We start from the raw sequence: 105,925 nt of genomic DNA on the forward strand, positions 1-105,925 counted from the left end.
CGCCGAAGCCTGATCCACAATCGGCATTGCCTACCGACGCATATCCAAAAGGGCGCAAGGTTACCTTGCGCCCTTTTCGTATTGATCATCCGCCTCGTCGCCCCTTGCCTTGCCGCGCCTCCTGTGGCATCAGGCGCCCTCTCAAAAAGGGCGGGCGCCACGCAGCGTCGGCTTTCGCGTCTGGGGCGTCCCCGGTTCAACGATTTCGATATAGAATAAAGGAGCACGGCCATGGCACGGGCGCTCGGGCTTGACTTCGGCACGACCAATACCGTTATGGCGCTGGCTGACAGCGGCAGCACGACACATTCGATGCGCTTTTCCAGCAGCGCCGGCGAGACGGATTCGATGCGCACAGCGCTCTCCTTCATGAAGGATGCGCAGCTCGGCGCGCAAGCGCTGAAGGTGGAAGCCGGCCAGGCCGCGATCCGCCAGTTCATCGACAATCCGGGAGACGCCCGCTTCCTGCAGTCGATCAAGACCTTCGCCGCAAGCCCGCTGTTCCAGGGCACGCTCGTGTTTGCCCGCCGCCATACGTTCGAAGACCTGATGGAGGTCTTTCTCAAGCGCCTGAAGACCTATGCGGAAGGCCATTGGCCGGACGAAGTCTCGCGGCTCGTCGCAGGCCGTCCCGTCCACTTTGCCGGCGCAAGCCCGGACGAGAAGCTGGCGACCGAGCGCTATAACGAGGCACTGACCCGTCTCGGCTTTCCCGAGATTTATTATGTCTACGAACCGGTCGCGGCCGCCTATTACTTCGCCCAGACGCTGAAGAGCGATGCCAATGTTCTGGTCGCCGACTTCGGCGGCGGCACCACCGACTATTCGCTGATCCGTTTCGAGCGTGTCGCCGGCAAGCTCACCGCCCGGCCGATCGGCCATTCGGGCGTCGGCATTGCAGGCGACCATTTCGACGCCAAGATGATCGAGCATCTCGTCGCCCCCGAAATCGGCAAGGGCTCGTCCTTCCGCAGCTTTGACAAGGTGCTGGAAGTCCCGTCCAGCTACTATGCCAATTTCTCGCGCTGGAACCAGCTGTCGATCTTCAAGACAACCCGCGAGTTCAACGACCTGAAGTCGCTGGTGCGCTCGGCAACCGAGCCGGACAAGCTGGAAATGTTCATCGAACTCGTCGAACACGACGAGGGCTACCCGCTCTACCAGTCGATCTCGGCGACGAAGATGGCGCTGTCCGCCGCCGAAGAGGCGGAGTTCAACTTTTCACCGCTTGGCAAGGCCGGACGGAAAGTGGTCAAGCGCGCCGATTTCGAAACCTGGATCGCCGATGATCTGGCCAAGATCGAAGGCGCACTCGACGATGTGCTGACCAAGACGAACACCGCACCGGCAGACGTCGACAAGGTGTTCCTCACCGGTGGCACGTCCTTCGTGCCGGCCGTGCGACAGATCTTCACCCGCCGTTTCGATGCCGACAAGATCGAAAGCGGCGGCGAGCTCCTGTCGATCGCCCACGGTCTGGCGCTGATCGGCGAAAGCGACGATGTGAGCGAGTGGGCGGCATAAGGCGCAAATTGCCGGGAGGGGCAGTGCAAGCGGCACTATCCCCGTTCCCACCCGGCGCCGTCATGCTATAGGGTGTGCCCATGAACCCCAGCGCTTCCAACCTAGATCCGGCCGAACTTGCCGCGCTTCTGCATTTCTATGCGGATGCTGGGGTCGAATGGATGCTGGAAGACGAGCCGCTCGACCGGCTTGCCGAGTTCGAGCAGCAAAAGGCAGCAAGAGCACAGGCGCGTGCTCCAGCCCCCGCCGGCGATCAGCGTGGCGGGCAGGCCGCCTCGCCCGGCAATGCCAACGGCCACAGCCGTCCGGCCGCCCCCGCGCCGACGTTTTCGCCCTCGGTCGCCGTCCCGGACGGCGGTGCCGTATCCGCCGCCCAGTTTGCCGCCGGCAGCGCGCAGTCGCTCGACGACCTGAAAGCCGCGATCGAGGCCTTTGCCGGCTGCAACCTGAAGAACAGCGCCCGCTCCACCGTGTTTGCAGCGGGCGACGCGGCATCCGGCATCATGATCATCGGCCCCATGCCGAATGCCGAGGACGATCGCGACGGCTCGCCCTTTTCCGGTCGCGCCGGAGACCTTCTCGACCGCATGCTGGCCGCCATCGGGCTTTCACGCGCCGGCGTACTGCTGACCAACGTCATCCCCTGGCGTCCACCGGGCAATCGCATGCCCTCACAGGCGGAACTCGATATCTGCACGCCGTTCATCGCGCGTCAGATCGAACTTGCTCGGCCGCAAAGGCTGCTCCTGCTCGGCAATTTTCCGGCACGCTTCTTCATCGGCGGCAGCGGCACGATCCACACCATGCGCGGCGAATGGAAGACAGCAACGGTGGGGCAGATGGAAATCCCGGCCCTCGCCACCTTCCATCCGCAGGAATTGCTGGCAGCACCGGCAAACAAAGCCCTGGCCTGGCAAGATCTGCTGACGTTCAAAAGCAATATTTCCAAGCATTGACTGCACATTTATCGTGCAGGAAACCTGAAAATCGGCGATTTATTACTGCATTATGAATGCAGTCATGCAGTAAATGCATGGCAGCGTGGCGTTGTGCCGCATTGCGGAATCACCGTTTTATAAGCATTATCGAACATGTCTTGGGAGGGACCATTTAAGGACCAAGGCAATGACCATCCGTTTTCGCCCGATCTATTCGGGTCTCGAAATGCCCAATGCAGCCGGTGTCGGCCCGCGTTCGACGCAGGGCTACCATCGTTTCGGCTCTGCCGGCAACGTACCGACGACATCGCGCGCAATGTCACGTCCGACGGGGATCACCCGCCCGGCTGCGATTTTCGCCGACTTCCGCGCACGCTGAGACATCAGCCAACCTGATAAGGAGCCAGAAAGACATGACCAGGATCCTTCTTCCGCTCCGTGCGTTTCGCGAAAATCTCCGTCTGATCGGCGCTGCCGTGAACGCATCGCGCGAGTATTCCGCTGCGACCACCGGCAAACCGGACGCCCGCATGCCCTCGTCGGGCATCCCGCTCTGATATCAAGCCTGATCGAAACGCCGCCCGCGTCAGGCGCCGGGCGGTGATGCCTTGCGCGCCGCCTTGCGCTCCAGCCCGAGCTGGTGTTCGCGGTAGATGATGAAAATGCCGGCCGAGACGGTGATCGCGGTGCCGATCAGCGTGTTGGCGGTCGGAATGTCGCCGAACAGCGCATAGGCGATGGCAATCCCCAGAATGATCGAGCTGTATTCGAAGGGCGCTACGGTGGAAACATCCGCGTGGCGGTAGCTTTCCGTCAGCAGGATCTGCCCCAGACCGCCGAAGAAACCCGAGCCGATCAGGCACATGCGCTCGTACCCGGTCAGGCTTTCCCAGCCGAAGGGAATACTGACAAGCGAAAAGATCGCCGCCGTCAGCGAGAAATAGAGCACGATCGTCGAGGTCTTTTCAGTGCGCACCAGCTGGCGCACCTGGATCATCGCAAAGCCGCCCATCACCGCCGCCATCAGCACGGCCATGGCGCCGAGCGCCTGTTCCGATCCCGCGCCCGCCGCATTGAAAAGGGTCAGCTTCGGCCAGGAAATGATCACCACACCGACCATGCCGACCGCCACCGCGCTCCAGCGATAAAGCCGCACCGTCTCCTTCAGTATCAGTGCGGCAAAGACGACGGCGATCAGCGGCATGGAATAGCCGATGGCGATCGCATCGGGCATGGGCAGGTGAATGAGGCCGTAAAAGCCGAAGGCCATGGCCATGATGCCGAGCGTGCCGCGTTTCAGATGCCCAAGGGGGCTTGTCGTATGAAAGGCGTGGCGCAGTTCCTTGCGGAAAGCGAGGTAGGCAAAGATCGGCACCAGCGCGAAAGCCGAACGATAGAAGGTGATCTGCCCTGCCGGAATGTCCGGGCCGACTGCCTTGATGCATGTCTGCATCATCACGAATACGACGACGGAGGAGACTTTCAACATGATCCCGCGAAGGGGATTGTGGGCATCAGCATTCATCAGGGACTCTTTGCGGATTGCAGTCCGCTTCGATCGGAAACATGCGCGCGGCGACGGGATAGTTCAGATTCGCCGGCAACAGTAACGTAAAAGTGCCGCGGCGTATGGTAAAACGCATCCTTGCCACAAAAGGATAAGATCCGATTACGAGGACGGATTGAAGCGGCCGCGTCCCGGAACTCATGAATGCCCCACAGAGAACGGTCCTTCCGGCCCCCATAATCGCACCGCGGATTGGCAGGCAAGGGCATAATAATTGTCGCGATTGCGCACGACGTTGCTCCAAATTGACGCCTTATACTGACGCTGCGACAATTTAATTTAAGCCGAGTTCAACAATCGTTTAGCATTGGGTGCAATGATGCCCGCGGCGTTGGGGAACGTGCCGGTCTAATCGGGGGCAGGCATCCCGCAGCCGCGTCCATTCGATAAGCCGGTCCAGGAAAAATCATGCGAACAGATATGGGTCAGATCGTGCATCTGGCAGATTACCGCCCCACTGACTTTGTCCTGGAACGCGTGGATTTGACGTTTGAGCTAGACCCGACCAATACCAGGGTCGACGCCCGGCTGATCTTCCACCGGCGCGAAGGCGTCGATGCCGGCCTGCCTCTGGTGCTCGACGGCGACGAGCTGACGTTGTCCGGCCTGCTGTTCGACCAGAAGGAAATGCCGGCCGGCCAGTATGACGCGACGCCCGACAGCCTGACAATCCGCGACCTGCCGGCGGATGCGCCGTTCGAACTGACGATCACCACCTTCATCAATCCGGAAGCCAATACCCAGCTGATGGGTCTCTACCGCACCAATGGCATCTATTGCACCCAGTGCGAGGCAGAAGGTTTCCGCCGCATCACCTATTTCCCCGACCGCCCGGATGTTCTGGCGCCCTATACGATCACCATCATCGGTGACAAGGCAGCCAACCCGGTCATGCTGTCGAACGGCAATTTCCTCGGCGGCGCCGGTTATGACGAAGGCCGCGCCTTTGCCGCCTGGTTCGACCCGCATCCGAAGCCCGCCTATCTCTTCGCGCTCGTCGCCGGCGATCTCGGCGTCATCGAAGACACGTTCGAGACGATATCCGGCAATGAAGTCGCGCTGAAGATCTATGTCGAGCACGGCAAGGAAGCGCGCGCGGCCTATGCCATGGATGCGCTGAAGCGCTCGATGAAGTGGGACGAGGAGCATTTTGGCCGCGAATACGATCTCAACATCTTCCAGATCGTCGCCGTCTCCGACTTCAACATGGGGGCCATGGAAAACAAGGGCCTCAACGTCTTCAACGACAAGTACGTGCTGGCCGACCCGGAAACGGCAACCGATCAGGATTACGCCAATATCGAGCGCATCATCGCGCACGAATATTTCCACAACTGGACGGGCAACCGCATCACCTGCCGCGACTGGTTCCAGCTCTGCCTGAAGGAAGGCCTGACGGTCTATCGCGACCAGGAGTTTTCCGCCGACATGCGCTCGCGCGCCGTCAAGCGCATCGCCGATGTCCGTCACCTGAAGTCGGAACAGTTCCCGGAAGATGCAGGCCCGCTGGCACACCCGCCGCGCCCCGACATCTACCGTGAGATCAACAATTTCTACACGACGACGATCTACGAGAAGGGCGCCGAGCTGACCGGCATGATCGCGACCATTCTCGGCCGCGATGATTTCCGCCGCGGCATGGACCTCTATTTCGAGCGCCACGATGGCGGCGCCGTCACGGTCGAAGATTACATCGCCTGCTTCGAAGAAGCGTCCAGCCGCGACCTGAAGCAGTTCTTCCGCTGGTATGTCCAGGCCGGCACGCCGCTCGTCAGCGTTTCGACCGCCTATGATGCGGCGAGCGCCACCTTCACCCTGTCGCTCGAACAGACGGTCGCACCGACACCCGGCCAGCCGGTGAAGGAACCGCTGCATATTCCGCTGTCGACCGCGCTCATCCTCGACAATGGCGCGATCGCCGAGCCGACCGCCGTTTCCGGCGGCGAGTTCAAGGATGGCATCCTGCACCTGACGGAGCGCGCCCAGACCTTCACTTTCGAAGGTATCGCGTCGCGCCCGGTCCTATCGCTCAACCGCTCCTTCTCGGCACCGATCAACCTCTCCTTCGATCAGCCGACGGCCGATCTCGTCCACATTGCCCGGCATGATACGGATCTCTTCTCGCGCTGGCAGGCGCTGTCCGATCTCGCCATGCCGAACCTTGTCCAGGCGGCCCGCGATGCACGCGAGGGCCGCGACGTCAGCTGCGATACCGCCTTCGTCTCCGCACTTCTGGAATGCGCCGGCGATGCGACCCTCGAACCGGCCTTCCGCGCCCAGGTGCTCAACCTGCCGAGCGAAGCCGATATCGGCCGTGCGCTGGGCAGCGATATCGATCCCGACGCGATCCATGCCGGCCGCAAGACTGTTCACGAGGCGATCGCCAAGGCCGGCGAAGCGATCTTCGTCAGCCTCTACGACGAGATGAAGACCGAAGGCGCCTATTCGCCGGATGCAACGGACGCCGGCAAGCGTTCGCTGCGCAATATCGCGCTGTCCTACCTGATCTACGCCGAGCAGAGCCCGCAGCGTGCGGCAGAGGCTTTCGGTGCCGCCGACAACATGACGGATCTGGCCCAGTCGCTGACGCTGCTTGCGCACCGCTTCCCGGATGCCGCGGAAACGACGGCAGCGCTTGCCAGCTTCCTGACCCGTTTCGACGGCAATCCGCTGGTCATCGACAAGTGGTTCTCGGTCCAGGCGACGATACCGGGCGCCGATGCGCTCACCCGCGTCAAGGGACTGATGGACAACCCGCGCTACAACGCCGGCAATCCGAACCGCGTCCGCTCGCTGGTCGGCACATTCGCCTTCGCCAACCCAACCGGCTTCAACCGGGCAGACGGCAAGGCCTATGACTTCCTCGCCGAGCAGATCCTCGCGATCGATCCGAAGAACCCGCTTCTCGCCGCCCGCATCCTCACCTCGATGCGCTCGTTCGGCTCGCTCGAAAAGGGCCGTGCGGACAAGGCACGTGCAGCACTTTCGACGATCCGGCAGGCTGCCGGCCTGTCTACCGATGTCAGCGACATCGTCGGGCGCATGCTCGAAGGCTGATCTTTGCAGGTCTCGCTGCGCCGCTTTTCAAAGCCGGCGCAGCGACCGCATCTCGCCGGATCTGTCCGGCCGATACATTTCTTGATGCGCCCGTCACATTTTGGCGCAGTTCGCTTGACGCGCGCCGAAATCTCACATCCAAAATCCGCCCTGAGCCGCAGGTGATTTGCACCCACAAAGGGTCGGAAAACCATCGAATTTCATATGGTTAACAAATTATTACCAAGCCTCTGGACACAGAGAATCACTCTATGATTCATTAGGGCAGATTCGGGCGGGCGGCGCATCGAATCGTCACGAGGGACCATATGAACACGATATCGAGCGTGCAGCGGGCAACCGCGGCCGGAGATCGGCTGCGCCTTAAATTTCCGTGGGCGAACGGCGCGAAAAGCCGCTTCCCGGATGAGGCGCAATTCGCGGTCAAGCCGATCACACGACCGATGCCGCGTGTCGAACTGGCGCTGAAGCGCTGCATCCCGCTGCTCATCCTCGCCTTCCTCGTCGTCGTCGCGGCGTCGCGCGTACTCGGCATCCTTGGCGAGAATGCGCGCATGGAAGATGCCGCGCGCCAGTCCACCGCCCTCATGGCCGCCACCGCCAGGGCCGTCTTCACCGGTCATGAAAACCTCCTCGACGCGGCCAACCGCAGCGCTGCCGAAGCGCGCCTCGCCGGCTTCGTCTCCACCGATGCGCAGGCCCACGGCGCCTTCACCCTGCTTGTCGACCGCAACGGCTTCGTCTTCGGCGGCTCCAAGGACGCGGCCGCCTATATCGGCCGCCGCCTCGCCTCGCTTCTGCCGGAGACGGCGGCCCTTCGTCGCTTCAATGGCCCGAGCAGCATCATCGAGACCTATTTCGGCGAAACCCCGCATTACGCCTCGATCCAGCCGATCGGCACCGAGGGCGCGCTCGTCGTCGCGGCCCATTCGCTCGGCGCGACCCAGTCGTTCCTGCGCAGCGAAATCTCGCTCAACGTCACGCTTTACACCGGCATTTCCGCCATCCTTCTCGTCATCCTCTATGCCTATTACGTGCAGGTGAAACGGGCGCGCGATGCCGACGACACGTTCGTCGAGGCGAACCTGCGGATCGAGACGGCGCTCTCGCGCGGTCGCTGCGGCCTGTGGGATTTCGACATCGCCAACCGCCGCCTTTTCTGGTCCGGCTCGATGTATGAAATGCTCGGCCTGCCGGCCAAGGGCAGCGTCATCTCGTTCTCGGACGCAGCGCGGATGATGCACCCGGCCGACGGCAATATCTTTTCGCTTGCCCGCTCCATCGGCCGCGGCGATGCGCGCCAGATCGACCAGGTGTTCCGCATGCGCCACGCGGCCGGTCACTATGTCTGGATGCGCGCCCGCGCCCAGGTAATCCGCAATGCGTCCGGCCGCGTCCACGTCATCGGCATCGCCATGGACGTGACGGAGCAGCATCGTCTGGCGCAGCGCTATGCCGAGGCCGACCAGCGCCTCGCCGACGCGATCGAATGCACCTCGGAAGCCTTCGTGCTGTGGGACAAGAACGACCGTCTCGTGATGTGCAACACCCACTTCCAGGATGCCTACGGCCTGCCGGACAATGTGCTGGTCCCCGGTACCGAGCGCACCCTCGTCAACACGGCAGCGGCCCGCCCGGTGATCGAGCGCCGCGTCGCCGACGCGGACGGCAGCGGGTTTTCGCGCACGACCGAAGTGCAGCTCGCCGACGAGCGCTGGCTGCAGATCAACGAGCGCCGCACCCGTGACGGCGGCACGGTTTCGGTCGGCACCGACATCACGCTTTTGAAACGCCAGCAGGATCGTCTGCGCGACGGCGAGCGCCGGCTGATGGCGACGATCGGCGACCTCTCCGCCTCGCAGAAGAAGCTAGAGCGCCAGAAGGAAGAACTGTCGCAGACCAACGCCGCCTACCAGGCGGAAAAGGAACGGGCGCAGGCCGCCAACAAGGCCAAGTCGGAATTCCTCGCCAACATGTCGCACGAGCTGCGCACGCCGCTCAACGCCATCCTCGGCTTCTCCGAAATCCTGATGAACGGCATGTTCGGCCCGCTCGGCTCATCGAAATACGGTGAATATTCCCGCGATATCCACGACAGCGGCCGCCATCTCCTCAACGTCATCAACGACATTCTCGACATGTCGAAGATCGAGGCCGGCCACATGCGCATCCAGTCGGAACGGGTCGACCTTTCACCGCTGATCGAAGAGAGCCTGCGCCTCACATCCATCGCCGCGCAGGAAAAGAACATCGCCATCCATCGCCAGCTGCCGAAGGCACTCGACATGATAGGCGACCGCCGCGCGCTCAAGCAGGTCATGCTCAATCTTCTTTCCAACGCGGTGAAGTTCACCGACGAAGGCGGCAAGATCGAGCTGCGCGCCCGGCGGATGGACAGGGGCGTAATGCTGACGATCGCCGACAGCGGCATCGGCATCCCGCGCGACGCCCTCTCCAAGATCGGCCAGCCGTTCGAGCAGGTGCAGAGCCAGTACGCCAAGAGCAAGGGCGGCTCCGGCCTCGGGCTTGCCATCTCCCGCTCGCTGGTGGCGCTGCACGGCGGCAAGATGCGCATCCGCTCCAAGATGGGCAAGGGCACCGCCGTCTCGCTGTTCATCCCGGCCCACGCGATTGCCGAGCCGGTGCGCAAGGTGGCGTGAAAGTTACAGGTTCAGCGCGGAGCGGCCGCCCCCTCACCCGTGCCTCCGCTTTGCTTGGCGCACCCTCTTCCCGCAAGCGGGGCGAGGGAAGACAGCGGCCTCGAGACTTGCTTCCTTCTCCCAGCTTGCGGGGAGAAGGTGCCGGCAGGCGGATGAGGGCGGCTCCAGACGCCAACGCCCACCTCAATCCTTGACCACCCTCGCAAACACCTCCCTCACCTCGCCCGAAAGCCGCTTCACCTCTCCCTCCAGCGTGCCCATATCCGGGCAGTCGCCGGCGCGGCAGATGCGCTCCACCAGTCCCGCCGGCGCATCGGTTGAATCGAACGCACCATCGACGCAGAGCCTGATGATCTGCGACAGCTCGGTGAACAGCGACAAGGCCTCAAGGCAGGTGTCGAGATCGGCGGGGCCAAGCACATGCCGGCCGAGCGCCTTCAACGCTTCCTCCGTCGAAAGCCCATAGGTCTCAAGCATTTCACCCTTTTCCGGCGCGACCAGCCGCAGATACTGGGCAATGAATTCGATATCGATCAATCCACCCGGAACGAGTTTCAGATCCCAGATATCGCGGGGCGGCTTCTCCTCCTCGATCAGGCCGCGCATCTCCGCGACATCGGCGGCAATTTTCCTGCCCTCGCGCTCAACCGACAGCACGTCCGCAATCACCGCCCTTGCCTCGCCCATCAGGCTCTCGTCGCCGCAAACCAGCCGCGCGCGCGTCAGCGCCATATGCTCCCAGGTCCAGGCTTCTTCCCGCTGGTACTTTTCAAAGGCAGTGATCCGCGTCGCCACCGGCCCCTTGTTGCCGGAGGGGCGCAGGCGCAGATCGACCTCGAAGACGACGCCCTCCGCCATCGGCGCGGAAAGGGCCGCAATCAGCCGCTGCGTCAGGCGGGTGAAATAGCGCTGCGCATCGAGCGGCTTTGCACCGTCGCTCTCGTAGGCCTCGGTGTCGTAGTCGTAGAGGAGGATCAGGTCGACATCCGACCCGGCGGTCAGCTCGAAGGAACCAAGCTTGCCCATGCCCATGATCGCCACCCGTCCGCCCGGATAGGCCCCGTGCGTCGCCTCGATCTCTACCTTGACGGCCAAAAGCGCCGCTTCGATCAACAGGTCGGCAAGATGGGTGAAGGCACGCCCGGCATCGTCGCCCGAGATTGCCCCGGTCAGAAGCCGCACGCCGATCAGAAACCGCTGTTCGGCGGCGAAGATGCGCAGCCGATCGAGCCGGTCCTCGTAGTGACGCGAGGAGACGAGAAAATGCTCCAGCCGCCTCGCCAGATAATCGCGCGTCGGCAGTTCGGCCATCAGGCCGGGATCGAGCATACCGTCGAAGACATGCGGTTTTGACGCGACGATATCCGCCAGCCTTGGAGCCGATGCCATGATCGTGACGATCAGCGACAGGAGCGGCGGATTGCTGCCGATCAGTGAAAACAACTGGATACCGGCCGGCAGCGCCTTCAGAAACCCGTCGAAGCGCAGCAGCGCCTCGTCCGCCCGCCTGCTTTCGCCGAAGGTCTTGAGCAGCGCCGGCATCATTTCCGTCAGCCGCTCGCGTGCCTCGACGGAATGTGTGGCGCGGTAGCGGCCGGAATGCCAGGTGCGGATCATCCGCGACATGTCCGCCGGCCGCTCGAAGCCGAGTTCGGCCAGCGTCTTCAGTGTGTCGGGATCATCCTTCTGGCCGGTAAAAACAAGATTGCCCTCGACACCGGAAAGATGCTCCTCCTGTTCGAACAGCCGCGCATAACGCCGTTCAACAGTCTTCAAGGTATTTTCCAGCCGTTTCGAGAAGCCTGCAAGATCGGTGAAGCCCATCATATAAGCGATGCGCTTCAGCTCCGTGTCATCATCGGGCAGCTTGTGTGTCTGCTCGTCATGCACCATCTGGATCCGGTGCTCGACATCGCGCAGGAACCAGTAGGCTTCGGTCAGCGCCGTCGCGATCTCCGGCTTGATCCATTTCGCCTCGGCAAGGGCTGCCAGTGCCACCTGCGTCTCGCGCGTCCTGAGCGGCGGCATGCGGCCGCCGGCGATCAGTTGCTGGGTCTGGGCGAAGAACTCGATCTCGCGGATGCCGCCGCGACCGAGCTTGACGTCATGCCCCTTCACGGCGATCGCACCATGTCCTTTATGCACATGGATCTGCCGCTTGATCGAGTGGATATCGGCAATCGCCGCATAGTCGAGATATTTGCGGAAGACGAAGGGCGTCAGAAGTTTCAGGAAATTCTCGCCCGCCGCGATATCGCCTGCCACCGGCCGCGCCTTGATATAGGCCGCCCGCTCCCAGTTCTGCCCCCTGCCCTCGTAATAGATGAGAGCCGCATCCATCGAGACGGCAAGCGGTGTCGATCCGGGGTCGGGGCGCAGCCGCAGATCGGTGCGAAAGACATACCCATCCGCCGTGCGATCCTGCAGGATGCGGATCAGCCGGCGCATCATCCGCCCATAGGTCTCCGATGCATCGAGCGGATCATCCAGAATGCCCGCCTCCGGGTCATAGAAAACGACGATATCGATATCGGAGGAATAGTTCAGTTCCCGCCCGCCGAGCTTGCCCATGCCGAGCACGATCAGGCCCGAGCCGCGGCTCGGCTCATCCGGTTTGACAAGCTTCAGCTTGCCTCCCGCATGCGCAGACAGAAGCAGATGGTCGATCGCCGCCGCCACGCAAGCCTCGGCGAACTCGCTCAGCCAGCGCGTCGTCTCCTTTGCCGAAAAGATGCGGGCAAGGTCGGCCAGCGCGAGGATGAAGCCAAAGGCGCGTTTTGCGCGCCGCAGCGCCGTCATCACGTCGCCCTCGCTCGGCGCTGCGCCATCTCCCGCGCCCCGCCACGCGTTGCGCGCCGTCTCGACCAGCGCCGCAAGCGTCGCATCCAGCGGCCCGGCAATCGCCTCTGCCAACAGCCTCGGCGTCACGCTCGCCGCATCGCGCAGATAGGGAGAGAGCGAAAGGGAAGCGACGAGGAAATCCTTCAACGGCCCGTCCGCCTTGACGATCGCGGCCACCGAAGGCTCGGCCTTCGCCACATCCTTCAACACGGCGAGCGCCGCCTTCGCCTCAGCCTGGTTCAGCCGCCGGATGACACCGTCGGCCACGCTCTCGAGCCGTTTTTCGGCTTCCATGGTTTCCTCCCTGCTGCCTGACTTCGGTTCCGCGAAGCCCCCCATCCGCCTGCGGGCACCTTCTCCCCGCTAGCGGGGCGAAGGCCGATGTTGCACCACCTTTGCCTTCATCTCAAACACTGAGCGAGGCACGTCCCCTCTCTCCGCCCGCAGGGAGAGGGTTAGGGTGAGGGGCCGTTGCCTTTTTAAGAAACCGGCAGACGCAAATCGCCACCTCCCCGGTCGCAAGCTCAGCCCTTCACCACCGGAAACACCATCGTCACCGTCAGCCCCGGCGCCTCGGTATTCTTCTCGTCGGTCGCAGAAAGCTCCAGCGTGCCGCCATGCAGTTCCATCACCGCCTCGACCAGCGACAGGCCCAGCCCCGTGCCCGGCTTTGAGCGGCTGGCATCCAGGCGGACGAACCGCTTCGTCACCTCGCCACGCTTCGCCTCCGGCACGCCGGGACCGTTGTCCGACACCGACAGCCGCACCGCTCCATCGCCCGACGCGAGCGTCACGCCGATCACCGGCGCGCCATTGCCCTCGACCGCATATTTGATCGCATTGTCGAGCAGATTGAACATCGCCTGGCCGATCAGCTCGCGATTGCCGTTCACCGAAATCCCCGGCGCGATCTCCGTCACCACCGAGATCCCCGCCTCCTCCGCCACCGGCTCGTACAGTTCGGCGCTATCGGCGGAGACCGCCGACAGATCGACAGCAGACATTTCCGCCGCGATCGATCCAGCCTCGACGCGGGAAATCATCAGAAGAGCGTTGAAGGTGCGGATCAGCTGGTCGGATTCGGCGATGATGCCTTCAAGTGCTGTCCTGCGGGCATCCTCGTCCTCCTCGCCCAGCGCATCCGCAGCCTTGTTGCGCAGACGCGTCAAAGGCGTCTTCAGGTCATGGGCGATATTGTCGGAGACCTGCCGCAAGCCCTCGTTGAGCTTCTCGATGCGCCCAAGCATGGCGTTGAGCGAGCCGGACATCCGGTCGAACTCGTCGCCCGAGCGCCCCACGGGCAGGCGCTGCGAAAGGTCGCCGGCCATGATCTTGCGGCTTGCCGCCGACATCCGGTCGATGCGCTTCAAGGCGTTGCGGCCGATGCCGAACCAGATGATCAAGGCACCCAGTCCCATGATCGCAAGCGCCACCATCAGCGCCTGACGAACAATGTATCGGAAGCGGCTCGGATCGCCGAGATCGCGGCCGATCATCACCCGCAGCCCGTTGTCGAACTGCAGCACGTTGGCAATGGCAAGATGACGGCGCGGGCCGCCGATCTCGGCATAGGGTTCGTATGAGAACGGCAGGTTCGTCCAGCCCTGGTTGTCCAGCACGCCCGGCTGAACCGAGGAGACGTTGCCGGCCAGCATTTCGCCGTTGGGACCGGCGATCACATAGAGGTTCGCACCCGGCTGGCGGGCACGCCGCTCCATGATGCGCAGCAGCAGGTTGACGCCGCCGCGATTATACGCGCGCTGGATATCAGCCACTTCCTCCTCGATCGTCTGGCGGGTCTGCTGCACCAGCGTCTTTTCCGAAAGCGCCGTGACATAAAAGACGAGAAAGGCGGCGCAGAGCGCAAACAGAAGGATATAAAGCGCCGACAGCCTCACGGCCGTGGAGCGGAACATGAGGCGGGCACGCTTGGAGATGCGGGAGAACAAGCGGAGCTACCCCTCGTCCTTGATCATGTAGCCGGCGCCGCGAATGGTCTTCAAAAGCGGCCGGTCAAAATCCTTTTCGATCTTGGAGCGCAGCCGCGACACATGCACGTCGATGACATTGGTCTGCGGGTCGAAGTGATAGTCCCAGACGTTTTCCAGCAGCATGGTGCGGGTCACGACCTGACCGGCGTTCTTCATCAGATATTCGAGCAGGCGGAATTCGCGCGGCTGCAGCAGCACATCCTTGCCGGCGCGCTTCACCTCATGGGACAGCCGGTCGAGCTCGAGGTCGCCGACGCGGTAAACCATGTCCTGTTCGGGCGCGCCCTTGCGCCGTCCCAGCACCTCGACGCGGGCAAGGAGTTCCGAAAACGCGTAAGGCTTCGGCAGATAGTCGTCGCCGCCGGCGCGCAAGCCCGTCACCCGGTCGTCCACCTGGCCGAGGGCGGACAGGATCAGAACCGGCGCGTTGACGCCGCGCTTGCGCAGCTCGCTGATCACCGAAAGGCCGTCACGGCGCGGCAGCATGCGGTCGATCACCAGCACGTCATAGCTGTTTTCGGCCCCCATGAAGAGGCCGCTTTCCCCGTCGCTCGCATGGTCCACTACAATGCCGGCCTCGCGGAAGGCTTTTGTCATGTAGGCAGCAGCTTCCAGGTCGTCTTCGATAACAAGAATCTTCATGTGCGGGACAATAGCCTCGGCAGACGAATTTGCACCATCGGAATCGTCGGCCCTGGAGGAAACGCCGGACATCATCTTCTCTGAAGCCATCATCTTCACTGGGGTCTGCATGTTGAACTCCTGAAACAAGGCGGGGCGCCGACGTTGCCGGCGGCGCCCCTTTCTGAATGCTTGTGCGAACATCGTCCCGCGGTCAGGCCTGGAGGTGCCACCGCCGCGGGCTCAACGTCACGATCAACCCTGGTCGATCGGCAGAGCGACGAAGCGGCTCGTGCCGTCGGCCTCGACCTGGAACAGCGCGCGGGTGCGGCCGTCCTTGCGGGCAGCGTCAAGCACCTGGCCGATCTCGCTGGCGCTCTCGACCTTCCTGTTGTTGACGGAGAGGATCTTCTCGCCGTTCTTCAGGCCACGGGCAGCCGCTTCGCTATCCGGATCGACATCGGTCACCGAGAGGCCGGAACCATCTTCGGCCGGAGCGACCGTGATGCCGAGGTCGGCGAGCGCCTGTTCGCTGGCCGGAGCCGGCGCGTCAGGCTGTTCCGGGGTTGCATTGGTTGCCTCGTCGGTCGCCATGTTGCCGAGCGTCACCGGAAGCGTCTGCTCCTTGCCGTCGCGCCACAGGTCGACATCGACCTTGGTGTTCGGGCCGAAAGCGGCAACCTTGCGGGCCAGATCGCGCGCATCCCTGATCGGGTCGCCATTGACGGCGCGGATGATGTCACCCTGACGGATGCCGGCCTTCTGGCCCGGCGAGCCTTCCTGCGGGGCAACGACCAGCGCACCGGTCGCGTCCTTCAGACCGAGCGAGTCGGCGATGTCCTGCGTCACCGGCTGGATCTGAACACCCAGCCAGCCGCGCTCGACCTTGCCGTCCTTCATCAGGTCGGCGATCACGTCGCGCGCCGTCGAAGCCGGGATGGCGAAGGCGATACCGACATTGCCGCCGGACGGCGAGAAGATCGCGGTGTTGATGCCGACGACCTGGCCTTCGAGGTTGAAGGTCGGGCCACCCGAGTTGCCGCGGTTTACCGCCGCGTCGACCTGGATATAGTCGTCATAGGGGCCGGAGCCGATGTCGCGGCCGCGGGCCGAAACGATACCGGCTGTCACCGTGCCGCCGAGACCGAAGGGGTTGCCGACGGCAACGACCCAGTCACCGACGCGAACCTTGCTGTCATCGGCAAAGTCGACATAGGTGAACTTGCGGCTCGACGCATCGACCTTGAGGACGGCGAGGTCGGTGCGGCTGTCGCGGCCGACGAGCTTGGCCTCAAGTTCGGTCCCGTCGTTCATCACGACCGTATAGGCCTGGCCGTCGGACACCACGTGGTTGTTGGTCACCACATAGCCATCCTCGGAAATGAAGAAGCCGGAGCCTTGCGCGGTCGGGCGCAGGTGGTGCGGACGCGGGCCACCGCGTTCGGCGCGGTCACGATCGCGCGGTCCGCCCTGCGGGCCACCGAACTCGCGGAAGAAGCGCTTCAGCGGGTGGTCGTCCGGCAGCTGGTCGAAGCCGCGGCCGTTGAAGGAGAAATTGCTGCCCTCGTCGGCAACCGGCTGGGTGTCCGACTGGACGCGAACCGATACGACCGCGGGAGAAACGGCCGATACGACATCGGCAAAGCTCGGAGCCTGCGGCGCGGTGACGGAAACCGGCGCGGCGAAGGACGAGGTGATCTGTGCGGGAATACCGGTCGCCAGCATGACGGCGGCAAGGCCGGCAACGGTCGAGGTCTGCAGCACTGTCTTGAGGGAGGGACGCTTGAATGCGTTCATGGTGAAAGCTACCTTCTTCTCTTCGTCACTCAATCTGGCCGGTCTTGATTGTCCCGGCGTCGTTGGATGACTGAGATATAGGCGCCGTCACCTTAACTGCAGGTGGCTGCCGCATGAAATGTTCGTAATGTTCGCCCTGCCGCACGCCATGTGCCGGCGGCTGGAATCAAAAAAGGCGAGCCATAGGCCCGCCCTTTCGAAGATCTTTTAGCCGCCAATCAGGCAGCCGCAGCCTCGTCGTCGAAGTGACCGCACCAGTCGTTGGAAGCAACGATCGGCCACAGGCCGCGAGCGTTGGCGTCCGGCTGCGAAACCGGCGGGTTGAAACGACAGAGACCGGCGTTCTCGACAGCAGCACCGCCGTTCGCAGCGTGATCTTCGTAGAACGAGCAGGCCTTGCAGGATGCAGTATTCGACATGAGAAAATCTCCTTCGGGTTATCTCGGGCCTTTAAACTTGAGACCCGAATTCATGAAATTAGAATTATTCTAAACTGATATCCCGTTGTTTGACAAGCAGAAAAAGACCACGACCAGCCATAAAGCCGATCGCGGTCGAAAATGTCGCAATGATACCGGAACAGCGTTATCGGGCCTGCCGGCATCGGTCCGGCGGACCAGCCGTCACAGCCGCATCAGCAAGCCGCACGCCATCAGGCAACGGACGGGAAACCGTCCGCAAGGCCTGCGGTCGCAATCGGAAAAAGCAGCTCAGCCCCTGGAAAGCTCGTCGATCCGGGCTTTTTCTTCATCCGTCAGAGGTGCCACCAGCTTCTGCGAAGGGCGGCTGCGGATGAACAGCAGAATGGCGAAGATGCCGATCACGAGCAGCCCGATCGGCGCTGCCCACAGAATGATCGTCTTCGTGCTCAGGCGCGGGTTGAGCAGCACGAATTCGCCGTAACGCGAGACGACATAATCGATCACCTGATCGTCGCTGTCGCCATTGGTCAGCCGCTCGCGCACCAGGACGCGCAGGTCCTTAGCAAGCTCCGCGTTCGAATCGTCGATCGACTGATTCTGGCAGACCATGCAGCGCAGATGCGCCGAAATCTGCCGCGCCCGAGTTTCCAGCGCGGGGTCGCTCAGCACTTCGTCCGGGTTGACGGCGAGCGCCGGCAGCGAGGTAAAGCATGCAGCCATCAAGACGACTGCAAGCGTGACGCGACGAAAGAGCCCCATCATTCCGCCGGCTCCATCACAGGCTTACCCGCCTTGACGGGTTTCGCCTTCCTCGTCGGCGCACCGACCCGCAGACGCCGATCCGACAGCGACACGAACCCGCCCAGCATCATGATCAGCGAACCGCCCCAGATGCACAGGATCAGCGGCTTCCACCAGATGCGCACGACGATGCCGCCGCCATCCATCGGATCGCCGAGGGAGACATAGAGCTGGCTGAGGCCAAAGGTGAGGATGCCTGCCTCGGTCGTCGGCATGCGGCGGGCGGTATAGATGCGCTTCGACGACCAGACGTCGGAAATCGCGGCCCCGCCACGGCTGACGGTAAAGTGGCCGCGCTCCTCGGTATAGTTCGGGCCGACAGCCTCGCGGAACCCGTCGAAGACCAGTGTGTAACCGCCGGCATCCGCCGTCTGGCCCTGCTTCATCTCGACCACCGTCTCGGTGCTGAAGGCGGTCGCGGCAACAACGCCGATCACCGTCACGCCAAGCCCGAAATGAGCGATCGCCGTGCCCCAGGCCGAGCGCGGCAGGCCCTTGACGCGGCGGATCGAGGTCATCACCGGCAGCCTGCCGAAATTGCCGCGATACCAGATGTCGGCAATCGCGCCGAACATCCCCCAGCAGCCAAGCGCAAGGCCGAAGATCACCAGGATCGGCCCGCCGTTCTGCATGTACCAGATCACCAGTCCGGCCAGCAGCGCCAGACCCGCGAACACCCACAGACGCTGCAATGCGCCGAGAATGTCGCCGCGCTTCCAGGCCAGCATCGGCCCGAGCGGCGCGACCAGCAGAAGCGGGATCATCAACAGGCCGAAGGTCATGTTGAAGAAGGGCGCGCCGACGGAAATCTTTTCGCCCGTCAGCGTTTCCAGAACCAGCGGATAGAGCGTTCCGGTCAGAACGGTCGCGGTGCAGACCGTCAGGATCAGGTTGTTGAGAACCAGCGATCCCTCGCGCGAAATCGGCGCGAACAGGCCGCCTGCCTTCAGGGTCGGCGCACGCCAGGCAAACAGCGTGAACGCACCGCCGATGAAGATGCCTAAAATGCAGAGAATGAAAATGCCGCGCGACGGGTCGGTGGCAAATGCATGAACCGATGTCAGCACGCCCGAACGCACCAGGAAGGTGCCGAGCAGCGACAGCGAGAAGGTCATGATCGCCAGAAGCACGGTCCAGATCTTCAGCGCCTCGCGCTTCTCCATCACCAGTGCCGAATGCAGCAATGCCGTGCCGGCAAGCCAGGGCATGAACGAGGCGTTTTCGACCGGGTCCCAGAACCACCAGCCGCCCCAGCCGAGTTCGTAATAGGCCCAGTAGGAGCCCATGGCGATGCCGGCGGTCAGAAACGTCCAGGCGGCCAGCGTCCAGGGCCTCACCCAGCGCGCCCATGCCGCGTCGATGCGGCCTTCGATCAGGGCCGCAACCGCAAACGAGAAACAGACGGAGAAGCCGACATAGCCGAGATAGAGAAGCGGCGGATGAATGGCGAGGCCGATATCCTGCAGAACCGGGTTGAGGTCCTGCCCCTCGGCGGGCGCGGGCGAAAGCCTTGCGAACGGATTGGAGGACAGCAGAATGAACAGCAGGAAGGCCGTAGAGATCCAGGCCTGCACGGCGAGAACCGTGGCCTTCAAGGTCTCCGGCAGGTTCCTGCCGTAAAGCGCCACCAGCGCGCTGAAGAACACCAGCGTCAGCAGCCAGAGCAGCATCGAGCCTTCGTGGTTGCCCCACACGCCGGTGTATTTGTAGATCAGCGGCATCAGCGAGTGGGAATTCTCCCAGACGTTCCTCACCGAGAAGTCGGAGACGACGTAAGCCCAGGTCAGCGCCGCGAAGGACAGTGCAACGAGGCCGAACATCACCAGCGAACCGGTCGAGGCGAGCGCCATCATGCCCGTATCACGACGCTTTACGCCGAGAACCGGCAGGGTCGAGACGATGATGGACGTCGCCAGTGCCAGAACCAGCGCGTAATGACCGATTTCGACGATCATGGCGTCGTACTCCCCACAACCTGCCCATTTTTCGCGGCAGGCGTCTCCTGCTGCGCGTCCGGCGTCTTGGCCGGTGCCATGCCCGAACCCGTTCCGTCTTCCCACACCCCGTCGGCCTTCAGCCGGTCGGCAACTTCCTTCGGCATATAGTTCTCGTCATGCTTGGCCAGCACGCTGTCTGCAACGAAGGAGTGCGTCGCCGCATCGAACGAACCTTCGGTGACGACGCCCTGCCCCTCGCGGAACAGGTCGGGCAGAATGCCCGTATAGCTCACCGGCACCGTCGCCTTGCCGTCGGTCACGGTGAAGCGCACCGTCGATCCCTGCCCGCGCTCGACCGACCCGGCCTCGACGAGACCACCCAGGCGAATACGCGTTCCCGGCTGCAGGTTGGCGGTCTGCAGATCGACCGGCATGAAGAAATAGGCAACCGACTGGGAGAAGGCGAACATCACCAGCAGAACCGCGACGATGATGAAGCTCATGCCGCCCGCGATGACCGAAAGCCGTTTCTGTTTGCGCGTCATTGATTCACTCCCTGCGGGGCGGAGGTTTGGCCCTGCGGGGCGGAGATCTGGCCCTGCGGGGCGGGCGTTGCGCCCTGCGGCGCCGATTGCATCGAGGGTGTCGAAGCCGCAGGCGCTGCGGTACCGGTCGCCTCAGCGGACAATCCGGCCTGCGCGGCCAGCGCTGCAAGCTGCCTGCCCTCCGGCCCGTCCTGCGGAAAATGCGACAGTCCGTTCGTCATCGCCGCCTGCGCCTTGTCCTTGTCGCCCAGCACCATGTAGGACCTTACCAGCCGCAGCCAGCCTTCGATATTGCCCGGCTCATCTTCAAGCCTCGCCGCAAGGCTGTCGACCATGCCGCGGATCATCTCCTGCCGGTCACCCTGCGACATATTCTCCGCCGCCGCCACGTCGTCGGCCGTCGGGCCGCTCAGTGCCGGTGCCTGCACAGGAGGCTGCACCGCCTGGGCCGCACCGCCATTCTTGGCGATATGCTCGCGCACCAGCGTCAGCCATGGTGCATCGGGCGGAGAGGTCCGGGCAATCTCCTCGAACGCCGCCAGTGCTTCCGGTGCACGACCGGCCTGTTCGAAGCCGAGGCCGACATAAAATTTCGCGCGCACATCGCCCGGCTCAAGCTTCACAGCTTCTTCGAAAGCCGAACGGGCGTCCTCGGTGACGATCCCGTCGCTTGCCGCGACCAGTGTTTCGCCGAGGCCGGAAAGCCGCGCCGCGCTCGGGCCATTAAAGCGAATGGCGTTACGATAGGCCATCTCGGCATCGCCGAGCCTTGCGGTGCGGAAATAGATCGGTGCGAGGATATCCCAGCCGGCCCCGTCATTGGGGTTCTGCGCCAGGTGCCGCTCTGCCTTGGCGACCAGCAGCGACATGTCGTTGCCGGGGTTCTCCAGCCGCGCTTCCAGCGGCTGATCGGGCAAACCTGGGCTGCCCAGCATGATGTAAAGACAGAGACCGATGGCCGGCGGCACGACCGTCACGGAGACGATCGCAAAACGGCGGAAACCACCCTTGGCGACATCCTCCGCCTCAGCCTTTCCGGCGGCGGCCAGAAGGCGCCTGCCGATCTCGGCGCGGGCGTATTCGGCATCCTCGGCGCTGATCAGGCCGTCGGCACGATCGCGATCCAGCTCCTTCATCTGGTCGCGGTACACCGCGACCTCACCCGCATGTTCGGATGCAGGCTCTGCCCCACGGCGGTGGAGCGGGTAAAGCAGCGCCGCCGCGACCAACGCGGTCAGGAGCGCGAGAAGGATCCATAAAATCATGTTCGCCAATTACTGCAACGGCCAAGGGCTTTCCAACAAGCCGACCGCCGTTGACGTGAATGTGAAACGCTCCACTGAAACCGGCGACCGCTTTGTCGGTCTGGCTTTTAGAACTTTTCAAGACTTAAGCAAATGCCGACAGGCGGGAATGACCTAAATCAAATTCACGATTGCGAGGGCGGCCTCAGCTCAGCGGCGTCCAGGTGCCGTCGGAATTGCGGCATGCAGCACCGCGTGCGACCAGCTCGCGCCCATCGACCGTCACCGTATGCCGATACTGGCGGCAGTTCTGCGCGCCCACCTGATAGGGCGCGTTGGCGGTCACCTCGCCGCTGGCATCATTGCCCTTCCAGGCCATCGGCTGGCCACCGACCGCCTCTTCCAGCGCCCGGTACTCGGCTTCCAGCGCCCGCGACCTGTCGCTGGACGAAAGCTCCGCGCCGCTGCGCGAAACGATACCGCCCTGCAGCGCGGTGATATAGCCGGCAGAGGCCGACGGCTTCGGAGACAGCAGCCCGCGTCCGACAGAGGCCGATCCGCCGCTCGTCGAGCAACCGGAAACGATCGCCAGGCAGGAAAAAGTCGTCAACACGGTCGAAATTCTAACGGATCGCATCGGTTCTGAAACAGTCTCCGGCTGGAATAGTTCGGCATATTGTCACGGCCTTCGATGACACCGGGCCGTTCGAAACAACGCTTTTCGACCGTTTTCCCGACGCCGCCGCAAATCCGCTCAGTCGCCTTTGGCGTCAATGATATAGCAGGCCTGCCAATCGTCCAGCAGAAGCCGCAGCAAGTCTTTACGAGTTGCTGATATGCCACAGTCTTGCCCGCGCGATTACTTCACCACACCGGGCAGGAGAAGGCGTGCGCGAAGACCGCCGCGCGCGCCGCGATCGAGCTTCACCACGCCCTGATATTCGGCCGTCACTTCGGTCACGATCGAAAGGCCGAGGCCCGCTCCCGGCTTGCTCTCGTCCAGCCGCCGTCCGCGCTTCAGCGCCTCGGTGATCTGCTCCGGCTCCAGCCCCGGTCCGTCATCCTCGACGACCAGCTCCACCCACGGCCGGCGGGCGTTCTCGCCCTCGGCACCGTCCGGCGGGCTCGCCGCCGCAGCGGTCACCCAAACGCCGACCTTGGCAAAGCGCGAGGCGTTCTCCAGTAGATTGCCGACGGTTTCCTCCAGATCCTGCTGCTCGAGCGCGATCGCCAGCGTATTGGGCGAAACCGACAGGTGAAATTCCGTATCGGGGTTCAGGCGGCGCATCACTCGCACCAGCCGTTCCAGCACCGGCTCGACCTCGCTGCGGGCCAGCAGCGATTCGCGCTGCGCGGCAATCCGGGCGCGGCTGAGATAGGACTGCACCTGGCCCTGCATGGCTTCCGCCTGCGAACGCACAAGATCCGACTGCACACGCTCGCCGATGCGCGCCTCGTTGAGCAGCACCGCGATCGGCGTTTTCAGCGAATGCGCCAGATTGCCCACCTGCATGCGGGCGCGCTCGACGATGCGGCGATTGCTTTCGATCAGCGCATTGATATCGTTGGCCAGGGGCATGATTTCACGGGGAAATTGCCCTTCCAGCCGCTCCACATCACCGCGCCTGACCCGTTCCAGCGCACGGCGCGCGCCTTTCAGGGGCAGCAGGCCATACAGAATGGCGATGCCGTTGACGATCAGGCTGCCGACACCGAAGACGGCAAGCGTGATCCACAGATTGCGCGAAAATCCCTGAACATCGTCCTCGACCACCGCAAGGTTGCCGGACACGCGAAACCGCGCTGCGCGCCCCTCGCCGTCGAGCACGACCTCAGTCTCGGCCACCAGGACATTGTTCCCGAATGCGTCGTCGGTGCGGTAGAAGCGCTCGTAGCGATTGTTGAACGGCACGCTCAAAATGGTCGGCACGCGAATATTCGATGTCCCGAGCGAGGAGGACGACAGGGGCGAAGCCGCAAACGTGCCGAGTGGCTCGATGATCCAGTACCAGCCGGTCTCCGGCTGCGAAAAGCGCAGGTCGCCCAGCTGCGGACTGCCAGACAACTGGTTGCCCTCGCCGATCGACATGGAATTGATGACGTTATAAAGCTGCGCGCGCAGAAGGTCGGTGAAGGCGCGCTCGGAAGATTGCCGGTAGAGCTGCGCAATGACGATCGCAATCACCACCAGCGCCACGGCAGACCAGGCGGTGGCGAGCAGCAGGACGCGTCCCGTCAGTGATCGCAATCCGCCCATCGCCACTCCCTGAGGCAGGATTTCCGGTTTATTGGGCATCGGCCGGGGCTTGCATGCGATAGCCCAGCCCGCGCACGGTCTCGATCAGGTCGCCGCCGATCTTCTTGCGCAGACGCCCGACAAACACCTCGATCGTATTGGAATCGCGGTCGAAATCCTGATCGTACATGTGCTCGACCAGTTCCGTGCGGGACACGACCTCGCCCATGTGATGCATGAGATAGGACAAAAGGCGGAATTCATGCGAGGTGAGTTTCAGCGTGATCCCGTCGACCGTCGCCTTGGAGGCCTTGGTGTCGAGACGCACCGGGCCGCAGACGATTTCCGAGGAGGAATGACCGGCCGCGCGACGGATCAGCGCCCGCACGCGGGCCAGCACTTCCTCGACATGGAAAGGCTTTGCAACATAATCGTCGGCGCCGGCATCGATGCCGGCAACCTTGTCGCTCCAGCGATCGCGGGCGGTCAGCATCAGCACCGGCATGCCCTTGCCCTTGGCCCGCCATTTCTCGACAACCGTGATGCCATCCATTTCCGGCATGCCGATATCGAGGATGACCGCGTCGTAAGGCTCGGTATCGCCGAGAAAATGGCCTTCCTCGCCGTCGAAGGCGGTATCGACGACGTAGCCGGATTCCTTCAGCGCGTCGGAAAGCTGGCGATTGAGATTGACGTCGTCTTCGACCACGAGAATGCGCATAAACCGTCCCTTGAATTATCTGCCGGCAAGCATCTTACAGCACTTGCCTTACATAGGCACCCGGACGGTGACCTTGCGTGGCCGCTCCGTGCCGTTCCCCTGAACGAGGACGGTGACGATGCAGGTTGCGCCGTCGGAGGACGGCTGCGCAGAGAGAAGCTGTCCGCCCGTGTCGCGCACGACACGCGACGCAGCAGTCCCGCAGTCACCGGCGACCAGGATAAGATAGTCGCGTGCCACTGCAGGCTGTACGGGCGCACCGGCTGCGAATGCTGTGCCGGCGGCCAAAATCGCGATGATCGGCAGTCGCGCCATATTCCCGTTTCCACTCAAGCGACAAAAGATCATGTCCAAAGCATGTTATGGACTATGTATCGAATGACGGCTGAATGGCAAATGAATGCTCTGTAATGCTTCCCTTCACACTGGCGTTCAGAGCGGCCCGGACGGCCCTTTTCCCCCGATCGACCCCGTCGCGACGAGCCGCCCGTAAAGCGCAAGCAGCCCACCCACGGCCCCCGTCAGCGTCACCGCGAGGTCGGCCAACTCCCCCTGTTCCGCAGGGCCTATGTTGAAACCCGCCAGTTGCAGCGCGGAGGCGAAGACCGCAATAAGGGCACCCCAGATCGTCTTGGACCGGTACCAGTTCTTGACATCATCCATCGTCTTCATCTTCCTGTTATCAAAGATTGATTGTCGTTTGCGCCGGCAGTCCCAAAGGCACCGCGCGGCCCATCTGCATCACCCTGAAGGTGATCATCTCCTGCCTGCCGCCGAAATCGGAAAGCTCGTCCTGCGCCGCATAGACCGCTTGAGGCTGCGACGCCTCGAAGGCCCGCCGCAGCTCGCTTCCGGCCAGAACCTCGACCCGGTAGCGCTCCTCAGGTTCATCGAGTGGTATCTCCACCGCATCCCAGCCATCGGCATCGATCCTGCCGCAGCGAACCCAGGTCAGGGCAATGTCGCCATCCGCCTGCCGAACGGCCGAAAGGTGCACCGGCGCCAGCGGTGTCTGCGCCCGCATGCCTCCGGCAAAAACCTGCGGACCAACTCGTCCGCCACTGCCGCCCAGGCTTTCCGCCATCCAGTTCAGCGCACGCCCACGTTCCTCCGCGGCAATCCCGAGCGGCACGACGGAAGCATCCAGCACGACGCAAGCCGCCCCCAAAACGCTCCCCACCGCCATCGCATCCCGCGTGCCCGCCAGCCCGCGCAAGAGCCCCGAAAGCCGCCAGCGCCGGGTGGCAATCTCCTCGGCCTGCAAGAAGCCGACGACCTCCAAGGTCCCGGCCGCCGATTGCACCGCGATCCGGTTTTCCCCCGACAGCATCGCCGCCTCATCAACCGACGCCAGACCGCCGAAGAAGAGATCGAGCTCCATCTCCTGACCATGGTCGAAACGGCCGATGACACCCGGTAGCAGAGGCGCCGTCAGCGCCCCGACCCGTGCCGGACGATCGATCACCGCGCGATTGCGATATCCCTCATTGCCGACCGAGCACGACATGGCGATCCGCCGCCACGGCCGGCAATAGGCCGCAACGGTCGCAAAACTCTCCGGTGCGGCATCCGTCAGCCGCGGCAGATCCATCAGGTGCAGCACCGGTTGAAAATCGTCCGAGACCCCGCCTCCTCCGTCCGTATCGCGGCGTCCCGTCGTCACGGAAGCGTGCATCGGCGGCAGCGGCGCATGCGCCCGCGCCTCGATCCGCCGCACCGCCCCGTCCTCGATCCGCTCGATGACGAAAGTTCCGTCCGGCCCGTCCGTCAGCCGCACGGCGTCACCGGCTTCCAGCCCCACGTCGGCCGGCGAAACGGCAAAGCTCAGCGTCCGCCGCGCTATCCGCTGCGCCCGCAAGGCCGTCTCGACCGCAGCAAGCGCCGTCTCCTGAGAAAGCGTCGCCGGAAGGTCATGTCCCAGCACCCGCCGCCCTTGCGCCTCAACCGGCCTCGAGCGCACGCTCGCCTGCTCGTAGCTCAGCACCGGATTGTAGAAGGTCAGCAAGGCTTGCGCGGCAAAGTCGCTGTCATGCCCACGGCTTTCGCTCCACAGAGCCTCGCCGTCGATATCCGCCAGAACCGAAATGTCACGCACCCCAAGGCTCGACGCGAAAACGGAGCGGAAGCGCAAGACCCCGTCATCCTCCACCGCATCGATCTGAAACGCCTGCATCAGCGGCTCGATCAGCGCCCGCGCCGAGGTCAGCTCCGCCTGCACATAGCCGGTCAGGTCGCCCGATACGGCCGACACGTCAAATGCCTCTATCCCGTGATCGTTCAAAATTGCGCCGAGCGCATCGGCCAGCGTCGTCGCGCCCAGCCGCCCATTCAGCCAATGCCCGCTGCGCCAATTGCTGCCGTCGCTCCAAACGGATGTGTCATCCGGAAAGACGGGCGAAGGCCGCGCATCCCAGGTCCAGACGAACATGCGGCTGGGATCGACCATGCCCGCGACAGGACCACCGCCCTGCCAGACATCATGATGCGCCTCGAGAAACCGCCGCTGCTGGCTGTCCGCCCGCCCACCGGCGGAAAAATACGGCAGTCCGCTCTCGGCCGACTTCGGATCGACGAACACATTCGGCTGGTTCGCTCCCTTGTCGACCGCCGGGCAGCCCAGTTCGGTAAACCAGACCGGCTTCATCCGCGGCGCCCATGCCGTCGGCACCGCAAGTTCCGCACCGTTCACCCGGTCGTAATGCCGGTTCTCCCACCAGCCGCGGATATCCTTGTTGCGAAACACCCATGGCTTGCCCGCCATCCCATCCGTAATCGGCGAACGGATGCGCGAAAGCCGCGCCGCATCGCTCGCATAATACCAGTCGAACCCCTCGCCGGCGGCGATCTGCCCCGCCATCGCATCCGCATCATCCCGCCCGACAAACCCGTCCGGGTTGCCGTTCTCGGCATCCCCGTCACGCCAGTCGGACAACGGCAGGTAATTGTCGATGCCCACCGCATCGATATCCGGCGAGGCCCAGAGCGGATCGAGATGGAAGAACACGTCGCCCGATCCGTCCTGCGGATGATAGCCGAAATATTCGCTCCAATCGGCCCCGTAGGTCATCCGTGCGTCACTGCCCAACCGCGCCCGAACATCCGCTGCCAACCCGACCAGCGCCTCGACGAAGGGAAACCGGTCCGCCCCGTCGCGCACCTGCGTCAACCCGCGCAGTTCCGAGCCTATGACGAAGCCGTCCACCCCGCCGGCATCGTGGGCCAGATCGGCATAATGCAGAACCATACGGCGATACCCTTCGGGGCCGTCGCTGAACGCCTCTACCTGCGCCCGCGCCGCAGCCGTCCGATCGACGGTCCCCGGCTCTGACGGTGCCGGATGGCAGGTGATCCGCCCCCGCCAGGGATAGGCCGGCTGTTCGGCTCCACCATAGGGATCGGCAAGACCGTTACCTGTGGGAATATCCATCATCACGAACGGGTAGAGATAAACATCCAGCCCTCTTGTCTTGAGATCGGCAATCGCGGCCCGCACACTCGCGTCGCTCGGCGTGCCGCCATAGGCCGGTCCGCCGTCACGCCGGCTGACCAGATATGCTTCGCCGCGCCCGATCCCGGCAACGGCCCATGGATCGCTCTCCCTGCGCCGCGCCTCTACCTCGACACCCGGCACGATCCGGCAATGGCCCGCCCTCAAATCGGTGCCGAACCAGGAGACGACCAGCGCCACCCGTTCCAGGTTCGGGCACAGCGCCTGCAATTCATCGATCGAGGCCTGCCAGTCGGTCGGCGCCACCGTCGTGTGCCGGTTGACGATCCGGCCCTCGCCCTCGCCGGTCGCCTCCGTCACCTGCCGCGTCTGATAGCCATGCTCGGTAGCCCCCGGAATGATCGTCACCGCCCTGATCTGCCGCTCCAACCGGCCGACCGGCCGCAGCACCTCGAACTGAAGAAGCGGAATGCGGTTGCCGAACGGATCGAGCGGCAATCGCTCGAAGACGACACAGGCAAGCCCGCGATAGGCTGGAGCCATCCCCTCGCCCTGCTTGGCCTCGATCAGCGGATCGGGCAACTGTCCTTCGCCGCCCGTATAGACGCGCATCTCGATCGTCGTGAGGTCCAGCTCGCGTCCGTCCGCCCACACCCGCCGCACCGAAGCGATCGGCCCCTCGCACAACCCCACGGCGAAGTTGGCAAAGTAGCGGAACGTCTCGACCCGCGGCCCGCCCCCCTTGCCGCCGGTCCGTTCGCTCGTCACCTCCTCCTCGAAACGCGTCGCCCAGATCAGCGTGCCGCCGATCCGTGCCGTCCCGTAAACCCGGTTGATCGGGCTGCCTTCGTCGGCACCGGGGATACGCGCCGTCCCCAGCCGTGCACCGGAAATCGTCTGGCTGCCGCCCAAAAGCGCCCGGTCGACCACGCTTCCCGCAAGCGCGCCCGCAGCCCGTCCGACAATCGCGCCGACCGGCCCGAACACACCGCCGAGTGCCGCACCCGCCGCCTGAAATAGAAGAGTGGCCATAGGCTCTCCCCACGCCCCCGTCCGTGCGACTGGATGCGCGCCAAAATTGTGATAGCGTGTCAATGTTTGAAGGCGAAAGCAGAATGCGCCGAGCCAGCCCGGCGCATCGGTGGAGACAGGCTACACCGACTTTGGCAGAAGCCCTGCTTTCGAACCTGGAGGTGATGTTATGAGGCTAAAGCCGATTGGCATTGCGCTTATCTTGAGAGTGACCCGGACGGGCTGGTCTATGACCGTCCGGGTTAATTTCAAAAGATAAGTCCACGGTGGGCGGGGCTGCAACCCCGCTCACCACTTCAGCAATATACGCCGATCTTCCGGCATTTTCAATCAATCCGAGCGGCTCAAGTAGCTCCACCATGCGCCGACATCAGCGCAGGCGCGATAAATCTCCACATCATAGAAAGTAAGGCTGCCAATCGCGCCAAATCCGCCGGCGTGTACGAAGATGGACACACGCCAAAATTGCGACACCGTATCAGCGTTCAAAGGCAAAAGCAGAATGCGCCGAGCCAGCCCGGCGCATCGGTGGAGACGGGCTACACCGACTTTGGCAGAAGCCCTGCTTTCGAACCTGGAGGTGATGTTATGAGGCTAAAGCCGATTGGCATTGCGCTTATCTTGAGAGTGACCCGGACGGGCTGGTCAGTTACCGTCCGGGTCAATTTCGCAAAATAAGTCCAAGGTGAGCGGGGTTACCGCCCCGCTCACCACTTCAGCAATATACGCCGATCTCCCGGCAATTTCAATCAATCCGCGCGACCGGAAACCGATGCACGGCGGCAATCCGCCGTCGCCAGGAAGGCACCAGCGCCGAACGCGCCACTGCCGCCTGTTCATAGGCATGAATGAAATGGCTTGGCGAGACGAGGATGCCCGCATGCTTGGCCGCGCAGTCCGACCGCCAGCGGAACAGCAGCAGATCTCCCGGCCCGGCTTCGGTTAAGGTCACCGGCGGCCCGAACAGCCGCCGCCCCGCCGCGATCAACCGGTCCTCGCCGCTGCGTTCCGCCCAGTCGGCCGCATAGGCCGGCAGCTTTTCCGGTTCGGCGCCATAAAGCTCCCGCCAGATGCCGCGGATCAGGCCGATACAGTCGCACCCGACACCCTTCGAGGCGCCTTGGTGCCGATAGGGCGTGCCGATCCAGCCTTCCGCCAGCGCCACGATTGCCGCGCCCATGTCGCCGGCATCACCCCTGTCACTCGTGCCAAGCGTCTCACCCATGGCTCGCCCCGCTCACTCAAAGATCGGCCCGCCGTCATGGAGCCGCTCACCGTCGACATAGGAATAGGCGAAGTCCGCCCCTGGAACATGCGGAAAGCCGCGAAAATTCAGGCCGTTGGCAAAGCGCGCCCGGCAGGTCGCAAAGGTCTTGTCGCAGCCCGCCGTCGCCACGAAGCCGCGGCCAGCCTCGACCTCCTCCTCCAGCGGCAGCCACGACGACAGGACCACGCTGCCGTCCGCCCGCCGCTCATGCCCATCGAGGTCGACCGCCATGCCGCCCGAAAATTCGATCCGACCGTGCCGAAAGAACCCGTCGGTAAAACCGCCGAGCCCCGAAACGACAATCCGGCTGCGGTCGAGCATGTCGATCACCTCTCCCTCGCCGCGCCATGCCGCAAGGTTCACCCGACACCGCGTGTCGCCGAGGCTCGCATCGCAGCGGCGGTCGTAGAGCCGGCCCTGCGGCTGACCCAGCCTGTGCGCCATGCTGCGCAGTTCGGCACGAAACGCACCACCCGCCCGCACCACCTCGCCGATCTCGCGCACATGCAGCCGCATATGCTGGTCAGGCTGCGCCCAATTGACGAGATGGAGTTCAACCCTCGCCCCATCGTAGCGCCCGGCCGCCAGATCCGCCTCGCCGATCGCCTCGCTCGAAAGCCCGCCCGCCACCTCGTCGGCCTGCGCGCCGAGCCCTGCGGCGGTTTCACGCTCGCTTGCCGCAAAACCGCTCGCCGCCAGAAACGTCGTGCCGCCGAAAGCCAGATCGCGGTCATGGTCGGTAAAGCCGATCACCTCGCCATCGCGGCGCGTCAGACGCCAGCAATGGCAGGTCGTCGTCGCCTCGCCCTCCAGATGCGCCTGCAACGCTGCCGGGATCGTTCTCATGCCAATATCTCCGTCAGCGGTATCGTGAGAATGCGCCCGGCATCGAAATGCGCGAGATTGATGTCGAGCCGGTCGATATCGAAACGCACCGGCACATCGAATTCGAAGCCTGCCTCGACCAGTCCCCCATCGGCCGGCACATGCCCTTCGGCAAATGTCACGATCCCGGTCACCGTATCGACCGCATAATCGCTCTTGGGCACCGGCACGCCATCGACCGCCACAAGCACCGTCCCCGCCACCGGCTTGACGATCCGCCGCGTCCAGCTCCCACCGGCATCCCGATAGGTCTTGGTCAGCGCAAAATCCGCCGTCGCGCCATCGCCGATGCCGATCGCCTGATCCGTCGGCGAGACCGTTCCACCCGGCGCACAGGAGGCCCGGTCCAGCGGATCGCGAAACCGGAAGCCGTAAAGCTGGCCCCGCCGCGCCTCGAAAAACTCCAGGACCGCATACAGGTCGGCAAGCGAGCGCACGCCCGATCCCGCGTCGTAACTGCGACGGCTGTCGCGCCAGCGCTGGTTGCGTTGCTCCCGCCCGTTCGAAAGGTTGACTATTTCGGTGCGCCGCACGGGCCCGCCGCTCGCGCCCAGCGCCACCCGCAGCGGAAAGCGCACTTCATGAAACCCGCTCATGCCGCCCCTCCTCGAAAAGCCACGTTTAAAGTCCCCGGCGCCCGCGCATGACGCTGCGCGCCAGCATGGCGGACACCTGCCCTTCGCTCCTGGTGAAAGACGCCGCATCGGTTGCCGTGACGTTGAAAACGATCTGCGGCATCGCCGCGCCAGCGCCACCGGCCGCGGCTACCCCCAGCACACCGTCGGCGCCGCGCTTCAGCGGCAGGATCGCCTCCGGCCCCGCCTCGCCCATCAGCCCGGCCCCGCCGGCCAGCGGGAAATAGCGCGGCGTATTGACCACGCCGCCATCGGCAAAGGGCGTCACCGACCCGAACATCGAACCCACGGCATTGCCGATCAGCCCTTCAAGCGGCTTCAGGCCGGTGGAAAGCGCGATATCGCTCAAGCGAAGCCCCAGCCCGCGCAGCACATCCTCCAGCCCGCGCCCGCCGGCCGTCGCAGACCGAAGTGCACCGGTCAATGCCGCCCCGAACCGCCCCGACCGCGCCTCCAGATCCGCCATCACCTCCGCCAGCGCCTCAGCGGTTTCGAGCGTGCCGGCCATCTCCGTCTCATCCTCTTCCATCATCCAAGCTCCACTCAGAAAAGCCCCTCAAGCCGCCTGCCGCCACCTTCCCCTCGAAACGACGGAGAGACGGAGACGCGCCGCGTGCCCTCAAGCCCCATCCGGAAACACCCGCATCAACCCCTCGAGCGCGTCCCGCCCGATCGCCTCATCGCGTTGCCTCGCCCCACCGGCCATGATGAAAAACTCCAGCGGCGTCAGCGCCCAGAAATCCCGCGGAGACAGCCGCAGCAGATGAAGCCCGACATGCAGAACGGCATCCCAGGGAAAGGCCTTTGGCCAGTCCTTCGGTCCACCCGTCAGGCCCGTACCCGAGCCAGCGCCCGCGCGTTCCGCATCCCCGACATCCTCGTCCACTGCGGCCCTCAAGGGTTTGCCGCACCGCCCGCCCGCGCACCCGGCAGCGCTCCCGTCGCCCCACCCGTCTGCCCGCCGGCAAAGGTCGCCACCAGCAGATCGCCGACGATCGCCGCATAGGTGGCGATGCCGCCCTCCACACTCATCGCCGCCACCTCGTCGTCGGACAGAAGATTGCCGCCGCCACGCAGGCCGGCACCGATGATGCGGATCATGTCCGCCGCCCTCAGCCGACCGGAGGAAAACCGCCCGGCAAGCCCCGCCAGATCGTCGACCGCAAACGCCGTCTCCAGTTCCGCCAGCGCACCCAGCGTCAGGCAGAGAATACGGCACTCGCCATCCATCACCGCCTCCACCTCGCCGCGCCGCCGGTTGGCGCGCCCAAGCCTTGCCTCATGCCTTGCGTCAGGCGGCGCCCCGGATCTTGCCCCGAAGCCCGCCATCATACGGCCCCGAAAGTCAGCGCACCGGCCGATTCCAGCGCCAGCTCGAAGCGCAGCTCGCCGTTGTGTTCGCCGGAATATTCGAGCGCCGTCACCTGAAACGGCCCGGTCACCGTACCGAAGTCGGGGATCGCCACCTGCCAGGTCAGGATCGCCGCGGCAAAGAAGGCCGAGCGCACGGCCGCATCGCTCGCCTGGTCCTTGAAGATGCCGGCCCCCGTCAACGATGCCCGCTGCACGCCTGCTCCGCCCAGAAGCTCGCGCCAGCGGCCCACGCTTTCCGCATCGGTCACATCCACCGTCTCGGCATTGAAGGCGAGCCTGCGCGATCGCAAGCCCGCCACCGTGACGAAGCCGTCGCCGTCGCCAATCTTCAAAAGCAGATCCCTGCCCTTCTGCGCCACCATGTCGCCATCCCTTCCTGATCCGACCTTACATTTTCGGCATGCCGCCACTTCTCCGGCGCGACGGCGCCTGCTACAGCCGTGCCACCATCGCCGAAGACCATTCCCCGCTTGTACATCCGCCAGAAAATCATCGAGAAACGCCCATGCGCATTTCCGCCCGCTCCGCCCAGACAGTGGCCGTTCTCGCCGTTAACCAGCTGATCGGCTGGGGCACGACGTTCGAGTCGCTCGGTGTTCTGGGGCGCAAGCTGGCGCCGGATCTCGGGCTTGCCAACGAAATCGTCTTTGCCGGCCTGTCGGTGATGATGCTGGTCAGCGCGCTCTCCAGCCCGCTCGTCGGCCGCATGCTGGAACGGCTGGGCGCGGCGCGGGTGCTGGCCATCGGCTCGGCCCTCTTCGCCGCCGGGCTGATCCTGCTTTCCGTGTCTTCCGGCATCGTCACCTATGCGGTGGCGTGGCTGATCCTCGGCATCGGCGGCGCCTTCGGCCTTTCGGCACCGGCCTTTGCCGCCGTTGTCGAGCGCGAAGGCATCGAGGGCAAGCGCACGCTCGCCATCCTCATGCTGTTCACCGGCCTGTCGGCCACCATCTTCTGGCCGCTGATGAGCCTTGCCGACAGCCATTTCGGCTGGCGCACGACGCTTCTCATCGCTGCCGGCCTGCACGTCTTCGTCTCGATCCCGCTGTCTCTCTTCTGCCTGCCCAGGCCGATCGACTACAGTGCCGAAGGGTCGGGTGCCGATATCGCCCCCGTCCCCTTCACGCCATCGGCCAGAAAGCTTGCCTTCCTGCTCCTGGCGCTCACCACCTCGATCGCCTCCTTCGTCACCTTCGGCCTGTCGCCGTCGCTCTTGGAAGTGCTGCACCAGTCCGGTGCCACGCCGGAATTCGCCCTGCAGCTGGCAGCCGCCCGTGGTGTGCTCGGCATTTCCGCGCGTGGCATAGACATGATGCTCGGCAAGCGCGGCAACCCGTTCCTGACCTCGACGGTCGGATCGAGCCTGATGGTCCTGGGCTTTGCCTGCCTGCTGCTGCTGCCGGCCTCCACCTTCACCATCTGGGCCTTCATCGCATTTTACGGTTTCGGCTCCGGCATCCTCGTCGTCGCCCGCGCGCTCCTGCCGCTCTCGCTCTTTTCACCCCGCGAATACGGCCGTCAGGCGACAAGGCTCGCGATGCCGCAGAATATCGCCAATGCGGCGGCCCCGATCATCTTCACCGCACTCCTCGACCGCACGGGGCTCGCCACCGCGCTCGTCGCGGCCATAGCGCTCGCCGCCGTGGCGCTTAGCGCCATCCTCATGCTGATCGCACTGGTCAGAAGAGCGCATGGCGTCAACGCGACCCAGATCAGTCCCTTGTGACAACCCTGGCTTTTCTCTCCCGGTCGAGGCTGATAATCCGGTTGCGCACCTCGTCGTAAAAATCCCTGGGCAGCATCCCATAATCCCAGCGCTCGGGACTGTCCGGCCGAGGTCTTAAGTCGTATCCCGGCCAGATGAAGCGATTGAGTTCATCGAGCCGAACCCAATGCCGCGCATCGTCGAGACCAAGGTGACGACAGATAGGGGCAGGTATTTCAAGCGACGCGTCGGTTACTCCGCCCTGAGGGGGCGCATGCGTGATCGGCGCTACGATCGTCCTGATCGCTCCATCCCGATCATAGGCCGCCACGATGATAGCCGACGGGCGGTCCTTGCGGGCCTCGGCAATTCCTCGATCGGCTTCGCTGCTCCAAAGAAAAGCGTAGCGGATAACAAGACCCGGTTTGGGATCGGGCAGGCCCATTCAAGGCGCTCCGCCGACAACCCCAAAGCGCGCATCCTCGATCGCGCGCGATGTCTCATCATCAAGTTCGCCGACGATCAGGACCTCACGCTCCCGCCGTTTCAAGGCTTCGTAATATTCAAGCTCGCTGGCCGAAAGATATCCGCCGACGACGCGCCCGTGGCTCGTCACGCTGATCACCTTGGCGCTGATCGCCTCGTCTTGATATTTGGCAAAGTTACGGGAAAACTCCGTAGCCGTCACTATGACGGATGCAGTCATGGCGATCTCCCTTGACCTGACACGATCCGGAGATGCTAGCAAATTTACGTAATTTACGCAAATTGTGTAATTTACGTAAATTACACATATCACTCCGTCACCGCCCGAAACCGCATCTCCACCATGTAAGCCTTCGTCCTCGGCTCCCGCCTCGAGCGGCTGCCGATGGCGAACAGGCTTACCAGCACCATCCCCTCATCCAGCACGAGCGCCGCATCGTCGAGCAACACCTTCACCTTCGCGGCGATCTCCAGCGCCCGTTTCCGCCCCTCGCCTTCGGCCCAGGCCTGCAGCACCAGAAAATGCTCCTCGCCCGCCGCAGCGGATGTCGAAAGGTCGCGCGTCTCCATCTCGCCAAGCACCACCACCGGCAGCGTCTGGCGCGGCAGAAGCCGGTCGTGCACACCCTGCGGCCCGATCAACGCCCTCAGCCCCGCATCGCCCGAAAGCCGCGCATGGATCGCCCGCAACAGCGCATTGGCAGCCGTCATCGCCCCTCCTCCTCGCACAGGCAGGTCAGAAAGCGGCCCGTTTCGTCCGGGTCCTCGACCAGCCTTACGGCAAACAGCCGCGTGCCCTTTCGAAACCGCTGCCCGGCCGATACGCCCGCGCGAAACCTGAGCCAGATCCGATGCGTCACCGTGCCGATCTCTGCCCCCGCCCGTTCGCCGCGCGTCGAAGACACCGGCTCAAGCCTCGCCCACAGCGCGGCCACCTCGGTCCAGGTCGCCAGCGATCCGCCCTGCCCGTCAGGCTCATGCACCGCCGCCTCCAGCAACAGCCGCGCCGTCATCTGGCCGGGGTCGAAAAACACCACCATCACAGCCTCCGCAGGCGAAAGGGCGCAATCAGCCGCTCGTAACCATCGGGAATACCGGCCGGCTGCTGCGCCGGCGACAGCACACCGCGAAAGGCGAACATATGGCCGATATGGATCAGCATCGCCCGTTTCAGCGTGTCGGGCACATCCGCGCCCGCCTCGCCGTAACCGGCCAAAAAATCGATCTCGATGCCGTTCGCCGCCCGCCCCGGCGGCAGCGGATCGCGCAGCCAGAGCCGCGCCGGCCGCCCCTCGCCATCAAGAAGATGATCGTCGAGCGAAGCCTCCCCGGCCTCGCCGCCGGCGTCATAAACCGTAACACTCTGAATCGCTTGCACCGGAGACCTGAAAATCCGGATCACCCCGCCCGCGGGCCAGCGGTCGAGATAAAGCCGCCAGACCTGCACTATCAGGCAAAGCCCCGTCTCCCGCTCGATGAAATCGCGCGCCGCGGCGATCAGCGAAGCGAGCAATGCATCCTCCTCACCGCCATCCAGCCGCAAATGCGCCTTCACCTCGGCAAGCGTCAACGGCTCCGCGGCAGGCGGAGAGATCAAGGCATAGGTCATTGGAAATTTTCCCTGTGTTTCAGTCACAAGCGTTCGGACGTCGCAGTCTAAATCAACCCTTGATTGATTTTTTGCGCGTGTTCGCGTAAATTTACTTTGCGATTTGGTTTCAAGGGAGGACTGAATGAAAATCGCATCCGCATTCACTTTGGCATTTGCACTTTCGCTGGCAGCGGCACAGGCTTACGCTACCGTCATGTGCAGCTGCCCGGCCAGTTGCCACTGCCGGTTCGATGGAACCTGCCAGTGCAGTTGATCTGATGATCGCCAGAGGTATCTCATCTGGCGATCACTCTTTCGGTCATGGTCATCAGCTCGCCGCAAACCGCACCAGCTTGATCGCCTCGAAATTCTGCACCCCGCCGCCGACACGCTTGGTCGTGTAGAACAGCACATAGGGCTTGGCCGAATACGGGTCGCGCAGCACCCGCACGCCGGCCCGGTCGACCACCAGATAGCCGGCGCGAAAATCACCAAACGCGATCGACAGCGAATTCGCCGCCACGTCCGGCATTTCCTCCGCCTCCGCCACCGGGAAGCCCATCAGGGTCGCGGCCTGACCGGCAGAGGCCGGAGGGCGCCACAGGTAGTTGCCGTCGGCATCCTTGAACTTGCGGATATCGGCCTGCACCCTGCGGTTCAGCATGAAGGTGCCGTTCCGCCGGTGCCCGGCCTTCAGCGCATAGATCACGTCGACCAGCGTGTCCGACGGCCCCGTCGTCCTCCAGGCACCGGCGGCACCTGTCGCCACGTAGCCGAGATTGCCCCAGGTCCAGCTGCTCTCGGCCACCGCCGTATAGTTGAGAAAGCCCCTCGGCCGGTTGATCCCGTCGCCGCGGATGAAGGCGTCGCCCTCCTGTTCGGCAAAGACGATATCCACCTCGCCGGCGATCCAGGCCTCGATATCGACCGCCGCATCGTCGAGCAGCGCCTGGCTGGCCGCCGGCATGGCATAGAGTTCCATCGTCGGAAACGACAGCTCGGCCAGCTGCGGCGTCGCCGTCTGCGGCCGGGCCGCCGTCTCGGCCACCCAGCCGGTCGCAAGCCCCGCCGTCGCGAACGGCTTTTTCAAGACGGCGGTGGAAACCGTGCGAACGGTGGAAAGCGCCCTCATCGGCGATACGACCGAGACCCGGCGCCCGATCTCGCTGTCGGTCTCCGATGGCACCAGATAGCCACCATCGGCCCCACTGCCTGCCGACATCGCCTTGGCTTCCAGCTCACGCAGGCCCGCCTCGTCGCCGCGGCGGATATAGGCGTCGAAGGCCGCCTTGTGCTCCGCCGCTTCCGGCGAAAGCTCGCCCGCATGGCTTCCCGAATGCTCCGCCCCGCGGAACGTCCCCAGCTGCGGCCGTGCCTTCTTCAGCACCAGCTGGTCCAGCACCTTCTTCTGGTCATCCATCGCCCGGTTGATACGGTCCACCTTGTCGCGGGGTCACGACGTCCGCCGACAGTTTCTGCTCGATCTCGCCGAGCCTTCTGTCGTTGACATCCTTGAACGCCTCGAAGGCTTCCATGAAGTCGTCGAAGGCCGCCGTCACCGTCTCCGGCACCGCCTTCACTTCCGGCGCCACTTTCCCCGGCCCGACTTCACTCATCGGCCCGACTTCACCCATCGGCATGGCTTCATTCCCCGGCATCACGTTCTCCCGCATCGCCTGCATCCCCTGTTGCGTCATATCGATCGTCCCTTGAAGCTTGAGGTCCACATCATCTTCGCCGCCCGCCGCATCTGGCGGACAAGCTCCGTCTCCCGGTCGCGGAAGAACCGCGCATGCTTGACGTCGGAGACCCGTGCCGATGGCAGCATTGGAAAGGTCACGACGGAAATCTCCCAAAGATCCGCTTCGAGAATGCGGCGCACCCCGGTCTTGGCATCGGTGCGCGCCTTGACCGTGCGAAAGCCGATCGACAGCCCGTCCAGTGCCCCGGATTTCAACAGCGAAAACACCTCGCGCGACCGCCCGACACCGGGCGACAGCACGCCCTCGACGTAAAGCCCGCGGGCATCCTCGCGGATCGTCTTCCAGGCGCCGATCGGTTCGTTCGGGTCGTGCTGATAAAGCATCCGCACGCCCGGTGCGCCGCGGGCGACGAGCGAGTTCAAAAACGCCCCCCTCTCGATCCGGTCGCGGCCCAGATCGACCTCGCCGAAGACGCTCGCATAGCCCGAAAACGTGCCGTCGCCGGCAATACCGGCCAGTTCCAGATTGGCGAACTTGCGCGCATTCGGGCTCGTCACCGGCCGCTCGCCAGTCGCCTGGACCGAGCGTTCATCTCGGCGCTCACCGGAACGCATGGAGGCGCGAGGCCCGCGAAAAGCGTGCATGAAACTCTCCTGAATTGACTGGAAAACCGGTTCTCGGGACGAGCCAAGCTCCGGGCGGAAGACACCGGCAAGCACGGCCTCGATACATGCGCGCGGATTGCAGGCCGAAACCACGCTCTTGAGCCCCAGGGCCTTGAGCGCTATCTTCTTGCCAGCCGCGCCTTAAACGGAGGACGACATGCAGACTCTACTGCTTATCGCGCTCGGTCTCGCCTCCGGCATGGTGCTTATCGCCGGCGCCGTCCGGCTCGCTCTGCGTCCACCCGCATTGTTGAAGAGGCCGCTGATGGCGGATGCGCTCGACAGGCCCGACCAGTCGGATGGCAATGTGACGGTGTTTGCCGGCAGCGGCGATACTGCCGGGGGCAGCGACGGCTGAACCGGAAAAGGCAGGCATTCGACCATGGTCAGCGCCGCCCATATTTCTCCGCCATCCGCGCCAAGGCCCCGAGCACCCACCAGGCGCTGAGGCTTGCGAGGGCCGACCCCGCCAGCATCACCTCCGGGCCCGAAAGCGCGCCGGCAATGCCCAGTCGCTCGACCAGCCATACTCCCGCCGGCCCACCGAAGATCAGCCCGCAGCTCACCCCCGTGACAAACCGGCTCGCCGCCTCGCGCCCGCCTTTCGGCAGAAGATAGACGAGCGAGATACCCGCCCCCGCAAACGCACCGGCAGCCTTCGCCGCCCACAGTCCGGACGACAGCGAAGCCCCCGCCGTCCCCGGATCCGGTCCAAGCTCAGCCATTGTTAATCTCTTGTCGGTTAGAGGAAGCGCGGATCGCGCGCAAGACGCCGACCCCATAGCGTCGGCCGCGTCTGCCGACACCGGCAGCGGCATCAAGATACCGCGTGCTGCGACCCGATATTCGTCAATCCGCAGAAAAGCTTGGCGAAAAAGCCTCGCAAATTGAGTCCGGCGGCTCACAGATTGAGTGAGGATGCGACCTCGATGAAGGCCCAAGACCACCGCCCCGCTCTCATTCGTCGAACGTGTCTCCATCGTCCTTGTCGAGGCTTGCCGGTCCCTGCCTGGCATGCATGACCGAAATGATCATAATCCGATCGTCCTGTTCGACGTAATCCAGATGATAGGGAGCGGAAACAAAGCGCCGCACTCCCTCTGCCGGCGCAACGCCCCCCCCACATGGGGATAGTCGCCGATCAGCCAGGCCGCCTTCTTGATCTGCTCGGAGAACGCAACAGACGTCCGCCTGCTGAACTGCGCCAGATAAGCGCGTTCGCGCTGGACATAACGGATCGCTTCATCTGCGAAGCGAACCTTCATCAGGCGGCATCCTCGCGATTGAGGCGATCGAGTTCATCGAAGAAGTCTTCCGCATCCACCGTCCGGCCGGCTTCGATATCCTCCAGTCCCCGGCGAATACTGAGCATTTCCGCCCCCTCCGCCATGAGATAGTATTTCAGCGCCCGCACGATCACCCAGCTCCTGGTCCGCTCGGCCGTCTGTGCGATCTTCTCGATATCGTCCAGAATGTCCTGCGGCACGCGCAGCGTGATCGGATCGGAGAGAGCCGGCTTCTCGGCCACCTTGACGGCAGCCTTGTCCGTGGCCCCGCCGGCGGTCTTGCCGCCAGCCTTGGCCTTGCCGGCACCCTCGCCACCAGCCTTCTCAACTCGTGTCTCGTCAGCCATGTCGGCCTCCATTTTGTAATACCGCGTATTACAAAATACACCCGAAGCCGAAATCCCTCAATATCCCACCGCCTCACGCTTTTCCTCTTCGCTGAGGAAGCCGGCCGCCCCTACCCGCGCCCACAGCGCCTCCCGCTCGGCCGCCAGCCCGGCGATCCGGTCGAGATCCGGCTCGAGCCTCAGGCCGGAAAATCCGTCCGCCAGCCAGCCTGAAAAGCTTGCCGCAATGCGCGCAATCAGCGGCAGCACGGTCAGGCGATAGAAGGCGCGGTTCGCCTCCTGGTAATTGGCATAGGTATTGTCGCCCGGAATGCCGACCAGCATCGGCGGCACGCCGAGCGCCAGGGCGATATCGCGGGCCGCGCCATTGCGCGCCTCGATGAAATCCATGTCCTTGGGCGAAAGCCCCATCGCCTTCCAGTCCAGCCCGCCCTCCAGAAGCAGCGGCCGTCCGGCGTTCTTCGCCCCCGAATAGCCGGCCTCAAGCTCCTCCTTCAGCCGCTGGTACTGGTCGGCGGAAAGATTGCCGCCATCCTTCGGCTGATAGACGAGCGCGCCGGAAGGCCGCGCCGAGTTGTCGATCAAGGCCTTGTTCCAGCCGGATGCGGCATTGGAGAGATCGAGCGCCGCGCCGGCGGCCGAAAGCGGCGAAAAGCCGGAATGGTCGTCGAGCGGATGAAAAAGCTTGAGATGCAGAAGCGCCGGCCGCCCGTCCATATGCTCCGCCGGCAGGCGCCGCACCGTTGCCCCGGCCCGGTAGTCATAGCCCGCCACCCAGCCGTCACGCCCCTCGACGACGCTCACCCGGTCGGGCCGCAGCAGATGCAGTTCACGCACCCGCCCGCCGATCGAAAGCGGCTCGACATAGGCATTGCCCGACAAGAGAAGATGCCCATAGAGCGTCTCGAAGAAATCCGGCCCGGCCTGCCGCCCGTTCGGGCGGGCAAGCAGGGCAAGCGCCGGATGATCGCCGACCTCCCGCGCGCCCTCATAGGCCGCCCAGGGCACCGCGGCGGATGCCTCGGCGATCATCCGTATCGCCCGATGCGCCACCGGGTTGCGCATGAAGCCGCTGCGGGAAAGCGCCGCATAGGAACGGCCGGACCAATGCGCTGATCCTTCGGCGGAAAGCAGCGCAAACGCAGACGCCGCGCCACCCGCCATCTTCACCTCGCCGCCCGCTGCAGCCGCCATCTGCGGCTGGCGATCGGACGCGGCTCTGCGTTCCCCCGCGGCAAGCCACGGGAGGCGAAAGGGAGATCTCATCTCGAATGTCCTGTTGCTGAAAACGCGGCACAGCAGATCCCGCTCGAAAGCCGTCACGGGTCTCGAGTAAACGCCATGCGCAAAAAAAGCTGCCCTAGCGCAGCGGCGTCTTCACCGCCGCAGCACTGTCGTAATCGGCGGCGATCCGCACCTCGCGGATCGGCTTCACCGTCTCCGTCGACTTCTGATAGATCGGATGCGCCTTGTAGGCCGCCAGCGCCGCCTCGTCCTCGAATTCGCCATAGACGACGAAATCGACCTCACGGTCCCACTGGTCGGTCTTCACATTGGTGCCGATTTCCAGAAGCGATGCATGCGGATTTGCCGTGAGCATGGAAAGCCCCGCCCGAACATCCTCGAAATTCTCGGCAGTCGCCGTGAAAAACACGATATGGCGTATCATCAGAACTCCGCAGGCAGCATCATTACATCAAAAGGCCTGCTAACACGCGAAACCATCCGCTTCAACGTGTCGTCGCACTTCCGCCTCCGCAAATACGCGGCAAATGTCAGGCAGCTTCGGTTATCGCCATTTCCGCGATAATCCTGTCCCAGGGAACGTGTATCGCCCCGCCCTCCGCCTTCTCGATCAGCCCGATCTCGATCAAGGCCGTTACGTCGAAATGCACGCCGCGATAATCCCGCCCAAGCGTCCTCGCCAGCTGCCGTATGGAACCAGGCCCCGAAACCTTCAGCGCCCGCAGCAGCCGCCAGCGGTTCGCCGTCAGCGCCTTCAGCAAAAGATCCATGCTTTCGAATGCGATTTCCGAAGCCGGGCTCTCCGCCTCGCGTGCATTATCATCGGCATCAATCCGCCGCGCAGCCTGCGCCGCCCGCTCGAAGAAACCGTCCACGGTCAAAACGTGCAGCCTTACCTCAGCCATTCCTCGATCTCCCTGCCATTTCCCGGCGAATATCCTCTTCGAAATCGCGGATCATCACTTCGAGGCTTTCGAAGCGGTAGGCTTCTTCATGCCGCCGGTAGTGGCGGTGATCGCCTTTGCCGGCCTCATTGTCGTAGCCGATGATCCGCTCGCCCTCACGCCCGAAGAAGAGCGAATATTTCAAGCCGTGCGGCCGCTCCACGCTCGAATGCGGAATGCGGAATGCGGAATGCGGAATGCGCCAGACCTTCATCTGGATGATCAGCCCACCCTCCAGATGCAGCTTTCGATCCATGATCAGGGTCGCGCGCGCCATTGATGCTAATCATAGCATATGGTGGAGAAAGCATCAATCATGCCAGCGCCGCGCGAAAGATCAGCGCATGGCCGGCCACCCGTTCGGCGCGGTCAGTCCCGTTGATGATCTTTCGCGCGCCCAGCCAGTCGGCTCGGCCAGCGGCAAAGCAATCGCCGAGCCGCACGCCGGTAAAGCTGCCCGCCCGCATGCCCTCGATCAGCACCGTCACCGCCACATCCATATCCATCGCCCGCGAAGGGTCGGCCACGAGGTCGATCCCCGTCAGCGCCGACATGGCCTCATAATTGCGCCGATGCGTCAGCTGCACGAGGCCGCGGCCGAACCAGCTCCTGGCATCCGCATCGCACCGCCAGTACGGCGTCCTGACCGATTTCAGCCGGCCTGCGGCAAAGGCCCGTTCCAGCCGGGCCACCGCCTCCGCATCGCTCCTTGCCAGCGTCTCGCGCACCGGCTGCATCGTCGCCGCCGTCTCGTGAAAGGCGGTCGCCAGCACATAGGCCAGCGCGTCGCCGCAACCGGCCGGCGGGGACGCTTGCGTCAGCCTCGCCCAGCCGTCGAGAATCGCCTCCAACCCCTCGACCTGCAGGGGCGACAGCCGCCCGCCGAACAGGTCCCGCCGCACCGCCAGAAAGAAGGAGCGTCTGTCATCCCCGGTCACGCGCTGTCCTCCAAAAGAAAGATGCGAGTTTCAATCGGTTTAAGAAATCTAAATCGTTTTAACCACTTAAGCGCCGATTTACATTCGCGAAACTGTGTGGAACGAATTGACGAAAGCAACGTTATGTCGGGCGCTGTCATGATGATGCAGCGCAGCAAAACAGGAGGTCATGATGATGCAGCAGACGGCCCAGGCCGCCCCGTCCAAACCGATCCCGCAGGATGTCCTCGACCGTCTGGAGTCGGAGTGGAAACAGATCCGGGAAGTCCCCGCACAGCGGCCTTCGCAGCGCTGATCCGATCCTTCCGAGCCGCGCCCGTCGATCGTCTGATCCGTCAGATACCCCTCACCCGCGGCTCGCCCTGACCTTGCAGAACAAGCGCCGTCAGCGCCCAGACCAGCGCATCCAGCCGGTCGGGAGAGCGCCCCGATGACAGCCCGTCCGGGCCGAAATCGCACATCTGGTCCTCCAGCTCGACAAACCGGCCCGCATGCGCCACCCGTCCCTGCTCGTAGAGTGCCGCGACAGGCTCGGCGCGCGGAAATTTGCCGCGGCTGGCATGAACCAGCGTCACCGGCAGAACCGCATCGACGCTTTTCAACAGCGCCGTCACCATCTCGCCGCCCTGGTTTCCCTCCGCCACCACCCGGTCCGCCTCGAACCGCCTGTAGGCCTTCACCACCGCCGCTGCCCAGACGGATGGCGTCGCCCCCTCCACCGAGCAATCGGCCAGAACCACGGCCCGTCCATCGGCCGCCAGTCCCGCCACGACAATGCCGCAGCAGGATTTTTCACCCGAACCCGAAGGCGGGTCGACCGCCACGACGATCCGCCGCAGCGGGCCGATCCGGGATGTCACCGGGCCTGCCATCGAGCCTGCCATCGGGCGCAGCACGCAGGCCTCGATCTCGCTTCTGCGCCACAGCGCGTCGGTGCGATCCTCGATCAGTTCGCCATCCAGCTCCTGACGCCCCAGCCGTGTTCCACCATACCGTCCCTGCAGGGCCTCGATGAAACCCGGCGCCAGGTTCTTCGCATTGCCGGCGGTCGAGATGCGCACCAGCCGCGTCGCAGGATCGGCGATCAGCCGTTTCAGCACCGGCACCGGCCGCGGTGTCGTGGTCACCAGCTGGCGCGGATCATCCCCCAGCCGCAGGCCGAATTGCAGCATGTCGAACGTCTCGTCGGCATGTTTCCATTTGCCGATCTCGTCGCACCAGGCATGGTGAAACTGCGGCCCGCGCAAGGCTTCCGGGTCTTCCGATGAAAAGATCTGCGCCACCGCGCCGTTCGGCCAGACCAGCCGCCGCCGCGAAATCTCGAAATCAGGGCAGTTCCTGCGCGCGATGCGGCAGATGCCCGATACGCCGTCGATCATCACTTCCCGCGCATCGCCCAGCGTCTCCGCCACCAGCGCTATGCGCAGGCCGGACCGCTCACCTTGCGATGCCAGCGCGTGCACCCATTCGGCGCCCGCCCGCGTCTTGCCCGAGCCGCGCCCGCCCATGATCAGCCATGTGCGCCAGTCGCCGTCCGGCGGCTGCTGCTCCGGCCGGCCGCGAAACCGCCAGTCGCGTTCGTGGCGTATCTGAAAATCACCGTAGGGGTCGGCAGACGTCCCGGTCCATTCGGCGGCACCCAAATCAGAGCCGAGCCCCTCGGTATCCCGCAAGGTCGCACCGGGCTCGGCCACACCGCCTGCCGGCACATCCGGCAGCGGCCGATCACCGCCCCCTGACGACACCGAACCGATCATGCACCCGCCGTTGTCCTGAGGAGCGCCCCCGGTCCGATCCCCAGCCCGATCCCCGGTCCATCCCGCCGTCACATTGCCGATCGCGTCCCATGTCGCCTTGCCGGTCCCGTCCCCGACGCTCTCCCCCGGCCCATGTTCATCCCTCCCATTCCACCCCGCACCTGCCTTCACCTGCGCAGCCAGAGCTGCGCCGCCGACATAAGCCTCACGCGCCATGGTGTGCGTCTGTGACATTTCGTCGAAGCCGCCCTTCAGCTCACCGGCCAGCGTCGCAGTCCGGCGCGCCAGCTTCTCCTGTCGAAGCCGCAGCGTTCTCCCGCTCGGCAAGGTTTCGGCCATGCCGCGCCAAGATCCCGTCCGGCGGTCCATGGTGTTTCCATTGCTCGTAAAGGTCAAAGGCACGCGCATTCGCCTTCTCCTCGATCATCGCCACGAAGCGCGCCTTGGCTTCCTCGTAACCGCCCTCGTCCGAGGCACGTTCGGCCTCGATCTCGCGATCACGGGCCAGCTGGCGCTGCAGGCCGTCGATCTTTTCCAGGGTGCGCACGATCAGGCTCATCGCATCGGTCGCCGCCTTGACGTCGGCACGGGCCAGTTTCTGTGCTGCCTCGTCACCTTCCGAAAGCGCCAGCGCGGCGCTCTCGCGCATCTGCCGGAACGTGGCAAATTGCGCCCGCATCTCCAGCGTCATGTCGTTGAGAAGCCGCCGCAACTGCTCACCGGCATCCGCCAGCGCCTCGGCCGACTTCACCTCCAGCACGCCGCGTATCTGCCGCCGCAACGCGGCATCATCGCGCCCATCGCCGATATCGACGCCGGCATCGTCGCCATAAAGCGGCCGCTCCGCCCAGGTGGAAAACAGCGCCGGGTCGAACCCGTCGAATTCATCCATACCACGCTCCCGCTTTTTACGCGCACGGCCATGCCGCGCCACCCGCACATCGCACCGGTCACGCATCCCGTCCGCAGACACGAAAAACCACGCCCGCGGCCCAATGGCCCGCAGCGTCGGATCCTGTGCTGTGCTGTGCTGTGCTGGAAATATCCAAAGGTCAAAGCCGGCGGCGCATCCTCGGCGCAACTCTTCGACCATGCACAAACCCTAGCAAACGACCGTCACGCCGTCAAGGATTATTTTCCTATTTCAGCTTTCACGCCATCGCCCACCGTTGCAAAACAGGCCCATACCCTTGCGAGCGCGCGATAATTCCCGATAGTCTGCGCAGATCTCGAAGCCGGAGCATTGCATGCCAGACCAGATGCCGACGATCTCCACCCGCCCGCCTGCCTTTACCGGCCTTTCCGCCTTCCCGCTCACCCCCGCCAACGCGGCCGGCCGGGTCGATGCCGATGCGCTTCAGCGTCTCGTCGCGCGTATCGCGGATGCCGGCACAAGCTCGATCGGCCTCCTCGGCAGCACCGGCACCTACATGTATCTGAGCCGCGAGGAACGCCGCCGGGCCACCTCTGCCGCCGTCGAGGCTGCGGCCGGAAAACTCCCCGTCATCGTCGGCGTCGGCGCGCTGCGCACCGACGAGGCACAGGCGCTTGCCCGCGATGCGCAGGCCGCCGGCGCCGATGCGCTGCTGCTTGCCCCGGTCTCCTATACGCCGCTTACCGAAGAGGAAGCCTTCCAGCATTTTGCCGCAGTGGCATCCGCCACCGATCTGCCGCTTGCGATCTACAACAACCCCTCGACCACCCATTTCAGCTTTTCGGAAGCCCTGATCGCCCGCCTCGCGCAGCTGCAAAACATCGCCGCGATCAAGATGCCGCTGGCAAAGGACCTCGATTTCTCCGGCGAAATTTCCCGCCTGCGCGCCGCAACGCCTGCAGGTTTTTCGATCGGCTATAGCGGCGACTGGGAATGCCCCAAGGCGCTGCTGGCCGGCGCAGATGGCTGGTACAGCGTCGTCGCCGGCCTGTTGCCAAAACCGTCTCTGGCGCTTGCCAAAGCCGCCATGTCCGGCGATGCCGCCGAGACCGAGCGTCTCAATGCGCTCTTTGCGCCGCTCTGGGCGCTGTTCAAGGCGCATGGCAGCCTGCGCGTCGTCTATATGGCCGCCGAAATCCTCGGGCTGGACGCAGGCGAGGCTCCAAAGCCCCTCCTACCGCTTGGCGAAGAACACCGCCCCGCCATCGAGAAGGCCCTGGAAAGTCTCGATTTCTAGGGACAGAACTCAGTCAGGATAGCGGTTCTGCGGGAACCGCGGCAACTCAAGCCCCTTACGTCCCGCAGAAGGTCCGCGTGACCCTTTCCTCCACCGTCGGCGGGGTCATGTAGGCGGCAAATTCCGGGCGTTCCTCATAGGGGTTTTGCAGCGCCTCGAGCAGCCGCTCGAAGAACGAAAGGTCGCCGTAATTGGCCGCCGCGATCGCCTCCTGAATGCGGTGGTTACGGGGAATGACCGCCGGGTTGACGGCGCGCATGCGTGCGCCCCTTCCGGCATCGAACGGCGCTTCGGCCGAAAGCCGCTCGCGCCATTCCGCCAGCCATGTTTGAGCCTTGGCGGCATTGGCGAACTGGCCGAGAAACCGCTCGTCCGATCCTTCCGCCGCGTCCGCCAGGCTGCGGAAAACAAGTGTGAAATCGGCCTCCTCGTCCTGCATCGCCGCAAGCAGTCCCTGCACCAGATCGGCATCGCCTTCCGCGGCCGTCGAAAGCCCGATCTTGTCGCGGAACACCGCGATCCAGGCGCTCTGGAAGCGCGGGCCGAATTCCTCCAGCACGGCATTGGCCAGCTCCACCGCCCTCTCCTCATTTTCGTCGAGGATCGGCAGCAGGCATTCGGCCAGCCGGGCGATGTTCCACTGGCCGATGCCCGGCTGGTTGCGATAGGCGTATCGGCCGCCGCGGTCGATCGAGGAAAACACCTTCATCTGGTCGTATTCGTCGAGAAAGGCGCAAGGACCGAAATCGATCGTCTCGCCCGATATCGTCATGTTGTCGGTGTTCATCACCCCATGCACGAAGCCGACGCCGAGCCAGCGGGCAATCAGGTCAGCCTGAGCAAAGGCGACCGCCCGCAACAGGTCCAGATAGGGATTTTCGGACGATTTCAGCGCCGGATAATGCCGTTCGATCACGTAATCCGCCAGCGTCCGCACGCCGTCCGTATCGCCGCGCGCGGCAAAGAACTGGAACGTCCCGACCCGCACATGGCTTGCCGCCACGCGCACGAAGACCGCACCCTGTTCCGGCATTTCGCGAAACACCTGTTCTCCCGTGGCCACGGCCGCCAGCGCCCGTGTCGCCGGAATGCCGAGCGCCGCCATCGCTTCCGAGACGATATATTCGCGCAGCACCGGTCCAAGCGCCGCGCGCCCGTCGCCGCGGCGGGAAAACGGCGTCGGCCCCGCGCCCTTCAGCTGGATGTCGCGCCGCCGCCCGTCACCGTCGACCACCTCGCCCAGAAGGATCGCCCGCCCGTCGCCGAGCTGCGGCACGAAATTGCCGAACTGGTGGCCGGCATAGGCCATGGCAAGCGGCGTCGCCCCCTGCGGCACGACATTGCCGGCAAGCATCGCCGCCAGCCGGTCCACATCGGCAAAATCCGCCTCGACACCCAGTTCGCGTGCCAGACTCTCGTTGAATTTCAGAAGCTTCGGCCCGATCACCGGCTCGGGATAGACGGCGGCGAAAAACCTGTCCGGCAGACGGGCATAGGAATTGTCGAACTGGAACACGGGAAAACCTCCCTCGGGAATATCCGGTCGCGCCCGCCAGAAAAAGGCAGGCCTCTCTTCCCCTCAATATGGGAAATCCGCCGCCCTGAACAAGCCGTCAAGGCGGATCGCCTAAGCCGCAGGATGCACCGGAATAAACCCGAACATTCCCCAATTCTGGTGATGTACCGCCTGAAACCGCCATCTATCCTGACCCCGTCGATGATCTCCGGGGGGCCGGGATCGCCATCTCTCAAAGGGGGTACCATGTCAGCCAAACGTGCATTCATCACGCTCATTTCCGCCACCATGCTCATCGCTGCGCCGGTGATGGCATCGGCCGCCGAATTCGACTGGAACGGCACCTGGAGCGGCAAGGGCGCCAACGGCCGCTCGACGACGATCAAGATCGCCAAGGGCAAGGTCACCTCCTGGGCATCGAACGGCCAGTCGCAGAAGATCGGCACGTCCTCGGTCGGCAAATCCTCCGTCTCGATCACCCATGCGGAAGGCGCAAAAGTGACGCTCAGCCCGAAAAAGGACGGCACCGTCACCTATACGTGGCGCGGCACCAACGCGTCGTCTTCGGCGGTGTTGCGGAAGGGCTGAAAAGAGAAAGACAGGCTTGCCGCGACTGGGCCCGCTTCGGCGGGCCTTTTCATGGCAGCATGATTGGCAGGCTCGCCCGAGGGAGCCTGTCGGCGACGAGCCGCAAGAGACCTGTCATCGGCGGTCGCCAAACGTCAGCCGGTTTCGTTACCTCGGCTTCTTCTTCTGGTCGTGATGCCACTTGATGGCGAAGAACATGCCCGTGCCCAGAACGAGAATCTTGAGCGGAAAGAAGACGATAGGGAACCAATCCCACATTTTGGATATTTCCATGTTTGAACCGGCCCCGGAATTGCCGAAAGCCATTCCGGCCAATTTATGCCGCCATGGCCGATGCGTCCAGCGTGACAAAATACCGCTCCCAGGTTTCGGCCACCCGCATGTCTCCCGTCGTTCCAGACTTTGCCGGTGAATGAGCATGTCGGCCCATTCCAGGCTGACAAACCCGGTCGCCTCGGCATTCGCCTCCGATTGCGGCGCGATCCGGGACGGCATCAGAACCCCATCGGCTTTCGAAAAAATCCTCTTTCGCCCCTATCACCTTGTCCCCCTTTCCTTTTTCCGATCCCCCCATAATTACATATTCGTGAAACGGCACGGATCGTGCCGGTAAGAATGGAGAATGGGGCTATGGGTTTGTCGCTTCTGATCAGCATCCTGATCACCTTCCTGGTGATCGTGCTGGTACTTTATCTCATCAACATGCTGCCGCTCGACGCCAAGATGCGCCAGATCGCGCGCGTCATCGTCATCATCATCGGCATCATTTCGCTGCTGAAATACCTGGCGGTATTCTGACGGCCCCGGTCCGAAGAGACCAACCCGGACGGCCATGCGGATCGCAAAACCCGCATGAACCGTCCGGGTGGCGGCTTTCGCCTTGGGAGCCCTTGGTGCGCCCGTGCGGGGAGCGGAGCTAGTCTCCGTCGCCCCCGCCTGCCCGCGCTGCCATGCCGGCACATAGGTCCGGCCTTGGCATCGTCGAATTGTATTACTCTCGAATTCCGGCTCAGGAATTCAGGCTTTTCAGGTGGCTGACCACCTCCGCCTGCTCCCGATCCGCCAGTATTTCCACCCGATCACGCCAGAATTTTGACGCCGCGTCCGGTTCGTCATCCCATTTGCGGGTGCTGACGATATTGTCGTCCATCTTGGCGAGTCGGGTGCCGCCGAGGCGGCGATATTCTTCCGCCAGTTCCAGTGCATGGGTCTTCTGCCCACGGGTGTCCTGCTGCTGGTTGTCCTGCATGGCGCTTGCCTTTCCGTTTGGTCCTCCAGGGGTAACCGGCTCGTTCCATTCCGGTTCCCGGCCACCTCCATCGGCCAAGACCACCGCGCGCGTTCCCCATGCCTAATTCGTCAGCCTGTTCTGCGGCTTGATGGCGTTTTCGGCGATCTGCTTGAAGGACGATACCAGCCCGTCCATCGTTTCCGGCTGATAGTAGTCGGCCTCGGTCGAGGCGCAGTATTTCAGAAGCGCCCTGCCCTTGTCGGGCGCCATGAAGGCGACCGTGTAGATCTTGATCCCGCCGGCCTTGGCGGCATCGCAGGCGGTCCTGACATTGCCGTCGAGCCGCGAACTCCAGAGCGTCGAATTGCCGGTCATCTCGCCGTCGGTCATCAGGATCATGATGCGGTCGGAGGTCTTGTTGTTCTTCTTGGCCTGCTCGACGCTTTCGGTATCGGTCTTGTAGGCATTTTGCTGGATATTGCCGGTCGCCGTCGTCACCGCCGCCGTCGCATCGGTGCCGCCGGTCGGGTTCAGCGTCATGCCGTTGACGTAAGTGCGGGAGCCGCCGGTACCCCAGGCAAGCGGTATCTGGCCCTTGATGCCGTTGGTATAGGAAATCGTGCCGGTGCGGATATAGCGGGTGTTCGGGTCCGACTTGTCGAGCGCGTCGAACAGCGTCAGCGCCGCCTGCTTCAGCGCCTCGACCTTGGTCACATAGGTGGTCTGGTAGGACAGGCAGATGCCGAGCAGCATCAGCACGCATTTCTGCCCCTTAACGGTCGTCGTGTTTTCCGCCATCGAGGCCGACTCGTCGAGCACAAGGTCCAACGATATGCCGTTCGACGGCGCGCCGACCCCGCCGGCGCTGCTGCCGGCCCCCGAGATCGTGCGGCTGGCAGCGGAAACGGGGTAGGTCTGGCCGGCGAACATGCCGGTCAGCGGCGTCAGCGTCACATTGGCCGAGGAGGTGATCGCCACCGCATAGCTTTTGGCGCCGGACGCCGCATCCGTGGTAGTGGTGATCGCCACCGTCGTGGCATTCTTGACCGCCGCGGTCTCGGCGCTCGTGGCGAAATTGGCGAGCTGGCCGGCGAGAAAATCCTTGCCGAGCTTCTGCCCGGCCGCCATATCCGCGCCGCTCGCCATGGCGCCCGAGACCGCCAGCGCCGCCGCATCGGTCGCCTCCTGCAACTGCCGCTTCGACAGCATCAGGTTGGTCGTGTCGATCGCCAGCCCCGCGCCGCCCAAAAGAAGCGGCAGGATCAGCGCCGTCATCATGCCGAAATTCCCCGCCCGGTCGGCGGCGTAAAGACCGGCTCCAGCAAGAACGCGATATGGTTGGCTCGGGTGTCGCATGAAACCCATAATGGATCAGATGCGATATTCGTTCTTTCTTATATTCAATGATGCTTAATTGCATGTTTAGCCAGATAGATGGCTTGTGCGGGAATGAGAACCCGAGCCCTTGTCCGATAATCCGCAGCGGCGCGGCCGCTCCCGCCTCAGCTCACATGCGCCGCAAGCGCTGCAAGCTCGCGCTCGTCATGCACGCCCATGCGGTAGAGATAGATGATGTTGGCCGCCAGAACACGCGGTTCCCCCTTGCGCGGCAGGCCCTGCGCGCGCAGCCGATGATAGACCCTGCGGATCACGAGTATGCCCTCGACGGGAATGGACTGGTCGCTCGCCATGCCGACGCAATATGGCATGGCGGCAACCGGCCGTCCTTGCCGCGGGTTAATCAGCCGCGGCTTTGGTTAGAGCCTGTCCGACGCCTCTCAGCCGCCGCGCTGCGCCGCCTCGATCGCCTCCGACATGATATCGACGCCGCGGTCGATCTCGGCCTCGGTCACGGTCAGCGCCGGGGCGATGCGGAAGACGCCGCCCATGCCGGGTAGCTTGACGATGTTCATCGACAGGCCGCGCAGCATCGCCTCTTCCATGATCCTCGCACCCAGTTCGAAGCCCGGTGCCTTGGTGTGCCGGTCGGTGACGACTTCCAGCCCAAGCAGAAGCCCGCGGCCGCGCACGTCGCCGACGCATTCGAAACGCTGCTGCAGCGACATCAGACCATCCTTCAGCCGCTTGCCGCGCGCGATCGCCTGGTCCACCAGGTTGTCTCGCGCCATCACGTCGAGCACCGTCACGCCGACGGCCGCCGGCAGCGGGTCGGAGACGTGGGTGGTGTAGAACAGGAAGCCCTTTTCAAAGGCCTTTTCCTCCACCGCCGCGCTGGTCATCACCGCGGCCAGCGGCAGGCCGGCGCCGAGCGTCTTCGACAGCGTCATGATATCGGGGGTAACGCCGTCGCGCTGGAAGGCGAACATATGGCCGGTGCGGCCGACGCCGGTCTGCGCCTCGTCGAGGATCAGCAGCATGCCGCGCTCCTCGCATTTCTTCTTGAGCGCCGCGAGATAGCCGAGCGGCAGTTCCAGAATGCCGCCCGACGACAGGATCGGCTCGGCGATGAAGGCGGCCAGATTGCCGGTCGACTGGTTGTCGATCAGGTGGAAGGCATCGTCGAGTTCCGCCTGCCAGTCGTTCGAGCCGTCGGCGTGCTTGAAGCGCGGGCGATAGGCATTCGGCGCGGGAATGACGAAGGAGCCGGCGGAGGCCGGGCCGTAACCCTTGCGGCCGGCGCTGTAGGTGGCCGATGCCGCCGCCCCGGTCATGCCGTGCCAGCTCTGCGCAAACGCAACGATCTCATGTCCGCCGGTGACGAGTTTCGCCATGCGGATGGCCGCCTCGTTCGATTCCGCGCCCGTGGTGAGCAACTGCACCCGGTCGAGACCCGGCGCCAACTCCGCCAGCCGTGCGGCAAGTTCGACCACCGGGCGTGACAGCATGCCGGAGAAGAGATGCGCCACCGCGCCCATCTGGCGGTTGACGGTGGCAACGATATCCGGGTGCGTATGCCCCAGAACGGCGCTCATCTGGCCGGAGGTGAAATCGAGAATGGCACGGCCATCGGCATCATAGACGTAGGAGCCTTCGGCACGCTCGATGATGACCCGTTCGAAGGCCGGCCCGTAGCGGGTCAGGTGCTTGTCGGCATCGGCCCAGAAGGCCTTGTCGTCGTTCAGCGAAGTCGTGGCCTTGGCTAGATTTTCCACTGTCGTTCCCCTTTTTTGGTGTCGTTCGGTGTGGCGACGATCGCTTAGGGCAAGGCGCCGCGGCTGGCCTTTTCCCCCCTACTGAGCAGGGCGAAGGACACGAGCGGCACCCTCCCGGACTGCTAAGCAATCGTCATCTTCCCCAAAACCTGCCGTCCCCTTCCCCAAAAGTCCAATTGATAGTATTTCAATCCGATATCGATAAATCTGATATCGCCCATGCTCGACATCGCACTCCTGAAAAACTTCGTCACCGTCGCCCGTACCGGGTCGATCAGCCTTGCGGCGAGCCAGATCGGGCGCACGCAGTCGGCGCTCAGCATGCAGATGCAGCGGCTGGCCGATCAGGTTGGGCATGCGCTTCTGCTGCGCACCGGCGCCGGCATCCGGCTGACGGCGGCGGGGGAACGACTTCTTGCCCATGCCGAACAGCTGATCGCACGGCATGACGACATCCTCGCCGATATGGGCGGCGCGACTTTGAAAGGCTCCGTCAGCCTCGGCTGCCCGGAGGATTATTCGATCGCCTTCCTGCCGGAACTGTTACGCGGCTTCTGCGCCGCCAACCCGGATGTGGAGCTGCGCATGGTCTGCGCGCCGACGATCGGACTTCGACCGCTCCTGCAGCGCCGGCAGATCGACATGGCGCTGGTGTCGCTGCCCGATCCGGCCCATGCCGATGTCATCCGCCACGAGGATTTCGTCTGGGTCGCCGATGGGGCCAATCCCGCCGTGCTCGACAGCGATATCCTGCCGCTGGCGCTGTCGGCACCGGCGACGCTCGACCACCGGGCGGCCTGCGATGCGATGGAGGCCGCGGGACGGCGTTACCGGGTGGCGTTTGCCAGCGACAGCCTAGCCGGGCTGATCGCAATCGCCCGGTCAGGCCATGCCGTCAGCGTGCTGACCCGCACCGCCGTGCCGCCGGACCTGCATGTCGTCGAGGCGGGCCTGCCGCCCCTGCCGAGGATCGGCATTGCGCTGGAATTTTCCGAAAGCCGGCCATCGTCGGCCGCCGCCATGCTGGGCGACCACATCCGCAAGACCTTGCCGGCGATCAGCGAAAGCGCCGGCCCGGAGCGGCTCTAGGCTCAGGCAAGGCCGAACCGGGTGGCGGGATCGAAGCTGACCTGATCGCGGCCGCGCATCTTGGCGGCGTAAAGCGCCAGGTCGGCGCGGCGATAGATCTCCTCCGCCTTGTCGCCACCGGTGGCGCAGGCAACGCCGGCCGAAAACGTGTAGCGGAAGCTCACCTGATCCTGAAGCGGCCGCGAGCTTCTGACCGCCTCCAGCATGCGGCCGAGGATCGCGTCGGCGGCATCGGGCGTCGTGTTGGGCAGGACGAGGACGAATTCCTCGCCGCCGACGCGGCCGAGAACGTCGGTCTTGCGCACCAGCCGCTGCAGCGTGCCGGCAAAATCCTTCAGCACCGTATCACCGACGGAATGGCCGAAGCGGTCGTTGATATACTTGAAATTGTCGATATCCAGCACGGCGATGCAGCCGACCGGACGGGCGGGATCGGCAACCTCGCCTTGGCGCTGCGCCAGCATCTCGGTCAGCTTGCCCATGACGAAACGACGGCTCGGAATGCCGGTCAGTTCGTCGGTCTGCGATGCCCTGATCGCCTCGTCGCGGTCCTGCCTGAGCGTCCGTTCGTCGGAGCGGATCGAGGTGATGTCGCTTGCCACGCACAGCATCCAGCCGTCGGCCTGCATCGTCTCGGTCATCCACAGCCAGCGGCCGTCATGCAGGTCGGTCTCGAAGGCGCGGAAGCCGGCCTTGCCGCGACGCGATATGGTGGAGGTCAGCCAGGCCTCGAAATCGGTGGCCTTGATGACGGTGCCGCGCCCTGCGTGAAAATTGCGGCGCATCAGTTCGGACCAGAGCGGCTGTTCGCCCTCTTCGATGGCCCAGCCGGCGCGGAAGGCGCGGTTGGCATAGCGCAGCCGGTCCTCGTCGTCATAGACGGCAACCAGCACACCCGCCATTTCCATCAACCGGGCGGCCTGCAACATTGTCTGCGTGTCTTCCAAGGCCTTCATGCCCTCAGGTCATTCGTATTGATCGCCTATCTAAGCACCAGTTGTGAAGGATAGGTTAGAGGAAACTGCATAAGCTGAAGCAAACACTTGTTTTGCCGCAGTATTCCGCGGCGTTCAGGCGGCGGCCCGGATGATTTCCGGGGCCGGGCCATGCGCCTCGCGCGAGGCCTTGTGGAAGGCCATGAAGGTTGCCGCATCGACCGGACGCGAGAACAGAAAGCCCTGACCGAAACAGACGCCGTGCTTTCGCAGATAATCTGCCTGCTCCTGCGTTTCCACGCCTTCGGCAACCGACAGGAGACCAAGTTCGCGGGTCATTTCAATAATATGCAGCGTCACCGAACTCGTCGCAGTGCCGCGGCCGATCGTGTCGACGAAGGACTTGTCGATCTTCAACGCATCCATCGGCAGGCCCTGCAGATATTGCAGGCTGGAATAGCCGGTGCCGAAATCGTCGATGGCCACCGTATGGCCCGCCGCGCGAGCACGGGCCAGTGTCTCCTGGGCCGCATTGATATCGATGAAGCCCCGCTCCGTAGCCTCGAGAAGGATCTGCTCGTTGCGGATGCCGGTGCCGGCCAGCTTTTGTGCCAGCATGTCGATGAAACGACCCGTCCTGATGTCGTCGGCGCAGAGATTGAGCGCCACATGCAGGCCGCGGTCCGTGACCAGAACCGGGCCTAGCTCCCGCACGATCGCGTCGACCACGAGGTCGGTGATCGGCTTGATCAGGCCGGTTTCCTCGGCAAGCGGAATGAACAGGTCCGGCCGCACGATCGTGCCGTTCGGGCGGCGCCAGCGCACCAGCGCTTCCGCACCGACACAGACGCCCGTCGCAAGGTCGATGATCGGCTGGTAGTGAACGATGAATTCGCGTCTCTGGACCGCGGTCTCCAGTTCCGCGCGCGGCGAAAGCCGGCGCTTGGACATGAAGATGACGATGCCGACGATGAAGGCGGAAATGAACAGGCCGACGGGCAGAAGCAGCAGGAATTCCGACTTGAGACCTGCATGAAGGACGCTGATCGGCTGCGCCACCACCACACTCATGCCGTCGCCCTCAACGCGGGCAAACAGCATTTCTGCATCGACACCACGCTGCTCGCCCTCAAGATGGCGGGTGGCAAAGCCGAGATCGATCTCGTTGCGGCTGCTGACGAGATGCCCGGAGCGGGCAAAAAGCGCCAGGGAAGCCTGCGGCATCATGCCGACGGAGATGAACCGGGACGGCGGAACCAGCACGATATGACTGCCGAATTGCAGCGCCGTCATGCGCTGGGCGATACCGTCGACCGGGCGCACGTCAAAGGCAATGCTCAGCCCGCCGGCCTCTTCGAAAGCAGGCGCGGGCTGGGGAATGGTCCTTGCCACCCGCCCCCAGGAACTGCACTTGATCGACCCGTCTTCCACATAGTCGATCTCGCTGACAGCATCATTGTTGAGGGTGAGCAAGCGCATCGATGCGATATGGGTCGGGGCGCAGCGTTCGAAGGTGGAGGCTTCCATCTCGTTGAGCGCGCTTCTGGCTTCCCTGTAGGTCTGCGCTGCCCTGTCGACGGCTCGGTGGCCGACGTCGTGAAGGACTTCCAGTTCCTTGTCGATAGCGAGCTGCCAGGACACATAGGCCATCGTCGCCAAAGGCACGATCGCCCCGGCAATGGCCAGCACTGCCCCCAGAGCGATTACCCTATATCGTCGCGCGCGCATTCCTGTGACCGTCCCCGTTCGATGAGCCGACGATAGGCTGATTTCGTTAATGCGATTACCACCATGATCCACTAAATTTCGGAAGAGGAAATTGCGCGCGCGCCGCCCCTTCGCCAGCATTTCCGGGGTGTCTGCAACCTGCCGGCAATGCCGGCAGGTCACGAACAAACCTCGGGTAGTGGCACTATGCCGCGCGACAGCCGCCCCCGTTTTCAGACACGAAAGAGACGGCCGAGGGACGCCAGCGGACCCGGCAATCACCACAAGGAGGAAGACATCATGACCCTCGATACGACCCCCGCCAAGATCATTGCCATACTCGTCGCCCTGCCCGGCAAGTCGGACGAGCTTGCCGCGTTGCTTGCCTCCATGGCGCCCGCCTGCCGGGCGGAGCCGGGCAACCTGCGCTGGGATGTGTGGCGCGATCCGGCCGTTCCCGAGCGCTTCGTGCTCGACGAACTTTATATCGACCTCGGCGCGGTTGACGCCCACCGGCAGACACCCCACTTCAAGGACTACGCCTCGAAGATCAACGCGTTGGCCGAGCGGACCTCCCATGTGCTCGCGCCCGAAAACCTCGGCTGACGGAACACAGGATTTTTCCATCATGGCCCTCAAGGATATTCTGCCGAGCCGGCTCGGCTTCGGTGCGGCACCGCTCGGCAACATGTTCCGCGACATCCCGGAAGACGAAGCGCTCGCCACCGTCGAAGCCGCCTGGACGGACGGCATCCGCTACTATGACAACGCCCCCTTCTATGGTGCCGGCCTCGCCGAGATCCGCATGGGCGATGCGCTTGCCGGCAAGCCGCGCGACGAATACGTCATCTCCACCAAGGTCGGCCGGGTCATCCTCGACGAGATCGAGGATGTCAGCGCTCGCGACCAGGGCGAAAAGGCCGGCGTGTTTGCCCATGGGCGACCGAACAAGGTGGTCAACGATTACGGATACGACGCGACGCTGCGTTCGATCGAGGACAGTCTCAAGCGGCTGAAGACCGACCGTATAGAGATCGCCTTCGTCCACGACCTCGCCCAGGATTTCTGGGGCGACCGGTGGCTGGAAAAATTCGAGGAAGCACGGGGCGGCGCCTTCAAGGCACTCGACCGGTTGCGCGACGAGGGCGTGATCAAGGCCTGGGGGCTTGGCGTCAACAAGGTGGAGCCGATCGAGCTTCTGCTGGAACTCGACGAGCCGAGGCCGGACGCCTTTCTGCTGGCCGGCCGCTACACGCTGCTCGACCATGATCGCGCCCTGCAGCGGCTGATGCCGATGGTGACCGAGCGCGGCCTCGGCATCGTCGTTGGCGGTCCCTACAGTTCCGGCGCGCTCGTCGGCGGACCGAATTTCGAATATGCGCCGATCAAGCCGGCGATGGCGGAGAAGATCTCGAATATCAAGGCGATCGCCGATCGCCACGGCGTCAGCATGAAGGCCGCCGGCCTGCAATTCTCGCTGGCCAACCCGGCCGTCGCCGCCGTCATTCCGGGCGCCAGCCAGCCCTCGCGCATCGCCGAGGACAGTGCCGCGCTGAAGGAGACGGTGCCTGCCGATTTCTGGCGCGAACTGCGCGCCGAAAAGCTGGTCAACCCGGCCGCACCGCTGCCGGCGTAACGCCTGCGGCCCATGCCCGAAACACAAAAGACCCGGCCGCCCCCCAGCTGCCGGGTCTTTCACGTACCGCCCCTCGGTAACTCGCTATCGCTGCCGGCCTTTTCAGGCTTGCCTGTCACGTCCGCCGATCACAGCTGGTCAAGCCATCCCCGGCCATTTCAGGCCATCTGCATCCTTCAGTCGCGCCGCTCGCGCTCTCGCAAGATCATCGCCGCAACGATGGCGAAATAGGCAATCTGCATCAGCAGCAGGGCTGCGACGGTATAGCCGAAGCTCCACCACACGCCATGTCCGGTCACCAGCCCGGCCGCGAAGACAATCGCTGCCAGGAGCAACACCTTCGACAGGCTGCAGGAGACATTCAGGTAACGATAGAGATTGTCCACAGCCCATCCCCTTGGTTAATGAAACACTAACATAACCGGCGAGACAGGCCCGTCATGCCCCATTTAGGGGATGACCGTCATTTTCTTGTCGTCATGGCGCGATGCCGCGACCATCGCATGCCCTGCGTCCGCCGGCAGCCTTCCCGGCCTGCCGGATGCGAGCGGAACAGTCGCGGCAGCATCTATTTTAGGCGCCCATGCCGTTAAATTAGCCAGTCAAAACAATGAGCATAAATTGAGCAAATAACACTTGCGCGTGTAGCCGATTCCCGTTCTTTATGGGCTATAACAACTTCAGGGGGACCTTTCATGTTCACGCGCCGACACCTGTCGAAGCTTGCCGCAGCCGCCGCGATTGCCGCGACCTGCGGTTTTGCCGCGCCGGCATTCGCCGACACCGCCATCAAGTTCACGCTCGACTGGAGGTTCGAAGGCCCGGCCGCCGGCTTCCTGCTGGCGATCGACAAGGGCTATTTCAAGGAGGAAGGCCTCGACGTGACGATCGACAGCGGCAACGGCTCGGTCGAAGCCATTCCGCGGGTTGCCACCGGCACCTACCAGATGGGTTTCGGCGACATCAACTCGCTGATCAAGTTCCTCGACGAGGACCCGTCGCAGAAGGTGAAGGCGGCGATGATGATCTATGAGCGCCCGACCTTCGCGGTCGTCGGCCGCAAGTCGCTCGGCATCACCGACGAGCCGAAGTCGCTGGAGGGCAAGAAGCTCGGCGCCCCGCCGCCGGACGGCGCATTCGCCCAGTGGAAGGCTTTCAAGGAAGTGGCTTCGATCGACGACAGCGCGATCACCATCGAATCCATCGGCTTTCCGGTGCGCGAGCCGATGCTGGCCAGGGGTGACGTCGACGCCGTCTTCGGCTTCGCCTTTTCCGTCATCCTGAACCTCAAGGCACAGGGCATCGCCGACGACGATATCGCCACCATCCTGATGGCCGAGCACGGGCTGAACCTCTACGGCAACGCGGTGCTGATCAATACCGATTTCGCCGCCGAGAACCCGGAGGCCGTGAAGGGCTTCATGAAGGCGCTCGCCAAGGGTTTCGCGGCGGCCGTCGCCAACCCGCAGGAAGGCGTCGACGCGGTTCTCGAGCGCAACGAAACGCTCAACCCGGAGATCGAGCTGGAACGCCTGACCATGGCGAACGCGATGAACATCAAGACCCCTTATGTGGTCGAGAACGGCATCGGCGGGGTCGACATGACGCGGCTTGCCGCCTCGATCGAGACGCTGAAGGTTTCGATGGGGCTGAAGGGCGCGGTCAAGGCCGAGCAGGTATTCGACGCCAGCTTCCTGCCGGAGAAGGCGGAGCGGATGCTGCCGTAAGGGCGTGCTTGCGGCCGATCCCCTCACTTGCGATTTCTAACACTGAGCCTTTAGCTAAGATGTTGAAATCGCTTTCTCTCCCACAAAGGGGAGAGATACCAGCGCCAGCGGCATCCCCGGCGCCCTACCTCTCCCCCTTGTGGGAGAGGATACAAAATCAAGATTTAGCCGAAGGCTAAGTCTTAGATTTTGTTGGTGAGGGGATCCGCCGTTGCATTCGACGACCACGAAAGAACACCCATGCCCCATCTCGTTTCCATCGATGACGTCGACATGCGCTATGGCGGTGCGGAAGGCACGCTGGCCGTATCGGGCCTCACCATGCGCGTCGACAGGCAAGACTTCGCCGCCGTCGTCGGGCCGTCCGGCTGCGGCAAGTCGACACTGATGAAGCTCGTCACCGGCCTGCACATTCCGCAGGTGGGTACCGTCATCGTCGCCGGCCAGCATGTGACCAAGCCGGTGTCGATCGTCGGCATGGCGTTCCAGAACCCGACCATGCTGCCGTGGCGCACGACGCTGGAAAACATCCTCCTGCCGCTCGAGATCGTCGAAAAGCACCGGCACCGCCTGCGCGCCAACAAACGCGAATATGTCGAGAAGGCCGAGCACCTGCTCGAACTCGTCGGCCTGAAAGGGTTCGGGGCGAAATATCCGTGGCAGCTTTCCGGCGGCATGCAGCAGCGCGCCAATCTGTGCCGGGCGCTGATCCACGAGCCGGAACTGCTGATGCTCGACGAGCCGTTCGGGGCGCTCGATGCGTTTACCCGCGAGGAGCTGTGGTGCGTGATCCGCGACCTGCATGCGGCGCAGGGCGTCACCATCGTGCTCGTCACCCACGACCTGCGCGAAGCGGCGTTTCTGGCCGACAAGATCTTCGTCATGTCGGCCAGACCGGGGCGCATATTGAAGGAGCACACGGTTCCCTTCCCGCGGCCGCGTGAGCTCGAGATCATGTATCGCAGCGAATTCAACGATCTGGTGCAGCAGCTGCATGGCGAGATCGCGCAAGCACGGGTGACGGCATGAGCACGGGTGACGGCATGACGATCAAGACCACCGAAACCACCGCCTCCCCGGCTGCCTCCCTCGCCCCTGCGGCTGCCGTCCCGTCTCCGGCACGGGCGACTGACGCCACCCCCGCCGCAAAACCACCGATGCGGATCAACTGGGTCAAGGCGGCACCGTGGCTGTTCACCATCGGCCTGTTCCTTGCCTGGGAACTGCTGGTTCGCGGGCTTGCGATGCCCGTCACCATCCTGCCGGCTCCGAGCCGCATCTTCCAGGCGGTCGTGCAGTACTGGTCGCCGCTTCTGAAAAACTCGGCGCAGACGCTGTTTACCACCACGCTCGGCTTCGGCATGGCGGTGGTCGGCGGGCTTGCCATCGGCCTGTTCATCGGCTGGTCGAAGACGATCTATGCCGGGCTCTACCCGATCATGATCGGCTTCAACGCCATCCCCAAGGTGGCGGTCGTGCCCATTCTGGTGATCTGGTTCGGCATCGGCACCATTCCGGCCGTCATCACCGCCTTCCTGATCTCCTTCTTCCCGATCGTGGTGAATGTCGCAACGGGTCTTGCGACGATCGAGCCGGAGACGGAGGACGTGTTGCGGGCGCTCGGGGCGCGCAAGATCGACATCATGCTGAAAGTCGGCGTTCCGCGTTCGATGCCTTACTTCTTCGGCTCCTTGAAGATCGCCATCACGCTCGCCTTCGTCGGCTCGGTGCTATCCGAAACCGTCGCCTCCAACTATGGGCTGGGCAACATGATGGCCTCGGCGCAGAGCCAGTTCAACGTGCCGCTCGTCTTTGCCGGCCTCCTGGCGCTCGCCGTCGAAGGCATCGCCATGTACGCCCTGATGGCGCTGATCGAACGCCGCATGACCGGCTGGGCGCACCGCTCGACGATGGCGAATTGACAGTGGCGAATTGAGGTTGGCTCAGGCGGGGGCGATGAGCCTCACGGTCGGGAAATACGTCCTGTAACGGCCGACATCGCGTGTCAGCAGGGGAAGGTCCAGAACCGCCGCCTGCGCGCCGATCAAGAAATCGGACAGTACTCCGGTGCGACTGCCGCCGGCGCCGCGATACTGCGCAAACGCCTTGCCGGCGAGAAACAGGGCTGCGCGGGACATGGGTTCGACGACGAGTTCGGCCTGCCTGATGAAGCTGTCGAGATCTTCGATACGCTGATAACGCACGGAAAGCTCTGCATAGACGATGTCGTTTATGAAAAGTGGCCCTTCCAGGCTTGCTGCCTCAAGCCGGCTGATCGACCAGCCTGCCCAGACGGGATCAGCTGTCACCACGTCGAGAAGGACGTTGGTGTCGACCAGCGTCATGGCTTACTCTGGTCCTCGCCGCGTAGCAGAGCCATGATCGCGTCCGTATCAAGCCCCTTGCCGGCATGGCCGCGAAGACGCTGGAAACGGCTGGGTGGAACGTCACCGTCGACGCGCTTCAGCTCGACGCTTCCCTCCGCCGTGCGATGGAATGCCACCTGACTGCCGGGAGCGATGCCAAGGAGATCCCGCACTTCCTTCGGTATCGTCACCTGGCCTTTGGACGTCACTGTCGTCATGCCACGACCTCCGTAATGTCTCTGCGATCAAAGGTATTACTTTGGCAGATCCGCTTCAAGCCGCTTCCGGCGTGTAGCCTGCCTCGCGGATCGCCTCCTCGGCGACCGCCTTGTCGCCGTCGACGGCAACCGTATGGGCGGCAAGGTCGATGGTGACGGCGGCGCCGGGGAGCGCTTCGGCAAGGGCGGCGCGGACGCTCTTTTCGCAATGGCCGCAGGTCATGTCGGATACGGTGAACAGGGCTGTCATTTCAAAAACTCCTCGGTTGAAATCAGGGGCGGGGAAATCGGTGGTTCGGCACGGGATGTTCGCCTGCCAGATCATCAAGGATCGGGCAGTCGGGGCGGTGGTTGCCGCCGCAGCAATGGGCGAGATGCTTGAGCGTCTTCACCATGCCCTGCATCTCTGTGATGCGGCGTTCGAGATCGGCGATATGGGTGGTGGCGATGTCCTTGACGGCCGAGCTTTCCCGGCTCTTGTCCTGCCAGAGTTTCAACAGCGTCTCGGTCTCTTCCAGCGAGAAGCCGAGCGAGCGGGCGCGCTTGATGAAGCGCAGGATGTGCACCTCGTCCTCGCCATAGACACGGTAATTGCTCTGGGTCCTGCCCTTGGGCGCGATCAGGCCGATCTGTTCGTAATAGCGGATCATCTTGGCCGATACGCCGGAGGCGGACGAGGCCTCACCTATATTCATGCGGTTTCCTCCGTCTTGAAGGTTTTCAGCCGCAGCGCATTGCCGAGCACGAAGACGCTCGACAGCGCCATGGCGCCGGCGCCGATCATCGGCGACAGGGTGATGCCGAAGGCGGGATAAAGCGCACCGGCGGCGACCGGGATCAGCGCCACGTTGTAGCCGAAAGCCCAGAACAGGTTCTGGCGAATGTTCTTCATCGTCGCGCGGCTCACCGCAATCGCGGCGACGACGCCGGTCAGGTCACCGCCGACGAGAACCACATCGGCGCTTTCGATCGCCACATCCGTTCCGGTACCGATGGCGATGCCGATATCGGCGTGAGCCAGTGCCGGCGCATCGTTGATGCCGTCGCCGACGAAGGCGAGTGTGCGGGGGGGGAGATTGCCGATCATTGGTTGGATCGAAGCCGCATTGCCCGCAACGCTGCCCCTCATCCGGCTGCCGCCACCTTCTCCCCGTAATGACGGGGAGAAGGGTCCGTGCCGCAGCGCCTCCACTGCCGCAACCTTGCCTTCCGGCAGCACCTCGGCGACGACACGATCGATGCCGACCTGGCTTGCGACCGCGTTTGCCGTGCGGCGGTTATCGCCGGTGACCATGGCCACCGTGATGCCCATCGATTTGAGCGCCCGGATGGCCGACACGCTCGAGGTTTTGAGTGGATCGGCGACGGCGATGATGGCGGCGAGCTTGCCGTCGATCGCGGCATAGAGCGGCGACTTGCCTTCGTCAGCCAGACGGGAGGCGGTCTCGTCAAAGGCGGCGACCGACAGGCCAAGCTTTTCCATGTAGCGATCCGCACCGATGGCAATGTCGCGGCCTTCGACGCTTGCCCGGATGCCGTAGCCGGTGATGCTTTCGAAGGCCTCGACCCTGTCGATCACATGCCCCCTTGCCTTGGCCGCCTTGACGATCGCCGCGGCGACCGGGTGTTCGGAGCGGGCTTCAACGGCCGCGACAAGCGGCAGGATTTCGGCCTCGGCGAAACCATCCGCGGTGATGAAATCGGTCAGTTCGGGCTTGCCCTTCGTCACCGTGCCGGTCTTGTCAAGGACGACGGTCTTGACATCGGCAAGCCCCTGCAAGGCGGCGCCCTTGCGGAACAGCACCCCGAGTTCGGCCGCCCTGCCGCCGCCGACGACTATCGAGACGGGCACGGCCAGCCCCATGGCGCAGGGGCAGGCGATGATCAGCACGGCGACGGCGGAGATCAGCGCATGGGTGATCTTCGGCTCCGGCCCGAGCACGTACCAGACGGCGAATGTGACGGCAGACAGCGCGATCACGGCGGGCACGAACCATGTCGTCACCCGGTCGACCAGCGACTGGATCGGCAGCTTTGCCCCTTGCGCCTGCTCGACCATGCGGATGATGCCGGAAAGCATCGTATCGCGGCCGACCTTCGTGGCTTCGAAACGCAGCGAGCCGGTGGTGTTGATCGTGCCGCCGATGACGGTGGCGCCGGCGGCTTTTCGAACCGGCAGCGGTTCGCCGGAGATCATCGATTCATCGATATTCGACTGGCCGTCGATCACCGTGCCGTCAACCGGAATGCGCTCGCCGGGGCGGATGACGAGGATATCGCCCAAAATGACCTCTTCGGTCGGCACGTCGATCTCGCGCCCGTCGCGGATGACGCGGGCGGTCTTTGCCTGCAGACGGCCAAGCTTTTCGATCGCTGCGCCGGTGCGGCCGGTGGCGCGCGCTTCCATCAGCCGGCCGAAGAGGATCAGCGTGACGATGACGGTCGCCGCCTCGTAATAGACATGGCGGGCGTCGGCGGGCAGCAGCGAGGGGGCGAATGTGGTGACGAGCGAATAGCCGTAAGCCGCCGCGACGCCGACGGCGACCAGCGAGTTCATTTCCGGATAACCGCGCAGAAGTGCCGGCAGGCCGAGGCGGAAGAAGCGCCGTCCGGGCCCGACGATCACCGCCGTGGCGAGCGCGAAGTAGAGGTAATGGAGATTTTGCGTCTCGATGACGCCCATCAGCCAGTGGTGGAAGGGCGCGTAGACATGGCCGGTCATTTCCAGAGCAAACAGCGGCAGGGTGAGAAGGAAGGCGATGAGGAGATCGCGCTTCAGGGCGGCGGTTTCGCTGTGGTGGTGGATGTGGGTGGCGTGATGGCGGCCCTGGGTCCGGTCCGCCTGATCGCGGCTGCCATGATGGCTCTGCCCATGGCCGGAGCCGGATGTCGTTTGGTGATGATGGCTGGCGGCGTGGCGATGATTGCCAGCCCCGGCGCTGCCGGCATCGTCGGCGGCGCCCCTCATCCGGCTGCCGCCACCTTCTCCCCTTTGTGACGGGGAGGAGGAGATGTGCGGCACCGCCCCTGCCCCATCTTCGACCTCGTCCTCGTCTTCGCGTGGGGCAAGTCCCCTCGCCCCGTCTACAGGGGGGGCGAGGACGGACGAGATACGCGGGTCGCCTCGACTGGGGTCAGGGTGCGGGGCTGTCTCTGACGGGAAAGAGGATGCGGACGATGCCGTCTCTACCTTACGATTTAATGCCTCTCGCGCATCAGTCGCCGCAAACCCCGCCTCCCGCAAAGCCTCGGTGAGCGCACCTTCCGGTATCTCGAAGCCCAGCTTGCGGATCACCTTGTCCAGCGCGTGCGGGTCGAAACCCTCGCCGGTTTCGATCGTCAGTTTGCGGGTGGCGAAATTGACCGCGCTCGATGTGACGCCCGGCAGTTTCGCCGCGCCTGCCTCGACACGGCGCACACAGGAGGCGCAGTGCATGCCTTCGACCGGAACGGTCAGAGGTTCGACGGGACGGGCGGCGTCTGATGCCGGGTGGGTGACGTGACTGTTCATTGCCGGTTGCTCATGGCTGGCTGCTTCAGGACTGTGTTCCTTCGCATCCGCATGTAAGGCTTCCCATGATGGGAAGGTCAAGAGGCCAATCGTCTCAGCGATAGATAGAGCTGCGGTGACCGACGCGAACGACGAGAATGCGCAGGACGCCATCCTCGATATCGGCAATGATGCGGTAATCCCCGACCCGATATTTCCAGAATTCCTGCAATTCCGGCCCCTTCAGGGCCTCGCCAATCGAACGGGGATCATCGAGCAGGGCCAGCCGGCCGTGAAGGAAACGCAGGATCCGGCGCGCATTGTCGTGGCCGAGCTTGGCGATATCCTTTTGCGCGTCGCGCTGCAATTCAATCTTCCAAGCCATATTGCTTCATGACCTCGGAAAGCGGGACGCTGTCGCTATCACCCCGCTTGAGGCTCTCCAACCTCTGCGTTGCAAGGTAGATATCTTCGAGGTCATCGAGATGGGCGAGGATGGCTTGGCGTGCGTAATAGCTTTTGCTGCGACCGGTCCGGCGCGACAGTTCGTCGAGGCGCGCCTCGATATCAGGGGGTAATCGCAAGGCAAGCATGGCCATCTCCGTGGTGCTATACCTGTATAGCACCTTGCGTTCGATGCTGCCAGATCGGGTCCGCCGAACCAGGTCCCTCACCAGCTTGGAGCGCTACGTGCTTTCCCCTCTAAGCCCCGCCCTCTCCCATGCCCGGTGCATTCAGTCCAGACAGCAGCAGCACCAGTTCGGCCTGCCGGGTCGTGCCGGTCTTCTGCATGATGCGCTTCAAGTGCGAGCGGGCGGTTTCGAGCGAGATGTTCAAGGAGGCGGCGACCATTTCCGGTGTGTGGGCCATGGCGATGCCGCGGGCGACGCGGGCTTCGGCCGGGGTCAGGTCGAAGAGGCCGCAGAGAACCCGCATGTCCGGCGGGCCGACCTGGCCGACCTGGGTCACCGCCAGGACGGCCATGGAGCGCGAGAAAATGTCGCGGGCGGCGCGGCGGATCGGCAGAAGATGCAGGATCAGCGGCGGCTCGCCATTGCGCGAGACCATCGGTACCGACTGCACCACCGGCACGGCCTGCGCCTTGTAGCGGGCGATCGCATCGTCGAGCAGGGCGCGGGCGCCGGGGCTGTCGAGGATCAGACGGTCGCCGGCGCCGGTGCGGATGCGCGGGCCGAGTGCTTCCAGTTCGGCATTCGTTGCCACCGCCTGGCCGGCATCGCCGATGACGGCGGCGGGCAGGCCCAGCATGGAGAGCGTCTCCGTCATCGAGCGCGCCTCGTTGAAGGCCAGCCGCGAGGACATGTAGGCTGCACGCGCCAGATCCGGCTTCAGCGCATTGAGGCGGGCGATATCCTCGGCGGAGAAATTGTCGAGCCCCTGCGCCTTCAACAGCGCGATGATGATCGTGTGGCCCGTCGGTTCCTGAAGGCCGTAGCCGGCTTCCCACTGCATGCCCGCAGGCTGGATGAACTCCTTCAGGATGACATCCTGCTCGAGCTCTTCCGGGGTCAGGAAATCGATATCGCGGCAGAAGGAAAACGGGAACTTTTCCATGGCCCTTTGCGGCCGGATATTCCGGAAGCGCAGCTCGCTTACGGCGAATTCGGCATAGACGCCGGCGATATTCGGAGTTGCGACGTAACGATGGGTGCCCTGCGCGTCGAAGGTGAAGATCGCCGCCGTCGAGGACCCCGCCTCGATGGCCAGCCGTTCGCAGGTCTCGGTCCACAATTCGGGAACGAGCGCCGCTTCATATAGCCGATCTGCGAGAGTGCCTTGGGTATCCATCGAGAAATTCGCTGTCTTCCATCGGTGCAATACTCATATCGCTTTGACGGAAGCCAGTATATCCGTCAAACGACATATAGCCTAAACGGTACGCGCGTGGCGGTTTATTTTCGCAGGACAGCGTCGGTTTGCGGATCAAATACTTTCCGCTGCCGGCCTTTACGCATTCTGACCAACGGTCAGCGGCCATTCGACCACATAGTCTTCGAAATCATCGACATCGACTTGCGCCTCGCTGACGGTGCGGCCCCTGGCCGAAATTCCGGCCAAATGCACCGTCTCGGGATCACCGGAGACGAGCGGGTGCCACCAGTAGAGATCCTCGCCGTCGCGCACCAGCCGATAACCGCAGGTGGGCGGCAGCCAGTGGATGTCGTGCACTTCCTGCGGGGTCAGCTGGATGCAGTCGGGAACCGTCTTCTGGCGGTTCGGGTAATCGCTGCACCGACAGCTCTCGCCGTCGAGCAGGCGACAGGCAACCGAGGTGAAGACGACGTCGCCTGTCTCCCAGTCCTCGAGCTTGTTGAGACAACAGAGACCGCAGCCGTCGCACAGGCTTTCCCATTCGCTCTGGTTCAATTGCTCGAGCGGTTTCGTCTTCCAGAATGGCAGGTCTTCCATCGTCACGTCCGGGGTATCACTTTCACGACAGTGAGCAATTTTTAGGCTCATCCGTCCCTTTGCTGTTGCGATTTTGCAATCGCGCATCAACCATTTGTCAGCTAATGCTGAATAACCGTGGCGAGCTTATGCTCTTGTTTCGTGTCGAGAGCAATGTCAGGCCACACGCATCGCCTCTATGGCGCGGGGGGACAGCTTGCAGGACGAGCGCAAACCAGACGAAAAACATCAGCGCAGAAAGCGCCACCTGCTGCTGCGCGCCGATTCGTGGATCGATTCGACCGTCTGGAATCTCGGTTTCAAGCTCACCGAAATATGGGAGGAGATCACCATCTTCTCCCGCAAATTCCGCGTCACCGGCTGGAAGAAGCTGGGCTTCGAGATCGCCGGCGAGGCGATGACGCTCGGCACGGCAGGCTCCGTCGTGCTTCTGGCGCTGGCGCTTCCCGCCTTCGAGGAAACCAAGGACGACTGGAAGAACCGCGGCGATTTCGCCGTCACCTTTCTCGACCGCTACGGCAGCGTGGTCGGCCATCGCGGCATCATCCATGAGGACCAGGTGCCGATCGACGAATTGCCGGACCACCTGATCAAGGCGGTTCTGGCGACCGAGGACCGGCGCTTCTTCGACCACTACGGCATCGATTTCATCGGCCTTGCCCGCGCCATGACGGAAAACGCCAAGGCGGGCGGCGTCGTGCAGGGCGGCTCGACGCTCACCCAGCAGCTGGCCAAGAACCTGTTTCTGACCAACGAGCGGTCGATCGAGCGCAAGATCAAGGAAGCGTTCCTGGCCGTGTGGCTGGAAGTGAACCTGTCGAAGAAGGAGATCCTCGCCTACTATCTCGACCGCGCCTATATGGGCGGCGGCACGTTCGGCGCGGCGGCGGCGGCGCAGTTCTATTTCGGCAAGAACCTGACGGATGTGACGCTGGCGGAAAGCGCCATGCTGGCCGGCCTGTTCAAGGCGCCGGCGAAATATGCCCCGCACGTCAACCTGCCGGCCGCGCGTGCGCGCGCCAACGACGTCCTGTCCAATCTCGTCGCCAGCGGCATGATGTCGGAGGGCCAGGTGGTCGGAGCGCGGCGCAACCCGGCGACCGCGATCGACCGCGCCGACGTGAAGGCGCCCGACTACTTTCTCGACTGGGCGTTCGACGAGGTGCAGAAACTGGCTTCGGCGGGCAAGATCCGCGAGCGTTCCGTCGTGGTGCGCACCACCGTCGACATGGGGCTGCAGCAGGCCGCCGATGCGGCGATGGAATCGAGCCTGCGCGAGTTCGGCGAAGGCTACAGGGTGAAGCAGGGCGCCATGGTGATGATCGAGACCGGCGGCGCGGTGCGCGCCATGGTCGGCGGTCGCGACTATGGCGAAAGCCAGTTCAATCGCGCCACAAAGGCTCTCCGGCAGCCCGGATCGTCGTTCAAGCTCTATACCTATGCGGCGGCGATGGAACACGGCTATACGCCCGAAACGATGATTTCCGACGCGCCGATCACCTGGCGCGGCTGGTCGCCGCAGAACTATGCCCGCTCCTACAAGGGCCGCGTGTCGATGCTGACGGCGATGGCGCAGTCGCTCAACACCGTTCCGGTGCGTCTGGCCAAGGACGTGCTCGGCACGCAGCTGATCGTCGACACCGCCAAGGCGATGGGGGTGGAAACGCCGCTTCGGAGCGACAAGACCATTCCGCTCGGCACATCGGAAGTCACCGTGATGGATCAGGCCGCCGCCTATGCGGTAATGCCTTCGGGCGGCATGCAGTCGCGCCGGCACGGGATCGAGCAGGTGGTCGGTTACGGCGGCGACGTACTCTACGATTTCAACCGCGACGAACCGGCGGCGAAACGCGTGCTTTCGGAACAGGCAACGTCGTCGATGAACCGCATCCTCACCCAAATCCCGGTGATCGGCACGGCGCGGCGCGCAGCGCTTGATGGCGGCATCGTCACCGGCGGCAAGACCGGCACCTCGCAGAGCTACCGCGATGCCTGGTTCATCGGCTTTACCGGCAATTACACGACGGCCGTGTGGTTCGGCAACGACGACTTCACCTCGATGGACAACATGACCGGCGGCGCGCTGCCGGCGATGACGTTCAAGAAGCTGATGGACTACGCGCATCAGGGCATCGAGCTGAAACCGATCCCCGGCATCGAAAACCCGCTGCCGAGCGGAAAGCACAAGCCGGGCGAGGCGATGGCGAATGCCAAGGACGGCGACCCCGCCGCCCTGCCCCCGTTGGTGCGGCCGCGCTCGCTGTCTGCCGAGGCGACACGGGTGCTGAAACAGGTGGCCGAAGCGCTGAAGACGGCCCCGCCGCTTGTGGCAGGGACGGATAAGGTGGCGGATGCCGCCAGACCGGGTGCCGGATTGCGCCAGACGGCAGCGCAAGGTGCCGCCCCTGCAAGGATCAGCCCGATCAGGACGAATTCGGTGACGCCTTGAGGGGGGCGTGCCTCGCTGCATGCAAGGATGCAGAAACGAGAAACCCCGCCCAGCTTGTTATCGCCGTAACGGGGCCTGCCTCGCGAGAGGTCTTGAGGCTGAACGGCTAGCCGCCAGCGATCGCATTCACCATACCGAAAATCGTATGAAATTCACGCCGCCCTGGGTGATATTTGCGCCAGCGCGTCGCCCATCTCACGGCGGCGCTGCATCAGGTCGTAGTCGGTCTGAAGGCCGATGAAGAAGCCTTCCGACAGTCCGAAATAGCGGGCAAGCCGCAGGTCCGTATCGGCGGTGACGGAGCGCTTGCCGAGGACGATCTCGTTGATGCGACGGGGCGGCACGCCGATCGCCTTTGCAAGGCCGTTCTGGCTGATCGCCATGGGCTTGAGAAATTCCTCCGACAGGATTTCGCCGGGATGCGGGTTGGGCAGCCATTCGGCTTCAGTCATGATAATCGACGATTTCGACATCCGTCGGCCCTCCTTCGGTCCAGATGAAACAGATGCGCCACTGGTCATTGATGCGGATCGAAAACCTGCCTGCCCTGTCGCCCTTCAGCGCTTCCAGACGATTTCCCGGCGGAACACGCAGATCCTGCAGCGCCCGCGCCTGATTGAGCATACGCAGCTTGCGCAGGGTCACGGCCTGAATATCGGACGGCAGGCTGCGGCTGCGCAAGCCCGTCCAGATCCTCTCCGTTTCCCGATCCGCGAAGCTTCTGATCATCATCACCATAACGCCTCGCGTTATAAATGGCAATCGATCCTCCTCGCCGGTTCCTTCCCAATAGAATCAATGCTAATCCTCCGGCACGATCTTGCGAGGACTGAAATTACCCGTGCTGCGCGTCCCCTTTCTCGTTGCCATTGCGCTTGCCATCGCCTTCGGAGGCGGGATCTGGTCGACGCGTGTGGCGCTCGATGCCACTGTTGGGTTCGGGGCGATCCGGCTCGGGCCGTGGGAAGCCTTCCCGGAGGCGCAGACGGCCGAGGCCGACCCTTACGCAAAATCGCACCGGGCCAATGCCGGCAAGCTTCTCTATGCCACCGCCGAAGGGCTGACATTCACCGCTGCGACCGACGATACGGGCCAGCGGCTTTCGGGCAACTGCACTTACGTGATGTCCGGCCAGACGCCGACCGCGCGGTTCTGGACGCTGTTTGCGGCAGGCCCCGACGGGCGTCCGCCTTCGGCATCGTCGGACATTCCCTCGGCGCTCAATTCGCGCATGGTGCTGCGCCGGCCGGACGGGACTGCCGAGATCACCATTTCGGCAAGCGCGCAGCCGGGAAACTGGCTTGCCATTCCGCCACGAACGCCGTTTCGCCTGACGATGACGCTGCTCGACACGCCGGCGGCCGGAAGCTCCGGCCTGATCGACCTGTCGATGCCGGGCCTGCGCCGGACCGGATGCGGCAATGCGTAGGGTGGTTCGCGTCATCGGCCGCTCTCTCAGCCGTTTCCTGGGGCTTGAAGGGTTCTGGCGCGACTATGTCTGGCTGAAAATGCTGTTTGCCGTCGTCGTCGGCCTTGTCGGCGCGGCGCTGCTGCATCTGCTGATCGTGTTTTCGGTGCCGCAATTTTCGCAGCGCGACGCCTATACGCGCATTCTCGCCAAGGGCGAGAGCAACCGGTTCTACCGGATGACGGAGGAGCCGGATCGCTCCGGGCTTGCCAAGGAAGATCCGATGATGCAGGTCGCCGCCTGCTCGTTCAATGTCGAGGAGACGCCGGTCAGGCTGACGGCGCCGGGCGGCGGGGTGCCGTTCTGGTCGCTCGGCGTGTTCGATGCCTCGTCCAACGAAGTGTTTTCGATCAACGACCGGACATCGGCGGATACAAGCCTCGATGTGGTGATCGGCACGCCGGCGCAGCTGACGATCCTGCGCAAGAGCCTGCCGCGCGATTTCTCGCAGGCGGTGCTGGTGGAGACGCAGCAGACGGAAGGCTATGCGGTGGTGCGCACGCTCGTCACCCATCCGAGCGTCGAGCCGGCGGCGGCGGCGTTTCTGGCGCAAGCCACCTGCGCGCCCTTCCAGTGGCGGACGCGAAGCCAGTTCTGATCATTTTTCGCGCAACGCAGCGCATTGCGACAAACGACAATCGGCGCCTGCCCAAGCGGCGTGCGGACTATTCGGCGCAAATCGCGTGGTTTTCCGCCTTGCGATCCATGCGGTCGTCGAAGCGTTCGTAGCGGATGCCGGTAAACATGACGATCTCGCCGGCAAGCGCGAGGTTGGAGCGGTCGCCCGGCTGGCGCGACGCGACCTCTACCTTGCGGTCCCGGCGGTTGCGCCATGCATTCATCAGTACAATCTCTGCCATGCTCGTCTCCTTCAAAGGGATCGAGACGGATGAAGCGGTTCTATTTCACCCTGCCCTATACGGGCCGACGCGGCCATGGCCTGATCCATGGACATCCGCATCTTTCTCGTCAGAACGTCTTGTCGTCAAGACGCAGCGACATTTCAGCGTTTCGGCGGCCGGTCATCTGACCGTGTCCGCCCGAACCGGCGGCTGCGCAAGACATGCTCGCTCTCCCGCCGCTCTTCTGGCCATTCACCGGCCATGGAACGAGTGAGCCACAAGACGGTAAACAGAAGGTTAACTCTAATATAGGAGCCGTGCCGATTGCCCGGCACGCCACACGCTCTTGAACGCGGTGTTGCAGATTTGGTTCAATCGGGACGATGCCCGCGATGAAAAAAAATATCGGCAGCGCTTTGCGCGCCGGCGACCACGGGTCGCCGGGCATCCTCACGCTCTCTCCGTCGGCGCCATGTCGGACGCAAGACCGCTGCGTACGCCTGCCGGAACTGCCTCAGGCGGCGGTGACGCGCCAGATGACGTCGCCGACATCGTCGGCCATCAGCACTGCGCCATCGGCCGCCAGCGCCACGCCCACCGGGCGGCCATAGGAGTGTTTCTCGTCCGGCGAGAGAAAGTCGGTGAGGATCTCGCGCGGCATGCCCACCGGCCGGCCCTTGTCGAAGGCGACGAAGGCAAGCTTGTAGCCGGACAGTTTCGAGCGGTTCCACGAGCCGTGCTGGCCGATGGCCATGCCCGCCGGAAAGCCCGGAAGCGTTCCCTCCGGCAGCCAGCAGAGGCCGAGCGAGGCGGTGTGGCCGCCCAGCGCATAATCGGGCTGCAATGCGGAGGCCACCTTGGCGGCATCCTGCGGCACGCGGTCGTCGACCACCCGATCCCAATAGCAGAAGGGCCAGCCGTAGAAGCCGCCGTCGCGCACCGATGTGAGATAGTCGGGCGGCGTCTCGTCGCCAAGGCCGTCGCGCTCGTTGACGACGGTCCAGAGCATGCCGCCTTCCGGCTCCCAGGCCATGCCGACGGGGTTGCGCAGGCCGCCGGCGAAGATGCGGGACTGGCCGGAGGCAATCTCATATTCGAAAATGCAGGCCCGGTTCTCCTCCGCCGCCATGCCGGCATCGCCGATATTGCTGAGCGAGCCGACCGCGACGTAAAGCTTCGTTCCGTCCTTGCTGGCAATCAGGTTGCGCGTCCAGTGTCCGCCGGGAATGAGATCCATCAGCTTGCGGCCCGGCGCGGTGATCTTCGTCGCCCCCGCCTCATAAGGGTAGGCCAGAAGCGCATCGCTTGCGCCGACATAGAGCGTGTCACCGACCAGCACCATGCCGAAGGGCTGGCGGACATTCTCGATATAGGCGTGGCTCTCCTCCGCCACGCCGTCACCATCGGCATCGCGCAGCAGCGTCACGCGGTTGGGGCTGACGCCGGAGGCGCGCGCGCGCTGCATCGTCGCCGACATGGCGTGGTCGAACAGGCTGCGCGGATTGCCGCGCTCGCCCATCGATTCGGCCACCAGCACATCGCCATTGGGCAGAACATGCATGTTGCGCGGATGCACGAGGCCACGGGCAAAGGCATTGACCTTAAGCCCGGCGGCAACCGTCGGCTTGTGGTCGCCCTCCCAGCCTTTCGCCGTCGGCATCTTCAGGGTGGGCAGCATGCCCTGCGGCCTGGGATCGGGGATGGCCGGCGCCGTGCCATAGACGGGGGCGCGCTCGGCATCGCCTGAATGGCGAACGGCAACGACGCCCCGGCTGACGAAGGCGATAAGTCGGGCAAAGGGGGAAGAACCGGCCATGTAAATCTCTGCGGATGAGGGACAGGAGTGAAGCGACCGCGACGCTAATGTTTTTCCACAACCAGTACCAGAGGCCGATCACGAAATTTGCACGCGCCGCGTGATCGCTGCGCGGGCCTTGCGCGGCCGTCGGGGATTGGGAGACGGCACCGGTCGATGCGGCGGCGCTGCCCGCTTCGATACGATACGACAACGGGCCGATATCCACATCCAAGTTGTGCCGAAACGGACCGACTTAACTGAAGGTTAACCACGGCTGCCCTAGCATGAAATTTCACCTGGGCGGTGAGGTTTCGGGTTCAAGCGCCTGTTTTCCCTGGCCGCCAGCCGGGAGTTTCCCAGGATCAAGGTCAATGAGATCGGCTGCCGGATCTTTCTGAAAGCGGCAGTCCGGCGAGTTGCCGGCACCTCTGTTTGTATTGCGTTCAAAGAGTTTGCCCCGTGACGAATGAATTTCGAGATCTGGAAAGACCACAGGCGTTGCGCAGGAAGGACGTCGTGCTGATGGCGACGGTGACGAGTTTCGAGGCGCTATCCCATCCGTCGAAAACGGAGCTGCGGCAGTTCGCCGAACTGTTCGTGCCGATCTTCAACGCCTCGACCGACGAGGCCCGCCGTCAGGCCGTGGCCGCGCTTTCGCAATCGAAAACCGTGCCGCCGGCCGTCGCCTTCTTCATCGGCTGCCAGCCGATCGCGGTCTCCGCCCCCTTCCTGATGGCCTCGACCTGCCTGACCGACGACGCGCTGATCACCATCGCCCGCAGCCAGGGCGCCGAGCATGCCCGCGCCATCGTGCGCCGCGACGCCCTGTCACCGACCGTCATCGACGCGCTGGTGGGCCTGCGCCCCGGCGCCAGCCGCCAGGCTAAGCCGGCGGAGACGCAGGGCCGAATGCAGGAGAAGGCGGAAGCCGGGGTTGAGGCGGTATCAGCCTCGCTCTCAGCCCCCTCGTCCGCTCCCAAGGCCGCCCCCTCGTCAGCCGCCAACGGCGTCGATGCCGAGCGGCTGGCGCGCGAGGAGGATCTGCGCCGCCGCATCAAGCTTCTCGCCGGCCATGTGAACCGGGCCGACAACGATCGCCTTGGACTGCGCAGCCTGACGCCGGTGCAGGAAGCGCTGATCGTGCGCTTTGCCCGCAACCGCGAGGCGATGCTGTTCGTCACCGCCCTTTCCGACATCCTTTCGACCAGCCGCTGGCTTGCCGAGCGCATCCTGCTCGACCTGTCCGGGGTGCAGCTTGCCACGGTGCTCAAGGGGCTGGGCATGGGCGAGGACGATGCAGCCTATATCCTCACCCGCCTCTACGGCCATCTGGCCGAGGAAGAGGACGGCACGGCGCGGGTGGTGGACCTGTGGGCGGCGCTCGACGAGGACGAGTGCGGGCAACGCATCGAAGCCTGGCGTCGGGCCGACCGCTATACCCATGCGGTGCCGCGCGAAGAGGCGCAGGACGCCTATGACGCCGCCATTCTGGCTGAAGACCGACCGCTCAGAACCTCGGCCAGCGTGCGCCGCAGCGTTTCGGGATCGCGAGGGCGGTAAGGGGTTCCCTACGCGTTTTGTGGAAAGGAAATCGGCGCCTGCGATGCGGAGAAATCCCCTCCCTTGCGATTTCCAATACCTAGCTGAAGCCAAGATGTCGAAATCGCTTTCTCTCTCGCAAGGGGGAGAGGATACAAGACCAGCATCTAGCCGTAGGCTAAGCGCTGGATTTTGTTGGTGAGGGGATCCCTCAAGAGCCCCTACTCCGCCACGACCGGAAACAGATCGGTCACGTCATCCGTCTCCAGTTCGAGCAGCCACAGATCCGGGTCGAAGCGCCGTTCCCTGTCGAGCGTCTCGCGCATCACATCCTGCTCGACGCGGACAAGCCTCGTTTCGAACTTGCGCTGGCCGTCGTCATTATCGTCGAAGAAATTCTGCGGCGCCGGGGCAAAGAGCGTTTCCAGACCGTCGCGAAAGCGCTGGCGGATGAAGATCGCGCCGGCCGCCTCGGCGCCCTTGTGTTCGACGGCGGCAAAGCCACCGAGCGAGAAGACGCGGCGGACAAGGGCGGAAACATAGATATCGGAACGAAGGCGCATGGCGCTTTCCCTAACGCAATTCGGCCGGAAGTGGGAACCGGAATCGCGGGCCGGCCGTAAACGGGCTCAGAGCGCGCCGATCGCTTTCAGCTTCTTCAGCACCGCCTCGTCCGGCTCGCCGGTTTCGGCAAGACGATAGTGTTTCTGAAAGCGGCGGATGGCGGCCTTGGTCTGGCTGCCGGCGACGCCGTCGACCTCGACATCGGTATAGGCGATGTTGGTCAGGCCCTTCTGGATCTGCAGCACCATCTGGGTCGATTGCACGGCGCTGCCGGGGCCGGCGGTGGTGACCGTGCGGCGCGGCGCAGGCGTGGAAGCGGCCGCGTTACGGGTGGCACCCGGAATGTTCGACGGCGGCGTCATGGCCGGCTGGCGCTCGGCGGCGCGGATGGCCGCCGTGACCGGATCCTCACCACGCGCCGGCGCGCTGACGCGCTGCACACTCGCCTGCTGAATGCCGGCCTGTTGAATACGGGCCGGCTGTTCGGCCGGACGGGACGCGGCGCGTTGCGGCTCGGCCCTCTGCGGCGCGGCGCGCTGGACCTGAGCGCGTTGGACCGGGGCGCGGGGCGCTTCGGAACGGGGGGCCTGGCGCGGGATCGGGGTCGGCAGCACGGTGGCCGCAGGTGCTTCAGGCGCCGCCTGTTGCGCGGCGCGCGACGGCTGCTGCAATACGGCGAGAAGCTCGGGCGTCGGTGTGCCGCGCTGCGGCAGGCCGGCACTTTCTTCGAAGAACAGGATGGCGGCCTGGGTGCGCGGTCCCATCAGACCGTCATCGGCACCGTCATAGAGGCCGCGGCGCGACAGTTCGCGCTGGATACCGGCAACAAGCGTGCGCTCGTCACCTGCGGATGGCGATGCGGCATCCGGCTGGCCGGCGATGATCGAGCGGATGTCATCCACCGGTTCGGCCGATTGCGTCGGCGTGCGGGCCTGCTGCTGCGCAGGAATGGCGGCCGTGCGGGTTTCGCTGTCGGGCTGCGGGGCCTGCTGGCCGCCTGCCGGCGCCCGCTCGATGCGGAATGTGGTGACGTTGTCCGGGTCGACCTGGCGGTACGGACGGTAGCCGGCAATGGCATTCGGATCGCTGGCGTCACGCGTGGCGAGGAACGGCGACGGGTGACCGCCCGGCTGGTACCACAGCGCATTGGCGGCAACGAAGGAGAAGGCGACGAGGAAGGTGGTGGCGTAGAGCGTCGGCTTGGGATTGCGCAGGATGGCGCCGGCGATGCCGCGGCCGGCGCCGGCGGCACCGGTTGCGACAGCCGAACCCGTGCCCGCCAGAATGCGGGACGAAAGGCTTGGCGCCTTCTTTGTCCGTCGCCCGTTAGGCGATTTTCGCTTCCGCGTGGTCATCGTTTGCTTCCAGGTTCCGTTCCGTCCGCTCCATCGCGGGCCTTGCCATCATGACCTTTTCGATCGGGGTCTTCAACTGTGCCGTATTGAGACGCGGCGGGAACTCCACCGTTTCCTCGACATCGTCGGCCGAAACCGCATCCGGGCCGTCTGCCGGCAGCGTCACGGTGACGACCGTGCCTTCACCCGGACGGCTGGCGATATTAAACGTACCGCGATGCAGCGAGACAAGTCCCTTGACCAGCGCCAGACCGAGGCCGGTGCCTTCGTAGTGACGGCTCAGGCCATTTTCCAGCTGGGTGAAGGGTTCGCCCAGCAGCCCGAGCTTGTTCGCCGCAATGCCGATGCCGGTATCGCTGACGGTGATAACCAGATCGTGGCCGCGGATCGCCGCATCCATCGACACGACGCCACCGCGATCGGTGAACTTGATGGCATTGCCGGCAAGGTTGATGAGGATCTGCTGCACGGCGCGGCGATCAGCCACCACGTCCGGCAGCGATTTCGGCGCGCGGGTGGTGAGCGTGACGCCCTTGTCGCGGGCCTGGAGATCGAGCATGGCGCGGCAGGTCTCGATCGCTTCCGAGGGAGCGAAGGGTTCGACCAGCAGCTCGTAACGGCCTGCCTCGATCTTCGACATGTCGAGCATGGTGTTGACGACCGACAGAAGATGGGCACCCGACTGGCGGATCAGGCCGACATATTCGCGCTGGCGATCATTGGCCAGCTTGCCGAAATACTCGCCGGCCAGAACATCGGAAAAGCCGAGAATGGCATTGAGCGGCGTGCGCATCTCGTGGCTGACGGCGGCGAGAAAGCGCGACTTCGTCTCATGCGCCGAAAGCGCTTCCTGACGGTAGGTCTCGACCTCGCGGCGCAGCGCCTCGGTTTCGGCAAGATCGCTTGCCTGGGCAAAGACCTGGACCAGTTCGCCGTCGGCATTGCGGATGGCGGTGAAATCGAAGCGGACGGACAGGAACTGGCGGCCATCGACGGGCGACAGCGCCTTGTGCACGCGGACATCCGTTTCGGCGCGCGAGGCACCCTGGCGCAGCACGTCGAAGGCCTGAAGCAGCGCGATCTGGTCCGACACATGGACACGCTCGGCAAGTGTCTCGCCTGCGGCATTGCGCAAGGCGGCCGGGAACCGGTCGGCATCACGGCCGCCGACACGGGCAACCCTGCCCTGCGGATCGAGCGCGAGGGTGAGGCCGGGGCAGGCATTGAAGGCGAGATCATCGGCCGATACGCAGGCCGACGGCATCTCCATGACGGGGCGACCACGGGCGAAGGCGACAGCGGCCAGGACGAGAAAGACAGCAAGCACGGCGGCGGCGCCGACCGGCAGCGCCAGAACCGGGCTTATAAGGAGAGTGAGAGCGGCCGGAACAAGCGGCAGCGCCACGGCTGCGGCAACCACGAGACGGCGCAGGAGTACGATATCGGCGGCGCGGACGGTGTCGCCACCGACCTGCAAAAGCCAGCGCGCAGCGGTCGCGTCGACCACCTTCACGGCTCCTTCTGCAATGTTACTCAATACGCGCACACAATACCCTGACACGGCCTGATTTCCGCGGTCACATTAGGCGTCCGCGGCTTAAGGAAAGGCTAAGAATGCGCGATTCGACAGTTTGTCAGAAGCCCGTTTTCCGGGTTTGGCACAGATAGAGAGGCCGTTTTCCCTTCATGGTTAACGCCGGGTAAGCGACGGAATTGGTTTGATTTTTTCTGACGCGTTAACGTTTGTGGCAAAGCCTGGCGGCGCAATCGCCTTGCCTTCGGCGCAATCGCCCCATTTATGCTTAACGCGAAACGCTAAAATGCGACACGACGGCCGAAAACGGAGGGGAAAGCACCGGCGAAAAAGAAATTCCGTTCAAATTTTAGATAAATCCGAGCGTTGCAATCAAAGCCGTGTTTGCTTCCCCGGCCTAGGGTCATGTCCAAGAGCGGCACAGACCGCTGCCCCGGCGGGACACACCCGGCGAGGGACGACAGATAAACAGTTCCGAAACGGGACACGCCCTCACGGGCACCAAACAGGGCAACGGGCAATGTGGTTTCTGATCAAGGGAAGTGTGTGGTTTGCAGCCGTGCTGGTGGTGCTCTCCTACTTCAGCAGCAAGCCGGCAATCGAGATCGAAGGCGCCAATGGCAGTGTCCAGATGGGCGACGCGATCTCGGCGGCAACCGAAGCCTATAATTATGTCACGGCGATCTGCGCCGAGAAGCCGGATGTCTGCGTCAAGGGCGGCGAAACGCTATCGGCGCTCGGTGTGCGCGCCACCGAAGGCGCCCGCGTTGCCTTCGAACTGCTCGACAAGCAGTTCGGTGCAAAATCCGCCGACATCGCTCTCAAACAGGACCCGGAGCCGGCCGCCTTTCCGCAGGATATGACCGCGTCCACGACCCAGTCGATCGCCGCCGTCAGCCCGGCGGAAGCAAGCGCATTCCACACCGGCTCGATCCCGCTGCCGATGAAACGCCCGGTCCAGTGACCCGCCAGCGATCTTTCCCGGCAATCGATCAAGGAACGATCGGCAGATAACCGGGATAGCCAAAGACTTCACCACTTGCGCCGGGCCTCCAGTGCCACGGACCCCGGCGCCTGACTGCCTGCCCTAAATTCAGCGATTGCTGACGCCGCAAGGAGAAATCCTTGCGGCGATTTTTTTGGTGCGGGTGGCTGGGGGAACTATCCCGGGCGATTGCGGAGGAATCTGCGAAACGGCATCAATCTCCCGTTGGCTTTTTGGTACGATGCCACCGCGCACAGCCATGACTTGCATGGCACACAAAATTCCCGCTAGATAAAACAAAAAAGACGCCCCGATGGGCGCCTTTTCTTAAATTTGGGAAGTCGAGGATTCGTAATGCCCTGAGGCAAACTGCCAATCTGATCTCGACTTTTCAGGGATAAATATATGGGCAATAGAGGGGAGCGTCAACTTGCCTTTGGAGGATGCGGATCTTGCAGAGATTACCAAACTTCTCTCTCCCGAGAGATTGGGCAACCTCCACCGGCTGACCGGCAACTCGCGAACAGCCATCGAATTCCATCAGAAAACCCTGCGTCTCGGGGCGGACCTGATGAATATCATAGCCGTCATAGAGATCGCCTTGAGAAACTCGATATGCGACAATCTCGGACAGTATTTCAGGCAGGCCGGTTGGCTGTTGAACCCTCCCGCTCCTTTCCAATGGAAGGAAAGCGAGAGAGCCAAGATCGCTCAAGCCGTTGATAGCGCGCGGCGCGCCGAATATTCGAAACGGTCACAGCAGGAGAAGCATACGCTGGATGCACATGCCTTTCCTGAAGGACGGCCGGCAAACCTGCCGCATATGCAACGATCAAAGCTTCGCCGTTCGCATATCCAAGTCACCGACGGCAAGATCATAGCCGAGCTGACCTTCTATATATGGAAACGTCTTTGCGGGCCGGACTACGATCACACGCTTTGGCGGCCAACACTAAAAAGAACTTTCCCAAACAAGCGGGTGAAGCGAGCGGCCATCGCCGACAACCTTGAGATCATCTACCAGTCGCGCAACCGACTTGCCCATCACGAACCGGTGCTGCACAGCCGGTTTGCACAGACAATCGCCGCGATCAAATATATCGCCCAACACCTCGAAGCGCGCCTTCCGGGCGACCAGACGCCGCTCTATCGACTTATCCTCGACGACCTGACGGCAATCGAGGCGCGGGCCGCTATCCTGCATGGTGAGCTGGACGCCTATCGAACATGACTGGTGGGGTCGCGTGGCTGCACAGTCAGTATCGCTGTCTTCACCCGCTGCCCCCTCACCTCTGCGCCAATTTTTCCTGTTTCCCGGCGGCAAAACACCTATATGGACACTCCAGACGAATTGAGACCGGACAAGACCATGGCCCAGATTGATCAGATCATCGACGACTTCGCCTTTCTCGACGAATGGGAAGATCGCTATCGTTATGTGATCGAGCTCGGCAAGGCCCTGCCGGATCTGGCAGAGGACAAGAAGGTGGCCGGAAACAAGGTTCAGGGCTGCGCCAGCCAGGTGTGGCTGGTCAGCCATGCGGCGGATGACAGCGCCGACCCGGTGATGACGTTCGAGGGCGATTCCGATGCGCATATCGTGCGCGGGCTGGTCGCCATCGTGCTCGCAACCTATTCCGGCAAGCATGCGTCCGAAATCGTCGCCACCGATGCGATCGAGGTGTTCGACCGCATCGGGCTGGTCGAACACCTGTCGTCCCAGCGCGCCAACGGATTGCGCTCGATGGTCAAGCGCATCCGCGAAGAGGCGCAAGTGAAGGCCGCCGCCTGATCTTGCCGATCATGGCCGCCTTGGCTGTCCCCGCCTTCCCGTCGTGATTGCCCCTCATCCGGCATGTCATCGGCAGCGCCATCAACCGGGCCCCTCGCCCGGCCGGGCGGATATGCCGTAGGAGCCCGCATCCGGGCGAAAATCGTCGGCACCCCAGTGATGGCTGCGGCGGGCGTTTTCGGATCTCTGCGGCGGGGCGTAATGCCGGGCAAGCGACAGAAGCGCGGTGCGCAGCATCAACTTGGCCGAACGGGCCGGCCACTGGCGTTCGCGCTCCACCAGTTCCAATCCCTTGCCGAAGCAGCAGATATCGGCGGCAACGCCGGAAAGCTCCGGTCCCATCGCCTGCATGGCACGGCCGAAGCGGGCTTTCGCCTCGATGGCGCTTGCCGCCAGATCCGCCATGCCGCCCGCTTCCCCCCGGCTCTTGCCGCGCGACGACAATTGCGGCTCCCAGGAAGAGGTGATGCGCGGCTGCAGCCGGGCACGGGTGAAATCACCGGCGAGGCGTTCGCCGGCATCGAGTGCGGCCTGCGGAAAGAACGGCGCGCCCTGCTTGTCCTTCAGCCGCAACAGCGCGGACAGCGGCGATTCGTCGAGGTTGCGGGAAACCGCCTGCCGCGTGCCGTCGATGATGAGGGTCTCGGCCGCGAGATCGCGGTGCTGGTCGGTGAAGGCGCGTTCGTGGCGGTCGGGGCCGGTCACGAGGGCGCGCTTGAGGAAGCTGCGCGCCTGCGGCGTGGCATGGAGCCCATCTGCCTTGCGGATCACGACGCCGCGCGACACGGCGTCATCGACCAGCGCAGTATCGAAGGCCCGCGCATCCGCCTCGCCCGAGAGCTTCAGCAGATGGCGGACGAGGCGCAGCAGCGGCGCGGACGGACGGTCCTTGCGGTCGGGACCTGCGGATTTCGGCGCGCGCTCAGGCATCGGCACCTCCCTCGACGGCGATATCGCAGGGCCTGAAGACGGCGATGACCATGCGTTCGATCGCAGAGACGAAGGCATCGAAGGCTTCGTCGTCGCGGCGATCCTCGACGAAATGGCAGGCATGGCCGACCGTCGAGCGATCGCGACCGAAGGCGGCGGCGACATCCGCATGGGGAATGCGCAGCGCCACATGGCAGACATACATGGAAATCTGGCGGATATGGGCGGCGATGCGGCGGCGGTCACGGCGCAGCGCGACGCGTTCGCTGACCATATGCGCCATTTCGGCCGTCAGACGGGCGATGATGCGGCAGACGAGCCTTGCCGGAAGGCTGCCCTGATACTGTGGCGCGGATGAGGATGCGGACGCCACAGGGGCGGCATGGTGGCCGGTTGCGTCAGCGGCAGTGAGATGGGCCGTGACTTGCTCCGTGACATCGGCGCCGACAGTCGCTGCGGCGGCCGAAGGGGCGGTCGCGGAATGGGCGGGGACGACCGTCACGAGATCGGCATATGCCTGCGCGGCGCGTCCCGCCCGTGCCGACCGGCGCGCCATGGCGGCGGCCCGGATCATCTGGGGGGATGGCGCATCGGATGCCGCGCCGGTGGGGATCGGATTCTCAAAAACCATGAATACTCCCTCGCAATATAGGAATTAATTCATATCACATTGCGCGGGAAACGAAATTACGGGCGCAGTCACATTTTGACATGCGGCTGAAAACGCTCGTTTCTTTCTACCGATAGCGGGATGAAAATGGGATTTATTTCCCATTTATGGCTCATTTCAGGACGTCGGGCATGAAAAAGCCGGGCGAAAGCCCGGCCTGTTTCACGTCCATTCGAATGGTGGTTGGTGCAATGCCATGCCACCCGGAGCATGTCCGCCTTTTCATGAAAGGCGGAGCTGTCCTGTCGCTCTGGTGCACTACCGTTTCGTACCGGGCAATTCTGCCACGAAACCGCTGCACAGCCCTGCCGGACCTTGCTTCGTCCATCGGGCCGTCGGCACCATCAGGCCGCACGACCGATTTCAGGACCAGCCGGCGATATAACCCGAAGGCGACCCGTGTGATCGGGCCGTCCACCTATCTCCGACGAACGGGGACGCGTGCAAATCCGTTGCCGGTCAGACGCGGGCGCGCTTGCGGCGCTGGCCGAGACCCATTTCCTTGGCAAGACGCGAGCGGGCTTCGGCATAGGCCGGGGCCACCATCGGATAGTCGGCCGGCAGGCCCCACTTCTCGCGATATTCGTCGGGCGTCATGTTGTAGTGGGTCATCAGGTGGCGCTTCAGCGACTTGAACTTCTGGCCATCCTCGAGGCAGATCAGGTAATCGTCTTCGATCGACTTCTTGATCGGAACCGGCGGCTTCGGCTTTTCAACCGCAACGGCAACCGGTGCCGGCGAAGACGTGCCGCTGAGCGCGGTGTGAACATCCGCAATCAGACCCGAGAGGTCGCCGACCGGAACCACGTGGTTACTCACATAGGCGGCCACGATATCCGCCGTCAGTTCGACGAGCAGTTCCGGACCTTTGCCCAGTGCCATATCTGTCATTTCCAGTCTCCTGTTTGTATTCATTACGGCGCCGACCGCGACCTCCGCGGCTGCTATCCGTAGTGGAGCCTCTGAGCAGCACCGCCCTTTCCCGCGCCTGTCAAAAGACCGGACCTACCCCTAGGTCCTGCGCAAAGAAAATCGGTATAGCTGCCAGATGTGGTATCAACATACGACCACCAGCATCCCATCTCCAAGTTCATCTTCATCATCACCAGCGGCCACGACGAGCTAAACCTGACAATTACGGCGGAAATGCTTTGGCCAAATCAACATCATCACTCTACTATTCATCAAGTAGCATTACATTTTCAAAAGTCCAATTGCGAAATCTAGTAATGCTCAGGGTTTTCTGATCATCTTCGATACGCTTTGGATTTTTACTGCTGATACTGCGTCGGATTTACAATCAGAGCGCGCCGGTTTGCGCTGCTTCCACGCCGGTTATTCATCCGCGCCCGTCTTCATTTCGTTCGCCACGGTGTGCGGCGCCATCCGATAGCCCGCCTTCAACGATGCAACCGCGAGTAGATGTGCCGAAACGGGCGCGGTCAGCACAAAGAAGAAAAATCCGGCAAGCGCGCGGGCAAGTATAGCGAAGTCCGCCGAATGCAAACCGACCGCCAGAAGAAGAAGACCGGAACCGACCGTGCCGGCCTTGGAGGCCGCATGCATGCGCGTATAGACGTCCGGCAGTCGATTGAGGCCGATCGCCGCGACAAGCGCGAAGGCGGCGCCCAACAGAACGAGGATGGACGTCAGGAGGGCGATGACGAGATCGATCATGGCTGCTCCTTCTTGCGGCGCGCCGGCTTTTCAGGTGCCGGCGTTGCCGATACCGGCTTCTTCGAGGGCCGTTTTTTCGGTTCCGGCTTTTTCGGCGCGGGCTTTTTCGACGAGTGCTTTTTCGGCGCGGGCTTGCCGGAAGCGATAGCCTTCGCCACCGGCGGGACAGCATCCGGGGCCGTATCCGCAGCCGTGGCTCTCGCCTGCGGCCGGGCGCTGACGAGGATGAAACGGGCAAAGGCGACGGTGGCGAGGAAGCCGACCAGGCCGAGCGCAATCGCTATGTCGATATAGAGCGTGAAGCCGGTGCGGATGGCGATCAGCGCGATGAAGCCGATGACGATGCCGACCAGCATGTCGAGCGCCACGACCCGATCCGGCAGTGTCGGCCCCTTCACCACCCGCCAGACGGTGAGCAGGAAGGCCGCCGTGAGGATGGCGAGCGCGATCCAGCCGGTGATTTCGACGATCAGTTCGGCGGCGCTCATCGGAAAGCCTCCAGGATCTTGCGCTCGAAGCCCTCGGCAATATCCCTTTTCGTCGCCGCGATATCGGAGCAATCGATGGCGTGGACATAGAGAAGCCTGCGATCGGCCGAGACGTCGACCGACAGCGTGCCGGGGGTGAGCGTGATCAGATGGGCGAGAAGGGTGATCTCGAAATCGCGGTCGACGGTCAGCGGAAAGGCGAAGATGCCGGGCTGCAGGTCCATCTTGCGCTGCGTGACCAGTGTCGCCACCTTCCAGGCCGACAGCGCCAGCTCCTTGAAGAACAGGATGGCGAGCGAGGCGATGCGGCCAAGCCGCAGGAGATAGGTTCGCGCCGCCATCTCATCGCGGACGATCCACAGCGCGACCGTCGACAGGACGAAGCCGAAGACGAGATTATGAATGGAGGCGCTGCCGGTGATCGCCGCCCAGACAAGGGCAAGCAGCAGGGAAAGCAGATAGACGATCATCGAGCCGCTCCTTCCGGAAAGACGGAGAGGATGTAGGCACGCGGATCGGCAAGGCTGTCGGCCGCCGCCTGCGCCAGTTGCAAAAGCGGCTCGGGGAAGAGGCCGAAGGCAAGGACGATGGCCGTCAGCACCACGAGCGGAATGCCGGTGCGCCAGTTCCAGGTGTCGTCGCTGCCTGTCGCGGTGGCGGTGACCGCGTCATCCGGCGCAGGGCGCCAGTAGGCGAAAAGGAAGGTGCGGGCGAGCGCGATGGTGACGAGGAAGGCGGAGACGAGTATGGCGGTGGCCAGCCACCATGCGCCGATATCGAGCGAGGCTTTCAACAGCGCCACCTTGGGCCAGAGGCCGGAGAACGGCGGCAGTCCGGTGGCGGCCAGCATGAGGGCAAGCGAGACGCCGGAAAACCACGGCGACTTCGCCCACAGCCCGCCGAGCGACGACAGGCCCCAGGAGCCGGTGAGCCGATAGGCCTCGCCCGCCATCAGGTAGAGCGCGGTCATGGCGATGACCGAATGCAGCGCATAGAGGATGGCGCCCGAGACGGCCGCCGGAGAGCCGATCGCCACGCCCGCCAGCATGTTGCCGATGCCGACGATGACGACATAGCCGATCAGGCGGCGCAGGTCGTTCTGGGCGAGCGCGCCAAGCGCGCCGACGACCATGGTGGCGACGGCGGCAATGCCGATCGCAAGGCTGAGCGCCTCCCGCTCGACGGGGAAGATCATGATGGTGACGCGGATCAGCGCATAGATGCCGACCTTGGTCAAAAGCCCGCCGAACAACGCCGAGACTGTGATGCGCGGCGTGTGATAGGAGGCCGGCAGCCAGAAATTGACCGGGAAGGCCGCAGCCTTCATGCCGAAGGCCAGCACGAACAGCGCGGTCAGGGTGATGAGCGGCGCGCCCTCGCGGATGCCGTTTTCCTTGCGGGCGATATCGGCCATGTTGAGCGTGCCGAAGATGGCATAGAGATAGCCGACCGAAATCAGGAACAGCGTTGTGGCAACGAGGTTGAGCACGGCGTATTTCAGCGCCCCCTCGATCTGGCGCGGTTCGCCACCGAGGATGAGCAGGCCGAAGGACGAGATCAGCAGGATCTCGAACCAGACATAGAGGTTGAAGATATCGCCGGTGAGGAAGGCGCCGGAGACGCCCGCCATCATGAACATCAGGAAGGCGACGAAGCCGTGGCGCAGGCCCGAGGCATCGATATCCTTCAGCGCAAAGAGCGCGGCGAACAGGGCCGCAATCGCCGCGGCGAGCGCCATCGCGGCGCCAAAAAGGTCGGCGGTAAACGAGATGCCGAAGGGCGGCAGCCAGCGGCCCATCGTCATGGTGATCGGGCCGCGCTGCCAAACCTGCCACAACAGAAGCGCATCGAGGATGACGAGCAGAACGAGGGCCGAAACGCCGATGACGGCGTGCAGGCGTACCGACTTGCGGATCATCATCAGCATAGCGCCGACGGCGATCATCATCGTCGGCGGGGCGACGACCAGCCAATCGGCAAGCTGAGGCGGGGCCATGACGAGGGCGGCCGCTAGATCGACCGGCGTGGAAGTGGGCGCGGCCATCAGAGGAGGTTCCCGTGTGATGCGGTCGCCGGAAGAGACAAGCCCCCTCCCGAGCAACCTGGCGCGAGCCACGTTTCTCGCCCCGTCCTTACGCCCCCCCACAAGGGAGAGGGCTTAACCCAGCCGCACCGCCGAGGTCCGATCAAGGCAGAAGCCAGCTGCGCGCCCTCGCCCCGCTTGTGGGGGGCTCGAAGGGCGGGCGGAGACCCGTGGCTGCGCGCCGGTGGGCCGGCAGGCCAGAGGGGGATTTGCGTGGCAGATGTCATCAAATCAATATCCCATCGGCGGCAGCTTATCGTCGCGGGGTTCGGCGAGACGCATTTCGTCGGTACTGTCGGTGCCGAGTTCCTGGAAGGCGCGGTAGGTGAGCACCAAGAGGAAGGCGAAGAAGGAAAACGAGATGACGATCGCCGTCAGGATGAGCGCCTGTGGCAGCGGGTTGGCGGCCGTCATGGCGAGCGTGTCGGAGCCTTCAGGGATGATCGCCGGAACTTCACGCGTCAGCCTTCCCGCCGTGAACAGAAGCAGGTTGACGCCGTTGCCGAGCAGAACGATGCCGAGCAGGATACGGATCGTGAATTTCGACAGCATGAGATAGACGGCGGCGGCAAAGAACAGGCCGATCAGGCCGACGAAGAAGGTTTCCATCAGCGCCCGCCCTCCCCGTTCGTGTCATCGGTCCGTTGGTCGAGGTGCTCGTCCGGTTCGGTTTCGAGCGACAGGGCGATGGCGGTGATGGCACCGACGACGACGAGATAGACGCCGATATCGAAGGAGATCACCGTCGACAGCGGCACTTCGAGACCGAAGATGTGCGGGTAGATCCACAGGCCGGTCATGAAGGGCACGCCGGCGGCCAGCGAGACGAAGCCCGATATCGTCGACAGGAACAGCCCGGCACCGGCAATCGCCATCGGGTGGAAACCGATCGCCCGCTGCACCGCACCCGGACCATGGGCGATGCCGAAGATCGCAAGGCCGGAAGCCGCGATCAGCCCGCCGATGAAGCCGCCGCCCGGTTCGTTATGGCCGCGCAGAAGGACGAAGACGGAAAAGAGCAGCATGATGGCGGTGATAAGCGGTGCGACGGTGCGCAGGATCAGCGTGTTCATGGCGTCTTCCTCCCCGCCCGCAGTTTCATCAACGCGACGACGGCAAGGCCGGTGATGAGGACGACGGTGATTTCGCCGAGCGTATCGACGCCGCGGAAATCGACGATGATGACGTTGACGACGTTGGCGCCGTGGGCGATCACCTTCGAATAGGCGTTGAAGAACTCCGTCAGCGTTGCATCGAAGGGCCGCTCGACCGCCTTCAGAAGCAGCATGGCGAAGCCGAGGCCGCAGGCGATCGCGATCGTCGCATCGAGCACGATCTGGCTTGGCGGACGATGATCGGAGACTTTCAGCCGCAGCCGGGTCATGACCAGAGTGAGAATGACGACCGAGAGCGTTTCGACCATGAACTGGGTAAACGACAGGTCCGGCGCGCCGAAAAGCAGGAAGATGACGGCAACGGCAAAGCCCTGGATGCCGAGCGCGACGATGGCGGTCAGCCGGTGGCTGGCGCCCAGAACGGCAACGATGCCGAGGGCCGCGATGACGAGGAAGGCGCCTTCCTGGATCAGCAGCTCATCCGGCCAGGTGAGCGTCGTCGGCAGTTCACCGAAGACGATCGGCGGCACGAGAAGCGTCACCGCCACCATGGCGAAGGTGAAGGTGACGTAGAGTTCCAGGCGGCCGGGCTGCACCAGCTTCGTGACCGCGACCGACAGACGGACGAGACCGGAAAGCAGCGTGTCGAACCAGTGATCCGGCCCCGGCCCGAGGCTTTCCATCACCTTGACCATGACGGCGCGGGCGCGGTCGAGCTTCCAGTAGACGACAGCACCGGCAATCACGGTGAAGACCGAGAGCAGAAGCGGCAGGCCGAGATGCGGCATGGTGCTGATGGTGATCGCCACCTTCTCGTCGACGATGGCGCTTGCCATGGGCGAGGCAAGATAGGCGTGCAGCACGGAGGAGAACAGACCGAAGACAAGGCCGAGGGCTGCGAGCACGACCGGGCCAAGCCAGAGGGCGGGCGGCGCCTCATGCGCAGCGCGCGGGGTTTGCTTTACTGCGCCGATGAAGGGTTTCAGGCCGACGCCGAAGCCGAGCGCCAGCATCAAAGCGTTGCCGGCAACGGCGATGAGGGTGAAGAAGACGGCGCGCGGATTGCCGGCGGCCAAGGCGGCATAGATCTCTTCCTTGGCGAGGAAGCCGGCAAACAGCGGCAGGCCGCCCATGGAGCAGGCGGCAAGAAGCGCTGCGGCAAAGGTGATGGGCATTTTGCGGCGAAGGCCGCCGAGAAGCGGCAATTGCCGCGTGCCGGTCTCGTGGTCGATGGCGCCGGCGACCATGAAAAGCGCGCCCTTGAACAGCGAATGGGCGATGAGATACAGCACCGCCGCCTCGATGGCATGCGGCGAGCCGAAGCCGGTCAGCATGACGAGCAGGCCGAGCGAGGCCATGGTCGTGTAGGCGAGCATCAGCTTCAGATCGGTCTGGCGGATGCCGATCAGCGTGCCGGCAATCAGCGTGATGCCGCCGAAGAAGGGAAGCAGGATTTCCCAGGCGGGCGTCTGACCCATGACCGGGTTGAGGCGCATCAGCAGATAGACGCCGGCCTTCACCATGGTGGCCGAATGGAGATAGGCGGAAACCGGGGTCGGCGCTTCCATGGCGTTGGGCAGCCAGACATGGAAGGGAAACTGCGCCGACTTGGTGAACGCGCCGCCGAGGATCAGAATGAGCGCCGGCAGATAGAAGGGGCTCAAGCGCAGCATGTCGTCGAGATGGACGAGCAGCGACAGCTGGGTGACGCCGGTGATGTTCCACAGGAAGATCAGGCCGGCGAGAAGCGACAGCCCCCCTGCCCCGGTGATGACCAGCGCCTGCAATGCGGCCCGGCGCGCCGCTTCGCGCGTGTGATCGAAACCGATCAGAAGGAAGGAGGCGATCGAGGTCAGTTCCCAATAGACGAACAGCATCAGGAAGCTGTCGGAGAGAACGAGGCCGAGCATGGCGCCCATGAAGAGGAGAATGAACGACAGGAAGCGGCCGAGCTGCGCATGGCCCTTCATGTAGCCGCCGGAATAGACGACGACCAGCGTACCGATGCCGGTGATCAGAAGCGCGAAGGTGAGCGACAGGCCGTCGATGAACCAGGAGAAGGAGAGGTTGAAACTCGGGGCCCAGGCATAGCCTCCGGTCACCGCTTCGCCGGCGGCGATCTCGCTCAGGAAACCGCAGAAATGCAGAAAGGCAAGTGCCGGCGCAAGGGCGACGACAAGGGCGGCCCGGTCACCGAGGCGCGCAACCAGAACCGGAGCCAGAAGCGCACCCAGGAACGGCAGAAAGAGCGCAATAAAGGTCCATGCCGGCACGCTGGCGGCCATATGCTCTCCTCACAAGAATCACCCTCACCCACCCGGCAGGCCGGGTCCGGCATTTCTAGGGAAAACCGCCACCTGCCTCAAGCATAACCGGATCAGGCTCACGAAAAGCTGACCTTTTTCCCGGCGTTTCGATATCTATCTATAGGGAAACGAAAGGAACGATCATGTCTTCGACCACGACACCCAAGGTTTCAAAGAGCGATGCCGAATGGCGCGACGAACTGACGGCCGAGCAATATTACATCCTGCGACAGGCGGGCACGGAGCGCCCGTTCACCGGACCGTTCTGGAACGCCAAGGACAAGGGGATCTACAGCTGCGCCGGCTGCGGCGAGGATCTGTTCGTCTCGGACACGAAATTCGACAGCGGCTGCGGCTGGCCGAGCTATTTCGAGGCGGTAAAGCCGGATGCGGTGACGGAAATCACCGACACGTCGCACGGCATGGTGAGGACGGAAGTGCGCTGCGCCAATTGCGGCGGCCATCTGGGCCACGTCTTCCCCGACGGCCCGCCGCCGACCGGACTGCGCTACTGCATCAACGGCCATGCGATGCATTTCACGCCGGTGGCGTGAGGGGGCCGGTCAGGCTGCATTGAGGTCAAGGGGGCCGCCGCATGGGCGCTAAGCACGTCGCGATCCTTCAGATTCGCTTGCCGTGCTTCAGCTCCTTGTTTTTGCGCATGTCTTTACACCGAAATCGGTGCCCCTTTCGGGAGACATGCTGTTGAGAACAGTTGCCGCCTCATTGACGGTCCGGCCAACTACCTTTGATCGGACGCCCGAAAAATGCGAGGACAGCGATCATGCATAGCTCGATCGAGACCGACCAGTAGATGTGGCCGAGGATTTCACTCCAGAGTTCGAACGCGTTCAGGTTCCACAACCAGCCCGTCTGGCCGGATGCATAGACCGGATTGCGGAATCCCAACAGCGGAATGAGCAAACCATGCATGACTACGGTGATGATAATCCCGTAAAGCACGCCATACCACAGCCGAATTTTCGGCCAGAAAACGGAACCGGCGACATAAACGAATGCGAAAGCAAAGCTGAAAAGCCAGTGATAGAGCGTTACCGCTCCAGGAACGTTGACCCCTTGATAGACGTAGTCCAGAGAATGTGAATTGAACCCAAGCCAGCTAAGCCATGCGTCGATATGGGCACCGGGAGGCGAGATTTCCCCTGGGACGCGTGGCGGCATGTTGACTTCGGATCCCCATTTCACGAGTGAACTGAAAAAGCCGCCGACAAGGGTCGTCCATACGATGACTGAAAGATTTGAGCTATTATCCGGCGAGAAGGTCGAGCGTTTCTGCATCGACAGCATCCTTTCTAAGTGGCCTTGGCCGTAAGAACTCCTCCCGATTGCAGCTTAGCGAACCTGGCACTTGCCTTGTTGATTGGGATCAAGATCTGGCTGCGACAGGCGGGCACGGAGCGCCCGTTCACCGGACCGTTCTGGAACGCCAAGGACAAGGGGATCTACAGCTGCGCCGGCTGCGGCGAGGATCTGTTCGTCTCGGACACGAAATTCGACAGCGGTTGCGGCTGGCCGAGCTATTTCGAGGCGGTAAAGCCGGATGCGGTGACGGAAATCACCGACACGTCGCACGGCATGGTGAGGACGGAAGTGCGCTGCGCCAATTGCGGCGGCCATCTGGGCCACGTCTTCCCCGACGGCCCGCCGCCGACCGGACTGCGCTACTGCATCAACGGCCATGCGATGCATTTCACGCCGGTGGCGTGAGGGGGCTTTTCGGCGGAGTGTCCGCTGACAGGAAAAGCCCCCCCACAAGGGGGAGAGCTTGACCCGGCAGGTCCGCTGAGGCCCAAAGTGAGGCAAGCGGGTGCGGCAGGTCTTCTCCCCCCTTGCGGGGCGCTCGAAGAGCGGGTGGAGACCGGTGGCTCCACCCCGGCAGGCCGCAGGCCAGAGGAGGACTTCTTAGTCGCGCCTGACGCCTGCTGCGAGAGGATAGGGAGCAGTTCCCCGCCTACAAAGCCCGGACAATCACTCCGCCGCCACCAGCGGCACCACCTGCGGCACATCTCGCCCGGTCACCGCGACCGGGAGTGTTGCGCCGTCCTCCACCTCGGTGAAGCGCTTGGCGTCGCCGTCATAGACGAGCACGCTTCCCGTCTCGATATCGAAGAACCAGCCATGCAGCGTCACCTCGCCCTTGGCGAGCTTGGCCGCCACCGAAGGGTGGGTGCGCAGGTGATCGAGCTGGACGACGACGTTTTCCATCGCCACGGCGCGGATCCTGTCCTTCTCGTCGAGGGTCTGCGGATAGGCTTCGCAGACGATGGAATAGGCGGCGTGGCTGTGTTTCAGCCAGGCGGCGACATTCGGCATCGGGCCCAAAAGCTCAGGATGGCAAAGGCCCTTCATCGCGCCGCAATCGGAATGGCCGCAGACGATGATGTCGCGCACGCCAAGTGCGACGACCGCATATTCGATGGCCGAGGAAACACCGCCGTTCATGGTCTGGAACGGCGGCACGATATTGCCGGCGTTGCGGCAGACGAAGAGTTCGCCGGGACCCGACTGGGTGATGGTTTCCGGCATGACGCGGCTGTCGGCGCAGGAGATGATCAGCGCCTGCGGGCTTTGGCCCTCGCGCGCAAGCTTTTGATACAAGGCCGAATTTTCAGGGAAGACGGCTCCGCGGAAATTGGAGATACCCTTCAATAGGTCGCCCATGGTCTACTCCTTAGTCGAGCCGGCGGGACCTGGCCCTGGACCGGCGGGGTTGGGGAAGCGATCATTTCGCACATGCGAAAGGATAGGCGAAGAACGCCGAAACCAAGGCTCCGGTTTATGCTGCACCGCAAAAAGACCTCACGTTACCGCGAGAATAGGCGACAGGGTGTCGTTTCAGGTAAGGCCTTACCGGTCGACGATCTCGACGGAGAAGGCGAAGCGCGCCTTTTCGCCCGGCGGCAGGATGGTGGTGTAGGGCCTTGCCGCAATTTCGGCCGACGCGCCGATCTCCGCGGCTGTGCCGTGCCATGGCTCGACGCAGAGGAAGGGCGCGCCGGGCTTTTGCCAGAGCGCGACATTGGGCAGGTTGTCGAAGGAAAATTTCAGGCTCGGGCCGCCGTCCGCCGCGTAAACGAGGCCGGTACCGGCACCCTCGGCAAAGATCATCGCATCGGCTGCAAACAGCGAGGGATCGAGCGTCAGTTCGCCAGCCTTGAAGGGGGACGGCAGCTTGCCCTGGGCGACGAGGCCGTCGTCCAGGAGGGTCAGCAGCGGTTCTGCGCCATTGTCGAGGGTGACCTTGTGCGCCCTGCCCTCGCCGCCCGGCAGCGGCCAGAGGAAGGCCGGGTGATAGCCGAGGCCGAAGGGTATCGGCCTTTCGTCGCGGTTTTCGACCTCCGCCGTCACCGTCAGCCGACGGCCCTCGATTGCGTGGGTGAGCGACAGAACGAACTCGAACGGATAGACGGCGCGGGTGGCATCCGAGCTCTTCAGCTCGAAGCGGCAGGAGGTGAGCGCCTCGTCGGCAAGCGCGAATTCGGTGCGGCGGGCAAAGCCGTGCTGGTTCATGTCGTAAGCGATGCCGTCGACAGCGACGCGGTTATCCGGCGCCTTGCCGACGATCGGGAAGAGGATCGGCGAGCGGCCCGTCCACCATGCGGCGTCGCCGTTCCACAGCCAGTTGCGGCCGTCGGCGGTCTTCAGCGACTGCATTTCGGCGCCGAGCGAGGAAATCTCGACAGTCAGCTGGTCATTGGCGATACGGACGGTTTCGGGCATCGGGCGCTCCCCCTCACATTGCGGTCGATGGGCGCATATTGCCCGATGCGGGGCGTGGTTCAATGGCGGAAGAGGCTCAGGAGCGCGAGGGCAGCGCAGAAAAGCTCAGCCCGTGGCATTGTCGTCATCGGGGAAGAGGATGGGTTCGTGGTCCTGGGCGGCGGCGAGGATGTGAAGGACGTAGACCGCCTTTTCCCCGACCGTATAGAATATGACATATTTGCCGTGCGGCATTCGGCGGATGCCGGACCGTTCGCGGCCGGGCAGGAGTTGGTAGCGGTAGGGCATATCCTTGAGGCGTTGGCAGCGACGTCCGATCTCGCGGACGAACGAGATTGCCCGGTCGGGATTGTCCGCGTCGATATAGGACCAGATGCGGTCAAGTTCCTTGCGGGCAAACGGCGTGATGATTACTTTCACGCACGTGATCCTCTCAAGCCGACCTTTTCTTTTTCGAGGCGGCATAGCGTGCCTCGTACTCGGCGATCACGTCCTCTATCGGCGTGCCGAGACCAGCCTCGGACTCCGCCAGGCCGCGGTCGAGTGCGGCGTTGAGTTCGGCCAAGCGGTTTTCCTTGTATCGGACGAGCCGCATGCCTTCCTTCAGGACCGCGTCACGGCTTTCGTAGCGGCCGGATTTCACCAGTTCGTCGATATAGTCATCCAGCTGCTTGCCGAGATTTGCGGGGCCGGTCATGGCGTCTCTCCAGTTGGCGCAACAGTAGCACGGATGGCCCGATTTTCAACGTGGAGAGCTTGCTCGCTAACGCACGTCGCGATCTTTCAGATTCGCTTGACGTGCTTTAGCTCCTTGTTTTTGCGCATGTCTTTATCCCTAAACCGGCAACCACTTTCGGGAGACATGCTGTAGCGCCTCACACTGTCGAGAGCTTCAGCTCCATGCAGGTGAGATCGAGCCAGCGGCCGAACTTGGTGCCGACTTCGGAAAAGGTGCCGGAGAGGCGAAAACCGAGGGCGGAGTGGAGCGCGATCGAGGCCGTGTTCTCCGATTCGATGGCGGCGATCATCACATGCACGCCGTTCGAGGCGGCGCGGGCGATCAGTTCCTGCATCAGCTTGCGGCCGATGCCGTGGCCGCGGAAATCGCGGTGGACATAGACGGAATGTTCGACGGTGAAGCGGTAGCCGTCGAAGGCGCGCCAGTCGCCATAGGACGCATAGCCGGCAACCGCGCCATCGAGTTCGGCGACGAGAACCGGAAAGCCGCGTTCCTTTCGGGCGTCGTACCATGCGCGGCGATTGTCGAGGTCGACGAGCGTCTCGTTCCAGATCGCCGTCGTGTTGGCCACCGCGTCGTTGTAAATCTCCATGACGGTGTGGAGATCGGCATGGGCCGCGTCACGGATGGTCAGGCTGTTGGTCATGGCATTCCCCGATGTCTTTCTGCTTTTCTCGTGTTTAGCAGAGGATCGGGGCGTGTCGAGTGGAATGCGGCGCTTGCGGGTACGGTCAGACGCCGGGGGCTGCGAGGCTGAAACAGGTCATCACCGCGCCGTAATGGACGGCGGCGGCAGAGACGACGAAGGCGTGCCAGATGGCATTCTGGAAGCGCAGCTTTTCCCACACGTGGAAGATGACGCCGAGCGAATAGATCATGCCGCCGATGACGATCAGCCAGACGGTGATCGGCGGCAGATACTGCGCCACATCCGGCATGACGACGATGCCGCTCCAGCCCATGGCGAGGTAGAGGAGAATGGTCAGCTTGTCGAAACGGCCGGGAAACAGGCATTTCAGCGCTATGCCGAAGATCGCGGTCGCCCAGAGGGCAACCAGCATGGTGGCTATCCACGGGTCGGCGGCGCCGCGTTCGAGAAACGGCGTGTAGGTGGCGGCGATCAGGATGAAGATCGCCGAATGATCGAGCCGCCGCAATATCCATTTGGTGCGCGAATGCGGCCAGATATTGTAGGTGAAGGATATGGAGAGGCAGAGCACGAGGCCGATGCCATAGACCCAGGCAGCGGCAAGCTCCCCATGGCTCGACCATACGCTGGCATAGAAGATCAGCACCGTGGCGCCGACCAGCGCAAAGACGATACCGATCCCGTGGACGATGCCGTCCGCGATGATCTCATGCAGGTCGTAATGCCGTCCGAAATTGAAAAAGTCGCTCATTGCCTCACCGTCTTATCGCCGACAAGAATGCGGGCGACGGCGGCGAAAGGCAATATATTCGTGTTCGACGATGTTTCACATTCGGTTGCGCTGCGTAACGCTTAGCGGTCGATCAGCACCGAGCACTTGGCGTGGCGGACGACGCGATCGGCAGTGGCGCCGATGATGTAGTTGCTGAGATCGGGAATGTGGGAGGCGATGATGATGAGGTCGGCGTGATTGCGGTCCGCGGCGGCGAGGATTTCCTTGGCCGGCGAGCCCTGTCGGATCTCGATCTCGGCCTTGAGCCCCAGACGATCGCGCAGCGCCACCAGTTCGTCCTCGGCACGCTTGCGCGCATCGACGAGCATATCGACCGACAGATCGGAGACGACATAGGCGGGCAGCTCTTCCACGACATTGACGAGCAGAACCCGGCCGCCGGCATCCGCAAGCGGCGCCGCCTTCATCAGGATGCGCTCGGCCTTTTCCAGCTGGGCAATATCGACGGCGGCAATGATCGATCTATACATTCTCATCTCCCTGGAAGACTCATTTTGTTTGCAGCAGATTACACCCGTGCGAGCGCGTTGCATCAGCAATCATCGTCAATATTTTCAGAACGATGCTTCTTCTATTTTTCGACTTTCGTGAACGATGCGATTGGACGATAACCAGTGCAGCGCGGCTTTGCCGCCCTTGGCGTATCCCGGAGAGTATCCATGAGCAATTCATCTGAAGCCGCATTCGCGCTGACACGTCCGGCGCATGTCGATCGCGCCCATCTGGTGGTGAGCGATCTCGGTGTCGTTTCGAAATTCTATCAGGAGATCATCGGTCTTTCGGTGATGGAAAAGAGCGAGAGCGGCATGCTTCTGGGCGCCCACGGGCTGCCGCTGATGCAGCTGACCACGGGCAGCAATGTCGCCCGCGCACCGCGCCAGGCGGCCGGGCTGTTCCATACCGCCTTCCTGATGCCAAACCGGACGGAACTGGCGCATTGGCTGGCGAATGCCGCCCACAAGGGCGTGCAGCTCGACGGCGCATCCGACCATCTGGTGTCGGAAGCGCTCTATCTGTCCGACCCGGAAGGCAACGGCATCGAGATCTACCGCGACCGGCGGCCGGACGAATGGACGTATTTTCCCGACGGCACCGTGCAGATGGCCACCGACCGGCTGAACCTGCAGGCGCTTTACGATTCGGCACCGAAGGGCGACTGGGCCGGCATGGCGCCGGGCGCTTCCGTCGGCCATATCCACCTGCAGGTCGGCGACATTCCGCAGGCGGATGCCTTCTATCGCGACGTGCTGGGGCTGAAGATCATGGCGCGCTACCCGGGCGCCAGCTTCTTCGCCACCGGCGGCTACCATCACCATATCGCCGCCAATATCTGGAACAGCCGGGGCGCTACGGCACGGCAGGACAACATGTCGGGCCTTTCCGACTACACGATCCGCTTCAACGACAAGGCGGCGCTCGAAACGGCGCTTGCGGCGCTGGAAACCCAGGAAATCGTCGCCACCAGGACGGCCGAGGGGCATGCCCTGAAGGACCCGTGGGGCATTGGCCTGACACTCGCCGCCTGAGCGGGCGCAGTCACGTCGGCGAAAACCTAATAATTGCTCGGCGTTCCGGAACCGGAGCGCCGTTCTTGCGTTCAGACGCCGGGACGGAGAAGAGGTCGGGGCAAAAGGGGCAACCATGACGATGGTCGGCGCGCGCAGTGGCAACAGGACCAAGAACCAGTTCGTCAATTTCAGGACGAACCGGAATGACGCTCTGGACGCGGTGGAGCGCGGCGAACCGGACGTCAACGACCCGATCGTGCTGGGCCGCGATGCGCTCGATGTCGCCAGTTCCTGGGCGGTGATCGGCCTCTTTACCTTCGTCTTCTTCGCGCTCGTCCACTACATGTCGCTGATCCTCATTCCGGTCACGCTGGCGGTCGTCGTCGGACTGATCCTCGGGCTTGTCGCCGACAAGCTGGGGCGGGCCGGAATGCCGCGTCTGGGGATTGCGGTCACCCTGTCGTCGCTCGTGTTTCTCGTCGTCTTCCTGCTGGTCAATGCGCTTGTCGAACCGGTCTCGTCACTGGTGCGCGAGGGACCGAACTTCATAGAGCGGTCGATCGAGCGCTTCACGCCTTTGATCGAAAGCCAGCAATGGCTCAATATCTCGCCGGCGTCGCTGCAGAGCGGACCGATGTCGATGGAAAAGCTGCTGGAAAACTCGACCAGCATTCTCGGCGTCGTGACGGCGAACCTGACACCGGCGATCGTCCAGGCGCTGATCTTCTTTGCCGCGCTTCTGCTGTTTCTCTACGGCCGGCTGAGACTGCGCAGAACACTGATCCTCGCATTCCCGCGGCGGCGTCAGCGGCTGATGACGATCCGGGTGCTGAACTCGATCGACCAGGTTCTCGGCTACTATTTCGCCACCGCCAGCGTGCTCTATCTCGGGCTCGGCATCGTGATGACGGTGATCGCCTGGGCCTGCGGGCTGAGCATGCCGCTGCTGTGGGGCGTGTTCGCCTTTCTTTCCAGCTTCATTCCGTTTCTCGGCATCACGCTGATGACGATCGCCGTGGCAATCGCCGGCGTCCTCACGCATGATGCAATCTTTCTGGCGCTGCTGCCGGCCTTCCTGTTCTTCACCGTCCACCTGGTGATGGAGAACCTGATCTTCCCCGCCGTGATGGGCCGTCAGTGGGAAATCAACCCGTTCATCGTCTTCATCGCCATCCTGTTCTGGACCTGGATGTGGGGTGCGGTCGGCGCCATGCTGGCGCTGCCGCTGTCGCTGATCCTGATGACGGTGATCGCCGAACTCTTTCCGGAAAAGAAGGCCGTGCCGCACCTGCCGGGATGAGATGCGGCGCCTTCAGCTTCGGCTTCGGCTTCGGCGTCAGTTGTAGAGGTAGTATCTTTCCCACTGCTCGCGCGGCACCTTGGCGCCGATCTTGTAGTCGAACGCGGTGATCTTCAAGCCGCTTGACGCCGTTTCGCAGTTGAACTTCAGGCGATACCAATCGCCACCGCTGCGAAACACCGCGCCGGGCGCCTTGACCCTGTTGCCCTTCTCGACCGGATCGGAAAACGTGTAGGCGATGACCTTGTCGGGGCGGAATTTGCCCTCGTCGCGGATACGGTCCATCGCCTCGATATCGCAACGCTGTTCGCGCCGCTCATCGGGCGCCAAGGCATTCAACTGACGGATGGCGCGCGCATCCAGGGAGTGGCTGGCAGAGGCGGAAAGCAGCATGACAGCCACCGCCGACAGCGATCTTTTCATATGTTTTCATCCCAACTGACTCGTAACGGCGCGAAAGCTAGAAGATGCGGCAAAAATTGACCACCTACCTATGATGGCAATACGATCCTGTGAACAGGCGGGTGGGGAATGGGGATATCGATGACCGAAGAGATGCTTTCAGATGCCAGGAAGGAACAGATCAAGCTGCGCGCGACGTTTCTCAACAATATCGGCATCGGCATCATGCTGATCGGTGTCTTCACCCCGATCGTGCGCGCAATGTACGAACCGGCCGCCATATCCGGTGACCTCCTGCTTGTCGGCACGACCATGGCAATTTGCTTTTCGGTCGGGGTATCATTACATTTGGCAGGCGGTTTCATCCTCAGGGAGCTTAACAAATGACACTGGAGCAGCTGATCCTAATCCTGATGCCGTTTGCAGGCCTGTCTCTCGTGGTGGCATTCATTTTCTGGCAGAACAACCGCGAAGGCGCTGCCTACAAGGCGCAGTCGAAGAAGAAGTAACTCTGACCGCTCCACCGCTTGCCTCCCGCGCCGGCGCAACCTATCTCTGGCACTCCATTCTTTCAGACCGGAGTGCTTTCTTGGCCACCTCCCCAAAATCTCTTTTCGATAATCTCCCCACAGCTCCAGTCGCGGCCAAGAAGCCGGTATCCGACACGCGTCACGGCATCACCCGCAGCGACGATTACGCATGGCTGCGCGACGACAACTGGCAGGCGATGTTCAAGGATCCGTCGATCCTCGATCCGGAAATCCGCAAGCATCTGGAAGCCGAGAATGCCTATATGGAAGCGGCGCTCGGCGATACGGCCGAGCTGCAGAAGGCGCTGTTTGCCGAGATGCGCGGGCGCATCAAGGAAGACGACAGTTCCGTGCCGGTGAAGGACGGGCCGTTTGCCTATGGTTCGCTTTTTGTCACCGGCGGCGAGCAGCCGCATTATTTCCGCACCCCGCGCGACGGCGGGGACAAGCAGACGCTGCTCGACGGCGACAAGGAAGCGGCGGGCAAGGACTATTTCCGCCTTGCCGGCATCGACCACACGACAGACCATAGCCACGGCATCTGGGGCTATGACGACAAGGGGTCGGAGTACTTTACCCTGCGCATCCGCGATCTTGCCACCGGCGAAGACCTTGCCGACGTGATCGAGAACACCGCCGGCGGCGCTGTCTGGGCACCCGACGGCAAGAGCTTCTTCTATACGCTGCAGGACGAGAACCACCGCCCTTCGAAGGTGTTTCATCATATCGTCGGACAGAAGCAGTCGGAAGACCGGCTGGTGTTCGAGGAAAAGGATCCGGGCTTCTTCATGGGCGTCGGCGGCTCGCTGCTCGACGACTTCATCTATCTCGACATTCACGACCACGAGACCTCGGAATACCGGCTGATCCCGACCTCGGATCTCCTCGCAGAGCCGAAGCTGGTGGCCGAGCGCGAGGAAGGGATCGAGTATTCGATGACGGAAGGCGGCGACGTCTTCTACATCCTGACGAATGACGGTGACGCCAAGGATTTCAAGATCGTCGAGGCGCCGGTCGGCGCGCCGGGCAAGGAGAGCTGGCGCGAGGTCGTGCCGCATGAGCCGGGCCGGCTGATCATCTCCCACATGGCCTATGCCCGCCACCTGATCTGGCTGCAGAGGAAGGACGGTCTGCCGCAGATCGTCATCCGCGACCGGACAAGCGGCGAGGAACATGCGATCGCCTTCGACGAGGAAGCCTATTCGCTGGGGCTTTCGGGCGCTGCCGAATACGAGACGGACACGATCCGGTTTTCCTATTCGTCGATGACGACGCCGACGCAGCTGTTCGACTACAATATGGTCACTCGCGAGCGGGTGCTGCTGAAGACCCAGGAAGTGCCGTCCGGCCACAACCCGGACGACTATGTCACCCGCCGCGTGATGGCGCCGGCGCATGACGGCGAGCTGGTGCCGGTGTCGCTGCTCTATCGCCGCGATACGCCACTCGACGGCTCGTCGCCGTGCCTGCTCTATGGCTACGGCGCCTATGGAATGACCATTCCGGCCTCGTTTTCCACCAATGCGCTGTCGCTTGCCGATCGCGGCATCGTCTATGCCATCGCCCATATTCGCGGCGGCAAGGACAAGGGCTTTGCCTGGTACGAAAACGGCAAGATGGAATTCAAGCAGAACACGTTCAAGGATTTCATCGCCGCCGCCGACCACCTGGTTTCGACGGGTTTCACCGCCTATGACCGGATCATCGCCGAGGGCGGCTCCGCCGGTGGCATGCTGATGGGGGCTATCGCCAACATGGCGCCGGAAAAGTTCGCCGGGATCATCGCCGCCGTGCCTTTCGTCGACGTCTTGAACACGATGCTGGACGACACGCTGCCGCTCACCCCGCCGGAATGGCCGGAATGGGGCAACCCGATCGAGTCGGAGGAGGAATACCGCTGGATCGCAGCCTATTCGCCTTACGACAACGTCACGGGCCGCGCATATCCGCCGATCCTCGCGATCTCCGGCCTCACCGATCCGCGCGTGACCTATTGGGAGCCGACCAAGTGGGTGGCGAAGCTGCGCGAGAATACGACCGGCGATGCGCCGATCCTGCTCAAGACCAACATGGCGGCCGGTCATGGCGGCAAGTCGGGGCGGTTCCAGCGACTGGAAGAGATCGCCTTCGAATATGCCTTCGCCATCAAGGTCGCGGGCAAGATGTAAGGCTTAGCCTATTCGAAAATACAAGAATTGGGGCCGGGCGGCATGCCCGGCCCCAATGCGTTTTAAGGACAGG

At 63.6% G+C, this 105,925-nt stretch carries 116 protein-coding genes and 1 pseudogene; 33 read left to right on the plus strand and 84 right to left on the minus strand.

The annotated features are described in order from the left end of the window. Window positions 1–231: 231 nt before the first annotated feature. The 4 genes from AC0JZ4_RS00005 to AC0JZ4_RS00020 all read left to right on the plus strand — a co-directional run bounded on the left by AC0JZ4_RS00005 (window position 232) and on the right by AC0JZ4_RS00020 (window position 3,019). Entirely contained in the window at window positions 232–1,524 is a 1,293-nt protein-coding gene (locus AC0JZ4_RS00005; protein ID WP_471884429.1) for an Hsp70 family protein, read from the plus strand. An 80-nt stretch (window positions 1,525–1,604) separates the two neighbouring features. Then, window positions 1,605–2,480, plus strand: a complete 876-nt coding sequence (locus AC0JZ4_RS00010) for a uracil-DNA glycosylase (protein WP_471884430.1) — start codon at window positions 1,605–1,607, stop codon at window positions 2,478–2,480. A 169-nt stretch (window positions 2,481–2,649) separates the two neighbouring features. Continuing rightward, window positions 2,650–2,841, plus strand: coding sequence for a hypothetical protein (locus AC0JZ4_RS00015; RefSeq protein ID WP_471884431.1), 192 nt, complete (start codon window positions 2,650–2,652; stop codon window positions 2,839–2,841). Window positions 2,842–2,875: 34 nt separating this feature from the next. After that, window positions 2,876–3,019, plus strand: coding sequence for a hypothetical protein (locus tag AC0JZ4_RS00020; RefSeq protein ID WP_471884432.1), 144 nt, complete (start codon window positions 2,876–2,878; stop codon window positions 3,017–3,019). 29 nt (window positions 3,020–3,048) lie between these two features. Here the strand turns inward: AC0JZ4_RS00020 and AC0JZ4_RS00025 are convergent, their stop codons facing one another. Next, window positions 3,049–3,987, minus strand: a complete 939-nt coding sequence (locus AC0JZ4_RS00025; protein ID WP_471884433.1) for a DMT family transporter — start codon at window positions 3,985–3,987, stop codon at window positions 3,049–3,051. A 450-nt stretch (window positions 3,988–4,437) separates the two neighbouring features. Here AC0JZ4_RS00025 and pepN point away from each other — a divergent pair, with 450 nt between their 5' ends. Both pepN and AC0JZ4_RS00035 read left to right on the plus strand, forming a co-directional pair. Continuing rightward, complete coding sequence (pepN, locus tag AC0JZ4_RS00030) at window positions 4,438–7,086, plus strand: aminopeptidase N (RefSeq protein ID WP_471884434.1); 2,649 nt, start codon at window positions 4,438–4,440, stop codon at window positions 7,084–7,086. A 317-nt stretch (window positions 7,087–7,403) separates the two neighbouring features. Continuing rightward, window positions 7,404–9,746 (plus strand): PAS domain-containing sensor histidine kinase, encoded by a 2,343-nt coding sequence (locus AC0JZ4_RS00035; protein ID WP_471887729.1) that lies wholly within the window; start codon window positions 7,404–7,406, stop codon window positions 9,744–9,746. Window positions 9,747–9,929: 183 nt separating this feature from the next. Here AC0JZ4_RS00035 and AC0JZ4_RS00040 read toward each other — a convergent pair whose 3' ends face one another. The 9 genes from AC0JZ4_RS00040 to ccmI form a co-directional block, all read right to left on the minus strand. Next, window positions 9,930–12,881, minus strand: a complete 2,952-nt coding sequence (locus AC0JZ4_RS00040; RefSeq protein ID WP_471884435.1) for a bifunctional [glutamine synthetase] adenylyltransferase/[glutamine synthetase]-adenylyl-L-tyrosine phosphorylase — start codon at window positions 12,879–12,881, stop codon at window positions 9,930–9,932. Between the two features lie 230 nt (window positions 12,882–13,111). Continuing rightward, on the minus strand, window positions 13,112–14,503 hold the full coding sequence (locus tag AC0JZ4_RS00045) for a sensor histidine kinase (RefSeq protein ID WP_471887730.1): 1,392 nt from the start codon (window positions 14,501–14,503) through the stop codon (window positions 13,112–13,114). A 39-nt stretch (window positions 14,504–14,542) separates the two neighbouring features. Next, complete coding sequence (locus AC0JZ4_RS00050; RefSeq protein ID WP_471887731.1) at window positions 14,543–15,295, minus strand: response regulator transcription factor; 753 nt, start codon at window positions 15,293–15,295, stop codon at window positions 14,543–14,545. Between the two features lie 159 nt (window positions 15,296–15,454). Further along, window positions 15,455–16,996, minus strand: coding sequence for a Do family serine endopeptidase (locus AC0JZ4_RS00055; RefSeq protein ID WP_471884436.1), 1,542 nt, complete (start codon window positions 16,994–16,996; stop codon window positions 15,455–15,457). Window positions 16,997–17,214: 218 nt separating this feature from the next. Continuing rightward, window positions 17,215–17,415, minus strand: coding sequence for a hypothetical protein (locus tag AC0JZ4_RS00060; RefSeq protein ID WP_471884437.1), 201 nt, complete (start codon window positions 17,413–17,415; stop codon window positions 17,215–17,217). A gap of 291 nt (window positions 17,416–17,706) precedes the next feature. Next, the gene (locus AC0JZ4_RS00065) at window positions 17,707–18,180 is read right to left on the minus strand and encodes a cytochrome c-type biogenesis protein (protein WP_471884438.1); all 474 of its coding nucleotides are present in this window, start codon (window positions 18,178–18,180) and stop codon (window positions 17,707–17,709) included. Then, window positions 18,177–20,174, minus strand: a complete 1,998-nt coding sequence (locus AC0JZ4_RS00070) for a heme lyase CcmF/NrfE family subunit (RefSeq protein WP_471884439.1) — start codon at window positions 20,172–20,174, stop codon at window positions 18,177–18,179. Before AC0JZ4_RS00070 ends, AC0JZ4_RS00065 begins: the two co-directional genes overlap by 4 nt. Continuing rightward, window positions 20,171–20,701 carry a cytochrome c maturation protein CcmE gene (gene ccmE, locus AC0JZ4_RS00075; RefSeq protein ID WP_471884440.1) on the minus strand — a complete coding sequence of 177 codons (531 nt, stop codon included), beginning with the start codon at window positions 20,699–20,701 and terminating at the stop codon, window positions 20,171–20,173. The genes AC0JZ4_RS00070 and ccmE overlap by 4 nt, the downstream gene beginning before the upstream one ends. Further along, a complete protein-coding gene (ccmI, locus tag AC0JZ4_RS00080) occupies window positions 20,698–21,966 on the minus strand; it encodes a c-type cytochrome biogenesis protein CcmI (protein WP_471884441.1) in 1,269 nt (422 codons plus the stop codon). The genes ccmE and ccmI overlap by 4 nt, the downstream gene beginning before the upstream one ends. Here ccmI and AC0JZ4_RS00085 point away from each other — a divergent pair. Then, entirely contained in the window at window positions 21,965–22,123 is a 159-nt protein-coding gene (locus AC0JZ4_RS00085) for a hypothetical protein (RefSeq protein WP_471884442.1), read from the plus strand. The two genes, ccmI and AC0JZ4_RS00085, sit on opposite strands and share 2 nt — an antisense overlap. Before the next feature lie 27 nt (window positions 22,124–22,150). On the opposite strand, the gene AC0JZ4_RS00090 is transcribed toward AC0JZ4_RS00085, so the two are convergent. The 13 genes from AC0JZ4_RS00090 to AC0JZ4_RS00150 all read right to left on the minus strand — a co-directional run bounded on the left by AC0JZ4_RS00090 (window position 22,151) and on the right by AC0JZ4_RS00150 (window position 33,905). Beyond that, window positions 22,151–22,582, minus strand: coding sequence for a hypothetical protein (locus AC0JZ4_RS00090; RefSeq protein ID WP_471884443.1), 432 nt, complete (start codon window positions 22,580–22,582; stop codon window positions 22,151–22,153). A 222-nt stretch (window positions 22,583–22,804) separates the two neighbouring features. Then, window positions 22,805–24,202 carry an ATP-binding protein gene (locus tag AC0JZ4_RS00095; protein WP_471884444.1) on the minus strand — a complete coding sequence of 466 codons (1,398 nt, stop codon included), beginning with the start codon at window positions 24,200–24,202 and terminating at the stop codon, window positions 22,805–22,807. A 28-nt stretch (window positions 24,203–24,230) separates the two neighbouring features. After that, window positions 24,231–24,902: a response regulator transcription factor gene (locus AC0JZ4_RS00100; RefSeq protein WP_471884445.1), complete on the minus strand. Its 672-nt coding sequence runs from the start codon at window positions 24,900–24,902 to the stop codon at window positions 24,231–24,233. Window positions 24,903–24,950: 48 nt separating this feature from the next. Continuing rightward, window positions 24,951–25,217 carry a hypothetical protein gene (locus AC0JZ4_RS00105; RefSeq protein ID WP_471884446.1) on the minus strand — a complete coding sequence of 89 codons (267 nt, stop codon included), beginning with the start codon at window positions 25,215–25,217 and terminating at the stop codon, window positions 24,951–24,953. A 117-nt stretch (window positions 25,218–25,334) separates the two neighbouring features. After that, window positions 25,335–25,565 carry a hypothetical protein gene (locus tag AC0JZ4_RS00110; RefSeq protein ID WP_471884447.1) on the minus strand — a complete coding sequence of 77 codons (231 nt, stop codon included), beginning with the start codon at window positions 25,563–25,565 and terminating at the stop codon, window positions 25,335–25,337. A 19-nt stretch (window positions 25,566–25,584) separates the two neighbouring features. Then, on the minus strand, window positions 25,585–29,382 hold the full coding sequence (locus tag AC0JZ4_RS00115; RefSeq protein ID WP_471884448.1) for a baseplate multidomain protein megatron: 3,798 nt from the start codon (window positions 29,380–29,382) through the stop codon (window positions 25,585–25,587). Between the two features lie 745 nt (window positions 29,383–30,127). Further along, the gene (locus tag AC0JZ4_RS00120; RefSeq protein WP_471884449.1) at window positions 30,128–30,607 is read right to left on the minus strand and encodes an NlpC/P60 family protein; all 480 of its coding nucleotides are present in this window, start codon (window positions 30,605–30,607) and stop codon (window positions 30,128–30,130) included. Window positions 30,608–30,619: 12 nt separating this feature from the next. Then, window positions 30,620–31,495 (minus strand): DUF2163 domain-containing protein, encoded by an 876-nt coding sequence (locus AC0JZ4_RS00125; RefSeq protein WP_471884450.1) that lies wholly within the window; start codon window positions 31,493–31,495, stop codon window positions 30,620–30,622. Continuing rightward, the gene (locus tag AC0JZ4_RS00130; RefSeq protein WP_471884451.1) at window positions 31,492–32,130 is read right to left on the minus strand and encodes a phage distal tail protein, Rcc01695 family; all 639 of its coding nucleotides are present in this window, start codon (window positions 32,128–32,130) and stop codon (window positions 31,492–31,494) included. Before AC0JZ4_RS00130 ends, AC0JZ4_RS00125 begins: the two co-directional genes overlap by 4 nt. A gap of 25 nt (window positions 32,131–32,155) precedes the next feature. Beyond that, window positions 32,156–32,698, minus strand: a complete 543-nt coding sequence (locus AC0JZ4_RS00135; RefSeq protein ID WP_471887732.1) for a phage tail tape measure protein — start codon at window positions 32,696–32,698, stop codon at window positions 32,156–32,158. A gap of 90 nt (window positions 32,699–32,788) precedes the next feature. Continuing rightward, window positions 32,789–33,067: a rcc01693 family protein gene (locus tag AC0JZ4_RS00140; protein WP_471884452.1), complete on the minus strand. Its 279-nt coding sequence runs from the start codon at window positions 33,065–33,067 to the stop codon at window positions 32,789–32,791. Beyond that, on the minus strand, window positions 33,064–33,498 hold the full coding sequence (locus tag AC0JZ4_RS00145; RefSeq protein ID WP_471884453.1) for a gene transfer agent family protein: 435 nt from the start codon (window positions 33,496–33,498) through the stop codon (window positions 33,064–33,066). Before AC0JZ4_RS00145 ends, AC0JZ4_RS00140 begins: the two co-directional genes overlap by 4 nt. Continuing rightward, window positions 33,498–33,905 (minus strand): phage major tail protein, TP901-1 family, encoded by a 408-nt coding sequence (locus AC0JZ4_RS00150; protein WP_471884454.1) that lies wholly within the window; start codon window positions 33,903–33,905, stop codon window positions 33,498–33,500. The genes AC0JZ4_RS00145 and AC0JZ4_RS00150 overlap by 1 nt, the downstream gene beginning before the upstream one ends. A 143-nt stretch (window positions 33,906–34,048) precedes the next feature. Here AC0JZ4_RS00150 and AC0JZ4_RS00155 point away from each other — a divergent pair, with 143 nt between their 5' ends. After that, window positions 34,049–35,269 (plus strand): MFS transporter, encoded by a 1,221-nt coding sequence (locus AC0JZ4_RS00155; RefSeq protein WP_471884455.1) that lies wholly within the window; start codon window positions 34,049–34,051, stop codon window positions 35,267–35,269. Here AC0JZ4_RS00155 and AC0JZ4_RS00160 read toward each other — a convergent pair. From AC0JZ4_RS00160 to AC0JZ4_RS00190, 7 genes and pseudogenes are all read right to left on the minus strand, one after another. Then, window positions 35,256–35,693: a hypothetical protein gene (locus AC0JZ4_RS00160; RefSeq protein WP_471884456.1), complete on the minus strand. Its 438-nt coding sequence runs from the start codon at window positions 35,691–35,693 to the stop codon at window positions 35,256–35,258. The two genes, AC0JZ4_RS00155 and AC0JZ4_RS00160, sit on opposite strands and share 14 nt — an antisense overlap. After that, complete coding sequence (locus tag AC0JZ4_RS00165) at window positions 35,694–35,954, minus strand: hypothetical protein (protein WP_471884457.1); 261 nt, start codon at window positions 35,952–35,954, stop codon at window positions 35,694–35,696. It abuts the gene before it with no gap. An 89-nt stretch (window positions 35,955–36,043) separates the two neighbouring features. Next, window positions 36,044–36,445 carry a DUF3168 domain-containing protein gene (locus tag AC0JZ4_RS00170; protein WP_471884458.1) on the minus strand — a complete coding sequence of 134 codons (402 nt, stop codon included), beginning with the start codon at window positions 36,443–36,445 and terminating at the stop codon, window positions 36,044–36,046. Next, a complete protein-coding gene (locus AC0JZ4_RS00175) occupies window positions 36,442–36,774 on the minus strand; it encodes a phage head closure protein (RefSeq protein ID WP_471884459.1) in 333 nt (110 codons plus the stop codon). Before AC0JZ4_RS00175 ends, AC0JZ4_RS00170 begins: the two co-directional genes overlap by 4 nt. Beyond that, on the minus strand, window positions 36,774–37,343 hold the full coding sequence (locus tag AC0JZ4_RS00180) for a head-tail connector protein (protein WP_471884460.1): 570 nt from the start codon (window positions 37,341–37,343) through the stop codon (window positions 36,774–36,776). The genes AC0JZ4_RS00175 and AC0JZ4_RS00180 overlap by 1 nt, the downstream gene beginning before the upstream one ends. A 310-nt stretch (window positions 37,344–37,653) precedes the next feature. Further along, window positions 37,654–38,941, minus strand: a pseudogene (locus AC0JZ4_RS00185) (phage major capsid protein). A 77-nt stretch (window positions 38,942–39,018) separates the two neighbouring features. Further along, window positions 39,019–39,642 carry an HK97 family phage prohead protease gene (locus AC0JZ4_RS00190; RefSeq protein WP_471887733.1) on the minus strand — a complete coding sequence of 208 codons (624 nt, stop codon included), beginning with the start codon at window positions 39,640–39,642 and terminating at the stop codon, window positions 39,019–39,021. Window positions 39,643–39,850: 208 nt separating this feature from the next. On the opposite strand from AC0JZ4_RS00190, the gene AC0JZ4_RS00195 reads away from it, so the two are divergent. Further along, window positions 39,851–40,051, plus strand: a complete 201-nt coding sequence (locus AC0JZ4_RS00195; protein WP_471884461.1) for a hypothetical protein — start codon at window positions 39,851–39,853, stop codon at window positions 40,049–40,051. Window positions 40,052–40,079: 28 nt separating this feature from the next. On the opposite strand, the gene AC0JZ4_RS00200 is transcribed toward AC0JZ4_RS00195, so the two are convergent. The 8 genes from AC0JZ4_RS00200 to AC0JZ4_RS00235 form a co-directional block, all read right to left on the minus strand. After that, window positions 40,080–40,418 (minus strand): DUF6107 family protein, encoded by a 339-nt coding sequence (locus AC0JZ4_RS00200; RefSeq protein ID WP_471884462.1) that lies wholly within the window; start codon window positions 40,416–40,418, stop codon window positions 40,080–40,082. Window positions 40,419–40,724: 306 nt separating this feature from the next. Further along, complete coding sequence (locus tag AC0JZ4_RS00205; RefSeq protein WP_471884463.1) at window positions 40,725–40,958, minus strand: hypothetical protein; 234 nt, start codon at window positions 40,956–40,958, stop codon at window positions 40,725–40,727. Further along, the gene (locus AC0JZ4_RS00210; RefSeq protein WP_471884464.1) at window positions 40,958–41,326 is read right to left on the minus strand and encodes a CopG family ribbon-helix-helix protein; all 369 of its coding nucleotides are present in this window, start codon (window positions 41,324–41,326) and stop codon (window positions 40,958–40,960) included. Before AC0JZ4_RS00210 ends, AC0JZ4_RS00205 begins: the two co-directional genes overlap by 1 nt. 57 nt (window positions 41,327–41,383) lie before the next feature. Beyond that, a complete protein-coding gene (locus tag AC0JZ4_RS00215) occupies window positions 41,384–42,592 on the minus strand; it encodes a phage portal protein (protein ID WP_471884465.1) in 1,209 nt (402 codons plus the stop codon). 94 nt (window positions 42,593–42,686) lie between these two features. After that, complete coding sequence (locus AC0JZ4_RS00220; RefSeq protein WP_471884466.1) at window positions 42,687–42,995, minus strand: Dabb family protein; 309 nt, start codon at window positions 42,993–42,995, stop codon at window positions 42,687–42,689. A 106-nt stretch (window positions 42,996–43,101) separates the two neighbouring features. Next, window positions 43,102–43,476 (minus strand): HVO_A0114 family putative DNA-binding protein, encoded by a 375-nt coding sequence (locus AC0JZ4_RS00225; protein ID WP_471884467.1) that lies wholly within the window; start codon window positions 43,474–43,476, stop codon window positions 43,102–43,104. Continuing rightward, window positions 43,469–43,792 carry a toxin-antitoxin system TumE family protein gene (locus AC0JZ4_RS00230; protein ID WP_471884468.1) on the minus strand — a complete coding sequence of 108 codons (324 nt, stop codon included), beginning with the start codon at window positions 43,790–43,792 and terminating at the stop codon, window positions 43,469–43,471. The genes AC0JZ4_RS00225 and AC0JZ4_RS00230 overlap by 8 nt, the downstream gene beginning before the upstream one ends. 37 nt (window positions 43,793–43,829) lie before the next feature. Beyond that, entirely contained in the window at window positions 43,830–44,453 is a 624-nt protein-coding gene (locus AC0JZ4_RS00235; protein ID WP_471884469.1) for a hypothetical protein, read from the minus strand. 172 nt (window positions 44,454–44,625) lie between these two features. Between AC0JZ4_RS00235 and AC0JZ4_RS00240 the strand changes: the two genes are divergently transcribed. After that, window positions 44,626–44,748, plus strand: a complete 123-nt coding sequence (locus tag AC0JZ4_RS00240; protein WP_471884470.1) for a hypothetical protein — start codon at window positions 44,626–44,628, stop codon at window positions 44,746–44,748. Window positions 44,749–44,788: 40 nt separating this feature from the next. Here the strand turns inward: AC0JZ4_RS00240 and AC0JZ4_RS00245 are convergent, their stop codons facing one another. After that, window positions 44,789–46,210 (minus strand): DNA-packaging protein, encoded by a 1,422-nt coding sequence (locus tag AC0JZ4_RS00245; protein ID WP_471887734.1) that lies wholly within the window; start codon window positions 46,208–46,210, stop codon window positions 44,789–44,791. 256 nt (window positions 46,211–46,466) lie between these two features. Then, window positions 46,467–47,102 (minus strand): hypothetical protein, encoded by a 636-nt coding sequence (locus AC0JZ4_RS00250; protein ID WP_471884471.1) that lies wholly within the window; start codon window positions 47,100–47,102, stop codon window positions 46,467–46,469. A 355-nt stretch (window positions 47,103–47,457) separates the two neighbouring features. Here AC0JZ4_RS00250 and AC0JZ4_RS00255 point away from each other — a divergent pair, with 355 nt between their 5' ends. Then, window positions 47,458–48,381, plus strand: a complete 924-nt coding sequence (locus AC0JZ4_RS00255) for a dihydrodipicolinate synthase family protein (RefSeq protein WP_471884472.1) — start codon at window positions 47,458–47,460, stop codon at window positions 48,379–48,381. Between the two features lie 55 nt (window positions 48,382–48,436). Here the strand turns inward: AC0JZ4_RS00255 and AC0JZ4_RS00260 are convergent, their stop codons facing one another. Then, a complete protein-coding gene (locus AC0JZ4_RS00260; protein WP_471884473.1) occupies window positions 48,437–49,897 on the minus strand; it encodes a protein adenylyltransferase SelO in 1,461 nt (486 codons plus the stop codon). A 246-nt stretch (window positions 49,898–50,143) separates the two neighbouring features. On the opposite strand from AC0JZ4_RS00260, the gene AC0JZ4_RS00265 reads away from it, so the two are divergent. After that, on the plus strand, window positions 50,144–50,485 hold the full coding sequence (locus AC0JZ4_RS00265; RefSeq protein WP_471884474.1) for a hypothetical protein: 342 nt from the start codon (window positions 50,144–50,146) through the stop codon (window positions 50,483–50,485). Window positions 50,486–50,632: 147 nt separating this feature from the next. Here the strand turns inward: AC0JZ4_RS00265 and AC0JZ4_RS00270 are convergent, their stop codons facing one another. Next, window positions 50,633–50,980: a hypothetical protein gene (locus AC0JZ4_RS00270; RefSeq protein ID WP_471887937.1), complete on the minus strand. Its 348-nt coding sequence runs from the start codon at window positions 50,978–50,980 to the stop codon at window positions 50,633–50,635. Window positions 50,981–51,115: 135 nt separating this feature from the next. Between AC0JZ4_RS00270 and AC0JZ4_RS00275 the strand changes: the two genes are divergently transcribed. Further along, window positions 51,116–51,283, plus strand: a complete 168-nt coding sequence (locus tag AC0JZ4_RS00275; protein ID WP_162706419.1) for a Thivi_2564 family membrane protein — start codon at window positions 51,116–51,118, stop codon at window positions 51,281–51,283. A gap of 211 nt (window positions 51,284–51,494) precedes the next feature. Here AC0JZ4_RS00275 and AC0JZ4_RS00280 read toward each other — a convergent pair whose 3' ends face one another. From AC0JZ4_RS00280 to AC0JZ4_RS00295, 4 genes are all read right to left on the minus strand, one after another. After that, window positions 51,495–51,734, minus strand: coding sequence for a hypothetical protein (locus AC0JZ4_RS00280; RefSeq protein WP_471884475.1), 240 nt, complete (start codon window positions 51,732–51,734; stop codon window positions 51,495–51,497). A 102-nt stretch (window positions 51,735–51,836) separates the two neighbouring features. Continuing rightward, window positions 51,837–52,994 (minus strand): vWA domain-containing protein, encoded by a 1,158-nt coding sequence (locus AC0JZ4_RS00285; protein WP_471884476.1) that lies wholly within the window; start codon window positions 52,992–52,994, stop codon window positions 51,837–51,839. Between the two features lie 224 nt (window positions 52,995–53,218). Next, window positions 53,219–53,425 (minus strand): hypothetical protein, encoded by a 207-nt coding sequence (locus AC0JZ4_RS00290; protein WP_471884477.1) that lies wholly within the window; start codon window positions 53,423–53,425, stop codon window positions 53,219–53,221. Between the two features lie 69 nt (window positions 53,426–53,494). Continuing rightward, window positions 53,495–54,829: an aspartate aminotransferase family protein gene (locus AC0JZ4_RS00295; RefSeq protein WP_471884478.1), complete on the minus strand. Its 1,335-nt coding sequence runs from the start codon at window positions 54,827–54,829 to the stop codon at window positions 53,495–53,497. Between the two features lie 219 nt (window positions 54,830–55,048). On the opposite strand from AC0JZ4_RS00295, the gene AC0JZ4_RS00300 reads away from it, so the two are divergent. Then, the gene (locus AC0JZ4_RS00300) at window positions 55,049–55,918 is read left to right on the plus strand and encodes a LysR substrate-binding domain-containing protein (RefSeq protein ID WP_471884479.1); all 870 of its coding nucleotides are present in this window, start codon (window positions 55,049–55,051) and stop codon (window positions 55,916–55,918) included. A gap of 2 nt (window positions 55,919–55,920) precedes the next feature. On the opposite strand, the gene AC0JZ4_RS00305 is transcribed toward AC0JZ4_RS00300, so the two are convergent. Both AC0JZ4_RS00305 and AC0JZ4_RS00310 read right to left on the minus strand, forming a co-directional pair. Continuing rightward, window positions 55,921–56,874, minus strand: a complete 954-nt coding sequence (locus tag AC0JZ4_RS00305) for a GGDEF domain-containing protein (RefSeq protein WP_471884480.1) — start codon at window positions 56,872–56,874, stop codon at window positions 55,921–55,923. Between the two features lie 114 nt (window positions 56,875–56,988). Next, a complete protein-coding gene (locus tag AC0JZ4_RS00310) occupies window positions 56,989–58,581 on the minus strand; it encodes an EAL domain-containing protein (protein ID WP_471884481.1) in 1,593 nt (530 codons plus the stop codon). 279 nt (window positions 58,582–58,860) lie between these two features. On the opposite strand from AC0JZ4_RS00310, the gene AC0JZ4_RS00315 reads away from it, so the two are divergent. Further along, on the plus strand, window positions 58,861–59,166 hold the full coding sequence (locus AC0JZ4_RS00315) for a putative quinol monooxygenase (protein ID WP_471884482.1): 306 nt from the start codon (window positions 58,861–58,863) through the stop codon (window positions 59,164–59,166). Window positions 59,167–59,188: 22 nt separating this feature from the next. After that, entirely contained in the window at window positions 59,189–60,196 is a 1,008-nt protein-coding gene (locus AC0JZ4_RS00320) for an aldo/keto reductase (RefSeq protein ID WP_471884483.1), read from the plus strand. A gap of 176 nt (window positions 60,197–60,372) precedes the next feature. On the opposite strand, the gene AC0JZ4_RS00325 is transcribed toward AC0JZ4_RS00320, so the two are convergent. After that, complete coding sequence (locus AC0JZ4_RS00325) at window positions 60,373–60,582, minus strand: hypothetical protein (RefSeq protein ID WP_471884484.1); 210 nt, start codon at window positions 60,580–60,582, stop codon at window positions 60,373–60,375. Window positions 60,583–60,891: 309 nt separating this feature from the next. Here AC0JZ4_RS00325 and AC0JZ4_RS00330 point away from each other — a divergent pair, with 309 nt between their 5' ends. From AC0JZ4_RS00330 to AC0JZ4_RS00340, 3 genes are all read left to right on the plus strand, one after another. Beyond that, entirely contained in the window at window positions 60,892–61,923 is a 1,032-nt protein-coding gene (locus tag AC0JZ4_RS00330; RefSeq protein WP_471884485.1) for an ABC transporter substrate-binding protein, read from the plus strand. A gap of 240 nt (window positions 61,924–62,163) precedes the next feature. Further along, window positions 62,164–62,952 carry an ABC transporter ATP-binding protein gene (locus AC0JZ4_RS00335; protein ID WP_471884486.1) on the plus strand — a complete coding sequence of 263 codons (789 nt, stop codon included), beginning with the start codon at window positions 62,164–62,166 and terminating at the stop codon, window positions 62,950–62,952. Between the two features lie 128 nt (window positions 62,953–63,080). Continuing rightward, window positions 63,081–63,845 carry an ABC transporter permease gene (locus tag AC0JZ4_RS00340; RefSeq protein ID WP_471887735.1) on the plus strand — a complete coding sequence of 255 codons (765 nt, stop codon included), beginning with the start codon at window positions 63,081–63,083 and terminating at the stop codon, window positions 63,843–63,845. A gap of 21 nt (window positions 63,846–63,866) precedes the next feature. Here AC0JZ4_RS00340 and AC0JZ4_RS00345 read toward each other — a convergent pair whose 3' ends face one another. The 9 genes from AC0JZ4_RS00345 to AC0JZ4_RS00385 all read right to left on the minus strand — a co-directional run bounded on the left by AC0JZ4_RS00345 (window position 63,867) and on the right by AC0JZ4_RS00385 (window position 70,427). Beyond that, a complete protein-coding gene (locus tag AC0JZ4_RS00345) occupies window positions 63,867–64,268 on the minus strand; it encodes a type II toxin-antitoxin system VapC family toxin (RefSeq protein ID WP_471884487.1) in 402 nt (133 codons plus the stop codon). Further along, window positions 64,265–64,507 (minus strand): AbrB/MazE/SpoVT family DNA-binding domain-containing protein, encoded by a 243-nt coding sequence (locus AC0JZ4_RS00350; RefSeq protein WP_471884488.1) that lies wholly within the window; start codon window positions 64,505–64,507, stop codon window positions 64,265–64,267. The genes AC0JZ4_RS00345 and AC0JZ4_RS00350 overlap by 4 nt, the downstream gene beginning before the upstream one ends. A 55-nt stretch (window positions 64,508–64,562) precedes the next feature. Further along, window positions 64,563–64,757, minus strand: coding sequence for a heavy-metal-associated domain-containing protein (locus AC0JZ4_RS00355; protein WP_471884489.1), 195 nt, complete (start codon window positions 64,755–64,757; stop codon window positions 64,563–64,565). Window positions 64,758–64,779: 22 nt separating this feature from the next. After that, entirely contained in the window at window positions 64,780–65,202 is a 423-nt protein-coding gene (gene cueR / locus AC0JZ4_RS00360) for a Cu(I)-responsive transcriptional regulator (RefSeq protein ID WP_471884490.1), read from the minus strand. Beyond that, the gene (locus AC0JZ4_RS00365) at window positions 65,199–68,018 is read right to left on the minus strand and encodes a heavy metal translocating P-type ATPase (protein WP_471884491.1); all 2,820 of its coding nucleotides are present in this window, start codon (window positions 68,016–68,018) and stop codon (window positions 65,199–65,201) included. Before AC0JZ4_RS00365 ends, cueR begins: the two co-directional genes overlap by 4 nt. A 94-nt stretch (window positions 68,019–68,112) precedes the next feature. After that, window positions 68,113–68,382 (minus strand): type II toxin-antitoxin system RelE family toxin, encoded by a 270-nt coding sequence (locus tag AC0JZ4_RS00370; protein ID WP_471884492.1) that lies wholly within the window; start codon window positions 68,380–68,382, stop codon window positions 68,113–68,115. Further along, window positions 68,366–68,590 carry a type II toxin-antitoxin system RelB family antitoxin gene (relB, locus tag AC0JZ4_RS00375; protein ID WP_471884493.1) on the minus strand — a complete coding sequence of 75 codons (225 nt, stop codon included), beginning with the start codon at window positions 68,588–68,590 and terminating at the stop codon, window positions 68,366–68,368. The genes AC0JZ4_RS00370 and relB overlap by 17 nt, the downstream gene beginning before the upstream one ends. 109 nt (window positions 68,591–68,699) lie before the next feature. After that, window positions 68,700–69,806: a helix-turn-helix transcriptional regulator gene (locus AC0JZ4_RS00380; RefSeq protein WP_471884494.1), complete on the minus strand. Its 1,107-nt coding sequence runs from the start codon at window positions 69,804–69,806 to the stop codon at window positions 68,700–68,702. Window positions 69,807–69,965: 159 nt separating this feature from the next. Beyond that, complete coding sequence (locus tag AC0JZ4_RS00385) at window positions 69,966–70,427, minus strand: YcgN family cysteine cluster protein (RefSeq protein WP_471884495.1); 462 nt, start codon at window positions 70,425–70,427, stop codon at window positions 69,966–69,968. Window positions 70,428–70,605: 178 nt separating this feature from the next. On the opposite strand from AC0JZ4_RS00385, the gene AC0JZ4_RS00390 reads away from it, so the two are divergent. After that, on the plus strand, window positions 70,606–72,876 hold the full coding sequence (locus AC0JZ4_RS00390; protein ID WP_471884496.1) for a transglycosylase domain-containing protein: 2,271 nt from the start codon (window positions 70,606–70,608) through the stop codon (window positions 72,874–72,876). Window positions 72,877–73,028: 152 nt separating this feature from the next. Here AC0JZ4_RS00390 and AC0JZ4_RS00395 read toward each other — a convergent pair whose 3' ends face one another. Both AC0JZ4_RS00395 and AC0JZ4_RS00400 read right to left on the minus strand, forming a co-directional pair. Beyond that, window positions 73,029–73,349, minus strand: coding sequence for a HigA family addiction module antitoxin (locus AC0JZ4_RS00395; RefSeq protein ID WP_471884497.1), 321 nt, complete (start codon window positions 73,347–73,349; stop codon window positions 73,029–73,031). Then, window positions 73,321–73,605, minus strand: coding sequence for a type II toxin-antitoxin system RelE/ParE family toxin (locus AC0JZ4_RS00400; protein ID WP_471887736.1), 285 nt, complete (start codon window positions 73,603–73,605; stop codon window positions 73,321–73,323). The genes AC0JZ4_RS00395 and AC0JZ4_RS00400 overlap by 29 nt, the downstream gene beginning before the upstream one ends. A 112-nt stretch (window positions 73,606–73,717) precedes the next feature. Between AC0JZ4_RS00400 and AC0JZ4_RS00405 the strand changes: the two genes are divergently transcribed. Next, window positions 73,718–74,305: a DUF1214 domain-containing protein gene (locus AC0JZ4_RS00405; protein ID WP_471884498.1), complete on the plus strand. Its 588-nt coding sequence runs from the start codon at window positions 73,718–73,720 to the stop codon at window positions 74,303–74,305. A 79-nt stretch (window positions 74,306–74,384) separates the two neighbouring features. Next, window positions 74,385–74,942, plus strand: coding sequence for a DUF1254 domain-containing protein (locus tag AC0JZ4_RS00410; RefSeq protein ID WP_471887737.1), 558 nt, complete (start codon window positions 74,385–74,387; stop codon window positions 74,940–74,942). A 67-nt stretch (window positions 74,943–75,009) separates the two neighbouring features. Here AC0JZ4_RS00410 and AC0JZ4_RS00415 read toward each other — a convergent pair whose 3' ends face one another. Together AC0JZ4_RS00415 and AC0JZ4_RS00420 are read right to left on the minus strand one after the other, a co-directional pair. After that, window positions 75,010–75,204, minus strand: coding sequence for a hypothetical protein (locus tag AC0JZ4_RS00415; protein WP_471884499.1), 195 nt, complete (start codon window positions 75,202–75,204; stop codon window positions 75,010–75,012). 496 nt (window positions 75,205–75,700) lie between these two features. Then, window positions 75,701–77,002, minus strand: a complete 1,302-nt coding sequence (locus AC0JZ4_RS00420; protein ID WP_471884500.1) for a PQQ-dependent sugar dehydrogenase — start codon at window positions 77,000–77,002, stop codon at window positions 75,701–75,703. Window positions 77,003–77,443: 441 nt separating this feature from the next. Here AC0JZ4_RS00420 and AC0JZ4_RS00425 point away from each other — a divergent pair, with 441 nt between their 5' ends. Then, the gene (locus AC0JZ4_RS00425) at window positions 77,444–78,544 is read left to right on the plus strand and encodes a DUF2336 domain-containing protein (protein WP_471884501.1); all 1,101 of its coding nucleotides are present in this window, start codon (window positions 77,444–77,446) and stop codon (window positions 78,542–78,544) included. Window positions 78,545–78,744: 200 nt separating this feature from the next. On the opposite strand, the gene AC0JZ4_RS00430 is transcribed toward AC0JZ4_RS00425, so the two are convergent. The 3 genes from AC0JZ4_RS00430 to AC0JZ4_RS00440 form a co-directional block, all read right to left on the minus strand. After that, window positions 78,745–79,086 carry a DUF1491 family protein gene (locus AC0JZ4_RS00430; protein WP_471884502.1) on the minus strand — a complete coding sequence of 114 codons (342 nt, stop codon included), beginning with the start codon at window positions 79,084–79,086 and terminating at the stop codon, window positions 78,745–78,747. Between the two features lie 66 nt (window positions 79,087–79,152). Continuing rightward, window positions 79,153–80,442: a peptidoglycan-binding domain-containing protein gene (locus AC0JZ4_RS00435; RefSeq protein WP_471884503.1), complete on the minus strand. Its 1,290-nt coding sequence runs from the start codon at window positions 80,440–80,442 to the stop codon at window positions 79,153–79,155. Continuing rightward, window positions 80,414–81,988 carry a sensor histidine kinase gene (locus tag AC0JZ4_RS00440; RefSeq protein WP_471884504.1) on the minus strand — a complete coding sequence of 525 codons (1,575 nt, stop codon included), beginning with the start codon at window positions 81,986–81,988 and terminating at the stop codon, window positions 80,414–80,416. The genes AC0JZ4_RS00435 and AC0JZ4_RS00440 overlap by 29 nt, the downstream gene beginning before the upstream one ends. Window positions 81,989–82,496: 508 nt before the next feature. On the opposite strand from AC0JZ4_RS00440, the gene AC0JZ4_RS00445 reads away from it, so the two are divergent. The 3 genes from AC0JZ4_RS00445 (at window position 82,497) to AC0JZ4_RS00455 (ending at window position 84,753) form a co-directional block, all read left to right on the plus strand. After that, window positions 82,497–82,940, plus strand: a complete 444-nt coding sequence (locus AC0JZ4_RS00445) for a DUF5330 domain-containing protein (RefSeq protein WP_471884505.1) — start codon at window positions 82,497–82,499, stop codon at window positions 82,938–82,940. Between the two features lie 451 nt (window positions 82,941–83,391). After that, the gene (locus AC0JZ4_RS00450) at window positions 83,392–84,192 is read left to right on the plus strand and encodes a hypothetical protein (protein WP_471884506.1); all 801 of its coding nucleotides are present in this window, start codon (window positions 83,392–83,394) and stop codon (window positions 84,190–84,192) included. A 138-nt stretch (window positions 84,193–84,330) separates the two neighbouring features. Continuing rightward, window positions 84,331–84,753, plus strand: a complete 423-nt coding sequence (locus AC0JZ4_RS00455; RefSeq protein WP_471884507.1) for a SufE family protein — start codon at window positions 84,331–84,333, stop codon at window positions 84,751–84,753. Window positions 84,754–84,834: 81 nt separating this feature from the next. Here the strand turns inward: AC0JZ4_RS00455 and AC0JZ4_RS00460 are convergent, their stop codons facing one another. From AC0JZ4_RS00460 to AC0JZ4_RS00505, 10 genes are all read right to left on the minus strand, one after another. Continuing rightward, complete coding sequence (locus tag AC0JZ4_RS00460) at window positions 84,835–85,683, minus strand: DUF6456 domain-containing protein (RefSeq protein ID WP_471884508.1); 849 nt, start codon at window positions 85,681–85,683, stop codon at window positions 84,835–84,837. Beyond that, the gene (locus AC0JZ4_RS00465) at window positions 85,676–86,314 is read right to left on the minus strand and encodes a helix-turn-helix domain-containing protein (protein WP_471884509.1); all 639 of its coding nucleotides are present in this window, start codon (window positions 86,312–86,314) and stop codon (window positions 85,676–85,678) included. The genes AC0JZ4_RS00460 and AC0JZ4_RS00465 overlap by 8 nt, the downstream gene beginning before the upstream one ends. Window positions 86,315–86,812: 498 nt before the next feature. Beyond that, window positions 86,813–87,244 carry a Ros/MucR family transcriptional regulator gene (locus AC0JZ4_RS00470; RefSeq protein ID WP_471884510.1) on the minus strand — a complete coding sequence of 144 codons (432 nt, stop codon included), beginning with the start codon at window positions 87,242–87,244 and terminating at the stop codon, window positions 86,813–86,815. Between the two features lie 444 nt (window positions 87,245–87,688). Beyond that, a complete protein-coding gene (gene mnhG, locus AC0JZ4_RS00475; RefSeq protein ID WP_471884511.1) occupies window positions 87,689–88,030 on the minus strand; it encodes a monovalent cation/H(+) antiporter subunit G in 342 nt (113 codons plus the stop codon). Then, on the minus strand, window positions 88,027–88,518 hold the full coding sequence (locus AC0JZ4_RS00480; RefSeq protein ID WP_471884512.1) for a cation:proton antiporter: 492 nt from the start codon (window positions 88,516–88,518) through the stop codon (window positions 88,027–88,029). The genes mnhG and AC0JZ4_RS00480 overlap by 4 nt, the downstream gene beginning before the upstream one ends. Then, window positions 88,515–88,988 (minus strand): Na+/H+ antiporter subunit E, encoded by a 474-nt coding sequence (locus tag AC0JZ4_RS00485; protein ID WP_471884513.1) that lies wholly within the window; start codon window positions 88,986–88,988, stop codon window positions 88,515–88,517. The genes AC0JZ4_RS00480 and AC0JZ4_RS00485 overlap by 4 nt, the downstream gene beginning before the upstream one ends. Further along, window positions 88,985–90,562: a Na+/H+ antiporter subunit D gene (locus tag AC0JZ4_RS00490; RefSeq protein ID WP_471884514.1), complete on the minus strand. Its 1,578-nt coding sequence runs from the start codon at window positions 90,560–90,562 to the stop codon at window positions 88,985–88,987. Before AC0JZ4_RS00490 ends, AC0JZ4_RS00485 begins: the two co-directional genes overlap by 4 nt. Window positions 90,563–90,832: 270 nt before the next feature. After that, entirely contained in the window at window positions 90,833–91,210 is a 378-nt protein-coding gene (locus tag AC0JZ4_RS00495) for a Na+/H+ antiporter subunit C (RefSeq protein WP_471884515.1), read from the minus strand. Beyond that, complete coding sequence (locus AC0JZ4_RS00500; RefSeq protein ID WP_471884516.1) at window positions 91,210–91,674, minus strand: Na(+)/H(+) antiporter subunit B; 465 nt, start codon at window positions 91,672–91,674, stop codon at window positions 91,210–91,212. Before AC0JZ4_RS00500 ends, AC0JZ4_RS00495 begins: the two co-directional genes overlap by 1 nt. After that, window positions 91,671–94,001, minus strand: a complete 2,331-nt coding sequence (locus tag AC0JZ4_RS00505; protein ID WP_471884517.1) for a putative monovalent cation/H+ antiporter subunit A — start codon at window positions 93,999–94,001, stop codon at window positions 91,671–91,673. The genes AC0JZ4_RS00500 and AC0JZ4_RS00505 overlap by 4 nt, the downstream gene beginning before the upstream one ends. A 164-nt stretch (window positions 94,002–94,165) precedes the next feature. Here AC0JZ4_RS00505 and msrB (AC0JZ4_RS00510) point away from each other — a divergent pair, with 164 nt between their 5' ends. After that, window positions 94,166–94,576, plus strand: a complete 411-nt coding sequence (gene msrB, locus AC0JZ4_RS00510; protein WP_471884518.1) for a peptide-methionine (R)-S-oxide reductase MsrB — start codon at window positions 94,166–94,168, stop codon at window positions 94,574–94,576. 169 nt (window positions 94,577–94,745) lie between these two features. Here msrB (AC0JZ4_RS00510) and AC0JZ4_RS00515 read toward each other — a convergent pair whose 3' ends face one another. Continuing rightward, entirely contained in the window at window positions 94,746–95,321 is a 576-nt protein-coding gene (locus AC0JZ4_RS00515; protein WP_471884519.1) for a YagU family protein, read from the minus strand. Window positions 95,322–95,396: 75 nt separating this feature from the next. On the opposite strand from AC0JZ4_RS00515, the gene msrB (AC0JZ4_RS00520) reads away from it, so the two are divergent. Continuing rightward, entirely contained in the window at window positions 95,397–95,750 is a 354-nt protein-coding gene (gene msrB / locus AC0JZ4_RS00520; protein ID WP_471884520.1) for a peptide-methionine (R)-S-oxide reductase MsrB, read from the plus strand. Window positions 95,751–96,011: 261 nt separating this feature from the next. Here msrB (AC0JZ4_RS00520) and AC0JZ4_RS00525 read toward each other — a convergent pair whose 3' ends face one another. The 7 genes from AC0JZ4_RS00525 to AC0JZ4_RS00555 all read right to left on the minus strand — a co-directional run bounded on the left by AC0JZ4_RS00525 (window position 96,012) and on the right by AC0JZ4_RS00555 (window position 100,414). Next, entirely contained in the window at window positions 96,012–96,704 is a 693-nt protein-coding gene (locus AC0JZ4_RS00525) for a carbonic anhydrase (RefSeq protein WP_471884521.1), read from the minus strand. Window positions 96,705–96,890: 186 nt separating this feature from the next. Then, window positions 96,891–97,763, minus strand: a complete 873-nt coding sequence (locus AC0JZ4_RS00530; protein ID WP_471884522.1) for an aldose 1-epimerase family protein — start codon at window positions 97,761–97,763, stop codon at window positions 96,891–96,893. Window positions 97,764–97,868: 105 nt separating this feature from the next. Then, entirely contained in the window at window positions 97,869–98,183 is a 315-nt protein-coding gene (locus tag AC0JZ4_RS00535) for a type II toxin-antitoxin system RelE/ParE family toxin (RefSeq protein ID WP_471884523.1), read from the minus strand. 13 nt (window positions 98,184–98,196) lie between these two features. Beyond that, window positions 98,197–98,460 (minus strand): type II toxin-antitoxin system ParD family antitoxin, encoded by a 264-nt coding sequence (locus tag AC0JZ4_RS00540; RefSeq protein ID WP_471884524.1) that lies wholly within the window; start codon window positions 98,458–98,460, stop codon window positions 98,197–98,199. A 178-nt stretch (window positions 98,461–98,638) separates the two neighbouring features. After that, window positions 98,639–99,148: a GNAT family N-acetyltransferase gene (locus AC0JZ4_RS00545; RefSeq protein ID WP_471884525.1), complete on the minus strand. Its 510-nt coding sequence runs from the start codon at window positions 99,146–99,148 to the stop codon at window positions 98,639–98,641. An 85-nt stretch (window positions 99,149–99,233) separates the two neighbouring features. Then, window positions 99,234–99,902 carry a PAQR family membrane homeostasis protein TrhA gene (gene trhA, locus AC0JZ4_RS00550; RefSeq protein ID WP_471884526.1) on the minus strand — a complete coding sequence of 223 codons (669 nt, stop codon included), beginning with the start codon at window positions 99,900–99,902 and terminating at the stop codon, window positions 99,234–99,236. 101 nt (window positions 99,903–100,003) lie between these two features. Beyond that, window positions 100,004–100,414 (minus strand): universal stress protein, encoded by a 411-nt coding sequence (locus AC0JZ4_RS00555; protein ID WP_471884527.1) that lies wholly within the window; start codon window positions 100,412–100,414, stop codon window positions 100,004–100,006. Between the two features lie 189 nt (window positions 100,415–100,603). Here AC0JZ4_RS00555 and AC0JZ4_RS00560 point away from each other — a divergent pair, with 189 nt between their 5' ends. Then, a complete protein-coding gene (locus AC0JZ4_RS00560; RefSeq protein WP_471884528.1) occupies window positions 100,604–101,470 on the plus strand; it encodes a VOC family protein in 867 nt (288 codons plus the stop codon). Between the two features lie 115 nt (window positions 101,471–101,585). Continuing rightward, window positions 101,586–102,752, plus strand: a complete 1,167-nt coding sequence (locus AC0JZ4_RS00565) for an AI-2E family transporter (protein ID WP_471884529.1) — start codon at window positions 101,586–101,588, stop codon at window positions 102,750–102,752. Between the two features lie 36 nt (window positions 102,753–102,788). Here AC0JZ4_RS00565 and AC0JZ4_RS00570 read toward each other — a convergent pair whose 3' ends face one another. Next, window positions 102,789–103,175, minus strand: coding sequence for a DUF930 domain-containing protein (locus tag AC0JZ4_RS00570; RefSeq protein ID WP_471884530.1), 387 nt, complete (start codon window positions 103,173–103,175; stop codon window positions 102,789–102,791). 120 nt (window positions 103,176–103,295) lie between these two features. On the opposite strand from AC0JZ4_RS00570, the gene AC0JZ4_RS00575 reads away from it, so the two are divergent. The 3 genes from AC0JZ4_RS00575 to AC0JZ4_RS00585 all read left to right on the plus strand — a co-directional run bounded on the left by AC0JZ4_RS00575 (window position 103,296) and on the right by AC0JZ4_RS00585 (window position 105,852). Further along, entirely contained in the window at window positions 103,296–103,541 is a 246-nt protein-coding gene (locus AC0JZ4_RS00575) for a hypothetical protein (RefSeq protein ID WP_471884531.1), read from the plus strand. Further along, window positions 103,538–103,663, plus strand: coding sequence for a hypothetical protein (locus AC0JZ4_RS00580; RefSeq protein ID WP_471884532.1), 126 nt, complete (start codon window positions 103,538–103,540; stop codon window positions 103,661–103,663). The genes AC0JZ4_RS00575 and AC0JZ4_RS00580 overlap by 4 nt, the downstream gene beginning before the upstream one ends. Window positions 103,664–103,743: 80 nt before the next feature. Next, the gene (locus AC0JZ4_RS00585; RefSeq protein WP_471884533.1) at window positions 103,744–105,852 is read left to right on the plus strand and encodes a S9 family peptidase; all 2,109 of its coding nucleotides are present in this window, start codon (window positions 103,744–103,746) and stop codon (window positions 105,850–105,852) included. Window positions 105,853–105,925 lie beyond the last annotated feature (73 nt).

Source organism: [Rhizobium] kunmingense (assembly GCF_977018605.1).

What these genes read in the sequence shown, in the direction of transcription:
- AC0JZ4_RS00305 (WP_471884480.1), bottom strand. Translation starts at nt 56,874, where the DNA reads ATGAAGGCCTTGGAAGACACGCAGACAATGTTGCAGGCCGCCCGGTTG.
- AC0JZ4_RS00125 (WP_471884450.1), bottom strand. Translation starts at nt 31,495, where the DNA reads ATGAGAACGATCCCGGCAGCGTTGCAGGCGCATCTGGAGGGCGAGGCG.
- AC0JZ4_RS00380 (WP_471884494.1), bottom strand. Translation starts at nt 69,806, where the DNA reads ATGGATACCCAAGGCACTCTCGCAGATCGGCTATATGAAGCGGCGCTC.
- AC0JZ4_RS00085 (WP_471884442.1), top strand. Translation starts at nt 21,965, where the DNA reads ATGTTCGCCAATTACTGCAACGGCCAAGGGCTTTCCAACAAGCCGACC.
- AC0JZ4_RS00340 (WP_471887735.1), top strand. Translation starts at nt 63,081, where the DNA reads ATGCGGATCAACTGGGTCAAGGCGGCACCGTGGCTGTTCACCATCGGC.
- AC0JZ4_RS00555 (WP_471884527.1), bottom strand. Translation starts at nt 100,414, where the DNA reads ATGTATAGATCGATCATTGCCGCCGTCGATATTGCCCAGCTGGAAAAG.
- AC0JZ4_RS00390 (WP_471884496.1), top strand. Translation starts at nt 70,606, where the DNA reads ATGGCGCGGGGGGACAGCTTGCAGGACGAGCGCAAACCAGACGAAAAA.
- trhA (WP_471884526.1), bottom strand. Translation starts at nt 99,902, where the DNA reads ATGAGCGACTTTTTCAATTTCGGACGGCATTACGACCTGCATGAGATC.
- relB (WP_471884493.1), bottom strand. Translation starts at nt 68,590, where the DNA reads ATGCTTGCCTTGCGATTACCCCCTGATATCGAGGCGCGCCTCGACGAA.
- AC0JZ4_RS00050 (WP_471887731.1), bottom strand. Translation starts at nt 15,295, where the DNA reads ATGATGTCCGGCGTTTCCTCCAGGGCCGACGATTCCGATGGTGCAAAT.
- AC0JZ4_RS00385 (WP_471884495.1), bottom strand. Translation starts at nt 70,427, where the DNA reads ATGGAAGACCTGCCATTCTGGAAGACGAAACCGCTCGAGCAATTGAAC.
- AC0JZ4_RS00210 (WP_471884464.1), bottom strand. Translation starts at nt 41,326, where the DNA reads ATGGCTGACGAGACACGAGTTGAGAAGGCTGGTGGCGAGGGTGCCGGC.
- AC0JZ4_RS00190 (WP_471887733.1), bottom strand. Translation starts at nt 39,642, where the DNA reads ATGCGTTCCGGTGAGCGCCGAGATGAACGCTCGGTCCAGGCGACTGGC.
- AC0JZ4_RS00530 (WP_471884522.1), bottom strand. Translation starts at nt 97,763, where the DNA reads ATGCCCGAAACCGTCCGTATCGCCAATGACCAGCTGACTGTCGAGATT.
- AC0JZ4_RS00145 (WP_471884453.1), bottom strand. Translation starts at nt 33,498, where the DNA reads ATGGCGGGCTTCGGGGCAAGATCCGGGGCGCCGCCTGACGCAAGGCAT.
- AC0JZ4_RS00025 (WP_471884433.1), bottom strand. Translation starts at nt 3,987, where the DNA reads ATGAATGCTGATGCCCACAATCCCCTTCGCGGGATCATGTTGAAAGTC.
- AC0JZ4_RS00460 (WP_471884508.1), bottom strand. Translation starts at nt 85,683, where the DNA reads ATGCCTGAGCGCGCGCCGAAATCCGCAGGTCCCGACCGCAAGGACCGT.
- AC0JZ4_RS00335 (WP_471884486.1), top strand. Translation starts at nt 62,164, where the DNA reads ATGCCCCATCTCGTTTCCATCGATGACGTCGACATGCGCTATGGCGGT.
- AC0JZ4_RS00265 (WP_471884474.1), top strand. Translation starts at nt 50,144, where the DNA reads ATGTCAGCCAAACGTGCATTCATCACGCTCATTTCCGCCACCATGCTC.
- AC0JZ4_RS00280 (WP_471884475.1), bottom strand. Translation starts at nt 51,734, where the DNA reads ATGCAGGACAACCAGCAGCAGGACACCCGTGGGCAGAAGACCCATGCA.
- AC0JZ4_RS00215 (WP_471884465.1), bottom strand. Translation starts at nt 42,592, where the DNA reads ATGAGATCTCCCTTTCGCCTCCCGTGGCTTGCCGCGGGGGAACGCAGA.
- AC0JZ4_RS00565 (WP_471884529.1), top strand. Translation starts at nt 101,586, where the DNA reads ATGACGATGGTCGGCGCGCGCAGTGGCAACAGGACCAAGAACCAGTTC.
- AC0JZ4_RS00165 (WP_471884457.1), bottom strand. Translation starts at nt 35,954, where the DNA reads ATGACTGCATCCGTCATAGTGACGGCTACGGAGTTTTCCCGTAACTTT.
- AC0JZ4_RS00285 (WP_471884476.1), bottom strand. Translation starts at nt 52,994, where the DNA reads ATGATGACGGCGCTGATCCTGCCGCTTCTTTTGGGCGGCGCGGGGCTG.
- AC0JZ4_RS00045 (WP_471887730.1), bottom strand. Translation starts at nt 14,503, where the DNA reads ATGTTCCGCTCCACGGCCGTGAGGCTGTCGGCGCTTTATATCCTTCTG.
- AC0JZ4_RS00485 (WP_471884513.1), bottom strand. Translation starts at nt 88,988, where the DNA reads ATGATCGTCTATCTGCTTTCCCTGCTGCTTGCCCTTGTCTGGGCGGCG.
- AC0JZ4_RS00570 (WP_471884530.1), bottom strand. Translation starts at nt 103,175, where the DNA reads ATGAAAAGATCGCTGTCGGCGGTGGCTGTCATGCTGCTTTCCGCCTCT.
- msrB (WP_471884518.1), top strand. Translation starts at nt 94,166, where the DNA reads ATGTCTTCGACCACGACACCCAAGGTTTCAAAGAGCGATGCCGAATGG.
- AC0JZ4_RS00095 (WP_471884444.1), bottom strand. Translation starts at nt 24,202, where the DNA reads ATGGGCGGATTGCGATCACTGACGGGACGCGTCCTGCTGCTCGCCACC.
- AC0JZ4_RS00195 (WP_471884461.1), top strand. Translation starts at nt 39,851, where the DNA reads ATGCAGACTCTACTGCTTATCGCGCTCGGTCTCGCCTCCGGCATGGTG.
- AC0JZ4_RS00205 (WP_471884463.1), bottom strand. Translation starts at nt 40,958, where the DNA reads ATGAAGGTTCGCTTCGCAGATGAAGCGATCCGTTATGTCCAGCGCGAA.
- AC0JZ4_RS00060 (WP_471884437.1), bottom strand. Translation starts at nt 17,415, where the DNA reads ATGTCGAATACTGCATCCTGCAAGGCCTGCTCGTTCTACGAAGATCAC.
- AC0JZ4_RS00420 (WP_471884500.1), bottom strand. Translation starts at nt 77,002, where the DNA reads ATGGCCGGTTCTTCCCCCTTTGCCCGACTTATCGCCTTCGTCAGCCGG.
- AC0JZ4_RS00065 (WP_471884438.1), bottom strand. Translation starts at nt 18,180, where the DNA reads ATGATGGGGCTCTTTCGTCGCGTCACGCTTGCAGTCGTCTTGATGGCT.
- AC0JZ4_RS00245 (WP_471887734.1), bottom strand. Translation starts at nt 46,210, where the DNA reads ATGATCGGTTCGGTGTCGTCAGGGGGCGGTGATCGGCCGCTGCCGGAT.
- AC0JZ4_RS00300 (WP_471884479.1), top strand. Translation starts at nt 55,049, where the DNA reads ATGCTCGACATCGCACTCCTGAAAAACTTCGTCACCGTCGCCCGTACC.
- AC0JZ4_RS00180 (WP_471884460.1), bottom strand. Translation starts at nt 37,343, where the DNA reads ATGACCTATGCCTTGATCTCTCCGCCTGCCGCGGAGCCGTTGACGCTT.
- AC0JZ4_RS00320 (WP_471884483.1), top strand. Translation starts at nt 59,189, where the DNA reads ATGGCCCTCAAGGATATTCTGCCGAGCCGGCTCGGCTTCGGTGCGGCA.
- AC0JZ4_RS00515 (WP_471884519.1), bottom strand. Translation starts at nt 95,321, where the DNA reads ATGCAGAAACGCTCGACCTTCTCGCCGGATAATAGCTCAAATCTTTCA.
- AC0JZ4_RS00400 (WP_471887736.1), bottom strand. Translation starts at nt 73,605, where the DNA reads ATGATCAGAAGCTTCGCGGATCGGGAAACGGAGAGGATCTGGACGGGC.
- AC0JZ4_RS00355 (WP_471884489.1), bottom strand. Translation starts at nt 64,757, where the DNA reads ATGACAGCCCTGTTCACCGTATCCGACATGACCTGCGGCCATTGCGAA.
- AC0JZ4_RS00120 (WP_471884449.1), bottom strand. Translation starts at nt 30,607, where the DNA reads ATGGGTGAGACGCTTGGCACGAGTGACAGGGGTGATGCCGGCGACATG.
- AC0JZ4_RS00560 (WP_471884528.1), top strand. Translation starts at nt 100,604, where the DNA reads ATGAGCAATTCATCTGAAGCCGCATTCGCGCTGACACGTCCGGCGCAT.
- cueR (WP_471884490.1), bottom strand. Translation starts at nt 65,202, where the DNA reads ATGAATATAGGTGAGGCCTCGTCCGCCTCCGGCGTATCGGCCAAGATG.
- AC0JZ4_RS00525 (WP_471884521.1), bottom strand. Translation starts at nt 96,704, where the DNA reads ATGGGCGACCTATTGAAGGGTATCTCCAATTTCCGCGGAGCCGTCTTC.
- AC0JZ4_RS00415 (WP_471884499.1), bottom strand. Translation starts at nt 75,204, where the DNA reads ATGGCAGAGATTGTACTGATGAATGCATGGCGCAACCGCCGGGACCGC.
- AC0JZ4_RS00410 (WP_471887737.1), top strand. Translation starts at nt 74,385, where the DNA reads ATGCTGTTTGCCGTCGTCGTCGGCCTTGTCGGCGCGGCGCTGCTGCAT.
- AC0JZ4_RS00230 (WP_471884468.1), bottom strand. Translation starts at nt 43,792, where the DNA reads ATGGCGCGCGCGACCCTGATCATGGATCGAAAGCTGCATCTGGAGGGT.
- AC0JZ4_RS00100 (WP_471884445.1), bottom strand. Translation starts at nt 24,902, where the DNA reads ATGCGCATTCTCGTGGTCGAAGACGACGTCAATCTCAATCGCCAGCTT.
- AC0JZ4_RS00090 (WP_471884443.1), bottom strand. Translation starts at nt 22,582, where the DNA reads ATGCGATCCGTTAGAATTTCGACCGTGTTGACGACTTTTTCCTGCCTG.
- AC0JZ4_RS00115 (WP_471884448.1), bottom strand. Translation starts at nt 29,382, where the DNA reads ATGGCCACTCTTCTATTTCAGGCGGCGGGTGCGGCACTCGGCGGTGTG.
- AC0JZ4_RS00395 (WP_471884497.1), bottom strand. Translation starts at nt 73,349, where the DNA reads ATGTCGAAATCGTCGATTATCATGACTGAAGCCGAATGGCTGCCCAAC.
- AC0JZ4_RS00495 (WP_471884515.1), bottom strand. Translation starts at nt 91,210, where the DNA reads ATGGAAACCTTCTTCGTCGGCCTGATCGGCCTGTTCTTTGCCGCCGCC.
- AC0JZ4_RS00275 (WP_162706419.1), top strand. Translation starts at nt 51,116, where the DNA reads ATGGGTTTGTCGCTTCTGATCAGCATCCTGATCACCTTCCTGGTGATC.
- AC0JZ4_RS00105 (WP_471884446.1), bottom strand. Translation starts at nt 25,217, where the DNA reads ATGGCGCGACTGCCGATCATCGCGATTTTGGCCGCCGGCACAGCATTC.
- AC0JZ4_RS00015 (WP_471884431.1), top strand. Translation starts at nt 2,650, where the DNA reads ATGACCATCCGTTTTCGCCCGATCTATTCGGGTCTCGAAATGCCCAAT.
- AC0JZ4_RS00330 (WP_471884485.1), top strand. Translation starts at nt 60,892, where the DNA reads ATGTTCACGCGCCGACACCTGTCGAAGCTTGCCGCAGCCGCCGCGATT.
- AC0JZ4_RS00240 (WP_471884470.1), top strand. Translation starts at nt 44,626, where the DNA reads ATGATGCAGCAGACGGCCCAGGCCGCCCCGTCCAAACCGATCCCGCAG.
- AC0JZ4_RS00500 (WP_471884516.1), bottom strand. Translation starts at nt 91,674, where the DNA reads ATGAACACGCTGATCCTGCGCACCGTCGCACCGCTTATCACCGCCATC.
- AC0JZ4_RS00470 (WP_471884510.1), bottom strand. Translation starts at nt 87,244, where the DNA reads ATGACAGATATGGCACTGGGCAAAGGTCCGGAACTGCTCGTCGAACTG.
- AC0JZ4_RS00070 (WP_471884439.1), bottom strand. Translation starts at nt 20,174, where the DNA reads ATGATCGTCGAAATCGGTCATTACGCGCTGGTTCTGGCACTGGCGACG.
- AC0JZ4_RS00580 (WP_471884532.1), top strand. Translation starts at nt 103,538, where the DNA reads ATGACACTGGAGCAGCTGATCCTAATCCTGATGCCGTTTGCAGGCCTG.
- AC0JZ4_RS00435 (WP_471884503.1), bottom strand. Translation starts at nt 80,442, where the DNA reads ATGACCACGCGGAAGCGAAAATCGCCTAACGGGCGACGGACAAAGAAG.
- AC0JZ4_RS00170 (WP_471884458.1), bottom strand. Translation starts at nt 36,445, where the DNA reads ATGACGGCTGCCAATGCGCTGTTGCGGGCGATCCATGCGCGGCTTTCG.
- AC0JZ4_RS00430 (WP_471884502.1), bottom strand. Translation starts at nt 79,086, where the DNA reads ATGCGCCTTCGTTCCGATATCTATGTTTCCGCCCTTGTCCGCCGCGTC.
- AC0JZ4_RS00465 (WP_471884509.1), bottom strand. Translation starts at nt 86,314, where the DNA reads ATGGTTTTTGAGAATCCGATCCCCACCGGCGCGGCATCCGATGCGCCA.
- AC0JZ4_RS00110 (WP_471884447.1), bottom strand. Translation starts at nt 25,565, where the DNA reads ATGGATGATGTCAAGAACTGGTACCGGTCCAAGACGATCTGGGGTGCC.
- AC0JZ4_RS00315 (WP_471884482.1), top strand. Translation starts at nt 58,861, where the DNA reads ATGACCCTCGATACGACCCCCGCCAAGATCATTGCCATACTCGTCGCC.
- AC0JZ4_RS00160 (WP_471884456.1), bottom strand. Translation starts at nt 35,693, where the DNA reads ATGGGCCTGCCCGATCCCAAACCGGGTCTTGTTATCCGCTACGCTTTT.
- AC0JZ4_RS00175 (WP_471884459.1), bottom strand. Translation starts at nt 36,774, where the DNA reads ATGGTGGTGTTTTTCGACCCCGGCCAGATGACGGCGCGGCTGTTGCTG.
- AC0JZ4_RS00345 (WP_471884487.1), bottom strand. Translation starts at nt 64,268, where the DNA reads ATGACGCTGGTCGACACCAACGTCCTTCTCGACGTGGTGACAGCTGAT.
- AC0JZ4_RS00135 (WP_471887732.1), bottom strand. Translation starts at nt 32,698, where the DNA reads ATGGAAGAGGATGAGACGGAGATGGCCGGCACGCTCGAAACCGCTGAG.
- AC0JZ4_RS00055 (WP_471884436.1), bottom strand. Translation starts at nt 16,996, where the DNA reads ATGAACGCATTCAAGCGTCCCTCCCTCAAGACAGTGCTGCAGACCTCG.
- AC0JZ4_RS00225 (WP_471884467.1), bottom strand. Translation starts at nt 43,476, where the DNA reads ATGGCTGAGGTAAGGCTGCACGTTTTGACCGTGGACGGTTTCTTCGAG.
- AC0JZ4_RS00310 (WP_471884481.1), bottom strand. Translation starts at nt 58,581, where the DNA reads ATGCGCGCGCGACGATATAGGGTAATCGCTCTGGGGGCAGTGCTGGCC.
- AC0JZ4_RS00350 (WP_471884488.1), bottom strand. Translation starts at nt 64,507, where the DNA reads ATGACGACAGTGACGTCCAAAGGCCAGGTGACGATACCGAAGGAAGTG.
- AC0JZ4_RS00575 (WP_471884531.1), top strand. Translation starts at nt 103,296, where the DNA reads ATGACCGAAGAGATGCTTTCAGATGCCAGGAAGGAACAGATCAAGCTG.
- AC0JZ4_RS00445 (WP_471884505.1), top strand. Translation starts at nt 82,497, where the DNA reads ATGTGGTTTCTGATCAAGGGAAGTGTGTGGTTTGCAGCCGTGCTGGTG.
- AC0JZ4_RS00540 (WP_471884524.1), bottom strand. Translation starts at nt 98,460, where the DNA reads ATGACCGGCCCCGCAAATCTCGGCAAGCAGCTGGATGACTATATCGAC.
- AC0JZ4_RS00545 (WP_471884525.1), bottom strand. Translation starts at nt 99,148, where the DNA reads ATGACCAACAGCCTGACCATCCGTGACGCGGCCCATGCCGATCTCCAC.
- AC0JZ4_RS00480 (WP_471884512.1), bottom strand. Translation starts at nt 88,518, where the DNA reads ATGAGCGCCGCCGAACTGATCGTCGAAATCACCGGCTGGATCGCGCTC.
- AC0JZ4_RS00370 (WP_471884492.1), bottom strand. Translation starts at nt 68,382, where the DNA reads ATGGCTTGGAAGATTGAATTGCAGCGCGACGCGCAAAAGGATATCGCC.
- AC0JZ4_RS00010 (WP_471884430.1), top strand. Translation starts at nt 1,605, where the DNA reads ATGAACCCCAGCGCTTCCAACCTAGATCCGGCCGAACTTGCCGCGCTT.
- AC0JZ4_RS00270 (WP_471887937.1), bottom strand. Translation starts at nt 50,980, where the DNA reads ATGCCGTCCCGGATCGCGCCGCAATCGGAGGCGAATGCCGAGGCGACC.
- AC0JZ4_RS00040 (WP_471884435.1), bottom strand. Translation starts at nt 12,881, where the DNA reads ATGGAAGCCGAAAAACGGCTCGAGAGCGTGGCCGACGGTGTCATCCGG.
- AC0JZ4_RS00455 (WP_471884507.1), top strand. Translation starts at nt 84,331, where the DNA reads ATGGCCCAGATTGATCAGATCATCGACGACTTCGCCTTTCTCGACGAA.
- AC0JZ4_RS00220 (WP_471884466.1), bottom strand. Translation starts at nt 42,995, where the DNA reads ATGATACGCCATATCGTGTTTTTCACGGCGACTGCCGAGAATTTCGAG.
- AC0JZ4_RS00130 (WP_471884451.1), bottom strand. Translation starts at nt 32,130, where the DNA reads ATGAGCGGGTTTCATGAAGTGCGCTTTCCGCTGCGGGTGGCGCTGGGC.
- AC0JZ4_RS00505 (WP_471884517.1), bottom strand. Translation starts at nt 94,001, where the DNA reads ATGGCCGCCAGCGTGCCGGCATGGACCTTTATTGCGCTCTTTCTGCCG.
- AC0JZ4_RS00365 (WP_471884491.1), bottom strand. Translation starts at nt 68,018, where the DNA reads ATGAACAGTCACGTCACCCACCCGGCATCAGACGCCGCCCGTCCCGTC.
- mnhG (WP_471884511.1), bottom strand. Translation starts at nt 88,030, where the DNA reads ATGATCGATCTCGTCATCGCCCTCCTGACGTCCATCCTCGTTCTGTTG.
- ccmE (WP_471884440.1), bottom strand. Translation starts at nt 20,701, where the DNA reads ATGACGCGCAAACAGAAACGGCTTTCGGTCATCGCGGGCGGCATGAGC.
- AC0JZ4_RS00490 (WP_471884514.1), bottom strand. Translation starts at nt 90,562, where the DNA reads ATGGCCGCGCCCACTTCCACGCCGGTCGATCTAGCGGCCGCCCTCGTC.
- AC0JZ4_RS00290 (WP_471884477.1), bottom strand. Translation starts at nt 53,425, where the DNA reads ATGCCATATTGCGTCGGCATGGCGAGCGACCAGTCCATTCCCGTCGAG.
- AC0JZ4_RS00255 (WP_471884472.1), top strand. Translation starts at nt 47,458, where the DNA reads ATGCCAGACCAGATGCCGACGATCTCCACCCGCCCGCCTGCCTTTACC.
- AC0JZ4_RS00200 (WP_471884462.1), bottom strand. Translation starts at nt 40,418, where the DNA reads ATGGCTGAGCTTGGACCGGATCCGGGGACGGCGGGGGCTTCGCTGTCG.
- AC0JZ4_RS00155 (WP_471884455.1), top strand. Translation starts at nt 34,049, where the DNA reads ATGCGCATTTCCGCCCGCTCCGCCCAGACAGTGGCCGTTCTCGCCGTT.
- pepN (WP_471884434.1), top strand. Translation starts at nt 4,438, where the DNA reads ATGCGAACAGATATGGGTCAGATCGTGCATCTGGCAGATTACCGCCCC.
- ccmI (WP_471884441.1), bottom strand. Translation starts at nt 21,966, where the DNA reads ATGATTTTATGGATCCTTCTCGCGCTCCTGACCGCGTTGGTCGCGGCG.
- AC0JZ4_RS00005 (WP_471884429.1), top strand. Translation starts at nt 232, where the DNA reads ATGGCACGGGCGCTCGGGCTTGACTTCGGCACGACCAATACCGTTATG.
- AC0JZ4_RS00150 (WP_471884454.1), bottom strand. Translation starts at nt 33,905, where the DNA reads ATGGTGGCGCAGAAGGGCAGGGATCTGCTTTTGAAGATTGGCGACGGC.
- AC0JZ4_RS00020 (WP_471884432.1), top strand. Translation starts at nt 2,876, where the DNA reads ATGACCAGGATCCTTCTTCCGCTCCGTGCGTTTCGCGAAAATCTCCGT.
- AC0JZ4_RS00250 (WP_471884471.1), bottom strand. Translation starts at nt 47,102, where the DNA reads ATGGATGAATTCGACGGGTTCGACCCGGCGCTGTTTTCCACCTGGGCG.